This is a genomic window from Oceaniserpentilla sp. 4NH20-0058 (assembly GCF_040371755.1).
Classification (GTDB): domain Bacteria; phylum Pseudomonadota; class Gammaproteobacteria; order Pseudomonadales; family Oceanobacteraceae; genus Bermanella.
In genome coordinates this window covers 57,672-173,014 of record NZ_BAABWE010000005.1, presented here as the reverse complement: position 1 = coordinate 173,014, position 115,343 = coordinate 57,672, and the positions used below count along the sequence as shown (strand labels likewise).

The 115,343-nt window shown below is 41.0% G+C and carries 99 protein-coding genes, 5 tRNA genes and 3 pseudogenes (2 of these 107 cut by a window edge); 35 read left to right on the top strand and 72 right to left on the bottom strand.

The features are described 5' to 3' along the window. Positions 1–70, top strand: the 3' portion of a protein-coding gene (locus tag ABWV45_RS08790; protein ID WP_353350739.1) for a hypothetical protein. The gene continues 1,106 nt to the left of window position 1, outside the view; 70 of the gene's 1,176 nt are visible here — the last part of the coding sequence; its start codon lies beyond the left edge, outside the window; it ends in the stop codon at positions 68–70. An 81-nt stretch (positions 71–151) separates the two neighbouring features. Here ABWV45_RS08790 and ABWV45_RS08785 read toward each other — a convergent pair. The 10 genes and pseudogenes from ABWV45_RS08785 to ABWV45_RS08740 form a co-directional block, all read right to left on the bottom strand. After that, positions 152–721 (bottom strand): annotated as a pseudogene (locus ABWV45_RS08785) (putative adenosine monophosphate-protein transferase Fic); the annotation flags it as partial. A gap of 33 nt (positions 722–754) precedes the next feature. Next, complete coding sequence (locus tag ABWV45_RS08780) at positions 755–976, bottom strand: YhfG family protein (protein WP_353350737.1); 222 nt, start codon at positions 974–976, stop codon at positions 755–757. A gap of 351 nt (positions 977–1,327) precedes the next feature. Next, entirely contained in the window at positions 1,328–2,614 is a 1,287-nt protein-coding gene (locus ABWV45_RS08775; RefSeq protein WP_353350735.1) for a HipA domain-containing protein, read from the bottom strand. Continuing rightward, on the bottom strand, positions 2,611–3,012 hold the full coding sequence (locus tag ABWV45_RS08770) for a helix-turn-helix domain-containing protein (RefSeq protein WP_353350733.1): 402 nt from the start codon (positions 3,010–3,012) through the stop codon (positions 2,611–2,613). Before ABWV45_RS08770 ends, ABWV45_RS08775 begins: the two co-directional genes overlap by 4 nt. Before the next feature lie 65 nt (positions 3,013–3,077). Beyond that, positions 3,078–3,278: a DoxX family membrane protein gene (locus tag ABWV45_RS08765; protein ID WP_353350731.1), complete on the bottom strand. Its 201-nt coding sequence runs from the start codon at positions 3,276–3,278 to the stop codon at positions 3,078–3,080. 8 nt (positions 3,279–3,286) lie between these two features. Continuing rightward, the gene (locus ABWV45_RS08760) at positions 3,287–3,463 is read right to left on the bottom strand and encodes a hypothetical protein (RefSeq protein WP_353350730.1); all 177 of its coding nucleotides are present in this window, start codon (positions 3,461–3,463) and stop codon (positions 3,287–3,289) included. Positions 3,464–3,582: 119 nt separating this feature from the next. Further along, entirely contained in the window at positions 3,583–4,362 is a 780-nt protein-coding gene (locus ABWV45_RS08755; RefSeq protein ID WP_353350728.1) for a helix-turn-helix domain-containing protein, read from the bottom strand. A gap of 7 nt (positions 4,363–4,369) precedes the next feature. Then, a complete protein-coding gene (locus ABWV45_RS08750) occupies positions 4,370–4,831 on the bottom strand; it encodes a carboxymuconolactone decarboxylase family protein (RefSeq protein ID WP_353350726.1) in 462 nt (153 codons plus the stop codon). A gap of 187 nt (positions 4,832–5,018) precedes the next feature. Further along, a complete protein-coding gene (locus ABWV45_RS08745; RefSeq protein WP_353350724.1) occupies positions 5,019–5,258 on the bottom strand; it encodes a hypothetical protein in 240 nt (79 codons plus the stop codon). 127 nt (positions 5,259–5,385) lie between these two features. Continuing rightward, positions 5,386–5,931: a carboxymuconolactone decarboxylase family protein gene (locus ABWV45_RS08740; RefSeq protein WP_353350722.1), complete on the bottom strand. Its 546-nt coding sequence runs from the start codon at positions 5,929–5,931 to the stop codon at positions 5,386–5,388. A gap of 118 nt (positions 5,932–6,049) precedes the next feature. Here ABWV45_RS08740 and ABWV45_RS08735 point away from each other — a divergent pair, with 118 nt between their 5' ends. From ABWV45_RS08735 to ABWV45_RS08725, 3 genes are all read left to right on the top strand, one after another. Beyond that, positions 6,050–6,901 carry an AraC family transcriptional regulator gene (locus ABWV45_RS08735; RefSeq protein WP_353350720.1) on the top strand — a complete coding sequence of 284 codons (852 nt, stop codon included), beginning with the start codon at positions 6,050–6,052 and terminating at the stop codon, positions 6,899–6,901. Positions 6,902–7,078: 177 nt separating this feature from the next. Then, complete coding sequence (locus ABWV45_RS08730; protein ID WP_353350718.1) at positions 7,079–7,624, top strand: hypothetical protein; 546 nt, start codon at positions 7,079–7,081, stop codon at positions 7,622–7,624. 123 nt (positions 7,625–7,747) lie between these two features. Next, positions 7,748–8,560, top strand: coding sequence for a hypothetical protein (locus ABWV45_RS08725; protein ID WP_353350716.1), 813 nt, complete (start codon positions 7,748–7,750; stop codon positions 8,558–8,560). Positions 8,561–8,563: 3 nt separating this feature from the next. Here ABWV45_RS08725 and ABWV45_RS08720 read toward each other — a convergent pair whose 3' ends face one another. Next, a complete protein-coding gene (locus ABWV45_RS08720; RefSeq protein WP_353350714.1) occupies positions 8,564–9,547 on the bottom strand; it encodes an LLM class flavin-dependent oxidoreductase in 984 nt (327 codons plus the stop codon). 168 nt (positions 9,548–9,715) lie between these two features. On the opposite strand from ABWV45_RS08720, the gene ABWV45_RS08715 reads away from it, so the two are divergent. After that, entirely contained in the window at positions 9,716–10,078 is a 363-nt protein-coding gene (locus tag ABWV45_RS08715) for a hypothetical protein (RefSeq protein WP_353350712.1), read from the top strand. Between the two features lie 24 nt (positions 10,079–10,102). Here the strand turns inward: ABWV45_RS08715 and ABWV45_RS08710 are convergent, their stop codons facing one another. The 4 genes from ABWV45_RS08710 to ABWV45_RS08695 all read right to left on the bottom strand — a co-directional run bounded on the left by ABWV45_RS08710 (position 10,103) and on the right by ABWV45_RS08695 (position 20,155). Further along, positions 10,103–11,806 carry a DUF885 family protein gene (locus ABWV45_RS08710; protein WP_353350710.1) on the bottom strand — a complete coding sequence of 568 codons (1,704 nt, stop codon included), beginning with the start codon at positions 11,804–11,806 and terminating at the stop codon, positions 10,103–10,105. Positions 11,807–11,921: 115 nt separating this feature from the next. Next, positions 11,922–15,875 carry a flagellar filament capping protein FliD gene (gene fliD / locus ABWV45_RS08705; protein WP_353350708.1) on the bottom strand — a complete coding sequence of 1,318 codons (3,954 nt, stop codon included), beginning with the start codon at positions 15,873–15,875 and terminating at the stop codon, positions 11,922–11,924. A 211-nt stretch (positions 15,876–16,086) separates the two neighbouring features. Beyond that, positions 16,087–16,488: a flagellar protein FlaG gene (locus tag ABWV45_RS08700; RefSeq protein WP_353350706.1), complete on the bottom strand. Its 402-nt coding sequence runs from the start codon at positions 16,486–16,488 to the stop codon at positions 16,087–16,089. A 79-nt stretch (positions 16,489–16,567) separates the two neighbouring features. Further along, positions 16,568–20,155: a flagellin N-terminal helical domain-containing protein gene (locus ABWV45_RS08695; RefSeq protein WP_353350704.1), complete on the bottom strand. Its 3,588-nt coding sequence runs from the start codon at positions 20,153–20,155 to the stop codon at positions 16,568–16,570. A gap of 425 nt (positions 20,156–20,580) precedes the next feature. Here ABWV45_RS08695 and ABWV45_RS08690 point away from each other — a divergent pair, with 425 nt between their 5' ends. Together ABWV45_RS08690 and ABWV45_RS08685 are read left to right on the top strand one after the other, a co-directional pair. After that, the gene (locus ABWV45_RS08690) at positions 20,581–22,581 is read left to right on the top strand and encodes a 6-hydroxymethylpterin diphosphokinase MptE-like protein (protein ID WP_353350703.1); all 2,001 of its coding nucleotides are present in this window, start codon (positions 20,581–20,583) and stop codon (positions 22,579–22,581) included. Further along, entirely contained in the window at positions 22,581–23,504 is a 924-nt protein-coding gene (locus tag ABWV45_RS08685; protein WP_353350701.1) for a hypothetical protein, read from the top strand. Before ABWV45_RS08690 ends, ABWV45_RS08685 begins: the two co-directional genes overlap by 1 nt. Positions 23,505–23,823: 319 nt before the next feature. Here the strand turns inward: ABWV45_RS08685 and pseI are convergent, their stop codons facing one another. From pseI to ABWV45_RS08600, 17 genes are all read right to left on the bottom strand, one after another. Then, entirely contained in the window at positions 23,824–24,876 is a 1,053-nt protein-coding gene (gene pseI, locus ABWV45_RS08680) for a pseudaminic acid synthase (protein WP_353350699.1), read from the bottom strand. After that, positions 24,863–26,392: a UDP-2,4-diacetamido-2,4,6-trideoxy-beta-L-altropyranose hydrolase gene (pseG, locus tag ABWV45_RS08675; protein ID WP_353350855.1), complete on the bottom strand. Its 1,530-nt coding sequence runs from the start codon at positions 26,390–26,392 to the stop codon at positions 24,863–24,865. Before pseG ends, pseI begins: the two co-directional genes overlap by 14 nt. Next, entirely contained in the window at positions 26,392–27,078 is a 687-nt protein-coding gene (gene pseF / locus ABWV45_RS08670) for a pseudaminic acid cytidylyltransferase (protein WP_353350697.1), read from the bottom strand. Before pseF ends, pseG begins: the two co-directional genes overlap by 1 nt. Further along, positions 27,079–28,233 carry a UDP-4-amino-4,6-dideoxy-N-acetyl-beta-L-altrosamine transaminase gene (pseC, locus tag ABWV45_RS08665; RefSeq protein WP_353350695.1) on the bottom strand — a complete coding sequence of 385 codons (1,155 nt, stop codon included), beginning with the start codon at positions 28,231–28,233 and terminating at the stop codon, positions 27,079–27,081. Next, positions 28,230–28,841: a pseudaminic acid biosynthesis-associated methylase gene (locus ABWV45_RS08660; RefSeq protein ID WP_353350693.1), complete on the bottom strand. Its 612-nt coding sequence runs from the start codon at positions 28,839–28,841 to the stop codon at positions 28,230–28,232. Before ABWV45_RS08660 ends, pseC begins: the two co-directional genes overlap by 4 nt. 2 nt (positions 28,842–28,843) lie before the next feature. Then, entirely contained in the window at positions 28,844–29,974 is a 1,131-nt protein-coding gene (locus ABWV45_RS08655) for an N-acetyl sugar amidotransferase (RefSeq protein WP_353350692.1), read from the bottom strand. Then, the gene (gene hisF / locus ABWV45_RS08650) at positions 29,971–30,723 is read right to left on the bottom strand and encodes an imidazole glycerol phosphate synthase subunit HisF (RefSeq protein WP_353350690.1); all 753 of its coding nucleotides are present in this window, start codon (positions 30,721–30,723) and stop codon (positions 29,971–29,973) included. Before hisF ends, ABWV45_RS08655 begins: the two co-directional genes overlap by 4 nt. Continuing rightward, positions 30,717–31,349, bottom strand: coding sequence for an imidazole glycerol phosphate synthase subunit HisH (gene hisH / locus ABWV45_RS08645; RefSeq protein WP_353350688.1), 633 nt, complete (start codon positions 31,347–31,349; stop codon positions 30,717–30,719). The genes hisF and hisH overlap by 7 nt, the downstream gene beginning before the upstream one ends. Continuing rightward, the gene (pseB, locus tag ABWV45_RS08640; RefSeq protein ID WP_353350686.1) at positions 31,349–32,350 is read right to left on the bottom strand and encodes a UDP-N-acetylglucosamine 4,6-dehydratase (inverting); all 1,002 of its coding nucleotides are present in this window, start codon (positions 32,348–32,350) and stop codon (positions 31,349–31,351) included. Before pseB ends, hisH begins: the two co-directional genes overlap by 1 nt. A gap of 79 nt (positions 32,351–32,429) precedes the next feature. Then, a complete protein-coding gene (flgL, locus tag ABWV45_RS08635) occupies positions 32,430–33,668 on the bottom strand; it encodes a flagellar hook-associated protein FlgL (protein WP_353350684.1) in 1,239 nt (412 codons plus the stop codon). A 27-nt stretch (positions 33,669–33,695) separates the two neighbouring features. Next, a complete protein-coding gene (gene flgK / locus ABWV45_RS08630; protein ID WP_353350682.1) occupies positions 33,696–36,674 on the bottom strand; it encodes a flagellar hook-associated protein FlgK in 2,979 nt (992 codons plus the stop codon). Between the two features lie 2 nt (positions 36,675–36,676). Next, positions 36,677–37,777, bottom strand: coding sequence for a flagellar assembly peptidoglycan hydrolase FlgJ (flgJ, locus tag ABWV45_RS08625; RefSeq protein WP_353350680.1), 1,101 nt, complete (start codon positions 37,775–37,777; stop codon positions 36,677–36,679). Positions 37,778–37,905: 128 nt separating this feature from the next. Then, complete coding sequence (locus ABWV45_RS08620; protein ID WP_353350678.1) at positions 37,906–38,232, bottom strand: hypothetical protein; 327 nt, start codon at positions 38,230–38,232, stop codon at positions 37,906–37,908. A 20-nt stretch (positions 38,233–38,252) separates the two neighbouring features. Continuing rightward, on the bottom strand, positions 38,253–39,341 hold the full coding sequence (locus ABWV45_RS08615; protein ID WP_502914673.1) for a flagellar basal body P-ring protein FlgI: 1,089 nt from the start codon (positions 39,339–39,341) through the stop codon (positions 38,253–38,255). Between the two features lie 119 nt (positions 39,342–39,460). Further along, complete coding sequence (flgH, locus tag ABWV45_RS08610; RefSeq protein ID WP_353350674.1) at positions 39,461–40,126, bottom strand: flagellar basal body L-ring protein FlgH; 666 nt, start codon at positions 40,124–40,126, stop codon at positions 39,461–39,463. Between the two features lie 45 nt (positions 40,127–40,171). After that, the gene (flgG, locus tag ABWV45_RS08605) at positions 40,172–40,957 is read right to left on the bottom strand and encodes a flagellar basal-body rod protein FlgG (protein ID WP_353350672.1); all 786 of its coding nucleotides are present in this window, start codon (positions 40,955–40,957) and stop codon (positions 40,172–40,174) included. A gap of 52 nt (positions 40,958–41,009) precedes the next feature. Continuing rightward, positions 41,010–41,759 carry a flagellar basal body rod protein FlgF gene (locus tag ABWV45_RS08600; protein ID WP_353350670.1) on the bottom strand — a complete coding sequence of 250 codons (750 nt, stop codon included), beginning with the start codon at positions 41,757–41,759 and terminating at the stop codon, positions 41,010–41,012. A gap of 114 nt (positions 41,760–41,873) precedes the next feature. Between ABWV45_RS08600 and ABWV45_RS08595 the strand changes: the two genes are divergently transcribed. After that, positions 41,874–41,996, top strand: coding sequence for a hypothetical protein (locus tag ABWV45_RS08595; RefSeq protein ID WP_353350668.1), 123 nt, complete (start codon positions 41,874–41,876; stop codon positions 41,994–41,996). 162 nt (positions 41,997–42,158) lie between these two features. Here the strand turns inward: ABWV45_RS08595 and ABWV45_RS08590 are convergent, their stop codons facing one another. From ABWV45_RS08590 to ABWV45_RS08565, 6 genes are all read right to left on the bottom strand, one after another. Continuing rightward, on the bottom strand, positions 42,159–45,902 hold the full coding sequence (locus tag ABWV45_RS08590) for a flagellar hook-basal body complex protein (protein ID WP_353350666.1): 3,744 nt from the start codon (positions 45,900–45,902) through the stop codon (positions 42,159–42,161). Positions 45,903–45,942: 40 nt separating this feature from the next. After that, a complete protein-coding gene (locus tag ABWV45_RS08585) occupies positions 45,943–46,731 on the bottom strand; it encodes a flagellar hook assembly protein FlgD (RefSeq protein WP_353350664.1) in 789 nt (262 codons plus the stop codon). Between the two features lie 56 nt (positions 46,732–46,787). Continuing rightward, the gene (flgC, locus tag ABWV45_RS08580) at positions 46,788–47,234 is read right to left on the bottom strand and encodes a flagellar basal body rod protein FlgC (protein ID WP_353350662.1); all 447 of its coding nucleotides are present in this window, start codon (positions 47,232–47,234) and stop codon (positions 46,788–46,790) included. Positions 47,235–47,271: 37 nt separating this feature from the next. Further along, positions 47,272–47,664: a flagellar basal body rod protein FlgB gene (flgB, locus tag ABWV45_RS08575; protein ID WP_353350660.1), complete on the bottom strand. Its 393-nt coding sequence runs from the start codon at positions 47,662–47,664 to the stop codon at positions 47,272–47,274. 199 nt (positions 47,665–47,863) lie between these two features. Then, positions 47,864–48,673: a CheR family methyltransferase gene (locus ABWV45_RS08570; RefSeq protein ID WP_353350658.1), complete on the bottom strand. Its 810-nt coding sequence runs from the start codon at positions 48,671–48,673 to the stop codon at positions 47,864–47,866. 5 nt (positions 48,674–48,678) lie between these two features. Continuing rightward, on the bottom strand, positions 48,679–49,617 hold the full coding sequence (locus ABWV45_RS08565; RefSeq protein ID WP_353350656.1) for a chemotaxis protein CheV: 939 nt from the start codon (positions 49,615–49,617) through the stop codon (positions 48,679–48,681). A gap of 11 nt (positions 49,618–49,628) precedes the next feature. On the opposite strand from ABWV45_RS08565, the gene flgA reads away from it, so the two are divergent. The 4 genes from flgA (at position 49,629) to ABWV45_RS08545 (ending at position 52,222) form a co-directional block, all read left to right on the top strand. Beyond that, on the top strand, positions 49,629–50,489 hold the full coding sequence (flgA, locus tag ABWV45_RS08560; protein ID WP_353350654.1) for a flagellar basal body P-ring formation chaperone FlgA: 861 nt from the start codon (positions 49,629–49,631) through the stop codon (positions 50,487–50,489). 95 nt (positions 50,490–50,584) lie between these two features. Next, positions 50,585–50,890, top strand: coding sequence for a flagellar biosynthesis anti-sigma factor FlgM (gene flgM, locus ABWV45_RS08555; RefSeq protein ID WP_353350652.1), 306 nt, complete (start codon positions 50,585–50,587; stop codon positions 50,888–50,890). 10 nt (positions 50,891–50,900) lie between these two features. After that, on the top strand, positions 50,901–51,386 hold the full coding sequence (locus tag ABWV45_RS08550; protein WP_353350650.1) for a flagella synthesis protein FlgN: 486 nt from the start codon (positions 50,901–50,903) through the stop codon (positions 51,384–51,386). 59 nt (positions 51,387–51,445) lie between these two features. Further along, positions 51,446–52,222: a flagellar brake protein gene (locus ABWV45_RS08545; protein WP_353350648.1), complete on the top strand. Its 777-nt coding sequence runs from the start codon at positions 51,446–51,448 to the stop codon at positions 52,220–52,222. Between the two features lie 37 nt (positions 52,223–52,259). On the opposite strand, the gene ABWV45_RS08540 is transcribed toward ABWV45_RS08545, so the two are convergent. The 3 genes from ABWV45_RS08540 to arsS are packed head-to-tail and all read right to left on the bottom strand — an operon-like array spanning position 52,260 to position 54,548. After that, positions 52,260–52,892: a TIGR04282 family arsenosugar biosynthesis glycosyltransferase gene (locus tag ABWV45_RS08540; protein WP_353350646.1), complete on the bottom strand. Its 633-nt coding sequence runs from the start codon at positions 52,890–52,892 to the stop codon at positions 52,260–52,262. Positions 52,893–52,907: 15 nt separating this feature from the next. Then, the gene (locus tag ABWV45_RS08535) at positions 52,908–53,582 is read right to left on the bottom strand and encodes a TIGR04283 family arsenosugar biosynthesis glycosyltransferase (RefSeq protein WP_353350644.1); all 675 of its coding nucleotides are present in this window, start codon (positions 53,580–53,582) and stop codon (positions 52,908–52,910) included. Between the two features lie 3 nt (positions 53,583–53,585). Continuing rightward, on the bottom strand, positions 53,586–54,548 hold the full coding sequence (gene arsS / locus ABWV45_RS08530; RefSeq protein WP_353350642.1) for an arsenosugar biosynthesis radical SAM (seleno)protein ArsS: 963 nt from the start codon (positions 54,546–54,548) through the stop codon (positions 53,586–53,588). A gap of 231 nt (positions 54,549–54,779) precedes the next feature. Here arsS and ABWV45_RS08525 point away from each other — a divergent pair. Continuing rightward, positions 54,780–54,855, top strand: a tRNA-Arg gene (locus ABWV45_RS08525). Positions 54,856–55,275: 420 nt separating this feature from the next. Here the strand turns inward: ABWV45_RS08525 and ABWV45_RS08520 are convergent. Together ABWV45_RS08520 and ABWV45_RS08515 are read right to left on the bottom strand one after the other, a co-directional pair. Continuing rightward, positions 55,276–55,635 (bottom strand): annotated as a pseudogene (locus ABWV45_RS08520) (integrase core domain-containing protein); the annotation flags it as partial. Positions 55,636–55,743: 108 nt separating this feature from the next. Then, positions 55,744–56,160, bottom strand: coding sequence for an IS3 family transposase (locus ABWV45_RS08515; protein ID WP_353350640.1), 417 nt, complete (start codon positions 56,158–56,160; stop codon positions 55,744–55,746). Positions 56,161–56,309: 149 nt separating this feature from the next. Between ABWV45_RS08515 and ABWV45_RS08510 the strand changes: the two genes are divergently transcribed. Continuing rightward, entirely contained in the window at positions 56,310–56,525 is a 216-nt protein-coding gene (locus ABWV45_RS08510) for a transposase (RefSeq protein ID WP_353350638.1), read from the top strand. A gap of 303 nt (positions 56,526–56,828) precedes the next feature. Here the strand turns inward: ABWV45_RS08510 and ABWV45_RS08505 are convergent, their stop codons facing one another. Both ABWV45_RS08505 and ABWV45_RS08500 read right to left on the bottom strand, forming a co-directional pair. Further along, the gene (locus ABWV45_RS08505; protein WP_353350636.1) at positions 56,829–57,740 is read right to left on the bottom strand and encodes a VOC family protein; all 912 of its coding nucleotides are present in this window, start codon (positions 57,738–57,740) and stop codon (positions 56,829–56,831) included. A 206-nt stretch (positions 57,741–57,946) separates the two neighbouring features. After that, entirely contained in the window at positions 57,947–58,846 is a 900-nt protein-coding gene (locus ABWV45_RS08500) for an alpha/beta fold hydrolase (protein ID WP_353350634.1), read from the bottom strand. Between the two features lie 173 nt (positions 58,847–59,019). On the opposite strand from ABWV45_RS08500, the gene ABWV45_RS08495 reads away from it, so the two are divergent. Continuing rightward, a complete protein-coding gene (locus tag ABWV45_RS08495; RefSeq protein ID WP_353350632.1) occupies positions 59,020–59,640 on the top strand; it encodes an arylesterase in 621 nt (206 codons plus the stop codon). Positions 59,641–59,666: 26 nt separating this feature from the next. Here ABWV45_RS08495 and sbcB read toward each other — a convergent pair whose 3' ends face one another. Then, positions 59,667–61,109, bottom strand: coding sequence for an exodeoxyribonuclease I (gene sbcB, locus ABWV45_RS08490; RefSeq protein ID WP_353350630.1), 1,443 nt, complete (start codon positions 61,107–61,109; stop codon positions 59,667–59,669). A 536-nt stretch (positions 61,110–61,645) separates the two neighbouring features. Between sbcB and ABWV45_RS08485 the strand changes: the two genes are divergently transcribed. From ABWV45_RS08485 to ABWV45_RS08450, 8 genes are all read left to right on the top strand, one after another. Beyond that, positions 61,646–64,417, top strand: a complete 2,772-nt coding sequence (locus ABWV45_RS08485) for a DUF349 domain-containing protein (protein ID WP_353350628.1) — start codon at positions 61,646–61,648, stop codon at positions 64,415–64,417. A gap of 167 nt (positions 64,418–64,584) precedes the next feature. Next, a tRNA-Met gene (locus tag ABWV45_RS08480) sits at positions 64,585–64,661 on the top strand. A 54-nt stretch (positions 64,662–64,715) separates the two neighbouring features. Further along, a tRNA-Met gene (locus ABWV45_RS08475) sits at positions 64,716–64,792 on the top strand. 727 nt (positions 64,793–65,519) lie between these two features. Beyond that, positions 65,520–69,167, top strand: coding sequence for a hypothetical protein (locus ABWV45_RS08470; RefSeq protein ID WP_353350626.1), 3,648 nt, complete (start codon positions 65,520–65,522; stop codon positions 69,165–69,167). A 35-nt stretch (positions 69,168–69,202) separates the two neighbouring features. Then, positions 69,203–70,219, top strand: coding sequence for a hypothetical protein (locus ABWV45_RS08465; RefSeq protein WP_353350625.1), 1,017 nt, complete (start codon positions 69,203–69,205; stop codon positions 70,217–70,219). A gap of 8 nt (positions 70,220–70,227) precedes the next feature. Beyond that, on the top strand, positions 70,228–70,692 hold the full coding sequence (locus tag ABWV45_RS08460) for a hypothetical protein (protein WP_353350623.1): 465 nt from the start codon (positions 70,228–70,230) through the stop codon (positions 70,690–70,692). Between the two features lie 55 nt (positions 70,693–70,747). Further along, positions 70,748–71,896 (top strand): hypothetical protein, encoded by a 1,149-nt coding sequence (locus tag ABWV45_RS08455; protein WP_353350621.1) that lies wholly within the window; start codon positions 70,748–70,750, stop codon positions 71,894–71,896. Positions 71,897–71,932: 36 nt separating this feature from the next. Beyond that, entirely contained in the window at positions 71,933–78,034 is a 6,102-nt protein-coding gene (locus ABWV45_RS08450; RefSeq protein WP_353350619.1) for an OmpA family protein, read from the top strand. A gap of 15 nt (positions 78,035–78,049) precedes the next feature. On the opposite strand, the gene mobA is transcribed toward ABWV45_RS08450, so the two are convergent. Further along, positions 78,050–78,622: a molybdenum cofactor guanylyltransferase MobA gene (gene mobA / locus ABWV45_RS08445; protein WP_353350617.1), complete on the bottom strand. Its 573-nt coding sequence runs from the start codon at positions 78,620–78,622 to the stop codon at positions 78,050–78,052. 137 nt (positions 78,623–78,759) lie between these two features. Here mobA and trhA point away from each other — a divergent pair, with 137 nt between their 5' ends. Next, a complete protein-coding gene (gene trhA / locus ABWV45_RS08440) occupies positions 78,760–79,401 on the top strand; it encodes a PAQR family membrane homeostasis protein TrhA (RefSeq protein ID WP_353350853.1) in 642 nt (213 codons plus the stop codon). A gap of 33 nt (positions 79,402–79,434) precedes the next feature. Here the strand turns inward: trhA and ABWV45_RS08435 are convergent, their stop codons facing one another. From ABWV45_RS08435 to ABWV45_RS08425, 3 genes are all read right to left on the bottom strand, one after another. Further along, the gene (locus tag ABWV45_RS08435) at positions 79,435–80,079 is read right to left on the bottom strand and encodes a DsbA family oxidoreductase (protein ID WP_353350615.1); all 645 of its coding nucleotides are present in this window, start codon (positions 80,077–80,079) and stop codon (positions 79,435–79,437) included. Positions 80,080–80,169: 90 nt separating this feature from the next. Further along, positions 80,170–80,814 carry a carbonate dehydratase gene (can, locus tag ABWV45_RS08430; RefSeq protein ID WP_353350613.1) on the bottom strand — a complete coding sequence of 215 codons (645 nt, stop codon included), beginning with the start codon at positions 80,812–80,814 and terminating at the stop codon, positions 80,170–80,172. Positions 80,815–80,908: 94 nt separating this feature from the next. Next, positions 80,909–81,652, bottom strand: coding sequence for a HesA/MoeB/ThiF family protein (locus ABWV45_RS08425; RefSeq protein WP_353350611.1), 744 nt, complete (start codon positions 81,650–81,652; stop codon positions 80,909–80,911). Positions 81,653–81,734: 82 nt separating this feature from the next. Between ABWV45_RS08425 and ABWV45_RS08420 the strand changes: the two genes are divergently transcribed. Together ABWV45_RS08420 and ABWV45_RS08415 are read left to right on the top strand one after the other, a co-directional pair. Beyond that, positions 81,735–83,585 (top strand): hypothetical protein, encoded by a 1,851-nt coding sequence (locus ABWV45_RS08420; RefSeq protein ID WP_353350609.1) that lies wholly within the window; start codon positions 81,735–81,737, stop codon positions 83,583–83,585. A gap of 122 nt (positions 83,586–83,707) precedes the next feature. Further along, entirely contained in the window at positions 83,708–85,666 is a 1,959-nt protein-coding gene (locus ABWV45_RS08415; protein ID WP_353350607.1) for a ribonuclease R family protein, read from the top strand. Positions 85,667–85,713: 47 nt separating this feature from the next. On the opposite strand, the gene ABWV45_RS08410 is transcribed toward ABWV45_RS08415, so the two are convergent. Both ABWV45_RS08410 and tcdA read right to left on the bottom strand, forming a co-directional pair. Further along, positions 85,714–86,433: a spermidine synthase gene (locus ABWV45_RS08410; protein WP_353350606.1), complete on the bottom strand. Its 720-nt coding sequence runs from the start codon at positions 86,431–86,433 to the stop codon at positions 85,714–85,716. A 15-nt stretch (positions 86,434–86,448) separates the two neighbouring features. Beyond that, a complete protein-coding gene (gene tcdA, locus ABWV45_RS08405; protein WP_353350605.1) occupies positions 86,449–87,228 on the bottom strand; it encodes a tRNA cyclic N6-threonylcarbamoyladenosine(37) synthase TcdA in 780 nt (259 codons plus the stop codon). A 320-nt stretch (positions 87,229–87,548) separates the two neighbouring features. On the opposite strand from tcdA, the gene ABWV45_RS08400 reads away from it, so the two are divergent. The 9 genes from ABWV45_RS08400 to ABWV45_RS08360 all read left to right on the top strand — a co-directional run bounded on the left by ABWV45_RS08400 (position 87,549) and on the right by ABWV45_RS08360 (position 98,015). After that, complete coding sequence (locus ABWV45_RS08400; RefSeq protein ID WP_353350603.1) at positions 87,549–88,625, top strand: AraC family transcriptional regulator; 1,077 nt, start codon at positions 87,549–87,551, stop codon at positions 88,623–88,625. Between the two features lie 252 nt (positions 88,626–88,877). Next, positions 88,878–89,858, top strand: a complete 981-nt coding sequence (locus tag ABWV45_RS08395; RefSeq protein ID WP_353350601.1) for a LysR family transcriptional regulator — start codon at positions 88,878–88,880, stop codon at positions 89,856–89,858. A 673-nt stretch (positions 89,859–90,531) separates the two neighbouring features. Continuing rightward, positions 90,532–90,927, top strand: a complete 396-nt coding sequence (locus ABWV45_RS08390; RefSeq protein WP_353350599.1) for a MerR family transcriptional regulator — start codon at positions 90,532–90,534, stop codon at positions 90,925–90,927. Between the two features lie 76 nt (positions 90,928–91,003). Then, on the top strand, positions 91,004–92,176 hold the full coding sequence (locus ABWV45_RS08385; protein WP_353350597.1) for an isovaleryl-CoA dehydrogenase: 1,173 nt from the start codon (positions 91,004–91,006) through the stop codon (positions 92,174–92,176). Between the two features lie 104 nt (positions 92,177–92,280). Beyond that, entirely contained in the window at positions 92,281–93,888 is a 1,608-nt protein-coding gene (locus tag ABWV45_RS08380) for a carboxyl transferase domain-containing protein (protein WP_353350595.1), read from the top strand. A gap of 2 nt (positions 93,889–93,890) precedes the next feature. Next, a complete protein-coding gene (locus ABWV45_RS08375; RefSeq protein WP_353350593.1) occupies positions 93,891–94,697 on the top strand; it encodes an enoyl-CoA hydratase/isomerase family protein in 807 nt (268 codons plus the stop codon). Continuing rightward, positions 94,690–96,711: an acetyl/propionyl/methylcrotonyl-CoA carboxylase subunit alpha gene (locus ABWV45_RS08370; RefSeq protein ID WP_353350591.1), complete on the top strand. Its 2,022-nt coding sequence runs from the start codon at positions 94,690–94,692 to the stop codon at positions 96,709–96,711. The genes ABWV45_RS08375 and ABWV45_RS08370 overlap by 8 nt, the downstream gene beginning before the upstream one ends. Position 96,712: 1 nt before the next feature. Next, entirely contained in the window at positions 96,713–97,621 is a 909-nt protein-coding gene (locus ABWV45_RS08365) for a hydroxymethylglutaryl-CoA lyase (protein WP_353350589.1), read from the top strand. Positions 97,622–97,673: 52 nt separating this feature from the next. Further along, entirely contained in the window at positions 97,674–98,015 is a 342-nt protein-coding gene (locus ABWV45_RS08360; RefSeq protein WP_353350587.1) for a hypothetical protein, read from the top strand. On the opposite strand, the gene ABWV45_RS15530 is transcribed toward ABWV45_RS08360, so the two are convergent. The 20 genes and pseudogenes from ABWV45_RS15530 to cheY form a co-directional block, all read right to left on the bottom strand. Continuing rightward, positions 98,012–98,389, bottom strand: a complete 378-nt coding sequence (locus ABWV45_RS15530; RefSeq protein WP_502914672.1) for a CZB domain-containing protein — start codon at positions 98,387–98,389, stop codon at positions 98,012–98,014. The genes ABWV45_RS08360 and ABWV45_RS15530 overlap by 4 nt on opposite strands. Before the next feature lie 84 nt (positions 98,390–98,473). Next, positions 98,474–98,734 (bottom strand): annotated as a pseudogene (locus tag ABWV45_RS15525) (methyl-accepting chemotaxis protein); the annotation flags it as partial. A gap of 535 nt (positions 98,735–99,269) precedes the next feature. Next, positions 99,270–100,442 (bottom strand): DesA family fatty acid desaturase, encoded by a 1,173-nt coding sequence (locus ABWV45_RS08350; protein WP_353350583.1) that lies wholly within the window; start codon positions 100,440–100,442, stop codon positions 99,270–99,272. 23 nt (positions 100,443–100,465) lie between these two features. Further along, a complete protein-coding gene (locus ABWV45_RS08345; protein ID WP_353350581.1) occupies positions 100,466–101,296 on the bottom strand; it encodes a Tim44 domain-containing protein in 831 nt (276 codons plus the stop codon). Positions 101,297–101,414: 118 nt separating this feature from the next. Further along, the gene (locus ABWV45_RS08340; protein WP_353350579.1) at positions 101,415–102,161 is read right to left on the bottom strand and encodes a MipA/OmpV family protein; all 747 of its coding nucleotides are present in this window, start codon (positions 102,159–102,161) and stop codon (positions 101,415–101,417) included. A gap of 143 nt (positions 102,162–102,304) precedes the next feature. Then, on the bottom strand, positions 102,305–104,566 hold the full coding sequence (locus ABWV45_RS08335; protein ID WP_353350577.1) for a YgiQ family radical SAM protein: 2,262 nt from the start codon (positions 104,564–104,566) through the stop codon (positions 102,305–102,307). A gap of 344 nt (positions 104,567–104,910) precedes the next feature. After that, positions 104,911–104,986, bottom strand: a tRNA-Glu gene (locus ABWV45_RS08330). A 57-nt stretch (positions 104,987–105,043) separates the two neighbouring features. Further along, positions 105,044–105,119, bottom strand: a tRNA-Ala gene (locus ABWV45_RS08325). A 153-nt stretch (positions 105,120–105,272) separates the two neighbouring features. Continuing rightward, entirely contained in the window at positions 105,273–105,839 is a 567-nt protein-coding gene (locus ABWV45_RS08320) for a rhodanese-like domain-containing protein (protein WP_353350575.1), read from the bottom strand. Positions 105,840–106,045: 206 nt separating this feature from the next. Continuing rightward, the gene (locus ABWV45_RS08315) at positions 106,046–106,489 is read right to left on the bottom strand and encodes a DUF2802 domain-containing protein (protein WP_353350573.1); all 444 of its coding nucleotides are present in this window, start codon (positions 106,487–106,489) and stop codon (positions 106,046–106,048) included. 104 nt (positions 106,490–106,593) lie between these two features. Then, positions 106,594–107,076, bottom strand: coding sequence for a chemotaxis protein CheW (locus ABWV45_RS08310; RefSeq protein WP_353350571.1), 483 nt, complete (start codon positions 107,074–107,076; stop codon positions 106,594–106,596). A gap of 148 nt (positions 107,077–107,224) precedes the next feature. After that, positions 107,225–108,151, bottom strand: a complete 927-nt coding sequence (locus ABWV45_RS08305; RefSeq protein ID WP_353350570.1) for a chemotaxis protein CheW — start codon at positions 108,149–108,151, stop codon at positions 107,225–107,227. A 3-nt stretch (positions 108,152–108,154) separates the two neighbouring features. Then, positions 108,155–108,466, bottom strand: a complete 312-nt coding sequence (locus ABWV45_RS08300; protein WP_353350568.1) for a hypothetical protein — start codon at positions 108,464–108,466, stop codon at positions 108,155–108,157. Positions 108,467–108,470: 4 nt separating this feature from the next. Beyond that, positions 108,471–109,250: a ParA family protein gene (locus ABWV45_RS08295; RefSeq protein WP_353350566.1), complete on the bottom strand. Its 780-nt coding sequence runs from the start codon at positions 109,248–109,250 to the stop codon at positions 108,471–108,473. Positions 109,251–109,363: 113 nt separating this feature from the next. Then, positions 109,364–110,104 carry a flagellar motor protein MotB gene (locus tag ABWV45_RS08290; RefSeq protein WP_353350564.1) on the bottom strand — a complete coding sequence of 247 codons (741 nt, stop codon included), beginning with the start codon at positions 110,102–110,104 and terminating at the stop codon, positions 109,364–109,366. Positions 110,105–110,143: 39 nt separating this feature from the next. Further along, complete coding sequence (locus tag ABWV45_RS08285; protein ID WP_353350562.1) at positions 110,144–110,890, bottom strand: flagellar motor protein; 747 nt, start codon at positions 110,888–110,890, stop codon at positions 110,144–110,146. Next, the gene (locus ABWV45_RS08280) at positions 110,890–112,008 is read right to left on the bottom strand and encodes a protein-glutamate methylesterase/protein-glutamine glutaminase (protein ID WP_353350560.1); all 1,119 of its coding nucleotides are present in this window, start codon (positions 112,006–112,008) and stop codon (positions 110,890–110,892) included. The genes ABWV45_RS08285 and ABWV45_RS08280 overlap by 1 nt, the downstream gene beginning before the upstream one ends. A 66-nt stretch (positions 112,009–112,074) precedes the next feature. Beyond that, positions 112,075–114,288: a chemotaxis protein CheA gene (locus ABWV45_RS08275; RefSeq protein WP_353350558.1), complete on the bottom strand. Its 2,214-nt coding sequence runs from the start codon at positions 114,286–114,288 to the stop codon at positions 112,075–112,077. A 12-nt stretch (positions 114,289–114,300) separates the two neighbouring features. Beyond that, complete coding sequence (locus ABWV45_RS08270; protein WP_353350556.1) at positions 114,301–115,080, bottom strand: protein phosphatase CheZ; 780 nt, start codon at positions 115,078–115,080, stop codon at positions 114,301–114,303. A gap of 13 nt (positions 115,081–115,093) precedes the next feature. After that, positions 115,094–115,343, bottom strand: partial view of a chemotaxis response regulator CheY gene (gene cheY, locus ABWV45_RS08265; protein WP_502914671.1) — the 3' portion only. It continues 125 nt past the right edge of the window; only the last 250 of its 375 coding nucleotides appear in the window; its start codon lies off the right edge, out of view — the gene reads right to left on this strand; its stop codon occupies positions 115,094–115,096.

Below are 115,343 nucleotides of genomic sequence, written 5' to 3'. Positions count from 1 at the left end.
TCACAATATAGACAAAGAAGGGTTTATAAATAAGTCCATTGAAGTGACCAATTTAAAAAAAGATGACTAACTATCCAATAAATTGTATTTGAACAGATGTAGTAGATCAGACTAAATCTGACGCCGTAATAACTTCGTTTGCGCCATCAGTCTACTCATAAATTTCACTACCAATACATTTATCAAATATCTGCTCCAACTGATCATAATCACAATTAACGGCTGAAATATTGGCTTGAATCCATTCATCTTTATGAATGGGTTCCCAGCTAATCTCATATCCTGCATTAACGATTATGTGTTCGAAAAGAATACGTTGTGCTCGGCCATTTCCTTCCCTAAAGGGGTGAAGCATATTAACATCACCATAAAACTCAGCCACTTGTTTAACTAAGTCACCCCTATTTAGGCCTTCAAAATAATCTTGCTCTTTTAGCCCTTCAAAAAGCTTCTTAGCTGAACTAGAGATATATTGCACATGACAAAAGCGTGTCTCGCCCTTGCTAATATCAATGTGACGTAATTCACCAGCCCAATCATATATGTCGGAAAATAGAATTTTATGTATAAGACATAAAAAATTGAGATCGTAAGGTGGGAGAGAGAATTCAATTTCAGAAACGGTGAGATCGGTAATTTCGGTTTCGGCTTCATCAAGCTCTAATTTATCTTGAATACCTAGACGATTAATTAATACACTTGAATTCGGATAACATAGCGGATCTTCATTTGTGCCTTATTTATCCATGTTAGATTAAGCAGATGCATTTGCTCTGAGTTTCGCGATCACATCTTCTTTAGAGTGATTCCCTGCTACCTTCTTTGTTGTCAGCCCTTCAAGCAAACGACTAGAAAAATAGTTACCTAAACGTGTGCGTTTCACGTAGGCTTGCTTGGCTTTCAATGATGTTGTCTTTTTAGATACGCTTTCACTGGCCATAACGATTAGATTTTTATAGATAAGTAATTTAAGCATAGCACACTTCCGATGCGTACTCCAGATCAAGGGATCCCTATAAGTTATTGATATATAAGGATTTTATAGGGTTATTAATCGCTTACTTATCTGATATTCCTTTGGCGACATCTTCGCTAAGCTTAGGAACTCCCGAATTGGCAAAGTTTACGCCAACAAGTTCTGGCCAACCGTTAACCGTATTGGTGATATGTATTGGGATCCGCTATCAAAGACTTGGGATTTGCTCTTACCCTGTGATTGAAGAGTATGAGGACTGATTAAAGCTGCGCGTATCTTGCAGCTTTAGCAATGTAGGAGCGCGCTCCCGCGCGATTCTATAAAACAAAAAAACGGTCTACGGGCCGTTTTTTATTTTAAAATGTCTCTTAATTGTTTTTCGTTATCTTTAATAGTGGCCAAAATCACTTTAGCCATATCAATATCAGATTGATAAAAATCCCCCTTAACAAACTCAGCCACTTCTGATTCTACTGCCTTCACTGATGCATTTAAATATTCAATCAACTGTTTTTTAAGGCCAGAATACTTCTTACCGATAGCACTAAATAGGTTAACGAAATTCGCTTCCGTTAAATCCTTTAATTCATAAATACCATCAATACTCATAGCAAAGTTTGTATCCAATTCTTCATACAGCTGCGTACAAACTAAATCGTAAGCAGGACTCAACCATATTTTATTTTTATCATTTATTAACAAAGAAAAGTTCTTCCCGTGTGCGTCATAGTTACCGATGACTAGGTTAAAAATAATTCTTCGAATGGTTTCTAAATCATCTAGCGCTGGGATTTGACTATACGCTTTAATTGCTGAAAACAACTCAATAAAACCAGACCCACCACTAACCTCATATTTACGGGTAGAAACAATACTGTTTAACTGACATAGGTCTTCTTGCGGTAAACGAATGGTTTTGCCTTCTGATTCGTACCGATCAAACCGTTTAATTAATAAAGCATCGCTTTCGTTATTGTCATCATTTATTACTGATAATAAAGACACATCAGCCACGTCTATTCCGGCCCTTTTTGCCGCCTTCATACAAATGTATTCGTTATACACAATAGAAGGAAAGCGACCGTCCTTACGAGCAGGCTTGATGATATGCGTACTTGGTTCAGGGCCGGCTTCGTATACTTCACTGTCTTTCACAATAACCGGCAATTTGTTTTGCGCACCCGCCAAACTTAACCGATTACCAACTTGTTCATGACTAGCGGAATGGAACGGGCGATCCTGAATATTCAGTAATAACTGGCTTAGATCCGATTCTGATAAAGGCGTTAGTGCCTGCTCTGCATGAAAGGAAGGTGTGACACCTTGAGGGTAAAAGGAAATGGCTCCTGCCACATCCCCACCTAATATATCCAATAAACGCTCATAATTACCGTCTTCAATTTTATGCAGGTCTTGAATCTTTTGACGAATTTCCCCTTCTGGTAATAGGTTTTCAACAAAGGGAAAAACCAACGCGTCTGAATATGCCTCGCCCACTACAGGTAAGGTTAACGAAATTGACGTACCTTCCAATTCAATATACTCAGCGGCATAACAAAACGACATGCGCATGCTGTCATCCACAAACAACTGCCCTGCTAAACGCTCATTCATATAAACATTAAAAGAACAGCTCATGGCTCAACCACCTCCACTGTTAAACCCAATCCATTTAACACATCAAACACCTTATTCAGTCTTTTCTTCGGGTGTGCATTCTCTAAAGCCGATAAAAACTTAGGCGACACATTGCATAGACTCGCTAAAACGCTTTGATCTAAATTCAGTGCCTTACGTTTTTGTCTAATGGCCTGCGCCAATACCTCTGGGTTATCTAAATACGGCATTTTTAAACCCAGCACTTGAGAGACCTTGGTTAAGGTATCTGTTTCCACCGTGGTTTTATTGTTCTCAAGCTGCGACATGAACTTAGCCGACACACCCGCCAAAGCCGCCAGTGTACGAGACTGCATCCCCATATTCATTCGATGGATTTTAATAACAACCAATAAGCTTTCTGCGGATTTCAATTTCATGGGTATTTATTAAGCCAAACGATTTCCATATTACCGAACGGTAATATAGACCTCAAAATGCGTGTTTACAAGGAAAGATTACCGATCAGTAATATATAGACCAGATACAGCATAAAAGCGACAGAAATAACCGATCGGTAATGAGATTGTGTCCATGTGGCGCCCAGTAATACGGGAATCACTGCCAATGACACCAAGCGAGTATAGGCCCCTAAAATAAGCGCTATGCCGCCAATGGTTTCTACCGCAAATACGGCGTAGGCCATCCACCCTGCTAAGCCAATACATTCAAAGACTGGGCAGTGCCCGGTAAGGTAAATACCACTGCTTTTAGGTACACACTATGAGCCAGCAATACCACACCTAGTGTGATGCATAGGATAAACGCAGCAAGGGGTGGCGTTATTGCCCATGGATCAAAATCGGAAAGGGCTGGCATTAATGAAAACATGACCCCACCTACCGCCCAGCCAAATTTGGTTATTGCCCCCCCCCAGACTTGCGCAAAACCAAACGCAATCGGTTAGTGATGAAAACCTTAATCCAATATTTTGAAAATTGGGGAATACATTAAACTTTTTTAGTCGCCTGATATTCTTTGGGTGTCATCCTTGCCAGTTGGCGAAACTCACGATTCATATGAGCTTGGTCCGAGAACCCCGCTTCTATGGCTAAATCCACTAGGTTTGCTGATGGGTTTTGTTTGATTAATTGGATGGCCGCTCGAATACGCATAAGCCGTTGATAATATTTTGGGGTAAAACCAATTTGAGACTTAAATTGACGTTCAATTTGTCGCAAACTCAAAGGCAGTTGTTGTTCTATGCCTTTTAGCTCTGCTTTGTGGTCAATATGCCGGATAAAATGGGTGAGGCCATTCTCGATGACGTCGCTTTTAAGATGCTGCTGTAACCACTGGCACAAAACCGTAAGTTGATCCGTTTGAGCTGCTTCTGACAAGCGACTTATCAACCCTTTTATCCCCTGTTGGTTTGCTGTTACCTCTTGTTTTTCAGAATTTTTTGTTGCTTCACTTTGTCTAAAAACCGAAAAGTGCTCTTTAGAGATACCCGGCTGAAAGCGAAACCCCAGCATTAACAATTCAGGGGACATGGTTATAAATTGTGCCTGCTTTTGCACAGACACCCAATGTATCCCTTGTTGATAGATGCCTTGTTCATAAGTGACCTCGCCTTTTAATATAATAAAAGCGCCGCTGGCACCATCACTAAATAAAGGCTTGTTAACTGGTTGAGAACACGAGGAGACCGACGCCGACCAAACCGCTTGTACATGCTGGCTTAGTGGGCCATCAAGATGCATTAGTCTAAAATCAAACGTCGTATCCATAACAATATCAACTGGCCTTATACGAACCCAATTTAGGTTTAAATACCTTGCCGATGCGGTTCCAACTGTTTATGGCATTAATGGCAATAGTGAGATTAACCATACCTTGTTCTTTGAACCCAGTCACGGCTCGATCATACAGGGCATCATCCACGGGTTTACCTGCGGTTAAGTGTTCAGCCCACTCTAATGCCAATTGTTCCTGTGGTGAATAGAATGGCATGTCTCGCCATGCATTCAAGCCGTATAAGCGCTCTGGGGGCTCCCCTAGTTCAATGGCTTTGTCGTAATGCATGTCTATGCAAAAAGCACATTGATTAATTTGCGATACCCGAAGTTTAACCAGTTCCAATATATTCAGGTTTAAAATCTTATCAGATGAAAACTGGTTGCTCAGGTAGCTTTCTTGTTCCACCAGTAAATTAATGGCTTCTGGTGCTTGTTGGTAGTAGTTGATGCGGCTGCTCATGTTTCCTTCCCTTGTTTGATTAACACGTCACAGGTTAACCAAAATTTAGGTCGGGTTATTGAATATTTTCGACATGCCTATGTAGACATAATTGGGCAACTAAAGCAGATAGATTAGCTGATTTTTAACTTACAATTAATAGTTATTATAATACCTATACAGCACATAAACGTTAGTGCTACATAACTTAATCTTTGTTTTTTGTGCGCTTTTTTCCAAATCTTGTGGGCTTTATCTCTTTGCTTTTTAAATAATAGAAAACCCCAATAATCAGCAGGAAAATAATACCGATAATCATCCAGTTTTCTTCACTTGTGTTATCACCATCTAACGTTGATCGTACAGCCCCACGCCCACCCGTAGGAAAAAGCGTACTCATATTAATGTAGGTGCTATTTAGAAACTCGAAGATTTTCCATAAATTCATTTTTACAACCTATATGAGTCCATAACTCGGAATGGAGGCTTAGTATAAAGTAGTATTTTACTCAGCAAAGCCTCCAACAACCTAATTAATTCGGAGGAATCTCAATTGAGATTAATTGTCTGGTTAACTATCGTGAAAATGCTGCAAACTCCGCATTAATTTCTGTTTTAGTTATGTGGTTAGCATAATTGGATAAACTTTTAAGCATATTGCAAACAAGCAAGTCCATTAAGTTTTCTTTACTAAAACCTGCATCATAAAATTGTTGAATAATTTCATCTGCTACGTATCCACGGTCTTTCACTATTGCCTGTACAAGCTGAACCAATGCTTTGTCTTGATTGTTTTCAATCTGACCACCTTCACGTATGGCTTTTACAGTTTGCTCGCGGGCGTTAAGTGTACTGCCAACCCAGCTATGGGCGGCAATGCAAAACTCACAATTATTCACCGTTGAAATGGCTAATAACGCCACTTGTACTTGCACAGGGGTAAGCGAGCTGTGTTTCATCAGTTGCTCGTTTATATGAATATAAGCATTCAATGCTATAGGGCTTTCCGCCAGATAACCGTATAGGTTGGGGATCATGCCATAGGTTTCCCTAATTTTAGCTAATGTCGGCTGAGTACTGGTTGGCGCGGTGGTTTCATCATACAAGGTAAAATTGACCATTTGTTTCGTCTCTTGGTAATAGATTTGATCACTCGAATCGAGTTAAGCCAATTTACACGCTTTATTTTGAACGATTAATAACATAAAGTGCTAATTTCATGCTCTTACGTTCAAATCTATGTTTAACCAACTACTCTCTACCTTTCGGCTAAAAGCCGAAATTTACAATAATGCGCAATTTTGTGGGCACTGGCAGATCCATGCTCATAGTGACGGGCTGACCTGCTTTCATATGGTCACACTTGGCCGTTGTCGTATGTTGGTTCCCAATATAGGGGAGTTTGAGCTAGAACTTGGTGACTTAGTGGTATTCCCAAGGGAAATACCACACACCATGCTACCGTTTGAAGGTGCTCCTGAAACACAGTTTAAAACCAAGATATTCACTCCCGACTCAAACAAACACGGTACCGGTTTATTATGTGGCACACTAAATTTTGAACACCAAGGTTTTAATCATATTTTAGACGCGCTGCCTAAGGTGTTTATTATCAAACAACACGATGCAAAATGGATTAACCCTCTATTAATGCAAATTCAAGATGAAATATTTGAGCAACTCGATTCTGATAAAAATATGTTAAACCGCCTTAGTGAGTTGTTGTTTGTTTATGCCCTTAGGCATCACATGCAGCAACATGAAACATCCGGTGTGTTTACCTTGTTTGCATCCATTGAGTTAGCACCCGCCCTACAACTCATGCGAGACCACCCTGAAAAAAACTGGTCATTAGAGCAATTAGGCAAAGCCTGTTCTATGTCGAGAACCAAATTCTCTCAACTGTTTAAGAAAGTAAGCGGTTACACGGTCAACGAATTTTTCACATGGTGGCGCATGCAACTAGCATTTGACTATTTACGTCAAGGACAGCGAATCGCTCAGGTATCTGAACAAGTTGGATATTCATCCGAGTCAGCTTTTAGTCGAGCCTTTAAAAAATGTTTTGCTAAGAATCCTAGTGATGTTTAACCTTCTTTTAATTAATCAGTACTTTAGAATGAGCACAAAGCCCGCCTTTCTCACCCATTAAACTCTAACCACTTCACAAAATACGACGACTAATACAATAGTCTCATTGTTGTCATACCTAGATGCTTTATGCTCCGCCACCGATTTATGGACTAAATGGTCAAACACGGAGAAAACATGAGCCACTTGCATTGCATTTTATTTACGCTTGTTCTTTCAATGGTCTCTACTGATTTATTTGCCTTAAATAATCAGAGAAATCAAAATTATATAGGCGCAAATTTAGAGATAAAACCCAATGCAATTACTCAACTAAAATTACCCGTCAATAGCCTAAAAGGCTCACAACTTGCTACAAATCAAGGGATAACAATCCAATTCAAAAATAAGGGCAGTATTGATATTCATACATTACAAGCGAACAAATTGGAGTTTGGCGAAACAGATTTACGGCAGTTTCCACTTTATATCATGGGTTTAAAGCCATTTGATTTAGAATCGGACACCATCAAAGATAAAATCATTAAAGAAAAAAACGCTTATCAAGCTGTAAAAATTGCATCCTTCCGTACCGAAAACGGCGATGGCTATTTAATCATTGGGAATGGTAAATCTGTTATTTATTTAACCGATAAAGAAAACGAATCTATTATCACAAAGATTCACATAGAGACCATGAGTGAATTTGACATTAATAACTTGATCATTAAAGGTTTAATTTAATTTATCGTGTATCTCATTAGTTAAACACTGTGTCCTGTACTTCCTAATGAATAGTACTTGAATAAGTATCTTAAAGACTATTCAATACCCAGCCATAGGGAGTAACAATTTAAAGGACACTTTATGATCAACGCTGCGATACCCTTGCTTATTCTGCTTTGTATACTTTCACCCATCAGTTTAGCTGGCACCTTAGATGATTTAGAAGACAATGCCACCAAGCCAGTTAAGAAGTCTAGTGAATCATCTCAATCTAATTCTCGCTGGCAATCCTCAAAAGAAGAGCCCAATTCTTTAAACTCAGCACTGGCGGAAGTAGCCGTCAGGGTGACGTTTAAACTCATAGAAATCAGTGGCGAACTTTTACTGGCCGCAGGCATGAATAGCCAAGAGCGCTATGAAAGAGAAGCCCCTGTAAGTTCTGAAGAAGAAAAGTTGTCATTGTTTCGCAAAGAGGGTGATCCATTACTGCCGACTTTTGGCTTTAGCGCCCACTGGCTAAATGCTAACAGTAATATCAAAGCACGCTATAACCGCGTAGAGGTAGGCTATGGTTTATTCGGTGTCAGTTACACACAAAATACTCTTAATGAAAATGGTGATAAGCTCACTCTAACCAATACATTACTGCATTATCGCATGAGTGCCGGTAACCACTTCAGTTGGGATTTAGCCTACGGCAAAGGCAAAATGAACGGTAATCAAACTCATGATGGTGATGTATTTTCCATGCCTTTGCGTGCAAGGTTTAATCGGAATTTGTATCTAGAATACGTCCCAACATGGTCTAGCTATAATGGCGGTGAAATGTCTGAGCATCAATACAGTATAAATTGGCATCAACGCTATACAGGCCTTTCTATTGGTTACAAAAAATGGTCTGCTGGCATTACTACTGTTAGTGGGATATTTACCGGCTTTAATATTAGCTTTTAATGTTTATGACAACGCACTTTTTATTAATTCAAAGCTGCGTTTTCTATCCTTCAAATAAAACATATTAGTAACAATCATAATTTCATCTACAGCGAATCGCTGAGCAATGGAGGATATTTTGTTTTTCACTTCCTCTGGAGTACCAACCGCACGCAACTCATTCCGGCTGGAAATAAACTCAGTTAACTGAGGGGTAACAGGATAATTCTGAGCTTCATCAGGAGTTAATGGCGTACCATTGCTCTGTCCAGTTATAAAACGATAAAAGTTAATATCAAAAGTTAACTGTAACAGCTTAGCACGCTCGTGAGTATCGGCACAAAACACACTGATGGTTAACATGCTATAAGGCTTAGGCCAAAGCAAACTTGGCTGAAAATTTTCCCTATAAAAACGCATAAAACTTTCATGGGCTTGCGGATTAATAAACCCCGCTAAATTATAAGGTAGCCCTAGTCGGGCTGCTAATTGTGCGCTATCTGGGCTTGAGCCTAGCATCCATATTGGAATGTCCCCATTAGGTTTTGGGCTAAGTAAAGGTGTGGCAGTATCCTCCCATAAGTGCTCACCAAGCTGCTCCACTAAGCGAGGAAATGCAGAAAATTTTGGTTTTCCATCTGTCGCTAATGCTTTGGCTGTTTGCATATCGGTTCCGGGCGCTCGGCCAACCCCTAAGTCTATTCGATTTGGATATAAATTAGACAGCACTGAAAATGTTTCGGCTACTTTATACGCACTGTAGTGTGGAAGCATAATGCCACCAGAGCCAATTCTGATGCGACTGGTGGCAGCACCAATTGCGGCTAATAATACCTCGGGGGCTGAGCCTGCTATGGTAGGAAATGCATGATGTTCAGATACCCAAAACCGCTCATAACCTAATTCTTCACACCACTTAGCCATGCTGATTGTTTCTTGCAGGGCTTGGGGAGCTAAATTACGATTTTGTGCAAAAGATTGATCTAAAACGGATAACTTAAATGCCATATCACTACCTCCTAATTGCCAGCAAGATTACGGATAAAACCATGGCACCACAATCTATATATTTAAGATTATTCGTTCCACTTTTTATGATTAGCCTATTTACACGTAAGTTATGCAAAGTTAGATAAAATTAGCTAATATGGAGCGCCTGAACCACGGAGGACAGTCATGATTACCTACTTTTATTGGTTATTCATTTTAACCCTATGTTTAACGTCTCTTTATGTGATTGGTGTTCGCTTTAACCACTGGAAAGGTGCTGGTATCACCGCTGGTGCTATTTTTATATTAGGCAGCCTAGCGTATTTTTTTCATTTTCAGCAAATCTTTGTGAAACATTGGGGCGGGGTTATGACAATCAGTATGCCTGAAGGGCATTATCACATGATGTCCACTTGGAAAGAGGATAACTTATGGGTCGAAAGTTACGACCCTAAAAGCAATACCTGTCATTTTAGAGAGTATTCAAAAGGTGCCATGTTAGAAGGCAAAGTATTAATAAAAGACTGTAACCCTTTAATGGCAAAATAAACAAACGGGGCCATGCCCCGTTTTTTATAAATATCCTAAATGTGCATATACTTTACGTAAAGAATTTACGGGCATGCAACCTGATGTTAAATACACATCATGGAAGGCTTGATCTAATGCGGTTTCATTTAACTCTTTTTTATTTTTTTGTTTAATTTCATCCTTCAACTGCCAAACTAATTGATTACCGGTTAAATAGCTTAAAGGATAGCTTTGCTCGGTTGAATACCAATTCAATTCAGCCTGAACCCGACCGTCAGTAAAACCGGTTGCTTTTTTAAGCAGCTTAGCGGCGTTCACAAATACATCTTCGCTATCAAATGTTAAGTCTAACCCTACATCTAAATATTGTTTATTGCCCGTCATAAAATACAAATCAATGCCAACTCGTGCGACTAAACGGGACATTTCACGTTTAGCAATGAATCGTACTTCATCTACTAAGTCGGGCTGAATATAGCCTATGTCTAACATGTAATCTTCAAGCATTGTGGTCCAGCCTTCTGCATGTTCATTAGCAGAAAATATACGACGGACAAACGACGAATGTAGCGCCGCGGTTGCAAATTGAAGATGATGCCCCGGAATACCTTCATGTATCATCATGACGGGAATTCCTAGCTCTGAATGTTCAGCTAACTGATCATGCTTTAAGGTTAAATACACCAAGCTTGTTTTTTTCCCTTCACGTAATGCCAGTGGTGGCCACATGGCTCCCGCGGGGATCACTGGCTCAAGAAAACTAGGGGTCTGCATGATTTTCATGGTTTGGTCTTTAGGTATTTCAAATAGTTTATTTTTATTAATAAACCCTTGAATCGACTCAATCTGCTGAGTGTAATAATTTAAAACACTTGTAATATTGCCATCTGATATTTTTGCTGCGTACTTTTCATTTAGAAACTCGTGTAAATATTCTTGTGACGTAGATACAGGCAGGCTGTATTTTTTAGCCAGTTTGATCGTTAATTCATCCAGTAAATCATTTGTTTCAAGCATGAACGATTTTGCCATATCCGCTAACTGTTTAGGGGACTGGTGAATCTCGCGTAATTCAAGCAATTCTAATACTTTATCCTCCCCTATTATAAAATCATCAATGGTTTGTTTTTCTTTTAGAGTATTTATGTATTGCTCTATAGAGCTATTCGCTTTATTAATAGCCACATCCAATTCAGCAAGTTGTCCATAGTTTGTCTGTTGAGCCCAGTCTCTAATCGTTGTAAATAAGTCTGCAAGACCTTCACCTTGTTCAACTTCTATGTCACGCCAGCGGGTAATGGGTTCACTAATGACAGATAACTCTGTTTTTAAATAATCTGGGGCTTGTTTTAACCGTGACAATATATCATCTAAACGAGCTTGCTCAGTTCGCTCATCATTAACAAATAACTGAAAGATTCCGGCACTAATGCCATCAACACCGTTAGGTTTGCGGCATCGCTGTAATTGACCATTCTGGGTTAAATTATTAAAAAACAACATTTGGCCTAAATATCGAATCATCAAATCTAAATCTAATGATTCATCAAAACTTAGTGTTTCAGTTTTTTTCGTTTGAAGCATACTACTTAATAATGCTTGAGCTTGATTATTCGTTTTTTCTAACCCCTCTAAACTTGGATCACCTAATTGACCTAAAAACTGGGTTTCACCTAAGCCTATATTATTGTCAGGATCAGACAGCACAAATTCTTTAAATTGACTTTCTATTAAACTAAACGTCACGTTATTATCCAATTTTGAATAGTATTTATTGTAAAAGTAACTCATGGCATTTTTACTGGCAATAAAAAACCACTCATAGAGTGGTTAAAAATATGCACTTAATCTTCTTGATTGCTTATTTCGCATTAGCATTTGCCATGGCTTCAAATTGCTGCGTTAAAAAATTTTCTGTGGTTTTCAACGAGGCTATAATGCTGTCATTATATAAAAATTGAGCTTTTAGTCTGGCTTCGGTTGCTGAAATTCGGGCTTCAAAGCTTTCTCTATCTTCTGCTAATGTTTCATTTTGGCGATCCAGTGTATCAAATTTTGTTGCTAGGGTTCCTCTGTTTGGGTCTAATATATTTTGTAATAAATCTTTTAGTTGGTCAGCAATACCTGCAATATAGGTTACGCTCCCCCTATCACCAACATCTCCACCTTGCACCTTAACCCTTATGCCGCTGGCGTCATCAATATCGCCATTTTGAGCTTTACCTGTTTCGCCATCCCCTTGACCAACGGTGAAACCCAAAGCATCGGATGCGTCATTAGAAATATCTTTAATTAAGACTTTTGAGTTCACCCCTGTAGAAGATGAAATAATGCCGATGGTGCCAAATGCCGCTGAAGATACGTCACTGGTATAATCTACTTTTACAGATAAGCTTTCTGCTTTTATGGCTGGATTATTGTTAATGGCCTCTTCAATGGCTGTGGCCAGCGCAGTGCCTGTTGCATAGGTAGCCTGTGTAATAGAAATAACGGATTCAAAGCCGTCTAACTCAATGGTAAATGTGTCGTTGGTTGCATCAATGGTGACAGGGCCAGAAACTGCTTCGGTTTGTTCAGACACATAATAACCATTCGTTGCCGCTACGTTGCCATTTTGTGCGGTTAAGTATTGACCATTCCCTTTTGCAGCTACACCGTTGATTGTACCAGCTACATCTTGACCGGTATTTACGTCGTATTCCGTTCCATCTGCTTCGTGAATACCTAAGAAAGAAACCGCAGCTGAATCCACATTTGTAAATGCCACCGTCGTATTGTTGCCACCAATATTAATGGTCAAACCGCCTTGGTCGGTGTCTGAGTTATAATTATATTCAACAGCGGCGGTAATATCTGAGCCAAATTGAATTGCGTTATCCATACCTAATGCATCAAATCCGCCACTGAAAACCGTATCAACCCCCGGTAAACCTAAGGTTCCTTGAGCATTAGCATCTGCATTTTGAATTTCAATAGAAGCGGAACTACCAAACATGGCCGATGTTTTTACGCCATCACGGGAAACTGTTTCAAAATAAATTTGATCCGCACCGTCAAGTTTGGCAACAATATCACCTACTTCAAATTCACTGTTATTAAGAATGGATAAATCCAACGCTTGCTGGATGGCTTCTAATGAGTCGTCTTTGTCACCGCTGCTGGCATCGGTATTTACATCCACATTTAAAGTGACACCATCCACGACCAAGTCAAACGTGGCATTATTTGCTCCGCTAAAATCAATACCCCCGCCGATAACAGCCCCACCTGATGTGACTGCACCTTGGCCATCACTCACCACTTGAATGTATTGATCATGACCTGCCACATCGGTAACCAGTTCTAATCCATTACCTGTACCTAACTGTGCAGTCACCACTCCTGCGCCATAAGCCGCGTCTAATTTTGTTTGTATATCAACAATGTTATCGCCACTGTCTGCATCTAACAATATGGCTTGTTCGTTACCATTTACATTTAACGTAAAGCCCGCATTGGTTGTACTAAAATCAATATTGGTTGCAACGTCTCGCGTGCCTTCCGTTGTTGTGGCGCCGTATATTTGATCGGCTAAATTCACGTCCCCTGTTAAATCGGTGTTAATGGCCGTTTGAACTGCTGTGGCTAAATCATTCCCTGTTAAATAGGTTCCCGCTGGAATGCTCACCGTATTGGCACTTTCTGTACCGTTTAATTCGACCTGAAAATCTACATTGCTCGCAAAGGTTAAACCTGGATCTTTACCGTTAATTTGAGCACCATCAGTCGCATCTAAACCTAAAAGTAAATCTGATGTATTAGAACCGACTGCGGTGATCTCTATGGAATCAGAGGCACTTGGGGTTGTGGTGGTAAGCACTAATTTGCCTCCATCATCAAAACTGGCGATCACATCGCCATTTAAAGCGGTTGCATCAATAGCAGTTTGTATCGCTTGTAGGGTGTCTTTCCGATTACCAAAGTCACCATCGCCATTTAGATCAAGGCCTGCCGCATTTAAGTTAACGGTTACCGCTTCTGCTGCACCGCCATTTAAACTAACCGAAAAGGTTGCATTAGAGCTTGCGAAATCAATGCCTTCATCATCAGAAACGGTTCTGTTTGCCGGTAATGTTGAGGTGCCATAGCCGTTAAAATATTCGCTATTTAATGTGCTTAATTCAACACCATTAAATTCACCGCTGCCTAACGTATTAAAACCCAATGTGTTCGCAGTATTGGTATCTACCGATGTAAAATACACTTGAGATTTAGAACCATAAGAATTAGATGTAAAATCAAAAGAGTTATTAGCCCCGTTGTAATCCACGCTCACACTATAGGCTCTTTCTTTAATTGACTTAGTACTGTTTATTTGTGACTGTATTTCAGCCGCCAGCTCATCAGAAGTTGTATAACTGCCTTGGGTTAACGTTACACTGGCCGTGGTTCCATTTACATTTATTGAAAATTCATCATTCGAGTCATTGATTACAACCGGTGATAAAAAATCAAGTACACTGGCACTGCCACCTTCATAAGTACCTTGAGTTGCAATCTGCGTGATATTGATATCATAAGTACCGGGCTTTGTATTAATTGAATCATTTAAAAAGGTAATGCGATCATCGGTAACAGAGCCCTGATCAGCAAAAACACCGATTACCGCTTCACGACTTTCGTTTAACCCTTTTAAAAATAAACTTGCGTCAAATTTTAATTTGAAACTATCATTTTGATCGCTATATATACCTAATTCACTGAACGAGCGGAAATTGGTTCCTGTAATATCGCTAACCGTACTGGTTAATATACTTTTAATTTGGGTATTAATTGAGCGTAATGTGCTGTCACCTAGCAACAGGCTTCCTGTACTGGAATCTTCATCGTATTTGGTTAGATCTTTGTAAACATCCTGAAAGCTATTAAAGCCATCAATCATCGCTTGTACTTTTTCAGAGATACCAGCCACATCTGGCGCGACAGTTATACTGACATTAGTGCCAACATCTTCACCTTTTAAGCTTAATGTCACACCATCAATAACTTCTGAAATTTCGTTACTTGAACGGGTAATAGATAAACCATTTACATTTAACAGTGCATCTTCACCTTGCTGTGTTTCTGTTAAGTTGTTGGCTGGATTTTTTTGATTTTCATTATACGCAAACGCAGAAAGACCTGATGTAGCTAAAGCACCACTCGCGTCTTTGGCAATAATTTCCATACTATAGTCTTCACCTGTATCTTCACTGGTGAGCTGTAGCACATAACCACTGCCATCATTAACAATATTGGCACGTACTCCAAAATCTTCGTTATTGATAGCATCCCTTAGACCTTGAAGCGTGTTGTTACCTGAGGTGATTTCAATAGTAGCCGTACCTGCATCAGGGTTGGCCTCAAAACCATCATAGTTTGCCCCGTCATACGCAGTGGTGCCCAATGCAAACGTTAACGTGCCTAAACCTACCGCATCAGTAACACTGGTATACGATTGAGAGACTAATGAGTGAGCTTTGGCTGTGCGTTGTACTTCAACACTATAAGTGCCCGAAGGGGCTGACGAGGTTGCGGTCGCGGTTAAAATGGACTCGTCAGATGATTCAGCAGTGGTTGCACCCACGTTGCTACTATCTGATAAAGCGACAATAGTCTCAGAGAAATCATATAACTTACTTTGCACTTCACCATATGCCGATATTTTGGCATCAATAATACTTTGCTGTGTGTTTAGTCGTAACTCACCGGCTGCTTTATCAGCATTAATGATGTTTTCAACTAAATCACTGGTAAGAAGGTCTGACCCAATGCCTAGGGATTCAATAGCAGCCATGTAACCTCCGACAATCTAACACTCACATTAAGGGTTCACAAAAAGCAAAACCCGATACCCCATTTAACGGCGATATCAGGTAATACTTTAATGTTTAACTAAAAGATTTAGCTATTAAACGTCAACCTACTCATTCCTAAGTCTAGCCAACATTTTAATTGTTACCTTGTTCTTTTAGTCCTAGCTAATGTGATAGACCAAAATCAAACAATTAAACCTGCGCACTAAAAAGTAACGTTGGTTCTTCACTATTCAATTTCTTTGCCATTTCCAGCGCCGCCTCATTCGGAATCTGGCGAACCAGTTGTTCTGAATGTCGATCGTATACGCTGATCACTGTCTTTCCGCTGTCTTCATCAAGTCTAAAGTCTAAGTCTCGTTGTGTTTTCTGTACATACTCGTTTAACTTAGACACCGCCTCTTTTACCTCAACGCTCTTTGCTTCAGCTGCTGCAGTCGCGTCCTCATTTGGCAATTGCTTGCCGCTTGTGACTACTTCTGTTTCCGCTTTGGCGCTCACATCCGCTTTTGGCTTTTGTGATTGAACTTGAGGTGCTGAAGTGAGCGAGCCGGCAGTATTCACTGTCGTATTTTGCGCTTTAATTTCATTCATAATACACCTCTCATAAAGTTAGCTATCAGCTTACGCTGCCAACGGAAGGAGAATCCCTTCCGTTGGTTGACTACCTAACTTATCCGAGTAAAGAAAGCACCTGCTGTGGACCCTGGTTAGCCTGAGCAAGAATCGAGATACCAGCCTGTTGTAGCACCTGTGTACGCGATAGCTCTGCTGTTTCGGCCGCGAAATCCGCATCTTGAATACGAGAGTTTGCAGCTGCCAAGTTCTCAGAGGTAATGGCTAAGTTACTTACAGTTGATTCCATTCGGTTTTGAATCGCACCTAAGTCCGCACGTTGAGCCGCAATAGATTGCAGTGCGTTATCGATGGAGGTCAGCGCGGCTGTTGCTCCTTCGAAGGTTGAAATATCAATGTCCGTTAAGAACTGACCTTGAACCGCACCGCCGTAGCTACCTTCTGCTAAGCCTAGAGCCGCTAACTCATCCGCCCCTTCCGAGCCCGCAGCGAGAGTGAACTCACCAGCTGACTGAAGTGTGACAGTTGAATAGGTGGTTTCATAAGTCGCACTTTCAGCACTAATGCCTCGGTTAGTACCGGCTTGAGCCTCACCAAATGTCGATTCACCTATACCATCCACTGCTGCGTCTAAACCAAATATGGCACCAATTGACACATTTGAACCAGATTCATCATTTACGCCTATGGAGATATTTCGACCATCTTCGGCAGTTAAGGTTAGCGATACACCATTGTCGATCCCTTCTACACCGGTTTTACCCGCCACAGAGTTGATCACACTTAAGGCATCTGCTTTTGCGCGGTCAGTATCAATACTGCCTGCACCATCATCTTGAAGAGTAACCGTACCAGCTACATAACCATTGATGTAGATTTCCGCACTATCACCTACAGCGAATGAAGCTGTATCTACGTTTGTACCATCACCACCAACAACTTGAGTTGCATTTACGGTAGCGCTAACACCCGTTTCATCAGATACTTGATTGATTGCAGAGGCAATGGCGATACCAGAGCTTTCTTTTGAACTTGAAAGAATCTTAGTTCCGTCTGAAGCAAACTCAGCAGAGGCTTTATCCGCGTTGGTATCAGCCGCACCAATACTCACTCCGTTTATTAAAATATCGCCATTGTCGAGTCCGTTTACTCCAGCATATGCTGGCGTTTCATCATTACCAGCATAAAACTCACCACCAACGGTTGGATCGGCCAACGTCATGCTAACGGATTCACCATCTGATGATGAGAAAGCCAGTTTACCGGATAATTGCTGCTCTACGGCACCAATCAAGTTACCAGACACGTCTTCTTGTAGTGAACGGCCCTCTGCATCTGAAACCATGCCAAGGTTATTACCAGAGTGGTTACGGATATTCAGCACCATATTACCTGAGGCATCTATAGTCGCCGATACGTCAATATCTTCTGAGCTAAAGTCGGTTCCATTAAAGGCATCCGCTAATTCACTCATACTCACCGAACCATCTGCATCAGGGTCCGTGACAGATACCCCCACACCGCCAGTAGCATTACCGGATGTACCGATAAACAGGGTATCACCCACTTCTAAATTGTTAGCATCAAATGCAAGGGTAATATCTTCCCAAGCATTCACATTGTTACCTGTGTATGCTGTGTTAATTGCAGAAGCTAGATCATTTACAGTGGAGTTAGCGTTAACTGTAATACCAGATAGCGCCGTGTCGCCTACCGTCACATTTACCTGATTTGTACCAGTAGATGATAAAGCAGTATTACCAGTTACCGTATCAGCATAAGACGTACCAGCAAATAATTGACCTGTTGCAGCACCAGATTCGTCACCGGAAACGGTAATGGCTGGGCCACCAGCATCAGACACTTGATAAGCAATACGACCTGTTAATGTACGGTCACCATTGTTGGTTGCTGAATCCACGTTAACGGTTAATGCACCACCGGCACTCATCGTTATACCCGCACCCGTTGCCACACCAACTTTAACCTGCGTATCCCGTTGGTTATCTACGCGAACTGAAATTGCATCAGTTGCTTGGTTCAACTCTGCGGTTACCGTAAGACCAGCTGCAAAGGCGGTGGTATTTAACTGATCCGTTAAATATTGTAAACGCTCTGTAGTGGTATCGTATGCCGCATCAGCATCATTTGGTAACGAGATTGTCGCACTGCCTAGATACAAGGCATTAGTGTTACCTGTGGTAGTCGTCCATTCGTTAATAGTGAACTCAATACGCTCAAAAGCCGCTACACCAGACGCCGCATCAATTAAGCTTGCTGCTGAAGCTAAAGACGTGTCAGAAGCGACTGCTACAAACTGAGAGCCAGAACCATCATTCACTACAAAATGGTGAGCATTGGTTAATTCCGTCGCTGCTGCATCTGAAGCAACACTAATTGCACCACCAGCACCCAAAGAACCTGTGGTAATGACGGTGGCAGTATCACCAACATCTGCAAAGGTATTGGCTAAAGTACCATCATTTGCGATTGTGGCAGCCGTTAAAGTACTGGACTGAACTTCAGATACACTAGCCGCTTCACCTTTAGCATAAGTACCTGCAACTAAACCGGCATTGGCTAAATCGCCGTTCCCTGTACCATTACCACCTTGAATGACTATTTCTGCTACATCCGCATCGGCAACTAACGTATAACCACCTTCGTATGTCACTTGTGTGGCCGGAGTTGTTGCATCTAGCCCTAGGCCAGTACTTGCAGCCGTTAACGTTGAGTCAGCTGATAACGAAATATTGCGTCCGTCTTCAGCAATTAATTGAATACCACCTGCATCAGTCTCTGAGTTAATCGCCATTACCCCAGTTTGTTCTGAAACAGCATTTATGGCCTCAGTAATACCCGCTCGTGTTTGTACGGATGATACGGTTGTCGATAAACTAATATCCACCCCGTTTAACGTTAATGTACCACTGGTGGCAGCACCGGTCATTTCTGCACCGGAAACCACATTAGTATTTACATTAGCTTTAACACCTGTTTGATCATACTTAGCGTTAATCGCTTCCACTTTAGAAATGGCAGAAGCCGCTGCATTATCAGTTGATGAAGTATCATCACCAGCTTTAGAAGCGTCTATAGCAATCCCATTAATCGTTAAATCACCATTTGCCAGTGCATTTGAATTGCCCGTAGCAGAAAGACCTGCTGATGCAGCTGCACCAAGTTTTTCAGAGGTTAATTCAGCAATGCTTACATCAACTGTTTGACCAGCGTTTGCACCGATTTGGAATGTAGCTGAAAAGCTACCATCTAATAATTTACGACCGTTGAAATCAGTCTCTTCTGCAGTACGTGAAACCTCTGCTAATAATTGGCTAACTTCCGATTGTAGCGCGTCACGGTCAACATCTGAGTTTGTAGCGTTAGCAGACTGAACTGCCAGTTCACGAATACGCTGCAAGTTGTCATTCATTGTACCCAAGGCACCCTCAGCCGTTTGTGCTAGCGAGATACCATCCCCTGCGTTTCGTACTGCTACATTTAAGCCTCGGATTTGTGAGTTGAAGCGTGTCGATATTGCAAGACCAGCCGCATCGTCTTTCGCACTATTAATACGCAGACCCGAAGATAAACGTTGTAATGCAGTTTGATTGGCTGATTGTGACTTGTTTAAGTTGCGTTGCGCGTTTAGAGACGCAATATTCGTATTAATAATTTGAGGCATAACGGCTCTCCTTTCGTTTAAGAGGTCTAGGCCAGGCTATATACAAACCAAACGCCTAAATTACTTGTTCAAAATATATAACGGCCCTTAAAGAAGAAGCTTTAATTTTTTTTAATAATTAGATACACAATTATTAAAACAACATAAGAATGCAAAAAGTAAGCACGTATTGAGGATTATGTAGCTATTGAATGAACATGAAAATAAATCAGTGCCAAAAAAACGACATTTATCGTTAACCGTAATAATGATGATGTATCCATATGATTTAAATAATAAAATTTAAAAAACACGTATATCATTAGTGTTCAGTCAAACAGAATATTCCCTTGCAATATTTAAAATATTGACTAAGCAAAGAATATCATTCAATCATCATGTGGCCTAACTATTGCAATATAGCTTGGATGAAAAGGGAATGACGTATGAATGACGAAAACCATATAACCAAAACAAAAAATAAATTAGAGCAAAGGTTTAAAAACAACTCCGATTTTATAAAAAGAAAGATGCCTGTCGTTTATCAGCTAATCAATAAAGGAAAACCTAATTTAACACTAGATCCAAATACAGGAAGAATTGAACTATATAAAGACGGAAAAAGCATATATGAAATTGATGCTCTAACGTTTTCGATGAAAGAAGTCGCTCATTTTGAGTCATTAATGGATCAAACAGATTATCGAGTATCACCCACTAGCTTACCGTTAGCCCACCTCATTCAACCAGAGCCGTTTAAAAAAACCGTTCAAGAGTACGCAAAATCATATGTATTATCTAAATCGGAAAAACCTGCGTACTTAGATACCATTATATTTGGTATTGGTTTAGGTCATCACATTGAAATCCTGTGCAATAAACGGTTATTTCATCATCATACAATCATTGAAAAAGATGTAACTCAATTTATAGCAAGCCTTTACTGCGTAAATTGGGAAAACATCGTTAACAACATGACTCATTCTCAGAGTCTAACTATATTAGTGAAAGACCCTGAAGTGACTGATCAATTCTTTCACGATCAAATAAATCTTCACTTCACAAATATGTTTCCTGCCAATTTCAATGCAACAATGATTTATAACCACGCCAGACATTTACAGTATGAAGACTATAAGGAAATAAAAGAAAGTTTTGATAAATTTTCACATTTCTCACAAGTATCTTATGAAAAATTAGGTCCTGATTGTCAAAGGTTAATGAATGCTAATGAGAATTGTCGATTAAAAAAGCCAATTATAGATCTTAATAAAAGTAATATTTCAAATGAAGATATAAAAATTGCTATCGTAGGCGCTGGCCCTTCACTAGATGATTATATAATCAGCATAAAACAAAAAAGAGACAAGCTAATTATTATATCATGCGGCAGCTCACTGGAGTCATTACTTAAAAACGGAATCACGCCCGACTTCCATTTTGAACTCGAATTCTTGAACTTGGCTAGTTCCATGATAAAAGAGCTGAGTAAAGAGCACAAATTAAGTGACATCGATTTATTATGCAGTTTCGAAGGTAACCCTGGTTATTCAAAATACTTTAGAAATACTTTTCAATTTGTACAAGAAACAAATGAACTAGTTAATAATATAGATGCTAAATATATTCTTAGATTTGGTGGATTAACCTGTACTAATGGTGCCAGCGCACTTTTCACCCGTATATGTAAAAATGATATGTTATTTTTTGGAATGGATTTCGCATTTACTCATGGAGAACACCACGCAAAGGATAATATAAGTAATAAAACCGTTTTTAATGAAGAATTTAAAGCGTTTGAAGGGTTTGGAGAAAAATTAAAAAAAACCGGAGTACTAGAAGCCGAAGATGTTCATGGTGAAATATTAGCCACAAACCCGTCATTCAACTCAGCAAGATTTCTATTACAAAGAATGATATCTCTATCTAATAGTACATACTACAACTGCTCTAATGGTGCCAATATTGAAGGCAGTGAGTATCTAAGCGTAGAAGCGTTAAATTCAAAACTTGATGAGTCTCCCATAGTAAGCGAACGTTTTACACTCACAACCGATGTATTTGATAGCGATGAAATACATAACATAAGTAAATCTATACTTGAAACCAGTTTTGATGTAAGTCGCCAATATCTAGAAAATATCAAATTATTTAAAGATATCTCAAGAGAAGATGCCTGTATACGCATCATAAATATAGTAAAAAGTACTAATCTACAGTTAGTGAATCGTGTAGGGCAATCAAGAAGTATTATGAGTATAAATCGCCTGCCATTATTACTGTTATTCAATAGTATCAACCACTGTAGTAATGATTTTTACCAATCATTATTGGATACTTGGATAAGCGATTATGAATCTTACCTTGATTATATTCATAAAAAACTGTTTACCCCATTTGAAAAAAATGATTTTTACATTAGAGAAGAATGGTTAGATAGCTTTTAATGAATACAATTACACTAGACGAATCATTACATGATCAGCTAGATTTAAAAGAGCTTTGTAAGCCTAATTATAAAAATCACGCTGAATTGTACTCACCAAATGATAATTATGGGTTTGCTTATTATGTAAAGCAATATGCTAACTACCCTATTGAAAAGCCTATCAATGCTATTTTACCACATGGTATCTATTTTCAAGACAAGGTAGTTGCCAAAAGTGAACTGAATAGTCCGATGAATTCAGTATTATGCTACCCACCCTTTATTAAAAAGGCTTGGAAAAAATCATCCTCAAAAAAGACTTTGATTGATTTTTCATCCCCAATACATTACTCCATTCGTCTATATGAAAATGAGTACGAGAAATCTAAGGCATTAGGGTCAATCGTCATGTTGCCCCACCGAACAAAAGTAATGTCCATAAAATATGACTATGAACAATTATTATTAAAAATTGATCAATTACCCGATTTTATGAAGCCTGTAACCATCTGTATTCATTGGTTAGACGTGGGAACAGAACTTGAACACCAATTAAGAGCGCAAGGCTTCAATATTGTTTGCGCAGGGCATTTTACCGATTATCGTTTTATTCATCGCTGGCTTCATCTAGTTAAACAGCATAAAGTTGTGATTGGTGTAGGGCTGGGAAGCTCATTATTCTACAGTATTGTGTGTGGTACTCCTTATTACCACATGGATTTAGATATTAATTATGATATGAGTGCCATGACGAATATCTTCAATAAAAAAACAACCGAATTATCGCCAGAAAGTAAAAGAAAAGTAGAAAATTTAAAATCTATATTCTCAAAACCCTCTGAAGTCATTACCGATCAACAAAAACAAATTGTCGATTGGTTTACCCAAAAGCAATCCATGCTCACACCCAAAAACCTATATACTCAGCTGGATCAACTATAAATCATCAATATCTTTAAATTATTTGTGTATTTAATAATGATATGGCAGGTAAACTGATCCTACAGACACCGCAGCCTCATACACCAATTTATGATCTTATTTTTCACTTAGCGTGACTAAGTCGTCAAGGGATAGATCAACGTAATCAGCATCTCCATAAAAGAAAAATCACATTATTGACACAAACGAAAATTTGAATTAACCACCGAGTCACTCATGCAAACATAAGTTTTAATTTCACCTTGAATAGCCACTGTTTCGCCATGACATATGGGGCAGGCTTGTAACGTTTCATGTGTCAAATCCATTTCTATCACCATTATTTATGTTTAATGATTTTAAAATCTATAGGGGAGCCAAACTCAATATCCTCACTGGCCACCTGCCCTACTATTTGATCAAAATACTTCGGTGGTAAACCAAACCCCGGCCTAACTCGTTTAATATTGCCTGAGGTTAATACCTCTCCTTTTTTAATGTCTTTTGAGGCATAAATAGAGCGGCGAAACCGTACGTTTTCATTTTCAGCTTGTTTACGCTCATATCCAGCTACACCTAGGGCTAACCAAGCATCACGTGTGCTCTTGCATAATTGTTCTAACTCACTAGGCTCTAATGAGAAATCCGAATCTGGACCTTTATCATTGCGAGATAACGTAAAGTGCTTTTCAATAAAAACAGCCCCTAAAGCAGCCGCCACAACAGATGCCGTATAACCCAAAGTATGGTCAGATAAACCCACTTGCACATTAAAGCGTTTAGCAAGGTCAGGGATGGTATTGAGATTTGATTGCTCAATAGGTGCAGGGTAAGAACTAATACAATGGAGTAAAATTAAGTCGTGACATCCTGCACTACGTGCGGCTTCAACTGCTTCTTCAATTTCAGTTAAATTTGCCATTCCAGTAGAAATAATCATGGGCTTTTTGGTACGGGCTACGTATTGAATTAGTGGCAGATCAATGGCTTCAAACGAAGCGATTTTATAAGCCGGTGCATTTAGATCTTCTAGCAAGTCCACAGCACTTTCATCAAATGGGGTACTAAAGCAAGTTAAATCAATTGAATGTGCATAATCAAATAAGGGTTTATGCCATTCAAATGGAGTGTAGGCCTCACTATATAATTGATAAAGAGTTTGTCCTTGCCACGGGCCACTGTCTATTCGAAAGTCGGCTTTATCTGAATTTAAAGTAATGGTATCGGGTGTATAAGTCTGCATTTTTACCGCATGAGCACCAGACGTTTTCGCAGCTAACATAATACGTTTGGCGCGCTCTATATCGCCATTATGATTAGCTGATATTTCTGCAACCACATAAGGAGCGTATCCATTCCCAATTTTTACACCGTTAATATCAATGGTTTGCATTTTGGTAACTCCTTCCAAACACATAGGTTTGATGAGCGCATAGTTTAAAGCCGTTTGAGGTGAACAGTTTTATTGAAGGGGTGTTTAAATCGTCTACCGTTGCGATTAACGTCTCATGCTTCATATTTTTCTGTAAAAATGATAATGCTAATTTACCTATTCCTAGGCCATGAAATACATCTGAAATTAATATGGAAATTTCTTCAGTTGTTTCGCTTTCAAGTAATTCACTTTTTCTTTCATCTTCAAAGCAATCAGTTAATTCATCTAATCGTACATATCCTACAGCTACCCCCATTAAAATAATCACCCACATTCGTCTTTTTTCATTGGTTAAGCTGGTATTAAGCCAATTAATATGTTCACTGTAACTGGGTGGATTTGGGTTACGAGAATACTGCCTTGCTTCTGGTTGGCATTGCCAATCAAACAAGCTATCTGCATACTCTAAAGTGAGTGACTCGAATTTAATGGATGATGCGACTATTCCTTTAAGTACACGTTTACAGCCTAATCCATCTATTAATTCAGAATTGTTTTTTGAATAGCGATACCAATCATAAAAGTTAAAATTAATGAATGGCTCCATATCTATTTTTAAATCTTCTAACTTAGAATGCACAATCAATTGATGGTCATGTAAAAATTCTGCTATGGGTGTTTGTAAATCAGAATTAGTAATGGAAATACAAGGTAAACCTAAGCAGGCACGCTCCCAAGTAGAACCACCAATAGCCCCAATGGCCAAATCACTATCAGACATTAGCTGCACAATATTATGGGTATCCACATTCATATGAATGGTTAAATTCTTGTAGATTGAGGCATCAAACCTATCAAGCCAGCTGCATTTTGAAGAGACTGCAATTTCTATCCTGCTTTTACAGGGCATAGTATTTAAAATAGCCAGTACATCTAAAGTTAAATGGGTTGGGTCTGTAGCACCAAAGCTCAAAAGTATTTGATTAATACCTGAAGTGGTTTTTCGTTTTTCTAATACGAGCTTGCGTTGTTGTAAGAATTCATCACGTAATAACGTGAAATCAGAGCCTATTAATAATTTTGTTTTTGGCTTGCACAATTGTTTATAATCCGATGCTTCTCTTTGTATGTTTACATCCAATAAGAAATGACAATCATGCTGGCGATTTGCTAAATCATCCATCACAAATAGAGTATTAGTGGAATCTAATAGAATACGTTCCCATGTGGCATCAAGGTTATATTGATCCACCACAAATAAGTTAACCTGCTTATAATGCTGCCGAATTATACTCTGTGTTTTTTCGGCATCTTTTGTTTGGGAATCTATTGCATTAGAGTGATCATCAATAACATGCACCCTGTATTTTTTATGTTCAATTAAATCAATACCGTTACCACTAAGCTGCTGGCAAATAAACGCGCATTGAAAACCATAATGAGATAATTCATCAGCCAATGTTAGGCAGCGGGAAACATGCCCAAATCCCATTTTTTCAGATGAATCCACACGAAATACGGCCTGCATTATCATCACAATCGACTCTGATAAATCAATTCTGCCAGTTGCCAGTCTGCCTCATTGTCTATATCTTGGGCATCTAATCTGGAAATTGGTAAACCTAACGAACGCCCACCCAATATGGGCCGACCAGCTAACCAAGCTTGTGTTTTACCAAAATAAAACTGACCAGCATCATGATATGTTTTGCTTAAATCTTGAGTTCGTTTTTGGTCGTTTTTCGGGAACATCATATTAATTTCATTATCTTGATTAATAAATAATCCCCTTTGTATTGGGTATTCAAACTCGGTTACTGGCAATGCATAGTCACTATTCGATTCATTCTCAAGTAGTAAGGCCAAACATTCATGTAACATTGCCACGGATATAAATGGTGCGGTGGCATAAATACATGCCACAATGTCTATGTCGTCTTTCTCTTTCAAAGCACCAATTGCATGCTGGATAACAGGCACCGTGGGGGTCATATCACCGGACAAATTTTCTGGTCGCATGAACGGTACTTCAGCCCCAAAATCCTTAGCCACTTGCGCAATTTTTTCATCATCCGTTGATACAATCACTCGATCAAACAAACCACTGTGAATAGCTGCATTAACGGAATAAGCCATAATTGGAAAATCATGGAATGCGCGGATATTTTTATTTGGTATGCGCTTACTTCCACCTCTTGCTGGAATCACCGCTACTCGCATTTATTTATCCTTAAGTAAAAGATTTTTTAATGATTGTACAATTTGTATCTGTTGTTCGTTGTTAAGATCAGGGTATATCGGTAATGTAATACAACTTTGATAATACACTTCAGCATTTGGGCACAGGCCTTTTTTGAAACCAAGGGACTGATAAAAAGGCTGGAAATAAATGGGAATATAATGCACATTAACGCCGATTCCTGCTTCTCTTAACTGCTTAAATATGGACAACCTTTTTCTCTCATCTAGTGTAATAACATATAAATGCCAAGCAGAAGATTGCTCTGATGATTGCGCCGGTAACGTAATAGGCAAGCCAGATAATGTCTTTTTGTATTGCTTGGCAATGTTTCTTCGTGCTGAGATAAAATCATCTAAACGGCTAAGCTGGGATACACCCAAGGCGGCTTGGATATCGGTCATGCGATAGTTATAACCTAAACCCTGTTGCTCGTAATACCAAGGATCAGTGGTATTGTGCAATAAGTTGGATTCTCGAGTAATACAGTGAGAACGCAACATTCTAATCGTTTTTTCTAACTGTTTATCGTTAGTGGTGAGCATGCCCCCTTCACCACATGTTATGATTTTCACAGGATGAAAACTAAATATTGTAATATCACTAAACTCACACGACCCCACCTTTTTATTTAAGTAAGTAGCACCGATTGCATGAGAAGCGTCTTCAATAATTTTAAAATCAAATTCTTCAGCCAAAATCGATATGGCTGACATATCACACACTTGACCTGAAAAATGAACCGGAATCACCACCTTGGGTAAGGGCAAATCATATTGCTTATGGTGTTCTAATTTTTGACGTAACGCATTAGGACATAGGTTATAGGTATGGGGGTTTATATCTACAAAATCTACACTTGCACCACAATACAAAGCACAATTGGACGAAGCAACAAACGAAATGGGCGACGTCCATACATAATCATCTTTTCCCACGCCTAAAGCTAAGCAGGCAATATGTAAGGCCGATGTAGCACTGTTAACCGCGATGGAAAATTGAGCATCAACATATTTAGATAATTCATGTTCGAAATTTGGAACTTGTTGGCCCTGAGTTAAAAAGTCAGACTTTAAAACCTCAGTGACAGCAGCAATGTCATCATCATTAATTGATTGTCTGCCATAGGGAATCATACTTTTTCCATTAAAAACCAAGAAATATCATCCTGAGGGAAATTGGGATCATGGCGATACAAAAAACCATAATCAATTAACTTCAGATCGTTAAATCGGGCTAACATATCTCCGGCAAAATCTCGCTTAAATAGCTTGTCTTTCTCACCATGATACTCAATGGATACAGGTGTTGGATTATAATATTCGGCTACTAAAATATATTTTTTGGAAGCTTTATATAAACTATCATATACACTATTCAACATATCAGGGTTTATATGAATCAGAACCCCTTTGGTGAAGGTGAGATGATACTGTGTTTCAAAATCAATCTCTAAAATTGAGCCGCAAATTCCTTTGGCCCCTGCCCATTTATTGACCTCATCAATGGCCCCTTGATTAATATCAACACCAGTAAGGTCTAAATCCGATTTAATGCACTGAAGCGCCCTCAAATTCATGCCGATATTACAACCCAGCTCTAATATGTTTTTTACTTCATGGGTACGCTCAAGTACTTTTGAAAAAAAATGAATATTTGCTGAAAGCAACTGATCACTTTTATTTCTATTAATGTAACCTTCTCCGAACTCCCCTTGCCAAAATTTTTCCTGATCAGTTTTCATTATCACATCCTTTCAAATTTCATCACCCATTGACCAGATCCATCTCTTTCAAAGATGTCGTGATTAACAAATGAATCCATCACTTCATCATATTCTTCACGGCTAATCTTTAGTATTTCACAAAATTCAAGAATATTTTCTTCATTGACTTCACCATCGATTTTTTTCGCAATCTCCAAAGCCTCGGAACGCTCAATTCTTCCATGGCGTAATTCAATATTAAGCTGATCGGTTGCTCGTCCGTATCCAAATTTTAGGTACTTAACCCGTTCACGAATATCTATAAATTTCATATCGCAATTTTCATAGTCCACCCAAGATCCAGCAGGAGGCTCGGGCAGCGCACTCCAGCCTAGAGTTTTAACCAACTCTGTATGAACACTTGCATCCCACTTATGAAAAAAGCCATAAAATGTGCCTATGACACCCGCTTCATGGATTTTTTCATCACTTGGGTAACATAGCATGCCAAGGTCTTGCATACTGATATCTGTATCGACCATGTCCTCCTCTCTTAAGCCTCTCATCAGGCCAAATTCTTGTCGCCATCTACGATCCATAAGCAGATTGTCTCGACTTAGTTCAGGGCCACCATATTCAAATTGAGGGTTTTCACCAAATATAACTAAAGGAATGCCAAAATTGACGGCAAAATGAAACGGTACGGTGTATATGCCAACATGATTCACCCAATAATGATCACCAACAATCTCAAAACCTTTTCTTAATAGTGGCGTTACAATATTCGGATTAAGAGTGAAATGAACATGGTCAACCCCGATACTGCGCAAAACTTCAAGGTTATGTATACCTGTTGAGGTTTGATCAAACTGATCAAACGTAACTGCTAAAGGGTTCATACCATGAATTTTTTTCATAGCATACACTTGCCAAGTGCTATCTTTGCCGCCACTGACGGGGACTAAGCAATCATAAACGCCTTTTGCTCTCGATTTTGCCTCAGACAATATTTCATCAAATTGCTTGGCTCTTTGATCCCAATCTATGGCATTTTCAATGCCGTGTTTGCGCTGAGAAGAACGGCATGCATCACAAACCCCTTCTTCATCAAAATATAGGTCTGGTTTGGTTTCAGGAAATAAACAACATTTACAATAACGTATCGAACTCATAATAACCGCACCTCAATTCCTTGTTTGTGCATATACTCTTTGATCGTTAATATACTTTCACCTACCCAATAAAAAATACTGCCTGCTGCAATGGCACTGGCATGATGCTCTATTGCACTCACACAATCTTCTTTGCTTCCACATCCACCGGCCAAAATAACGGGAACATGAATGTGTTTTGTTATTCGGTCACATAATTCAGTATCGTATCCTTGCATCTTGCCGTCACAATCTACAGAGTTGACAATAATTTCCCCCGCCCCGTATTCCACCGCCTTTTTTGCAATCTCTACCACACAGCCTTCATGCTTAATAGATTTACCACAAGATACCGCAATATAATCCTCACCTTGTTTTACTATATCTAATGAGAATACAACTGCTTGCTGTCCATACTTTTGACTTATTTGGGTAAGTAGATCTGGATTAAGATAAAATTCACTATTAATAACGACCTTATCAGCACCCACTTTAAATAATTGATCCGCATCGCTAAGGGTTTTTATTCCCCCACCTAGGGTTAGTGGCATGACACATTGAGCAGATAGACGCTTTAGTAAAGCAAAGTTGATACTTCCTCGCTTGGTCGCTTCGATATCTACAATCACCATCTCATCCGCTTTTCGGGTAGAAAATACTTTTACGTTGGTAATTGCATCACCAACCATGCGAGGATCTTCAAAATTAACCGTTTTAACAACCGCATTCCCTTTTAATAATAAAATAGGAATAATTCTTTTTTTTAACACGGCATGGACTCATTGGATATGAAATTTTTTAATAATTGGATACCAGCATCTTGACTTTTTTCTGGGTGAAACTGCACGCCGTTTATATTATTTTTCTGCACCCCAATAACGACATTTTTATTGCAGTAGTTCACCTTTAATTCAGAAACTTCTTCATTTACTTCACAATAAAAACTATGCACAAAATAGAAAGACGTCCCATTTTTAATGCCATTGAAATAAGTAGGCAAGACTCCCTCTGTATTTACATCATTCCATCCTATATGTGGTACCGGATGATTTTTGTCCGGTATAAATGGAACAACTTCACCAGATATTAAACCTAAGCCTTCCGTCTCTGCATGCTCATAACCTTTAGACATTAATAGTTGCATCCCAAGGCAAATACCAAGTATCGGTTTACCCTCTGATACACATTCTAATATTGGTTCTTTTAACTTCAGTTTTAATAAATTATCCATTGCCACTTTGAAAGATCCGACACCGGGCAATATTATTTTACTTGCAGCCTTAATTTCTTTAGCTTCTGAAGAAACAATATAATCACGAGTAATCTTTTTGACTGCATTTTCAACTGAAAATAAGTTTCCACAACCATAATCAATAATTACGACTTTATTGCTCATCAGCTTTCGGCTTTAATTAATAGGTTTGCCGTTTCATCCACATCTAAAAACCAATCATTTGTACCCGAATCATATGAAAAACCTTGCTCCACAGGTTCGCCCTCTTCGCCTAGATTATTCATAAGAAAATTTGTATTGCCATCATAGAAATTTATAGAAGGTGCAATAACATAGTGATCATCAAACTCTAGTGTCCGATAGCTATCATCCCTAGGGCACATTTTTTCATGTAATTTTTCTCCTGGTCTTATACCTATTTCATGAATTTTCATACCAGGGGATATGGCTTCGGCCAAATCGGTCATTTTTACGGAAGGTATTTTGGGAACAAATATCTCACCGCCTTTCATGCGTGCAAAGTTTTTAATAACAAAGTCCACACCTTGTTGCAGCGTTATCCAAAATCGCGTCATGGCAAAATCAGTGATTGGTAAACTTTCTGCACCGTCAGAAATTAACTTTCTAAAAAATGGTACAACCGACCCTCTACTACCTACCACATTGCCATACCTGACAACGGCAAAGCGAGGTACTTCACCCCCCACCATATTGTTAGCCGCAACAAATAACTTATCGCTACATAACTTGGTTGCACCATATAAATTAACAGGATTGGCTGCTTTATCCGTTGATAACGCTATAACTTTTTTAACTTCGTTATCAATGGCTGCTCTTATGACATTTTCAGCGCCATCAATATTGGTTTTAATGCATTCAGTCGGGTTATATTCGGCTGCTGGAACTTGTTTCATGGCAGCTGCATGAATTATGTAATCTACCCCTTTACAGGCTTGTTGCATACGCTCTTTATCACGCACATCGCCGATAAAATAACGCATGCAATCTTGATTATAAACTTGCTGCATTTCGAACTGTTTCAGTTCATCACGAGAAAAGATAATGATTTTTTTTGGCTTAAAACGACTTAAAAGTGTTTCGGTGTACTTTTTGCCAAAAGAACCGGTGCCGCCTGTTATCAATATGGTTTGACCATCAAACATGTGATGACCCTCAAGCTGTCAATTTTTTATCGTTATTATAATCAAGCAACAACTGAACCAATTTAATGATTCATACAAGTTATAAGCTGTTAAATAAAGATAGTCTATTTATCTGAGTAAAGCTTTGTTGAGCGGCTTCTAATAAGAAGCTCTGTAGTGATAAACGGCTCACAGCCTCTGCGAAGTCCACATCTTGTAAGCCACTGAGTACTTCTTGGCTGACCAGTTCCACATCTGCATGTAAGTTTTCGATATTATCGATTGTATTGAGTCGTCCACCTATTTCACTGCGCACTTCAGATACACTTGTTTGCGCAAAGTCTAAATTTTGCAGTGTGGTTTCCAACAATGCATCTAAGGCTGCACTTTGTTCTGGGTTATCCCCTAACGACCTTAGGCCTTCCACTAACCCAGATACGGTATCCGTGACTGACTGTTTTTTACTGCTTTCAACAAAGAAGCTATCCCCCGGTTCTGGGTCGCCCGCTATTTTGAAGTTCACACCATTAACAACTAACTCAGTTCCCGATGTATAGCCCTGACCGGTTAAACCATTTATTGGTCGATTATCACTTTTAGAAACCACGCTGTAGTTAGGCCCCGGAGGACTAATAAAGCTATCCGCATTAAATTTAACCACCATGTCTTCTGGGTAGAATGCATCGTAGGCTTCTTGATCCGATACAAATCCATTTGTGATAAAACCATCACCTAAATTTCGCTCATTTTCACGGGTGTAAAAGGTGTTCTGGTCACTTTGTATATCCACAAATAACTTCTTACCCGTATCATTCGTTTGCACTTTAGTACTGTTACTAATTTCAAGCGTTCTTTCTCCATCATCACCTTGATACACAACCCCGCCACCTTGTCTTTGGATAAATGGCTGGGTTTCTCCTTTAAAACCCGAAAAGATATATGTATTACTGGCATCTTTTGTATTCATTAAATCTGTTAGAGCAGAAAGTCTTTGGCCTATTTCGGCCGCTATATAGGTGCGATCTTCTAATGTCATAGAACCGTTACCAGCATTAACGGTTAATTCTCGAATACGGGAAATATTCTCATTCACACTATCTAAAATAGATTCTTCCAGTGTCAGTCTATTTCTAGAGGCCGTAACATTTTCTTGGTATTGGCTGCGCAAACTTATATCTTGCTGAAGCTGTAAGATACGGGTGGAGGCAATAGGATCATCAGCAGGTGTCAGTACCCGACGTCCTGTTGAAATTTGTTGCTGGGTTTTTAAAGTGCCTTCTTGATTATTCAAGATGGAGCGCAAACCAGTATTAAATTGTTGCATGGTTGAAATACGCATATTTACCCTCCGTTACTCTGTTATTAATTACCTAAAGATACCAATCAATGTATCGAATATGTCTCTCGCTACACTGATTACTTGCGCCGAAGCGTTATAACCTAATTCATATTGTATGAGCTTTGCCGCTTCCTCATCCAAGTTAACACCGCTGACGGCATTCACACTGTCTTGTGTGTTTTGTAATAAAACTTCGGAACTCTCCATGTTTATTTGAGCTCTTGCGGTGATAGAGCCCACTTCCTCCACACTGCGACCATAGGATTCACTGATGGTCATATCGCCTTCAACAATCTCTTTGTTTTGTATGCCACCTAGTAAGATACCGTTACGGTTATCTGTCACCGCATCATCATTAAAATCCACATAAAATTGATCTCCGGCTTTGGGCGGGCCTTCCATGGATATTTCATAACCTAGGTATATAGGTTTTTGCTCTGGATTGGCTTCAAATAAATTACTAAATGGCGGTTCAGATGAAATAGTAATACCCTCATCCAGCACCACTTTTACTTGGCCGCCCATGGTTAACTTTGAACTGCCATTGGTGCCGTATGGGCTCATTTCCAATTGGTTTTGAAATGATATATTGCCTTTTGCATCAATGCTTACCGCTAAATCATTGTTATAAAAAAACTTAGTACTGCTAATGGCGGACTGTATACCTGCAATTAAGTCGCTACCTGTGGCGTAATTTTCTGACAGCTCAATATTAAAAGTGCCTTGTCCGGGCACATTAAACTCATAGGTATATGGCCCCCCTTCACTAAAATCGAAACCATCGTATTGTGATAGTGGTTTTGGTAACGGATTGCCGGTTGAGGTTAAATAGTTATTAATGCCATTTGAAACCGTCATGTAATCTTCGTTATCACCTTGCATTTCAAGGCTTAAATCCTCACCATTTATGGCTGTAATGGTCACGACACTTCCGTCACTTTTAGCGGTAACTCCCATGCCTTGAAATGCAAAGTTGGCATTGATGCGGTCAGCTATGAAATTTGCACTAACAGGGTCTGGCACTACATCAGGATAACCCTGTTCATATTTCACTTGGGTTTCAGGTAGGGTATCGGTCAGTTCTATTCCATTTAAATATAAATGTGCATCTAACAGGCCATCTGGATCTGATTGGAAATTGGTTAGCTGTAAAGTGGTAACGGCGGTTGCGGAAATACCATTTTGCTCACTTAAAATTTGAGCCGTTTCTTTAGCCGATGTTTGTGCTGAAATCGTTAATATTCCACGGCTTTTCATGCCACCGGTTATCGCATCCGGATCACTAATATTCAGCCTTGCAGGAAAAAAACCATTACCAGGAGTCACATTGACTTCATTATAATCTTGATAAAACTGATTCGCCGGTAAGTATCCACCCAAACTAGAAATGGAGGTTTTGCCTTCGTCTTTAGGTAATAAATTATTCACAACCCCAGGAATATAGGTTTGGTTCATAATACTGGGGAATAACTGTTTTGGATGAGCAGGATCTGAGTTATCCAATACGTCATATGTGGTATCACTGGTGAATTTCACCAACAAAGGTGGTGTTAGAGCTCCCGGAACTGAAAACGCTTCCGTGGTCGAATCATAAACAGCCCCTTGACTAATGACCCCTTGACCACGATTACCTACGTCATAATCTGTCATGACTGCTGTGGCTAATGCGATTTCCTGCGGAATTTCGATGTCTAACTCAATGTCAGCGGCACCGGAACGGGTAGGCAAAAGATAGAACTGATCCCCTTCTTTAAATGATCCTGATTCAAAGGTTAAATCGAATCCTTCAATGCTAAAACTCTCTGGAAACTCCGTACTTAAAACTGTTTCTAGCACAGCCTCGTTGTTACTCACACGAGTAACTTTAAAGGTATAATTATTAGGGCCTGTAAACTCGACTTTATATTCGCTGTCGGTTAACTCGCTAGGGTCTGTAATATAAACCCCTACCTTGCGATCGTCCGGCTGGGCATTGTCTGCATTTCCCACCACTCGGCTCATGGCCACTTTAGGGTCGTTTATATCTTCAAAATATAAACCACCAGCTTGTCCGTTTAGGTCAATCCCTAATTTATGCTGTTCGTTAATGTTGAACTGCAAAGCAATAGCGACACGCCCAAGCTGATTAGTCACTGGATCTAAAATTTGTTTTCGGAACTCTAAAATGCCCCCGACACTACCACCTGATAATTGCTGAGTTATATCTTGAGTGGCCCCATCTCGCTCAAATATGATGGAATCCCGAGTGGGGTCATCTGAGCCTGCTCTGGTAGATACCCGATTAAAATCTTTACCTAAAACCAAGGGTTGTCCATTACCAATAAAAACATTAATAGAGTCGTTATCTTGTGTTGCCACTGTCACACTGACTAATTCAGCCAGATCTTTTATGGCAAGATCACGCTTATCAAGTAAGTCATTCGGGTAATTACCGTTTGCTGTTGCGGTTGCAAATTGTATCTGCACATTGAGCTCCGCAATGGCTTCCCCTAGTGTGGTGATTTGTCCGGCAATAATACCCAACTGTCCATTTAAAATATTATTACTATCGCTAAGGCGATCTTGAATTGACTTAAAGCGATCCACTAAACCTTGTGATTCACTGATAACCACTTGTCTTGCGGGTAATGAACTAGGGTCGTCAATGGCGGCTTGAAATGCCCCAAACATATTTTCAATACCCGGTTGAATACCCGTACCGGGGTCTGCCAGCAATTTATCGATTTGTTCTGCATTACTGGTTAGGGTTTCAAAATAATTAAACGTTGAGGTGTCTTTTTGTAATTGACCTACTAAAAATTCATCAAATACACGGCGAACGTCTTGAACCATAGCACCACCACCAATCCACACACCTCCTGCAAACTGCGGGTTATTATTGGTAATGGTTGCTTCTTGGCGGCTATAGCCTTCGGTGTCCACATTTGCAATATTATGACCTGTAACCGTTAGGGCTGTTTGATGCACCCGTAAACCAGATATCCCAATATTGAGTAAATTAGCCATGGTTAACCTCGTTTGGCTTGCGCAATGGCTTGTGCCAACACGTCACCGTGAGCGATGCGTTGTATTTTTTCAGCATATTTAGGGTCGGTTGCATAACCACCATTTTGTAACCCTTCGCTATAACCTTTTACCGTTTCGCCTTGCTTAATAGCCGTTTGATAACGCTCACTATTTTGCACAAATTCAGCATAATCTTTTAGGCTATGTTCATAGGATTCATATACTCTAAAAGGTGCTACTTCTTTTTTGGCGATGCCTTGTCGATACTCCAAGGTCGATACTTTAGCCACATCACCATCCCATCTGTGGTCGGCTTTAATGCCAAATAAATTATGGCTATTATTGCCATCACCTTTATGAATAATATATTTTCCCCAGCCAGTTTCTAACGCCGCTTGCGCCATGATGGCTTTAGGCTCAACCCCCATTTCTTCCCCTACGGATTGAGCCACAGGCCACAATGCTGCAACAAATTCTTCTGGATTTTGAAACGCAGATTGTTTAGTTATTGGCCCTGTCTCTTTAGTTTGTAATTGAATACTTAGAGGCTGTGAATTTGGCACAATAAGCTCTTCACTAGGCGTAAAATCTGTTTTTAAGGTTTTAGGTTTGACTGGAGACTCATTTAACGGAGCGATTGCCGCTTTTGTTTCGTTAAGCTCGATGCCTTTCGCTTCTGGATTAAATTGCTGTAAATCCAGATTTGGTTTTATTGTAGAAAATGGATTTGGGCCTTGGTACTGGCGAATAGGAATATCAATTGTTGGTTTAGTGTCGTCATCGCTTTTAACATCAAATTGATCTTTTAACTGGCGGTAAATACTACTGGCCAAGCCAATACCTTCCCCTTGGCTCATAGAGAGTGCGAGCTGGTCATCAAACATTTGACGATAGAATTTTGATTCATTACTGCTTAAAGGGTTATCTTCCTCAAAAACAGCGTTTGCATCGCGCATACTTTTTAACATCATCCCCACAAACATGGATTCAAATTGATGTGCCACTTGCTTCAATGCTTCGTCTTCTTTTTCTCGGCCAAGAGTGTTAATAGCATTTAATGATGCTAAATCGTTGTAGTTGTAAGTATTGCCGATATTGTTCATAACAACGTCTTTTTTGGAGTTATGATGATATAAAGCAAAGCTTAGGCCAAAACCATAATTGATTGTTTTTTAAGGATTTTTTACAAGAATAAAAACGAAAAACGGCAACAGTTGCCAAAAGCGGCAAGTTATTTTTGCTGTGCAATATCGGTATATAAGCGAATACGCTTACCGGTATTCTTATATTTGATAATTTCTTCGCTTTGCTCGTGTTTATGCTGTTGCATTTGATCGAGCAAAGTATGGGACTCTTCTTGAATGGATTTTAGAAAATCTAAGTCAGTTTGATTAATTTGTGCCATATAGTTTTCAAACAAATACTCCAACGCTTTTTGCCGTTGTTGTAATTTATGTTCTAAGGTCGCTAAGCTTTTTTCATGGGCCAATAGCTGTATTTCTTGTTCTAAGTTTTGAATGTAGGATATGGCATCCTCTTTGTTTTCAAAATTTAGCAAATTAGCATTCCTTTCATTAATCAAATCACTATTAACTCAGCATTTAATGCACCCGCTTGTTTTAATGCTTCTAAAATCGCCATTAAATCCCCGGGAGCAGCACCAACTTCATTGACTGCTTTTACAATTTCATCCAAAGATACTCCTGGGGCAAACACAAACATAGGGTTACCTTCTTCATCAATATTCACTTCAGTTTGCGGAGCCACCACCGTTTCACCATTCGCTAACGCCCCTGGCTGATTTACCTGAAAATTTTCTTTAACGGTTACCGTTAAACTGCCATGAGTCACAGCAACTGGGTCGATGCGGACATGCTTACCAATTACGATGGTGCCTGTTCGGCTATTTATAATAACTTTTGCCGTGGCCTCCCCCGGGGTTACATCTAGGTTTTCGATCATGGATAAAAAAGAAACTCGCTGGTTGGGATCTCGTGGGGCGCTAACGCGTACAGACGTGGCATCTATTGCGTATGCGGTTTCTGGCCCTAGTAAGTTATTAATGCGGTCAGATAAGCGTTTTGCTGTTGTAAAATCGGGTGCGTTTAAATTTAACACTAGGCTGTCACCTCTTGAAAATCCGTTAGGGACGGGCCGTTCTACGGTAGCACCGTTTGGAATACGACCGACACTGGGGACATTCACGGTTATCCGAGAGCCATCTGCTCCATCCGCGCCAAACCCGCCAACCACTAGGTTACCTTGCGCCACTGCATATACTTGACCATCCGCTCCACGCAGTGGCGCAAACAGCAAGGTACCTCCCCGTAAACTTTTTGAATTACCAATACTTGAAACCGTTACATCAATGGTTTGCCCAGGCTTGGAAAATGGCGGTAAATTAGTAGTCAGCGAAACGGCTGCGATATTTTTTAATTTTGGGTCAGTACCCGGTGGAATGGATATGCCAAATTCATTCATCATGTTAATAAAGGTTTGATTCGTAAATGGGGCTTTGTCCCCCGTACCGTCCAAACCAACAACTAAACCATAACCCACAAGTTGGTTTATGCGCACCCCTGACACTGAGGTAAGGTCTTTAATACGCTGGCCGTAAGAGAAGGCACTGGTTATAACCAGCAATACCATACTCAACCAGATCAACATTCGCTTTTTCATAACCACCTCTAATACTTCGTCAAAGCTTAGGCACTTTTACGTTTCATAAATATACCTGCAATTTACTGACCGCCTTAATACCCTTTGATTCTGAGCAGTATCCACTATTAGAACGGCCACCAAGGACTACTGAAGAATCGGGTCAACAGCCCTTGCCTGCTGGCGTTAGCCACTTCTCCTGTACCGCCATAACTAATACGCGCATCAGCCAATTTAGTGCTCATGACTGTGTTATCTGGCCCTATGTCTTGGGCGCGCACTAAACCTCTAACCCTGATGAATTCATCACCACGGTTTAATGTCAGCCATTTTTCGCCACGGACTTCTAACACACCGTTGGGTAAAATATCACTGATTGTCACCGTAATTTGACCTCGCAAGCTGTTGCTTTGGTCCGCATCTCCTGTGCCCGTGAATGCTCGGGATGCCGCTGCACTGGCCGATAAAATAGGTGGTGTTTTAGTAAAAATACTCACATCTCCTAAATTTAGATCACTGTCTTTTTTCGTAGTGGCGCTGTTGGATTTAGACGCTTGGGTTTGCTCTTGCAGTACCACCGTGATCACATCTCCAATGCGTTTTGCACGCTGATCACTAAACAGCGACATTGAATAATTAGACTGGTATAAAGAACCATCAGTGGTTGGCGGCGGTGTTAACGATTGTGCAGGGACCGGCGAATACCTTGGATCATTTGGTTTTTCGTCAATCGGTAACACAGAAGCACAACCAGCCAAAACCAGCATTAAACTACCTGTTATTAATGATTTCATTTTGCACCTCTTTGTATTCTATTTACCTAAAGAATTACGCATTAATTAGGTGTTCTGCGCTAGATATTGCAGCATTTGATCCGCGCTGCTCACCACTTTTGAATTCATTTCATAAGCTCGTTGCACAGTGATCATTTGAACTAATTCTTCAACCACTTTTACGTTAGAGTTTTCTAAAAAGCCTTGCTCAATAGAGCCAAACCCTTCTTCACTAGCCACACCAATTTGCGGAGCACCGCTAGAAGCCGTTTCTAAAAATAAGTTGCCACCCATGGCCTGTAGGCCAACTGGGTTGATAAAATCCACTACATCGATTTGGCCAATTTCTTGTGGGTCCGTCTCACCAAACTGTGTAACCGAGACAATGCCATCACGGCTAATGGTCATGGTGTTGGTTTGATCGGGAATTGTAATATTGGGCTCAAGTAAATAACCCACTGCGTTTACGATTTGCCCTTCCGCATCCATGTGGAAAGTACCGTCGCGAGTATAAGCCGTTGTACCATCAGGCATGGCAATTTGGAAAAAGCCACGGCCGTTTATCGCTAAATCCAACGGTTGTGAGGTTTCTTGCAAACTACCGGTGGTGTGAATTTTTTGCGTGCCTGCTACCTTAACACCCGTACCGATTTGTAAGCCTGATGGAAGACGCGAATCCTGTGAGGATAAGGCACCGGGCTGACGTTGTATTTGATAAATTAAATCTTCAAAGACTGCTCTGTCTTTTTTGAAACCTGTTGTTGATACGTTTGCAAGGTTATTTGATATGGTGGTCAAATTATAATCTTGCGCATTTAAACCGGTTTTACTGACCCATAATGCTGAATGCATGACAGCTCTCCTTGATGTTTCAACACACCTTTAAACTAAATTTTTATCCGTACTACTGAATATCCATAATAGATTGAGTCACCTGTGCATTTTCATCTGCGGTGCTCATCATTTTCACTTGTAATTCATATTGGCGATGCAAAGACATAATTTGTGTTAACGACTGCACCGCATTTACGTTGCTGTGTTCTAGATGTCCGCTTTCTACGCGCACGGTAGGGTCAAACGGTTGTACGTCTCCGGGTTCTTGTCCTCGCATGCGAAATAAACCGTCCTCCCCTTTTTCCATTTCGGTTAAATCTGGCATGACAAGTTTAAGTTGCTCTATGTCTGCGACTACCGCAGGATCATCACCCAGAGCCTGAATAGAGATAGTGCCATCTCCGGCTATTTCGAGTTTTTCATAAGGGGGGACAACCAACGGCCCCCCTACTCCCATGACTTGAAGGCCTTCACCGTTTATTAAGCGTCCCAACTGATCTACACGTAAATCGCCTCGGCGTGTGTAGGCTTCTTCACCGTTACTGTCTTGTACTGCTATCCACCCTTGGTTATCTATCCCGATATCTAAATCACGACCTGTGTGAATAAGCGTACCTGGGTTAAAATCACTGGCGGGACGCTCTTCCATGGCATATGCACGGGTAGGATAATAATCACCAAAGACGGGCATGGATCGAGCTTGTTCAAAATCACGACGAAACCCCGTTGTGCTCACGTTAGCCAAGTTGTTGGCCTCGGCAGCTTGACCGATTGTATTTTGCTTCGCGCCGGACATGGCGATGTATAACGCACGATCCATTGTATTCTCCTAATTCATTTACCTGCCTGAAAAAGCGGCAATGGTTTTTTCTAATTAAGAGATTGCAATTGGGGTGCCAATTATTTTGAAGGTATATGGAACGGGAGGTGCGGGATGAAATACATACTAAACCTAGAATATTTTTCACTAAATATCATCATTCAGTTTGCGAAATTCAAACAGGCGATATACATCAAAGTTAAAAAGCGGCAAGGCCTGTCTTTTATTGCCGCCTAACTTTTAACAAATAACAGCCTGCGCATTTAAAGCGATTGTCGGTGGGTTACGCTGCGCTAACCCACCCTACTTTTTAGATTTTATTTTAAAATTACTCCCTAGCATCTACCGGATAATAGCTAGCATATTCCTTTACCTGCATCAGACTCCTAACTCAACTACTTAAAGCTGAATGATTGTCTGTGTAACCGTATCCGAGGTTTCAATGGTTTTAGCACTGGCTTGGAAGTTCCGCTGTGCAATGATTAAACCCACTAATTCTTCAGATAAATCCACGTTACTGTCTTCTAATGCCGAGGATCGAAGGTTACCGAATGTGCCGGTTCTAGGGGAGCCAACCGTTGGTGTACCCGATTCAAATGATTCCCCCCATGATGTATCCCCTAACGGTACTAAACCTTCCGGGTTTTTAAAGCTAGCAAATGCAACTTGACCTAACACTTGCGCCTGACCATTGGTAAACCGTGCAAACATAAACCCGTCTGCGTCGATTTCAAGCCCAGTAAGTCGTCCAGTTGTATAACCGTTTTGACTGACCTCGGCCACACTGAATGGGCTACCAAATTGAGTAGAGCCATCCAATTCAATTTGAAAATTTGAGTTGCTTGGTGGATCGGTTAACGGTAAGCCACCTTCCAGAACATTTAGTGATTTTAATGATCCTGTTGGTGACCCTTCTGCGTTAATTGGATCCCAATTGGTAACATACAAGTCGCCCGTTGCTTCAACATCGAGTGTTCCATCAGGGTTGAAGAACAACTCGTAACGCAGCTGAGTTGCTTCAAGGTTCTCTGGAAAACTTAATGTGGGATCTGGATCCCCTACATTTTGCCCATCAATCTGAACATACATGGCCCAAATATTTTCTTCATTTGGGCGTGTTGGATCCACTGGCTCTTTTACAAAGTATTGAGTCATAATGTGATTATTACCCAAGCTATCGTAAATAGTGGTACTGGTTGCATGGTTGTAAGAGTTTTGATCATCCGGATCAAAACTGTTCAACACATAATCTTCAAACTCATCCTCAGAAAGTGCCCCAAATATTCCGGATACCGATGGTAAAGGTTCAATTAATGAATACCCTTCATTTAATACAATATCCACTGAACCACCTACAACCGCAGCTGTATCCGCCGTTGCTGTCCCCCCTAATACCACAGGACCAGCATTCTGAGAACCTTGAATGACAATGCTGTCAGTTACTGTTGGCGATGAAATTTCAACTTTTATATCTCTGCCTATGGAATTAGAAATAATAAGATCGCCATCTTCATTAATTTCAGAATTAAAACCCGGTAACGTGGTGCCTACTAGGGAATTAATTTCCTCTGACATCTCCAGTAAACTGGTGGATTCTAATTCCTGACCATTTAATGTTAAGGTCATATTATTGCCGGGGTTATTGTATCCGGATAATGGAATGGTTAACGTTGAAGTAGCAGAGGCGGTTATTCCCACTTGTCGATTGTATATGGCTGCAATTTCATTAGCTTCGGCATTTTCTTCTGTTTCTAAAATAGTTTCATTGCCGTCAGCATCCACCAATGTGATAGATTGTGAGGGGTATTCGTTGTTTACACCTTCAATCCCTTGTGTGAGTAAACTATTGTCGTCTTCATCAATTTGAATTAAACCGTACATCTCATCTACAGTTACATCATCACCGATGGCAATAAAGTCAGACACCGTAATGGTGGAGGCTTCTCCTTCTTCGGTAGCGACAAATTGCAATTGATATTGAGGCGGTACCACATTAGGTACTATTTCAATTGCCTCTGCACGCACACCAATAAACGCATCACTGTCTAAGCTACTAATTTGCCTATTAATTGAGGCTGCTACTTGTTGTACTGAACGAAACTCTTCATCTAATGTGATTGTTGTCGTACCGGAGCGTCCATCAACATCAGGGGCTGGTACTGTCAGTGTCACTCTAAAGGAGTTAGTCCTATCAATTTCATCTGTACCTAAAAACACCGACGGGTTATCTAATTCCAACGCGGTCAATGCGGCTAAACCTTCTGTTGCACCTAGGCCAGTACTTTGGCTAAATTGCACACCATAACCGGAACCCACTTCAGTATTGGTAAATACTAATTGTCCACCTACGGCTTCTACCGTTACCCGACCAGCTAAACCATTTGCCCCTGTGCGCAAGTCAATTTCTGTTTGAATGGCCGCCGCTAAATCATCCAATGTTGCATATGAGGCTGCTGGGACAATTATGTTATAAGCGGAAGAGTCGTCCGCTACGGTTGGCCCAGTTACTTGCATACGAAATTCATTATTTGCATCAATATCCGCAACCCCAGTGGAAGACCGATTGGTAGGTGCAAAGCCAATGTTATTTAAATCGTATGTATTACTTGATGAATTAGGAACCAGTATTAATGTGTCACCATTGTCTGCGGTCGCCGCTGTTAATGACATTGGGTGTCCCGCTGAAACAGTCACCAAGCCAGCTAGTGCTCCACCGGCTATTTGACCTGCAATCTCAGCTCGGATTTGCTCCATTGTTACGGTTTGCACAGCAGGAGAGCCAATTGCCGCTTGTTCAACACCGTCACCAAATTGTGCCGCATCTAACGTTATGGTTTGCGATGTGGTTGTACCACTGGCATCGGTCACTTCTACTTCAAATATAATTGAATAATCAAAACTACCATTTAATACCGTGTCAAAATCACCGATCGTTTGGCCACCGTTTGTGATGGTTGATGTTAATACCCCATGATCACCGCCTATAAAACCTGTCATCGCTAATGGAGGTGTAGACGTAGTACGAGAAGTGGTACTTGTACCCGGAATACTTCTAAAATCCGCAGTAATAGGGTTTGAACCCACAAACAATTGGCTACCTGAAACCCCTGCGGTAAGAGTAGTATCCGTAGCAGGGTCACCAAATGCCGCTATAAAACCAGCATCAGCAGCGGAAAGCGCAAACCCTGTTCCGATAGTCGCGTCGTAACCTGCTCGTTCAATTTGCAAATATGTGTTTGCCACTAAAGGAGTTGTCAATGGTGATTGATTAGTGGTGATTGAAAATTCGTTATTTCCAAATAGCGTATCTACTTCTGCTTGAATGGCGTTCATTATATTTTGCAGATGCTGAGTAGGTGTTGCACCCACAGTAATCGCACCCGCTAAAATGGTCACCGTTTGTATGCCTGTACCATCCAAAGGATCAATATCAATACTAAATGGGCCGGGATCTGCTGGAGTGGTAACAAATGCGGCAGCGGATAAATCAACCCCGCCATCAAACACTTCACTCGAACGGGTGCCAGCAGTAGTAGGCTGGGAAATCGTACTAAGTTGCGTAGCGGTACTATCTGCAATGCCAGCATCAGGTACCGCAATAGCCAAACCTTGTGTAGAAGTTTGTGAGCCCAGTTCTTGCAATACATTTTCTGATGCATCTAAATTTAAAATGGCTGACATTCGCGATGTTAATGCCGGTGGTTGGTTACCAATCCGAATTTGGATGTCGTCTAACACCCCATTAACAACACCGTCACCATTTGCTTCATAGCCTTGTAAACGAGCCCCACTATTTGCGACAACATACCCGTCTTTATCTAAGCCAAATAATCCTGCGCGAGTGTATGATTCAGTTCCTTGATCATTAAGGATAAAAAAACCTGTGCCATCAATGGCCATATCTAGTGCATTTTCCGTCCCACTAATATTTCCCTGACTAAATTCTTGTCGAACATTATCAACCAATACCCCACTTCCTACTGGTTTAGAGCCTGTACCCAAAATAGTGGTCGTGTACACATCTGCAAATTCCGCTCGGGATTCTTTAAACCCCACTGTACTCGCATTAGCAACATTGTTACCCGTTACTTCTAAATCAACCGAGGCAGCCCGAATGCCACTTAAACCAATATTAAACGCCATGTCATACTCCTGCTCTCACATTAATGTGAGATTTAAAAAATTAATTTAAAATTTGTTGTACATCTGACAGTGACGCTTTCGCTCCACCGGCTAAATTCAATGTAATTTGATTATTTGTTCCTAATGTAACGCTATCTACTTTGCCACTCATGGCGGCACCAATATTTTCATTTACACCATCAATTGATGCACTGACTTCAAACTGATATTCCCCTATTGGATAAGGAACAGGAATCGGGTTGCCTGCATCATCAAGCACTTGATTGCCCTCTTCATCTACAAAGTATTCCTGACGGTTAAGAAGAGAACGATCCAGCTCGACAATTTCTCCATCCATTTCTAAATTTGCTCCGTCCCAACGTAACGACATTGGCCCTTTTTCGTGATAACCCAAATCAATGGTTTCCAGTGTTTGCCCTGCTTTATTTTTAATTTGCACAGTGAGGTTCATCGTTGTTGCAGGCACTTCGCTGTAACTTGCAATTAAGTCACCGTTTTGTAAAAAGCCGAAATCATTACTAGGAACAACCACTGATTGACCAACAAGAGAAGATGCTTGCAACGCTTGAGAAGACCTAAGTTCTGAGGCCATGTCATCAACGGTATTATTTAAATTATCGATACCTTCAACGGAACTAAATTGTGCCAATTGTGCTACAAACTCGGTATTATCTTGAGGTTCTAACGGATTTTGATTATTCATTTGTGCAACCAAAAGCTTTAAAAAATCATTTTTCCCTAGCTCATTTGATTTCTCAGTTTGCTTCTCGCTTTGTGCGTATTGATCTAGCACAGATTGCGATTGTCCTACGGATGTTACATCAGCCATGATTTAAGCTCCTGATGATGCCAATTATCTTAATAACCATACTTAAAAATATTTAATTATTGCCCAAGTGTTAACGTGCGTTGTAACATTTGTTTTGCTGTTTTCATCATTTCAACATTCATTTGATAACTTCTTGAGGAAGACATCATGTCGGTCATTTCTTCTACTACATTCACATTAGGGTACATGACGTAACCTTCTTCATCGGCCATTGGGTGATGAGGCTGGTAGCGTTTTTTTAATGGCGCATCACTTTCTACAATACCTTTTACCTGTACGCCATCCCCCACCTGTGAACGAATTTCTAATTTATCGTTAAGATCATTCACGTTACCCCATTGTTTTTCTAAAACACTGAACCAAGGCTTACGTGCTTTATACGTTTCTTCAACACTTGAGCTTACCGTCTCTGCATTGGCAATATTGGAGGCTGTCGTATTTAAACGTACTGATTGAGCATTCATTCCCGTTCCGGCAATATTAAATACATTCGTTAATGACATGATTTACTCTCCTAATTACTTATTATTATTGCCAAATTTATTGTGCTTTAATCGCATTTTTTAACCCTTTGAATTTACTACTTAAAAATTCAAAAGAGGCGTTGTAGCGTAATGCGTTTTCAGTATAAAAAGATTGTTCCATTTGACTATCGACAGTATTCCCATCAATCGCTGGTTGGTAAGGATTACGGAATAACAAGTCCGTTTCTGCTTTAACTGTGCCTTCTAAATGTGAAGAGTCAGTCACTTGCATTTTCAATGAGCGGCGCGATTCACCTTCAAGCACTGCATTGAAGTCCATATCTCTTGCTTTAAAATTTGGGGTATCCGCATTGGCTAAATTATTGGCAAGAATCTCTGCACGAGATGCACGTAGTTGCATTGTTTGCGGATGTATCCCCAATGAATTTTTAAATCCCAATGCTGACATATCTCTCTCGCTTAGCTCAGTGAGCCTTAAGTTTAATATGCTTGAGATATAGCAACCCTTATGCCAATTGAAATTATTCAATTAATTCAACAACTTAGGTATTTATAACATAGATTTAAAAGCGGCAATCATTGCCGTTTTTAAGAGAAAGCGGAAATCAGGTAAACATCGAAAGAAGGAGGGGTTGTACTAAAAGCGATTACTTTTTACGGTAAATGATTCCCGGACTGCATTGCACCATTTCATAATAATCAGATAAGCCAGTTAATGCCTCGCTGGCGCCAAGCAATAAATACCCACCAGGCTTCAGATTTCCATGAATACGAGTAAGAATATCTTTTTTCAAATCACTGGAAAAATAAATCAAAACATTTCGACAAAATACAATATCAAATTTCCCTAACATGGAAAATGAATGCAGCAGGTTTAAATGTCGGAATTGAATGCGGGCCTGCAATGCCGAATTTACTTGCCAACGATCATCTTTCTCAGAAAAATAGCGTTTTAATAGGTCTTGAGGCATTCCACGGCCTAATGCTAATTGATCGTACATACCCTTTTTAGCCGCATCCAACGCGCTTGTTGATATATCTGTTGCTATAATTTTTTCGGATGTAAATTTCCCTGAGTTAGCTCGTTTAAATTCCTCAATGATCATGCTAATTGAATAGGGCTCTTGCCCTGTGGATGATGCTGCACACCAAATATCTAAGCTTTTTTGATTCGCACTAATTTCAGGTAACAGTTTTTTCTGTAAAATCGTGAAAGGATGAGCATCACGAAACCATAACGTTTCGTTAGTCGTCATAGCGTCCACAACTCTTTCCCTTAGTCGCGAATCCACCTCGATTTTTTTGACTAACTCAGGTAAAACTGAAAAATCCAGTTCTTTCATAATGCTGCGCAAGCGACTTGATACCAAGTACTCTTTATTGTCCGCAAGTAAAATACCGCAGACACGTTCGAGATAATCTCGAAATTGCGTAAAGTCCGATTTTGTTATATCCATCTTTGTTATGCCTTATTTTGAGACACTTTCACCTGTTCAGCTACCTTGGCAGCTAAAACATCTGGATTAAACTTCGCTATGAAGTCATTTGCTCCAACTTTTTGAACCATGCTTTGATTAAAAACACCACTTAATGACGTGTGTAATATAATGTGCATTTTATTCATAGCTGGGTCGTTTCGGACCGCTGTTGTTAAGGTATATCCATCCATCTCTGGCATTTCTATATCAGAAATCATCATGGCATAGTGATCGGAGGGCGTCACACCAGACGCCACCATGTCACGTAAATGATCCAATGCTTGGCGCCCATCATTCATAGCCGTTACTTCAATACCAAGAGCCTCTAAACACTTAGATACTTGCTTGCGAGCGATTTTTGAATCATCCGCAATAAGCACTTTTGGTGCCTCTTGATGAGTATCACTACGGGAGCTTTCTAATATTTCTTCACTGATGCTTTCTTCCATTGGAGACACTTCCGCCAGAATTTTTTCTACATCAATGATTTCAACCAGTTTCTCTTCTACTTCAGTTACAGCAGTCAAGTAATGATCTCGCCCTGTGCCCTTTGGTGGCGGGTGAATCTCTTCCCAGTTCATATTTACAATACGTTCAACCCCAGAAACCAAAAATCCCTGTGTTGCCGTGTTGTATTCAGTAATAATGACAAAGCAATCTTTGGGATCACCAACGGATGTGTTTCCAGTTGCTAAACCCATATCCATAATTGGAATAGTGCCCGAACGAATATGAGCAACACCAATCACTACCCGATGGCTTTTTGGTAAAATCGTTAACGGTGGGCACTGCAATACTTCTTTTACTTTAAACACGTTTATGCCGTAAATCTGTGGTCCAGCTAAACGGAAAAGCAAAAGCTCTAGCCTGTTTTCACCAACTAGTTGGGTTCTTTGGTCGACGGAATCCAGTACCCCGGCCATAAACAAACTCCATGTTTCAGCCAGTTAATAAGCTGGCTTTTTATCTCGTTTTTGGCGGCATGCCCTTTGCAGCATTTCAAGTATTAGGCAAAACGTTAATAAATTGCCGCTATTTGAAATGCCTTTGCATTACGCTGTCTTTATTGAGAATAGGACATAATCTCGTGATATACAGAGTTTTTATTTCAATATTTATACTTGGGTTGTCTGCTTTAGGTCATAGCCAGACATGGTATGAACAATTGGAGCATAGTTTAAAACAAACATTGGCTATGCAAATTGAAGCTATGGCCGGAAATATGGAGCTTGAAGTATATGATTATGGGATTGATTTATCTTATCTAAACAGTCGGTTAAATTTTCAACCTTGCCAGATACCATTAAACATTGACGCACCACAACCCTTAGAATTAGGCCGCAGTCACATCAAGGTAGCTTGTAAAGACACGAAACCTTGGGCACTGAATGTACCTACCGAAGTCAATTTATATACTGAGGTCGTTGTTTTAAACCAGCCTTTAATCAAAAATCAGATTATTGAAGATGGCCACATAGATTTACAACGGCAGAATTTAGCAGAATTAAGAAATGGGTATTATCTAAAAAAAGCTCAAGTTATAGGAAAACAATCTAAAAGAGCCCTATCTGGCCAAACTGTATTAAATAGCTACCTGATTTTACCCGCTCTGATGATTCATAAAGGAGATAAGGTCATGATTACAGCGAATAAAGGGCCAATGAGTGTCAAAATGCCCGGAGAAGCTCTCAATGATGGTCGTGAAGGTCGCCAGATTCGAGTTAAGAATAACCGCTCAGAGCGCATTATTAGAGGAAAAGTAGTAGGTCCAGGGGAAGTTTTAGTTCAATTTTGAGTTTTTTTACAAAAAAAATAAAAAAAAGCTAAAGCCTTGTTCAAGCCTGCCGTTATAGGTCTACGAGGAACTCTATTTTTAGAAAGGTAAGCCCTATGAACATTAATAAATTAACTACGGGTGTCGGCGGCGGCCAACAATCGCGTAGTACAGAAAAGGCCGCCACTGCGGACCAAAGCGCGAAAAAAGCCCCTGAGGCCAAAAGCCCAGCCGACGCTGAGGTGAAGTTAAGCCCTCAAGGTAAGTCAATTCAGCAAATAGAAGCCGAAGTCGCTTCTATGCCAGATATCGACGATGCCGCTGTTGAGCGCATTAAAGGCGCGTTGGCGAATAACGAGTACAAAATTGATTATGAACGAATTGCCGGTCAAATGATGAAGTTTGACAAGCTAATTAAATAAAAGGATACGTATGCCTGTGCCTAAGCTTTGTGAATTGAACGCATTATTTACCCGTGAGCAGTCCACATTGAACACCCTTCAAGTAGTACTTGAAGAAGAATCATCGGCACTATTAAATCGTGACATGCTTGCCATAGATGGTATCGCACAAAAGAAAGTCACGGCACTACATGCTTACCAAGAGCAGGTCAACGCTCGCTTATCATTCCTCCTCTCTCACGATTTTGAAGGCTCTGAAGCTGGATTATGCTCTCTTATTTCTCAGTACGACGAACAAGAGCAAACAGAGTTAAACGAACAATGGCAGCTTCTAAAACTCGGCTTTGAAGGCGTTATTGCTCAAAACGAACAAAACGGTATTGTCATCTATCACAGCCAGTTACGTAACCGTAACTTACTGAATATCTTGCATGGCTGCAAAAATGAGCCAAACTTATACAATGGAAGTGGTGCGGCAAAAGGACGAATCCATAGTCAAAGTTTAGGTGAAGCCTAACCTAAATTTGCCAAATTGGCTGCCTCACACTGTTCACTCAAGCAAGTAAGACGATTGTCATGGAAGAAGCTGAAGTAACATCCGAAAATTATCTTGAAAGCCCTGAAGAGATCTACCGTGCGATTCAGAGGCTAATTCGCTATGCGCCACGTTTAACCGCCCGCTTTGAAGGCGTAGACGATGCTTTTGCCACCGCCATCACAAAAGTCGATTTAAAGTCTAAAGCATTCGCCTTTGATAAATTAATCCCTGACGCAGGCAATGAGATACTTCAACGGGGAAAACGACTTGAGCTAATTGCTGACTTCCGTGGTATTTTGGTTAAATTTTTTGTTGAAGGGGGATTAAAATACCGCCCTCAAAATCAAGAATACATAGCACACTTCCCTAGCAAATTACTTTATCTTCAGCGTCGTAATGCTTATCGAGCCATGGTTCCTCGTACTTATTCGGTGTATGCCGTATTTCGCTCCAGTGAAGACAAACAGGTCTTTAAAGGCCGTTTACAAGATATTTCTGGCTCAGGTTTTAAAGCCTATTTTAAAGGGAATATAACGACCTTATTAAAAACAATGGGAAACTTTGATGAAAGCACCTTACACGTAGGTGATGAGTCCATGGACTGTGGCTTGGATGCTCGTCACGCGGTTTACGATGAGCAAAAGGACTTAACCTTTTGTGGCTTTTCATTTCAGCCATTAAGCGGTATGAAACAGCGCTATGTGGAGCAATTTGTGAATACACTTCAATATGAAGAGCAGCGAAAACAACAAGCAGAGGAAAAGCGAAAAAAAGAAGCCGATGAAGCTAAGCAAGCACAAACCGATAATTCGTAATCGCCTCGAAACACGAGGCATTTGGTCACATCTAAACCTAAGCTGATGTATCAGGCCAATTTGGAAACTGGGTTAACAAACGTTGATAATCTTCTTCACAGTCAACATCCCACAAAGGCCCTAAAATAACTGCTTTTTTATGCGCTGCTTGTAAACGTTGTAAGGTTACATGCATAACATCCTCTGTCCCCCAAGGCACACCCACAAATAAATCATCACTGTTTTTTGTGGCTCCGACCAACACATAACCACCGTCTTCTGCGTTTATAAATACGTTAGCTTGCTCGTTAAGTGCATCCAAGGCTTGAGCAATATCTGTAATTGTCAACGCAGGGCAATCACTACCTACGATAATCACTTTTTTGGCAATGGTTAAACCCCAGTTAATGGCATTTGCCATTTTTTCCCCTAGATCATCACCATGTTGGAGCAAAACAGGGGTTAACTTTCCAAGCCGATTTATCAATGTATTATCCCCTAGCTGCCCAAGAGACAAAACCGTAAGCCCTCCCAGCTTAGCCGCTGCCTGTATCAATAATGTATGAGTATGCACCACTAAATCACAATGCAGATGCAAACAACCTTCATCACCTAAAACAGGTGATAGGCGTGTTTTTACATTGCCAAGCTGTGGGAATTTTGCAAATTGAATTAATACGTGTTCAAACATGTGTCTTCTTAACAGTTAACGATAAAGCTTAGCTAGCTTTTCAGGGGCTACACCAAACCAAAAATATAAGCGCAATTTCCACATCAACCAAACGGTGTTCACAACACCAAATTTTTTCCAGCGCCGCGCTGAAGTGATTACTTTTTTATTTAAACATTTAGGTTTAGATGTCCTTTTAGCTCGCTTAGAAAAATCCACATCTTCCATAAGAGGAATATCTGAAAAACCGTCTAATTGCTCAAACAAACGCTTACGTACAAATATGCACTGGTCACCTGTTGCTATTCCACTTAACCAAGAGCGCTGATTAATAAACCATTCAATCACACGGTATGCTAAACCTTTTGCATCCAACCTAATATTAAAACGCCCCCATTGGTGCAAGCTCGCCTCATCAATCATAGTTTTTAAATGAGCTGGGGTAAATTGCGTATCACCGTGTAAAAAAACAAGCCAAGTTGACTGTGTGCTCTGAGCACCAAGATTCATTTGCTTAGCTCGCCCTTTATGGCTTTCAAGAACCTTAAAATGTTTAGCTAATAAAGATTGAGTTCCATCTTCACTGCCACCATCAACAATAATAATTTCTTTTACGTAATCACTTAAAATCAATAACCGATTAATTAAAGCTGTTACTTGCGTGCTTTCATTTAGCACCGGCACAATAATAGACACATTAAACTGATTCATAACTTATGACAAAGCACCGCCGCAAGAAGACCCAGCACCAGCCGTACAACCAAAGCAATGGCCAGCCACAACAATATTATTTCCAGAAAGGTCATTGGCCAATAAATCTTGAATGTGCCTAGGTGCATGACCGTCATTTTTGATTGGCATTTCTAACATTTGATTAAAGTCACAATCATATAAATTACCCTGATAATCCACACTTATTGTATTGCGACACATAACCGTGTCCAAATTATGGGCTTGATAATTATCAATAAGCAGTTGCATGTAATCATTAAATTGCCCCTTTGAAACCAGCATAGAACCAAAACGAGAAATCGGCATATTTGTGATGGTATATAACTGGTTAAACTCTATGTCCCAGTCATCTGACAGACGTTGTTTATAGTCTTGCTGTAACTGTTGTTGCGATGGCGGTAAAAATGCCCCGCCGGGGTTATACACTAAATCTAACTCTAAACCCGAATCCGGCTTACCAAAGCCTAATTCATTTAACATTAACAAGCCTTTTATGCTGCTATCAAACACCCCTTTTCCGCGCTGAGCATCGACATTTTCTTGAGTATAACAAGGCAGAGATGCCACCACTTTTACTTTTTCATCGGCTAAAAATTGGGCTAAATCTTCGTAGCCCGGCTCGCACAGAATGGTAATATTACAACGATCAATCACCTCACAGCCTAATTTACGAGCTTCGCTCACTAGATAACGGAAGTGCGGATTCATCTCTGGCGCGCCACCGGTTAAATCCAAGGTTTGTACGTTACGAGATTTAATCACCTCTAATACGGTATTAATGGTTGCCTCATCCATTAACTCGGTACGACGCGGCCCAGCATTCACATGACAATGAGTACAACTTAAATTACATAAATAACCCAGATTCACCTGTAATATATCCAAAGCTTGACGCTTTATAGACGGAAATTCACGAGCAATTAGCAAGGGTTTCGTATCCAGCATAGTCCTTTCTCTCTCGGTACGGCTTATGATTGGCGTACTTAACGTATCTTAAATGAAACGGAAGTCGCTGATTAATTGTTTGCCGCTAATTTGATGGGATTCACCTTAGTCTGCTAAGACCTATTGCACAAGGGCAAGTTCCACTGATATTTAGACACGACGCGGCATAAAACAAATTTAAGTCTATGAGTTTATTGAGTTTTTTTGAAGCACGGGTAGAATGGCTGTGTTCTCCCCATAGTTTAACAGGATAAAACTGCCGCCTCCTAAGCGGCTGCTCCAGGTTCGAGTCCTGGTGGGGAGACCACTGATCACTAAAGTTATTAATGTTCATTTACCCATAACTTGGCCACTTTGGCCACATGATGGTAAAGCGTTTACTTAAAGTGGCCAAGTCCACCCCTCTAAAAACCTACTACCTATTGCGTAAAATCTTAGGCGAAAATAATGAATGTTCTTTAATTATCTTTTTTCAATCAAAATAAGAAGGTAGAGCTTTTTATCTTCGTAAAGTGCCCATCATTCTTCATTGCGACCAACAACAGAAACTAAACATGATTCTTGATTGAGAAGGCTCAACTTCCAGTTTTTAAAATTCATACTTAAAGGATAAGGCTTGTCTTGATGGGGGATATGTCACTCTCCTAAATGATTACTTGTCTTACCTGAGCATTGATTGACATCTTTGATAGCCTGATCTTCCCCCGATAAAATCGACACGCCATTTTCATACTAGGCTTTGTTCATATTTAATCGGTAACATATAGTTTAAACCAGAGTGCAACCGAACATTATTATAAAACTGATTTATATAGCGACCAATTTCTTTTCTTAAATGCGCTAATGATTCGAATTTTGTTTTCCGGATCAGCTCACCTTTTAAACTGTGATAGAAGAATTCCATAAAAGCGTTATCCGTACAATAACCAATTCTATTCACACTATGTTTAAAGTAGTATTTAGTGAGAATTCTTTGAAATTCTGAACCCGTAAACTCTACTCCTCGATCTTTGTGAAATATAATTCCACGAGGATAGCCACGATTTTTAATAGCCGCAGCTAGTACTTGAGCTGTAATATTCGTAGTACGTGATTTTGAAAGTCTTCAACCAATCACTCGTCGTGAATATTGATCCATTACCGTTACTAAATACTGCCAAGAACTTTGGTGCTTGATATATGTAATATCAGCAACCTAAGCTTGATTGATACTAGTCGCATTACCATACGCTATCAGTTTATTCTCACCTTTCGATACAAAACGCTTTAAACCTGGCTGCCTCCTAGTAACACGACTAACTCTGCCTTTTAGTCCTGCGGGCCTCATAAGTCGCTCTACACGCGATTTTCCAACTGCCCCCTGCTTACGTAGTGTTGCATATACTCTTGGGCTGCCGTAACGGCCTTTGCTTTTATCAAAGACCTCCTTAATTTTCTTTAATAAAACTTTATCTGATTTAATTCGTTCAGAAGGCTTTCGATTTTTCCATGCGTAAAACCCGCTTCGGGATACGGACAGCCATTTACATAAAAACTGTGTTCCTAGCTCTGATCTGTATCGCTCGATAAATCCAAATCGTTCTGATGGCTTTCCGCTAGAAACTGTTGCCACTTTTTTAAAAGGTCATTCTCCTTGTTCAAACGTTCAACTTCTTTTTAAGTTTCGCATTCTCTGTAAGTTGCTTCTTAGGGAGGGATTTTCGTTTGTTACTGGGCTGACCCCGAAAAAATGGACACCTTCAACTTCAAAAGAAGGTGAAAATGAAATACAAATCTCGAATTCAATACAGCGAAGCCTTTAAAATAGAGGCTGTGAAGCGCTCCATTGAAACCTACGGTACTCTACGTGCGCTCTCCGAAGAACTGGGTATTCATGAAAATGTACTTGGGCGATGGAGAAAGCAATATCTCAGTCAAACAGCAATAGGCATAGCCGCTTTGAAAAAGACCCTTTCACCAAACAAAAGCTATCAATAGCTTGAGCAAGAAAATAAACGTCTCAAGAAAGCCCTAGAGCAAGCTGAAATGGATAAAGCCATACTAAAAAAGGCGCAGGAGTACTTCGCGGAACAACGTCGGAAAAATACCAATTCATAAGCAGCCAGCGACAATCGAGTACTTCAAGTATGTATCGCAATTTAGAAGTCTCAAGATCTGGCTATCATGCATGGAAAGCTAGGCCACAGACTGAATCGACTAAACGTAATAATGCACTGCTGTATGAAAAAAGGGCTGATGAAGTAATCACCAACCCTTTTATATTATTCATGTACGTTTGAATTAATCCGCAGAATCACGAATTTCAATTAAGGTACCATCCGCATCTTTAGCGTAACCAACGGTTGCGCCGTCTAAATCCGCTTCTGTTGACGCACTCGGCTCTTGAGTGACGGTCTCACCAGCACTTTCAATTGCATCAGATAGTGCTTGAGGGTTATTGCTCTCTAATAAAATTTTAACTGGGTTATCTATATAGTTGCGCTCTTCTTCATCAACCCAGTTCATAATAACCAATGAAGGTGTATTTTCTACATCAGAGGTTAAAATATACTCATTATATTTACCTGCTATGGGAATGTAATAATACTCATTAAATCCTAAACTATTAACATAAAAATCATAAGCTGCATCTAAATCCGAAACACCAATACCAATAGCACTTATAAACGTAGATTCAGTGTCTTGTTCAACAATTTCAATAATATTTTTATTAATATCACGACCAAAGCCAACTACAACACCGCCTACTGACGCTTGAGCTTTAGGGGGTTCAACAATCACGCCACCAGCAGCTTCTAAATCCTCTGCTAATTTGGAGGCATCAGCTGTATAAAAAACAATCTTACCTGGATTTTGATCTACAACAATATTTGCATCATTAAATTTCATTAAGGCTATATCGGCACCACGGCCATTTTCAGATGCCATAATGACCTCAATGCGATTATCACGAGTAATACGCTCTACTTCGTGCATTCCTAAACCATCTTCAAAGAATGTAACACTAGCCTCAAGGTCATCGACACCAACTCCAACTTGACTTAAAGAAACGGTATAGCTGGAGTCTTCCGAACCTTTATCATCGTCATCCGATGATTTATTACCCTCACTGCTACTGCCACAACCCACCATTGAGATAAAGGCGGCGCACATTAAAGTCATTGATAGAGGTTTTATTATTTTTGTTATCATTTTTGATTCCTGCTTGGAATAGTCGATTGGCATCAAGTTCGGTATTTTTATGGTTATTAATCGGGCTTAAGTTAACTTATAGTACCAATACAAATCCTTATGAGCAAATGCTCATATCTAAGCTTTAAAGAGAAACAAAAAGGGATAAGCAGGAGGTAAGATAAAAGCCAGCACCCAGAAAAGGCGCTGGCTATATGTGGCCAAGGTTACAATATACGATCTTGCAGGAACCAATCCTTAATCATCTTAGCTGTTTCAATTGGACGTTCTTGCATAAAGCAATGCCCTCCTTCTACCTTTTCGGTTTGGAACATTTTAAGAGGTTCTAATTTCGCAGCCGATTTAGCAATAAATGGGTAAGACTCTTTACCCATGAGGATTTTACAAGGTGTACGGGTATGTCTCAAATTAGACCATAAGCGCTTTGGATAACTGGCAAATATCTTTGCCTCCACCGAGGTTGGACACTTTAGGGTTACACCCACTTCGCCCTCTGGTTTGTCCATAAGAGCGTCGTCAATATAGGCTTGTAATGACTCTGGAGCCCAGTTTTTGAATATCCCGCGGCCCTCAAAATACTCATAAGCTTCTTGCTTAGAAGCCCAGCTATCTTGACGCTTTTTGGTTTTTTTAACCAAGTCAGTTTGCTCTGCCAAGCCTAACCACTCAGATAAGCCCTTAACAAACAACATACCGGAAGAAAATATCACAGGATCAAGCAACAGAGTTTTCTTAAAACGATTTTGATCAGACCCCGCAATCAAGGCCGTCATAATCCCACCATAACTATGACCTAAGCCTAAAATCGGCACTGTCGCTTGAATCTGATGAGAAAAGCTATTTAACACACTGCGCATATAACGGGCAGTGTCGTTCCAGCCGCTTAAATCACTAGCAAATCCACTATCACCATGGCCTGGTAAGTCAGGTACGATTAAATCAAAATCACTGGCTAAGGCATCTAGCATTGGGCGGTAACTTAATCCACTGAAGCCATTTCCGTGAAAAAACACAATCACAGGCTTACCAGTAAAACGAGTACGCCAGCCACTAAGGGTGAAGTCGGTTTTAATCTGAAATGACCAAGGCTCAAATACTGCTGACATATAGACTCTTATGGTTGGAAACTGGCGAAAAAGGGGCTGCAATATACGCTTATTATGCGCCTATGCCTACCCCATATACTAGTCAACTAATACAACACACTGATGCAACTGTTCCCGCATTGCACAGAAGCATTCCGCCCTCTAAGATAAGCTCAAACAGTTTAGGTGGTACTATGCGTTATATTATTGTTTGCTTTTGTATTCTATGGGGAAATCCTGCACTTGCAGAAAAAACCATATTAATTCTAGGGGATAGTTTAAGCGCCGGTTATGGCATTGAAATCAAAGAAAGTTGGCCTACTCTACTGCAAAATAAATTAGATAAAAACAACCACAAATTCAAAGTTCATAATGCCAGTATAAGTGGGCAAACATCAGCTGAAGGCCTTAGACAAATTAACCAATTATTACAGCTAACCAAACCCAGCCTCGTTGTTTTAGAACTGGGTGCCAATGACGGCCTGCGGGGCTTGTCCATCGCACAAATGAAAAACAACCTACAAACCATGATATCAAAGAGTTTACAGGCTAACGCTAAGGTGCTGCTAGTGGGAATCCGCGTACCCAATAACTATGGCAAACGTTTTGGGCAGATGTTTAGTACCGCGTTTGATCAACTAGCAAAAGACAACAACATTGCCTATGTGCCGTTTTTATTGGCGCCACTAGAACAAGTGATAAATAGCGAGAATCGCGCAGAGTACATTCAAAGAGATGGGTTGCACCCAACAGCCAAAGCACAGCCATTGTTGATGGAACATGTGTGGGGTGAGTTAGTAAACATGATTAAGTAACTCATAATTCTTAAACTCGAGTTATTTTAAAACGGATAAATACTCTCCGCATAGGTTGCCAACTCTTGTAGTAGCTCATGCTGCTCAACTGGTGCAGTTTGCGCCGCGTCATTAATGGCTTTGGCAAATTGTTCGTAGTTAAGATATTGGCCATTGTTTGGGCCAAGCAATTTTTGTTTGCGGTACTCTTCCCATTTTTCACGTTCGTCTGAATTTAGGGTTTCTAAATAATTACGGGCGCGATAACGAAACAGCATTTCCTCTAAACGGCGATCTTGAAAGGCAAACGGCATGTCATCCAGTGCTTCTGGGTGAGCTTGGCGAATATTAGCCATGGCCGATTTATCCGATGGACTGAAAAATCCCCCTGTATACAACATGGCATCTGGATCGGTTTGATCGGCAAACTCTTTATGCATAACCGCTTGAAGCTTTTCTTTTAAGTTATGACCTTTCGATTGGTATTCTTTGATCATGGCTAAATGCTCACGCATTTTAGCTCCATCCAATTGCCATTTTTCAGCAATATCCGGAGTGACCATTTTTCCCGGTAGCACTACAGGACATTTATTGATGTGTATATTTTTTAACGCAATGCGCTCAAGCCCTTGGGCCTCTAGTTCGGCTTTACTGGTAAATAATCGTTGTTGGATTTGTTCAACGCTTAATTCAAATAAATCAGCTGGGTTTTGCATTAAATCAAAACACATAACTGAATTTTTATTTTTTGGGTCCATAGCCAGTGGCACCATCATGGCGGCGCAGCCTTTATCCACTGAAATCATGCCTGTGATGTGTAATACAGGGCGTAAGTTAACGGTATCCAGTAAGGGGGCAACAGCATCTTTACGGCGCAAGTTAAATAAGTGCTCATACAATTTAGGTTGTTTTTCTTTCACTAATTTTGCAAGACCAATGGTGGCATATACGTCACTTAGTGCATCATGAGCATTTTCATGGACAATGCCATTGGCGGCGCTTAATTTTTCCAGTCGAAAGCTGACTTTGCCATCTTCACCCTTAGGCCAGTTAATGCCCTCTGGGCGTAATGCGTAAGCACAACGCATCATATCCAGAATATCCCAACGGCTATTTCCGTTTTGCCATTCACGCTGATATGGGTCTAAAAAGTTGCGATATAGGGTGTTACGAGTCACCTCATCATCAAAGCGAATACTGTTATAGCCAGCGACACAGGTTGCAGATTGAGAGAATAGATCGTTAATACGGGCAATAAAATCGGTTTCGGCTAGCCCTTTTCGCTGGCACGTTTGAGGACTTATGCCGGTAATTAAACAGGCGATTGGGTGTGGTAAATAGTCATCAGCCTGACGACAATAAAAATTCTCAGGCTCACCGACAATATTTAAGTCTAAGTCGGTGCGAATACCCGCAAATTGCGATGGCCTATCCCAAATAGGGCTTGCGCCAAAGGTTTCAAAATCATACCAAAAAATGGTTTCACTCATAAAATGCCGACTGCTGTCTATTCAATCAATGGGATTCTAACACGTTTAGTAATGCTGTTTTAAGATGCTAGATTTTCTCTCTTAATGGTCAGCTCTCACAGATATTCATGGCTTACCTAAGTACTAAAAAGTGTATTATCTTTTTCTCAAAGGGACTGTATCGGGCAGATTTCAAAATTGATACAAATGCCTATCCCTATTTGGTAATACATAGTTAAATCATTTATATCTACGTATAACTGATCATTCTGTTGGTTTTTCATACAAGACTTACACTGCAACAGCCAGCCTTCATAGAAGTACAAATTTACAATTTCATAAGAATCAGGTTTATTGGAGATGCCTTTTTACATGAGGTTAGCCAATAATTATTATTTTTAGTTGTTTTCTGGTAGTCATACAAGCGAATTAGAATGACTAAAGGCCCGTGATTACTGGTACGTAGGTGCAAAGCTTGCCTCAATTTATTCTGCCAGTAGAATGAGCCCTCTTTATTTTGTATTAGCCAGTGATTTTGGCAATGTTAGGCGGACACCATGGCAGCATTTTTAAAAAATCTATTTACCCCGAAGTGGCAACATTCAGACTCCAAAGTGCGCTTAAACGCCCTAGATCAAACGATTGAGCCTGAAATACTGGCTCAAATTGCATCAGAAGATACCGATAACGCAGTTCGTTTAAAAGCAATCAGCCTCATCGAAAACCCTAAAACGTTACAAACATTTTTTAACCAAAAAGACGGTAACATAAAACACGCCGCCATTGAGCGTTTTTTGACCACAACACTCAATTCAGATCAAGCTGATAGTCGCCTAGAGAACCTATCAAAAATTGACGAACCCGCCGTATTAATGTCCATTGCCACCTACTCAAGTAATCAAGATCTCGCTCAAGCTGCTATTGCTAAAATTCAAGACGAAAACACGTTATTTGACTTTATATTGCAATCTCCAAGCGCAAAAAGCCGAGCTTTGGCTGCACAGTTAATAACAAGTAAAGACAAATTAAAAACCATAGAGCAACGCTTTTTAAATAAAGACAAAAATCTTGTGCGTTTAGCCAAAACTAAATTAACCGACATTTCTGCAGAAGAAGCCAGCACTCAAGCCAAGCAAGCCCACATCGATAAATTACTTAACGATATACAATCACTAACAACTCAAGCATTTAGCCCAACCTACGCGGGGCAATTAGCGTTTCTTAAGCAGTCTTGGGAAAAAGTCGATGGGAGCATGGTTCAATCCGAATTATTCGCTAAAAACATTAAGCTATGCGAAGCCGTATTAACTGAACAGCAAGCAATACAAAATAAACTTAATGCCGATCTAGCTGCAAAATCTCAGGCACAAGAACTGCAACTCAATTGCATTAATTCCTTAGAAACATTCACCTTAGAATGCAAATCCACCACACCAAGTTTAAACAGTGTCAATAGCCTTATTAGTCAAGCTAACGAGCAATGGCAACAAGCATTAGAATTAAAGCAACCATTAGAACCTCAAATTAAAAAAGAATTTGAATCCCTTTTAAAGCCCTTAGTTAATTTACAGGCGAGCCTTGGATTCATAGAAGATACCTCTATTGATTTCAAACCATTGCACGCATCTTTAGAAAATAAAGTTTTCCATGAACTCAAAGAACAAAAAAGCCAATTAAATAGCATTATTAAATCAATCAATTGGCCAAATGAATTCCCTAAAAACAAACTATTAAATAGCTATGCCACGCTACTTTCAGAAGTAAATGCCGCGTTAGATAGTTTAAATAAAGATGAAAAACAAGTAATCCAAGCTCTTAATCAATTATTAGAGCAATTAGAAAAAGCCATTAACGATGGCCAAGTTAAACAAGCAAAAAATATTCAAAATACTATTCGTAAGCAATTAGATCAGCTCGCACCAAACAAAATAAAGCCACAAAAAGCACAACTCCAGTTGCTCACGCAATCGCTAAATAATTTAAAAGACTGGCAAGGTTTTGCCACCCTACCTAAGTTTGAAGCCTTGTGTGATAGTATGAATGGCCTAATTGAAGCGCAAATGCCTGCAAAAGAAAAAGCTAAAGCCATTCATGAATTACAAGAGCAATGGAAAGCTTTAGGCAGCCTGCCTAATCAAAAACAACAGCAAGCTCTTTGGCAAACATTTAAAAAAGCCTCAGATAAAGCTTACCTGCCGTGTCAATCACACTTTGAAGAAATGGGGAAAATCCGCCAATACAATTTAGAGCAACGCACCATTATCTGCGAGCAACTTGAACAATTCTTCACCAAAAACGATTGGCACAACCCAAACTGGAAGTCTGTTCAACAGATTTTAGATAAAGCACACGACGAATTTAAAACATTCTCCCCTGTGGATCATGTTGCTAAAAAAGATATTTTACAGCGTTTTCATGAAGCAACCCAAGCTATCCATGCAAAACTGGTTGAGCACTTCAAAGATAACGCCTCACAAAAGCAAGCTCTTATAGATGAAGTGACAGCCCTAAAAGACAGCGAAGACATCGCCCAAGCCATCGAAGATTGCAAAAACATTCAAAACCAATGGAAAACAAAAGGCAATGCGGGCCGTGCTGAGCGCCAACTTTGGAGTCAATTCAGAGAGCAGTGCGATGCATTATTTGAAAAACGAAATGCAGCCAGTGAAGCGCGTAAACAACGCTTAGATTCAAACATTGAACAAGCGAATCAACTTGTTACCAATATTGAATCACAATTAGAAGAAAACCCCCAACATTTAAAAAAGCAATTAAACGAAACAAATCAGCAACTAACACAAATTGAATTACCTAAAAAGGTAAAAATCGCTATCGACAAGCGACTTGCCGAACTTAACAATAAAATTGAGTTAGCCGCAAAACAGAGTAAAGCCAAAGCGCAACATTCTTTATGGCTAAACGCGCAAGACCTTGCTAAACAGCTTAGCCAAGTGGAACAAAGCAGCGACCAAGAAAACTCGTTTACAGTTGATGTGTCGTCTGCGGCTATTCCTACAGAAGTAAAAAACATTTTTACACAACGCCTAAGCAACCAAGTAGAGCCCTCAGAAGATACATTCCATAAATTATGCTTAGAATTAGAAATTACGCTGGACATTGAAAGTCCAAAACAAGATCAAGGGCTGCGTATGGCATTGCAAGTAGAGCGTTTACAGAAAAACATGGGACAAAAGCTGCCCACCATTGAAGAACAACTAAGGGCCCTGCAATGCCGCTGGTTTACTTTGAACGCCGACAATAGTGAATACAGCGCCTTACATGATCGCTTTTTTGGTAGTTTAAACAATCGCTACGAAAGTATTAGCTAAGTACAAAAGTGACGCTTTGTAATTGAATTTATTAGGTTTTTTTTCACAAAGCGTTTGACACAAGAGGGCTTCATCCGTAAGATGCGCAACCTCGCTAAGGCAACCGCCAATAGCGAGTGAAGTAGCCGCGATTCAAGTTATGTTGAATCAATCAGAAGCGGTGTTGTCGCGGGATGGAGCAGTCTGGTAGCTCGTCGGGCTCATAACCCGAAGGTCGTCGGTTCAAATCCGGCTCCCGCAACCAATTTTCATAACTGTCTAGTTTGATTTTTGATTGCACAACTTAAATACTTATAGTCGCGGGATGGAGCAGTCTGGTAGCTCGTCGGGCTCATAACCCGAAGGTCGTCGGTTCAAATCCGGCTCCCGCAACCATTTTTCAACACCCCTTTCTATTTATCTTGATTTCCATACCTCCAATCTCAGCAATATACTAAGATTTAAACTAACTTCAATTTATTAACCGTTGTTTTGTAAGTAAAACCCCTGCGTACCTCTTTGCGCTGATCGCGGCACCCTCCATATTAAGCAAACCTCTAAATTAAAGGGTTATACCACTAAACAGTAAAATAGATGAGGAACGCCAAAATCATGGCAAACACTGAATTTTTAACGCCTTACACCCTTCAATAGCAACTCCTACTAACATAGAGCAAACCACAAGGAATACTAATTATTCTCGTTAACCTTAGTATTTACCAACACAAAACATATTCACTCGAAAGCCCCATTCTCTGATCTTTGTGAGAATTTTTATGCATTTGTGACCAAATATGTCACTTTTAAATAACTATTTAACATTTAATTCCAAAATTGATTAATCTTTACACTTCCTCTGTAGTTTTAACCCTACTCGCAATTAGCTCAAAAAAACACCCAAAAATAAGATAAAACCCCGATTAAAGTAGAATATGGCACAATAATCCCTTATACGGTGCGCTTACGCCCCAATATAAGGCAGTTTAATTTTTCTAATAAAATGAACAAGTTACTTGGCCCAATTCTTTCAATAAGAGAACCAAGTCACATTATTGACTTAGGTAGTGCCCACAAATAACATTAGATTACGAAACTAAAACCAGACTATACAAATGGTAATAACTTGAAGTTAGAAGTAGGTCTTATTCTCATTAGAAGCCCTAAAGCAGCCGTCAAAATCTTGCTGTTGTGCTTTGCCATGCTTGCAAGTAACTACGGATTTTCTGGTACCACCGTATCACTCTTAGAAAGTTACGCTGGCAACCTAAACTTCCAACTTACTGGTGGCTCTTTTCGTACCGCATCAAATGGTACTGCCCCTTGCACCTTTGGTACGTCATCTTCAAACCCGCTAAGCACCATTCCAACCAATGCCACCATTGAAAAAGCTTATTTATATTGGGCAGCTTCTGCTTACGGGGATTCAAACGCAGATATTGACTCCAGTGTGACGTTGAACGGCCAAACAGTTAGCGCGGTTCGCACCTATACCGAAGCCAATGAAACAGACCCAAATTCGTATTACCACAGTTACTTCTATAGCGCCGTGGCGGATGTTACCAGTATTATCTCTGTCACTCGTAATGCGACCTATACCGTTTCAAATATGGATATACGTGATGACGGCGGTCAATGTGATACCCAGTCTGTAGTTGGGGGTTGGGCATTAGCGATTATTTATGAGGATGATGCCGAGAGTTTTAAAGTACTTAACGTTTATGAAGGCTTTAGCTATTTCCAGAAGGATTTTACAACAACATACCTATCATTAACGCCTTCTAACTTCGAGCTACCTGCCAATCCCGAAGGTAAACACGCCCATATCACATGGGAAGGCGATGACACTTTGGGAGGTGGTAGTGAATTTCTATCTTTTGAAGGTAACGAATTAACTGATAGTAGTGGCGGAAACTCGTCTGGCAACCAATTTGACTCGTATTCAAATATAGAAGGTGGCCTTACTACATACGGCGTCGATATCGACGCCTACGACATTTCCAGTTATTTAGTGCAAGGTGATACCTCCGTCTCTACTGTTTACTCCGCAGACCAAGATGGTGTTTTATTAACCGCTGAGATTATCAGCGTTTCAAATATTCCTGTGGCAGACCTTCAAGTGACAACATCCAACCCAACAGGTTGGACGCAAGGCACAAATATTACTAAGACGTTTACTATATCCAATAACGGCCCTAACGATGTGCCAGCCCAAAGTACACGTTTTACCACAACCTTACCCAGTGAATACACATTTAACGGCACTCAAGGTGATAGCGATTGGGTATGCAGTCAAAGTGGTCAACAACTTTCATGCATCTATCAACCAAAACTACGTTCCGGTTGGAGTGATTACCTAGATATTTCCATTAGTATTGCCGGTGGCACTGCAGGTTCAACGGTGGACTGGAGTGTGACGGTTGATCACGATACCGCCCCATACGATATTTTTGATAATCACGCACCTAACGATACATATACAGTTAGCTCGCCGATTGTGTCGATTCCTGTTGTGGATTTATCCTCTTCCAGTAAAACCTACAGCAATTTGAATGGTGATTCTTTATTGGCCGGTGACACACTGCAATATACCATCACGGTTAAAGACTCAAGTGGCTTAGGTACCAGTGGCATTCAACTGTACGATGACATGCCCAACTGGATTGATTCTTACACTATTACATCATTACCTTCCGGTGCAGTTAGTAACTCACAAGCCACCGGGGGGGCTAATGGTACGGGTTATTTAGACATACAGAATATTTTTGCTCCAGCTGGTGGTGAAGCTCAGATTATTTTTGAAGTACAAGTGAGCAATAGCGCACCTGATGGAGCATCATTACAAAACACAGCCACCATAAGCTATAACAGTAACGATTGGATAGTGGACACAGGTGACATCACGGTCGTTGCACCGGATTTATCTCCATCTACCGTTGTCATTTCTGATTTTGATGGCGGCTTATTTACAGCAGGCAACATCATTGAAGTCACCATCACCTTAGATGATGAAAATGATATTGATATAAACAATTTAAGCGTAACCGCTGACTTACCATCGTTTATTACACAGGTGAATGTCACCGGTATTCCATCTGGGGCAACAGATAACACACTCAGTACTGGAGGCGCTAACGGCACAGGGTACCTTGACATTTCCGGTATAAGTTTCGCATCTGGTGACACTGCAAGTATCACCCTGCTTCTCACTACCGATGCATCAACCCCTACTGGTACCACCTTTGATTTAAGCGCTCTGCTTAATCTAAACTCAAGCAATTGGAATATAGACTCAAATACCATTGAAGTACTTGATAGCTACACACCAACATCGGGCAACAAGCAATTATATATTGATACAGGTAGCGGCATGTCCCGTAGCCGCCCATCTGACGGAACAACAGATTTAAGTCCAGAAACACAGCGCTCTTGGACCCTAACCCCTGCACTGCAAGATGATTTGACTTTTGATTTAACTAACATTGCCGTTGAAATGAAAGTAAATGGTCATCGTAACCGAACGACCCGAGCCACATTTACCTACACACTATCTGACACAAATGGCACCGTATTAGCCAGCAAAGTACTTACTAACGTGGACATAGAAAGCAGTAACGGCATCATAGATGTCTCGACTACGCTAGATAAAAACCCATCCCAACCGAATGAATACACTGTATCAGCAGGTAACGGGCTCATTCTAACCATGCGAAATGATGCCAGACGTGATTCCACATCTAATAACAGACGAGTCACTATCCACATTTTTGATGAAGCCGATACACAAGGTGATAACAGTTCTCGATTAGCCGACGGCTACTCAGCCGTCATTATTAATGCCTCTACCGTTATTAATGTAGAAAGTATTGATGTCTACAGCGCTGCCTATATTGATAATAATTCAGATTTTATAGATGACTCCGGTGCCACATTAATTACATCAAGCCAACCGGATACTGAGCTATCAGTACGGGCCACGGTTTCCGACCCTTTTGGCGCATTTGATATTACAAACGCTAATCTCACTATTGAAAAGAATAATGGCACACTGTATGACTTTGGCAGTGGCACCAACATCGACATGGTGGCCATAGATGACCCTAGTGACGACACCACATCGGCCACTAAAACCTTTGAAATGCCTTTCACCCTGCTTGAAGAAAACGAAATAATCAATGGCTGGACCATAACCGTAATTGCAGATGAAGGTGTCGAAGGTGACGTCAGCCACACAGGGGTAGATGGTTTTACAGTACTCCCCTTTCAACCCAATATCGCTATAACAAAGTCACTGGAAGTAAACTACGACCCTGTGAATGGTTACAAAACGATTGGTGTTTTCCCTAAAGCCATCCCAGGGGCCGAAATTATTTATTCTATTAATGCCGTAAATAGTGGTAGAGGAGCCAGTGATGACACATCAATTAAGTTACAAGATACGATCCCTGTACATTCTGAGCTGTTTATCGGGAATTTAAGCTGTTTAAGCCGAGGCCCGGGGACAGGAAGTGGCCCAATATGTTATATAGACGGCACAACACCAAACGAAAGCGACTTAACGTATAACTTTACGGCGCTGGATTCCGCCACTGATCACATTAGTTTTTCACAAGACGGCATCGATTTTTCTTACGAGCCAGTCGATAGTGGTGATGGTTACGATCCAAGTATCCGGTTTATTCGTATTAGCCCTTCTGGGCAATTTAAAAAGTCAGATAAAAATAATACTTATTCACCTGAATTTACGTTTCAGTATCAAATTCGGTTGAACTAATAAAGCAATAATTTTATATAAAAAAGGAAAGGCACATGAAACAGCTCGTTAAAATTGGGGGATTACTAAGCGGCATGATGATGCTTAGTACTCTATCACATGGTGCAGGAACGTCCGCTGGTGTCAGTATTGAAAACCAAGCGAGCGTAACCTATCAAACTGCCAGTGGCGGTGTAACAAATGACTCAGCTATTGTTGCTTTCACTGTACAAGAGTTAATCCGATCTACCCTTGTAAAGCTGGACGCCAGCAGCGTTAGTGTAAGCTCTCCGCAAACAGAAGCGGCGATGAAATTCCGTTTACAAAACGATGGTAACGGCGATGAAGGCTTTGTCATTAATGTCTCTCAAGATTCTGGTGATGATTTTGACGTAACTGTAGGTAGTTATTATATCGACGATGGCGATGGTGTATTAAATACTGCATTAGATACCTTGTACGACAACAATAATCCACCTGTCTTAGCCCCAGATGCCTCACTGGTTTTGTGGGTAACCGCAGATATCCCTGGCTCTTTATCAGATGCCGATCTTGCTAACTTGAATGTGTCCGCCGTGTCTAGAACCTTTGTCGCTGACGGCCAAACCGATCCAGCAGCAGGTGCAGTGGTTAATGGCGCTGGTAGTAGCAGCCCAACCACAGATGCCGTAAATGCAGAGGCAATTACCTCTGTTACATCTAGTTTTGTTGTGACAGATATAGATGTTGCAATCAGCAAAGCCATAAGTGCTACCCGCGATAACTTAGGTGGTGGTGCAGGTAATCAAGCGGTTCCTGGTGCCGAAGTCGATTACATATTAACAGTAACTGTCACCGGAACTGGCACCGCCAATGATGTAGAAGTAACCGATGATTTACCTATTCAACTTCAACTTAAAGATGGTACCTCATCAGGTGTGATTACTGTTGGTGGCGTGGATAGAACCGCAAGCGGTGCAGATTCTGATGGCGCGTCATACGATGCCAATACCGGCTTAATTACAGTTGAGCTTGGTAATATTAATGCTGGTGATCCTAGCATCGACATCGAATTCACCACTGTCATTCAATAGGAAGGAACATGAAAAAACTCTTAGCCATTATATGTTTGCTTCTTCCTACTTTTGCTATAGCACAAGTGGAGCTAAAGACTGACATATATAAAGTGGTTGAAACACAAAGAGACAACGGCACCAGTAAAGTTGAATGGGTTGAGGCAAAAAACATCATCCCAGGAGATAAAGTAGGTTATCGCATACATGTGAACAACAATAGCGATGAAACGGCTGATAACTTGGTGCTTAACAATCCAATTCCAGATAACACTGTGTATGTGGATAACAGTGCCCGTGGGGCCAGCAGTAAAATCGAATTTTCAGTTGACGGTGGTAAGCAGTACGGTCTACCAGAACAACTGTTTATCACTAGGGAAGGCAAAAAATTGCCAGCCACAGCAAAGGACTACACCCATGTGCGCTGGACCCTTCTATCACCTTTAAAAACAGGAGATGAAAGTTCAGTGCAATACGTCGTACAAGTAAAATAGTAATAAATTAACTTAAAACCAACGTTAGAGAATAAAAATTTCAAGGGAGAAACCAATGAAATTCAATACACAACTTAAAGCCTTAGCGGCAGCCACGGCCATTGGCCTAAGTGGCCACGCAATGGCAGAAGGAACAGCCGCTGGTACTGTTATCGATAACACAGTTACTTTAGGCTACACAGTTAATACGGTTGCACAAACCGATTTAACTCAAACAGCTGACTTCACTGTTGATACAAAAGTAAACTTCACCCTAACCATGGATGAAACAGCAACAATCAAAGTGACCCCAGAGGGCACTAATTACGTTGCAGGCTACACACTAACAAGCACCTCGAATGACACATTGGGCTTTGCATTAACCCTTGCAGATCTTGCAACCGGTAACCAAACTATTGACTACGGTACAGTAGCGGATACCGTAGACCTAGGTGCTGCGGTAGCTGTTTATGCTGAAGATGGAACCACAGCGGGTTATCAATCTGCGGAAGACACAGCAACACTAGTGACTAACCTTGCAGCTGACGACGCTATTGCGCTTTATGTTGTTATTGCAACTGCTCCAGATGCGACTAGCTTAAGTGATGGGGATATTGCTGCGGTTTCTTTAACGGCTGATGCAAAAGAAGCGGATGGCTCTACTAACCTTACAGACAATGCCGCTGATGCATTTATTGAAGATACTCAGCAAGTGGTTATTATCACAAGCTCACTAACTGAAAATACTGCATTCGAAGTGGAATCTGCGAAATTCACAGACCCTGACGACGTCACAGATACCAACAAATTCACATTGACTGTGAACGTGATTAACGATCCAATCTGTGACACAGACCTAGACGCTGATACCACTAAAGTAGACTACTCAAGCGGTACTCCTGATTGCCCAGATGCTGCAGCAACCTACATTCCAAAAGCCATCCCAGGTGCAATGGTTGAATACACTATCAAAGCTAAAAACAGCGGTAGTCAAGATGCTGATCTAGTTAACTTCTCTGTGGATCTAGCCACCGTTACTGATGACGATCCAGATGTAACATTTGCTTTAGTACAAACCACTCTTCGTAACGAAAGTGCTACGTTCTCAGATGGAACAGTGACACCTGACCTTTCAGCTACGACTAACAACGTTCTGGATGTAGATGTATCTAGCTTTAAAACTGGCGAAGACATCGAAATCACTTTCACTGCGATCGTGGAATAATCCTGAGTGGTAGTACGTAGTTACTCAGTACCAGCAATGGCTTCGGCCATTGCAACCTCTACCCAAGGTGCCCTAAGCGCCTTGGGTAAAGGTAATAGCAAAAACACTGTTGCGAAATCTCGTCGCGGTGCTTTTGCTATTGCCTTTATAAGCAGTTTATTTTGTCAAACCAATGCAAGCTTTGCAGAAACACCTAGCAATACCCTTATCGAAAATACCGCCTTCATAAACTTCGAATTCAATGGTGCGGCATTACAAGCACAAGACAGTGAAAGCTTTATTACTGCAAGGGACAGCTCAGGTGCTGGTACACCTTCGGTTATTACTTTGATGCACAACAGCATCGATTTTTCTGCGCAATATCAAAAAGCAAAAGAGAGAGAACTGTGCGAGTCAAATAACACATGCGACACAAATAATTTTAGGCGCAGCAATGGAAACTCTCAGAACCTAACCACTGGTTCGTTCAATAACTCAAGTAATGCTTTCACTACCCGCGCAAGCTCAGATGGTAAATCCCTTTCTGGTGATTTTATTGTGGCTCAGGGCCAATGCGCCAGTGACTCTCAAGGTAATGGCTTAATCTCACAACCAATCCCTAAAAACTACCAAGGGCAAAGTTTAACTCTACCAAGTGTACTAACCTTAAACAGTGATGATTACTTCAAAGTAGGTGACACAATATTTGTTCACCTAAAAGATTTAGACCAAAACTTAGATCCAACTCAAATTGAAAACATCATTGTCACTATTATCAGTGAAAACGGGCTTGACCAAGAAACCATTGAGTTAACCGAAACAGGCAACAGCACAGGGTTCTTTACTGGTTATATTCAAACCATTAATACCCAAAGTGCAACTCCACAAAACCACGACTGCCAACTATCAGTGACCAGTGAATCCAGTATTCAAGCCAGTTATCAAGATAAATTTGATAGTTTAGATTTAGTACGTGCCGGTGCTTTATTCGACCCAACCAGTTATGTGATCAATGCAGATACTGGCGAGCCAATTAACGGAATTGAAGTCTCGTTATTTGAAAGTGATGGAGTTACTCCTGCATCCATTTTAAGTGATGAAGGTGGGGTGTTCCCAAGTACCGTTACCACTGGTAGTACTGTTTCAGTTGTAGGCGCTGACAGCAATACCTATACCTATGGTTTTCCGCAAGGTGGTTTTGCGTTCCCTATCTTAGCAGGCGGTGATTACATCGTTAAAATTGCAGAAAGCCCTTACCATGACTTCCCTATAGCAGATACAGTCTCGTTAGATGATATCCCACAAGGGCCGTTTAATTTTGATGAAGAAGGCAGTCGTGGCCGTTTATTTACAACGGGTATTACGTTTCAAATGGATCTACCACTGCAACCAAAAGACAACACCGTATTGCTAACCAAAACTGCCAATAAATCTCAAGCAGGTGTGGGTGAGTTAATTCAATACAACATCAAATTACAAAACTCTGAAGTTCCTGGTACCAATGTCAATATAGTGGACACCCTTCCACAGGGGTTTCGTTATGTACCGGATAGTGCCCGTATTGACAATACAATAGTAGCTGACCCAAGTATTTCCAGTGATGGTCGTACCCTTACCTTTAATGTTGCAAACATTGCAGTTGGTCAAACCTTGAACCTTCGATACCTCACCCGTGTAGGTGTCAGTACGCCTTTAGGTAAAGCTACCAATACGGTCGCATTAGAAGATCAAGAAGACATCATAGGTGAGGCCCCTTTAGCGGCGAATGTGGCGACTCGTGATGTAGAAATTAAAGAAGAGTTATTCAGTGATGCCACTCGTTTGTTTGGCCGTGTTTACATCGGCGACTGTGAAGGCAACGTAGAACAAGAAGGCATTGCTGGTGTGCGTATTTATCTTGAGAACGGTACATATGTGGTCACAGATGAAGACGGCCTATGGCATATTGAAGGCCAAGAAGCCGGTACACACATAGTTCAACTAGATACAGAAACCTTGCCACGCTATTTAGACCAAGTGGCCTGTGATAACTATGGTCAACATGCAGGTCGTGCTTACAGTCAATTTGTAGATCTTGAGAAAGGTGCAATGTGGCGTACTGACTTTATCGTCAAGCTTAAGCCGCCGAGTAAAGGGGAAGTCATTCAGCGTTTAAGCAGTACGCTAGAGCTCATTAGTAAGGAAGAAAAAGCAACCTTGCCAATAGATTCACCGGTTCTACAGAAAATTAAGTACAACCTTGATCTAACAGGATCAGAGGTTATCTTAAAAGACCTTCGTAGTTTAATCATGCTGCCAGACGGGGTGATTTATAAACAAGGCTCAGCACGTTTTGACGGTAAAGAAATCGCCACACCTAAACAGTATGACGGGCAAACTTATCTTTTCTCCCTCAACGACCCGGGGAAAAACTGGAAGCACACTTTAGAATTTGAAGCCTATATTGGGCCAGATGCTCAGCCTGGTGAGCTTACTACCCGCTCAGTGGCCATGTTTAACTCACCAAGTCAAAACAACCAAAGAACCCCGGTAGCCTTTACTAGCGCCCTTTTAGCTCTGGTGCCTGCCGATAATCAGGTGCATAAACCAAAAGAGGCACCTAAATTTAGCTCCTTTAGTGAGTCCCTTAGTGAAGCTGATAAAGCGTCGATGGTTGAAGTTATTAAAAAACTAAAGGGGTTAAAAGACTTACGCATAGAAGTTATTGGTCACACAGACGATGTCCTTATTGCTCGTCGTAGTCGTCATATTTTCAAAAACAACAACGAACTATCTATGGCTCGTGCGCGAAGCGCTGCCAACTATTTAATGGAGCAACTAAATATAACACCTGAACAGGTGACGATTGCTGGTTATGGTGCTAACAAGCCCATTGTTGCCAATACCAATGATAAAAACCGTGCACTTAACCGTCGTGTAGAAGTAAATATTCTAGGTGGTACCAACGCCATGAATATTGCACAAGCCGACAGCGGCAAACAAATGGTCGTCACAACAGGGGTGGCACCGGGTGGCTTTGACTTCCCTGTGGAAGCGACCGCATCTGGTCCAATTCGTAATGTCATCACGATGCCCACATTTGATAAAGCATTTTTAGCTCAAACCAATAACCAGTTTGAATGGTTATGGCCAACTGACGGCTATCTGCCAAATATTCCAGCAACAAAAGTAGCGATTAAACACCCTATTAATAACAGTATTCGCTTAGTACTGAATAATCAGCCTGTAAGCGAATTATACTTTTTAAGCCGTGAACGATACTCAGCAAACCAATCAGCTGTAAGTATGTGGAGTGGTTTAGATCTAAAAGAAGGTAATAACGTATTTATCGCCTCATTGGTAGACGAAAACGGAAACATCATCAATCGAACTGAATTTGAACTGCATTATTCTGGCTCCCCAACTAAAGCCATTATTGTTAAAGAAGAAACCAAAGCCGTTGCTGATGGTGTAATCGCCCCTGTCATCGCTGTTCAGTTACTTGATAAAGACGGCTACCCAGTGCGTGATGGCTTGCAAGGGGAATTTACCGTAGACAGCCCGTACAAAGCACTGAACCCCAACAAAGATCAAGTGCAGATCACCCGTAATGAATACAAGCCTAACTACGAAATAAGCGCTGATGGTATTACTTACATCACCCTAGAACCAACCACTCAAGCAGGTGAAGCGGTGATTCGCTTCCCATTTGCCAATGAACAGAATGAAGAATTACGTGTATGGTTAAAACCACAGGCTCGGGACTGGATGTTAATTGCATTAGGTGAAGGGACCATAGGCTATAAAGATATCAGCGGCCATATCGAGACAGCAAAATCCCACGATCACAAAGAAGGGTTCTATACCGACGGTCGATTAGCGTTATTTGCAAAGGGTCAAATTTCAGGGGACTGGTTATTAACCGCAGCCTATGACAGCAGTAAAGAAACCACGACACCATTTGAAAAACTATTAGAGCCAAACAAATACTATACGTTATATGGCGATAACAGCTCCCAGAAACTGGATGCCTCTATGGAAGGCAAGTTATACCTGCGTATTGAAAAAGAGCGTTTCTACAATGTGTTTGGTGATTACAGCACCGACTTAAACAACACAGAACTAAGTGATTACTTAAGAAAATTCCATGGTATTCAATCTGTATTCCAAGGTGACTTAGTGTCGTTTAACGTTTTTGCTACCGAATCGGCCCAACGCTTTGGCCGTGATGAAATTCAAGGGGATGGTACATCAGGTCTGTATCGTTTATCTGACACAAACATTATTTCAAACAGTGAAACCATTAGCATTCAAGTACGTGACCGCTTCCGTGATGAAATCATTGTTAGTGAATTCGAGCTAACCAAAGACTCTGATTATAATATCGACTACATAAACGGCACGGTATTCTTTAAGTCTGCAATTAATAGTACCGACGAAAACCTTAATCCCCGCTACATTGTCGTTAATTATGAAACCGAAGACGGCGACGCTAATGATTTAACCTATGGTGGCCGTGCAGCGATTCATTTGATGGATAAATCCTTAGAAGTAGGTACCACCTTAATAAGCGAAGAACTTGGCACTGACAGCCGTACGTTGAACAGTATGGATTTACGCATGGAAGTTTCCGACAATTTGGAAATTATCGCCGAGTCTGCTATCACAGAAAATACCACATCAGGTACTAAGACCAGCGCCAGTGCAAACTATTTAGGTGTGGATTACCGTGGCGAACAATTACAGACAAAAGCCTACATCCGCACAGAAGAAGCAGGGTTTGGTTTAGATCAAAATAACAAAAACCTAGAAAGTACTGAAAAACTATCTGTTGAAGGTAATTACTACCTCACCACACAAAAGTACTTTTCTGCACTAATAACCGATCAAAACCAATTAGATAGTAACCAGCGCTTTAGCTTAATGGAAATCAAGCTAAATAATGAATACGAACAGGGTCGCTATCACTTAGGTGCTCGTATCGCAAAAAATGAAAGTAGTACTGCTGACACTGAATCCCAACAGTTATTAGCGGGCAACACATATAGTTTTATGCAAAACCGCTGGTTAATGAGTGCTGACTTAGAGTTAAACATCAAGCGTGACGAAGAAGTCTACGACCTACTACGCTTAAGCAGTGATTTTAGGTTGAACGATCAAGTTACTATTTTTGCAACCCATGAAACGGGGTTTGAAAGTGAAGCACCAGTGCGCAGCGTAGCGGGCGTACGTGCCACCCCTTGGCAAGGTATGCAACTAACCAGTAGTGCTGAACAAGTAGAAAGCAAGGACGGCGAGCGCATATTCGCTGTGCATGGTTTGAATCAAGAAATCAACTTGAACGAACACTGGCAGGTTAGTTTTGGCTTTGATCAGTCACAAAATCTTGAGAACAATGTGGTTGTCCCTCAAGATAGCACCATCACCAATCTGCTTGACAGTAGCAATGATTTCTATGCTGTCTCAGCTGGCTGGGGCTATCGAAGCCCTACTTGGCAATGGACTAACCGCGCTGAGTATCGTGAAAGTGATCTAAATGAAAAAATTAATATGACATCTGGTTTATACCACCCCATTATGTCAGGCCTTGCTTTTGGTTTAAGCGGCATTTATCGCAGCGATGAAAGCGATACAACTGAAACTCTATTTAAACAAATTGAGTTTGATATTGGCTTGCGTCCTTTAGGCAGTGGTTTTGCTTGGTTGAACCAAACTAAATTAATTCACGAAACCAATAATATATTCGGTACCCTTGACTCAACATTATCCAGCGAGCGTTTAATAAATAATACTCATATTAATATGCGCTGGACTAAGATGCAGTTAAGTGGCCAATACGGTTTCAAATATATTGACGAAACCATTGATGGATTTGATTACTCTGGTTTTATCGATTTAATTGGTGCGCAAATTCGTCGCCAATTTAGACCTAAATGGGACTGGGGCTTCCATGTTCAGCGCTTGTTTGATTACGAGCTTGATGACAGCCAGCATAGCTTTGGAGCCAGCATTGGTTATATTCCAAAACAAAATACATGGGTAAGTGTAGGCTACAACTTTGCAGGGTTTAGTGACTCTGACTTTGATGCCGCCGCCTACTCCGCTCAAGGTATCTATTTGAAACTGCGTATTAAAGCTGACCAAGATAACCTCAGAGCATTAAAAGCCTACTTCAACTAGTAGATGTGGCGATTATTAACTTGGCCAGTCATCTTTTGAGTTGATGTTAATAAATTGCTCTGAGTTTTGGCTGAAATCTACTTCCACTGGGGCCACGCTTTTTAGCCATTCTCCAGTTCTTCTTTTCCCTGAAAGTAAATACATTAGCAGGCTCTCTTTGTGTTTTTTATGCAACAGTGTATGTAAATACTGTCGGCGCTCGCCATCAAACACGACACACGAAAAGGCTAATTGATCGCTGGCTGTTTGCGTCATTTTTTCAAGATAATTCGTCGGTAGTTTGGGCGTATCACACGGACTGAATAACAACCAATCTTCTGTGGCCTTCTCCATGGCACTTAAAATACCTAATAGCGGTCCAGCCCCAGCTGGAATATCAGGGTAATCCACATCTTCAAATGTATTAAACCCCAAGGCTTCATATTCACTTTGGTTTTGATTGCAGTTTAAAAGTAATTCTTGTGCACCTTCAAAACCTTTTGCTACCTGCACCACCATAGGCTCGCCAGAAAAAGGCATTAAACCCTTATCTTGACCCATACGGCGGCTACTACCTCCGCATAAAATAATGCCACTGACTTTTAGCATGCTATTTCTCTAACCTAAAACGAACGTACTTCTATTATCTCAAAAATCGCGCTAACAGTAACATCGATTGCGTTGACAGTGAAAATAAGAACAGGTCTAATGGCCCTACATTCAGCGAACAAGTGTTTACTCAAATTATGTGGAAACGTCACCTAAGAGAACCGTTTTCTGGACTTAGCCACCTATTCGGCGCCCTTATGTCGTTAGCAGCCATACCTTATATGCTAACCCACCTTCCAGAAGAGAACTTCGCCAGTTATTTAGCCAGTTACCTCGTCTTTGGCATCAGCATGTTTATGATGTTTGCCTCTAGTGCTATCTACCACCTAATGGAAATCAGCGAAGATGGTATTCACACGTTAAAGCGTGTGGATCACATGGCTATTTATATAATGATTGCTGGCTCTTACACCCCCTATTGCCTAATTGGTCTAGAAGACAGCCAAGCATGGTGGATGTTTGGCATCATTTGGGGAATTGCCAGTGCTGGGGTGCTACAAAAAATCTTTTGGATGCATGCTCCAAGATGGTTTAGTACCTTACTGTATTTGGGCATGGGCTGGATTAGTTTGTTTGTATATGAGGCACTTAGTCAGTCGTTGTCAGCAGGAGCCATTAACTGGTTATTAGCAGGTGGTATCAGTTATAGCGTAGGTGCAGTTGTGTACGCTACTAAGTGGCCAAACTTCCATCGATATTTTGATTTTCACGACTTTTGGCATGTATTTGTGCTTGGTGGCGCCACTTGTCATTTCATCAGTATTGGCGTGTATTTATAAAGCAAGGCGAAGCCTTGCTTATATTTTGAAGACCTACTCTTTATTTGCGATTTCAAGCAAGGCTTGCTTGAAGCTCTCGACTGGCTGCCCGCCACTAATCAAGTACTTTTGATTCACAATAAAAGCAGGAACAGATTGAATCCCCATTGATTTAAACTGCTCTTCTTCTTTTTTTACTTGTTCGATTAGAATTGAATCACTTAACGCCTGCTCTGCTTGCTCACGTTGAATACCCACTTCTTCACATATATTAATCAATACAGATGAATCACTGATATCCAAGCCTTGAGTAAAGTACCCATTAAACAAAGCCAACTTCAGTTCCGTTTGTTTATTCATTTGGGCCGCCAGCGTTAGCAGTACATGACAATCAAAGGTGTTGTAAATCCGAGAGCGCTCACCAAAGTTAAATGTTACCCCAGCTGCTTCACCCGCTAATTTTATGCGTTCTTGATTAACCTTACGTTGCTCATTAGTTAGACCATATTTTTCCACCAAATGCTCTCCAATATCTTGACCTTGTTTGGGCATATGGGAATTAAGCTGAAAGGGGTGCCAATTGATTTTTGCTTGTAAATCCGACTTTACCTGCGAAAGGGCAGTATTTAAATTGCCATAACCAATGGCGCACCAAGGGCAGACTACATCGCTGACAATATCAATTTGAAGGGTTTTCATGATAGCTCCGATAATGCTCAATAATGCAATTGAACGTGAATCGGAGTCTTTTGACCAGTGCCGTTATCGCAACACTGTATTGTTCATTGTTTATTCTTCTAAACGGTATATTTCACTAAGTTGTTTTGGACTATTAATCGTCACATTCAAATTATTCACCTTACCATCTGACAAGCCATACACCCAGCCGTGCACAGCCACTCTTTGACCCCTTGCCCATGCATCTTGCACAATGCTGGTATGGCACAAGTTATGAACCTGTCTTGCAACATTCAGCTCACATAGTAAGTTAACCTTTTCGTCTTCAGATTGTAATCCACTGAAACGCTTGCGCTGAACATGATACAAGTCTCGAATTTCCAACAACCAGTTATCAATCAAACCCAGTTTTTGATTATTCATCGCCGCACGCACACCACCACAACCGTAGTGCCCAACAACCAATATGTGTTTCACTTTCAATACTTCTACAGCGTATTGCAACACCGACAGCAAGTTCATGTCAGTATGTACAACCATATTGGCTACATTACGGTGTACAAATAACTCACCCGGTAATAAGCCAACAATTTCATTGGCAGGCACTCGCGAATCACTGCAGCCGATCCAAAGATAATCTGGTGCTTGTTGCTGAGCCAGTGTTGGAAAAAATGTTGGGTCCTGTTCATTGATCTCATCAGCCCACTTTCTATTATTTTCAATAAGATCTTGTAAAGACTTACTATCTTTATCCATTACCGCCTCCGCACTTAACCTATTTATAGGCTGCTTTGTACATACTTCGATTCTATCTGTCAGCTTATTTGTCAGTTATTTTTTATGTGTGAAATTAATGTGAACATATGGTGCACTTTTCGTTTTTATTCACATTAAAACACCGCATTGATAAATCTAAACCATCAAACATCCATAATTTTCCCACGTTGGGTAAATTTACTTTACCGATGATTTTTAATGTTTCTAGGGCTTGAAGTACACCCATGGTGCCTACCACTGGCCCTAAAATACCAGACTGACTGCATGTATCTTGTTGATCAGACATATCAGAGTAAACGCACTCATAACACGGTGACTGGGCTTGATTTGCATCAACAACCATCATTTGACCTTCAAATCGAATGGCCGCAGCACTTACCAAAGGGGTTTTACTTTCTACACATAAACGATTGTGTAACATACGTGATGCGCTGTTATCAGTGCAATCTACAACAACATCCATTTGCTTAACCAAATCACGCAACTGACCTTCAGGCAGCAACTGCTCAATGGCATCAATTTGAATCGAAGAATTTAACCCCGTTAATTGCACCTTGGCGGATTGCGCCTTATTCATATTCAGCCGAGCTTCATTATGTATTACTTGGCGATGCAAGTTAGATAACTCAACCCTGTCAGGGTCTAACAGTGTTAAGTAGCCAACCCCAGCGCCTGCTAAATATTGAGCGGCACTTGCCCCTAATCCGCCTAAACCAAGCACCAATACTTTTGCATTGTTAATGCGCTGTTGGCCGTCATAGTCCAGCTGAGGTAACAACATATGGCGGCTATATCGCTCTAACGCTTCATCATTCATGTATTTAAAAAAACCTTACCATTTCGAACTCATTTTTCTGAATTTCACTTTAACATTTTTCTGTGCGGCCGATAGTTATTACATGATGAGAATTCTAATAACTATTACTTTATGGGTAGGGCTATACGGCTGCGGGGGTGCAAGCTCAAGCTCAGGTGTTACCCTAAATGTACCCGCATTGCCTACTCCACCTGTATCACAACTATTGCTACCGGATGATTATGTAGGTTTTTTCATCGGCAGCACCCCATTAGGCACCAACCCCAACCTCGCCACCAGCCAACAGTATTCACAGTTGTTGTACACCTTAGATGACGAGAATAACATCACCCCAGTGACGTTTCTTGATCAAGATGGCCTTGCCATTGATTTAAGCGGTAATGTGAGTTTCACCGATGCAACGAATATCGTGCCCTTAGACATCATGGTCATGAGCCCAGATTACGTCATGCTTGCACTTTATCATCGAGATTTAGACGCCGATGAAGAAAACGATTACTTCAATTTGTTAGTTGACCTAAGAAGTGGCGATGTCGTAAGTGCCCCAGTTGGGCTAAATGTTCAAGGCAACAGTGGCCGTAGCTCCTTAACCCAATTAGGCCGTGACTATTTTCCGCCAGATAGTCGCTGGAATGATACCGATGAGTTATATGTCATCTCCGTTGACTACGAGGCTTTAAATTTATTAGAAGAAGTAGAACTAGAAGACCACGAGGAGCTTGTGGACCATCATCTTGGTGTACCTTGCCCAGCAGAAATCACGGAAACAGATGAAACAGATTCTACGGACACAACAGATACAACGGACGCAACCGATACAACCGACACAACAGACACAACAGATACAACCGACACAACAGATACAACGGGCACAGCAGATACAGTAGACACAACTGAGACCGCCAGTGCTTGTACCAGCCCCACTGGTGGCACCATCAATAATACACAAGAAGACTTACAAACTGAGGCTGACACAGCCACAAATCTAGTCACTTCAAGGGAAGGTACAGCCGCCAGAGCCACCACAGAAGAAACGCCAACCCCTACTAGTATTTATAAAATGAGTTTAGGTTCAGCCAATCAATACAGCTTAGAGCAGGTGAGCCTAGAAGATGATCGCCCTGGGCTTGGACAATTTATTGTGAGCCAATCTGGCATTATGATTTATCGAAACCTAGACGGCGGCGATAATAGTTACCGTGTGCTTCTCAATGACTGTGAAGAAGAAACAGGGCGAGTCAGCACCGTATTACTCGCCCCATACACAAGTTTGATATTAGCCGATGACGAGGCCGGCAACAGCAGCATATTTGAGATTACAGAACGCGGCACCAATAAATTGATATTTAGCTGTAATGGCAATGTTATCAGACAAGCCTACAGTGGATACAGTCAACGCATTGATAGTTTACGCTTACCTTATAACAGTGAAAGCATTAGCTCATACGACTACATCTACCCTTACTTTGTGAATTCCAGCTGTCAAAGTGGACGCTTATTCCCAAGACAAGCGCAAGAGATTGAAATACTCGACCCAATGCCATCCATTCCGGGACTCCCCAGCAGCGACCCTCGTGGTTTAAGAAAAAGCCAAATGTTCGATGGACAACTCTATTGCCTCGGATACGATGCCAGTCTCAGTTTAAGCATTGCAGTATTAGACCCTAGCGTGGCCGAAGATGAATACCGTTTTTTGAACTTTGACTTTGGATTGTGGCTTCCTAACTTCAGTACACTTCACGTTTTATCTAACAATCATGTGATTTTTTCCGGCTCTTCACGAGTAAGCTTCGATATTAAAACCATTATGCTGAATACCGACGGAGAAGAGTTCGATCTAACCGATCAACTTTTAGCATTAGAAGTGGCTCAACAAATAGAAATCACCCCGCCAGTAGGTAACACTTACAGCTCAACCTTGGACGAAGAATAATCAATCCATCAACGAATTAGATTAGCCTAAACCGACCTACTGCAAAAAAACAAAAATAAATCCCTTGCAAGGGGATACATAAGGCCCAAGCTGTACCCCAATACTAGGCAAAGTGATAACATGTGGATAATTTTTTTACTTACAGTTATATCATGCTTAATTCCGATAGCTTAGCTCAGCTCAAAGCACTGAAATCCAACATTCAGACGCAGCAAGAAGCCAGATTGAAGCAAGGCACCGTCCGTGGTAGCCAAGGCCGATTTGGATTTGTCGCCACTGATGATGGTGAATCTTACTTTTTAACCCCTGATGAAATGGCAAAAGTCTTTCCCGGGGATGTCATACAATTCAGCGAAACCGAGGACGATAAAGGTAAAATACAAGCCGTTCCGGAAAAGCTCATTAGTACACAATTCAAACAATGTACTGGGCGTTTTCAAAAACGTGGTAAAGCTCAATTTGTCGAACCCGATACTCGTACTAGCACCCACTGGTTGTACATTCCTCCAGATGCATGCGAAGGACTTGAAGACAACGATTGGGTAGTGTGTGATGTCACTCGTCACCCTTTCGCTAATGGCAAACCTCAGGGCAAAATTGTACGCAAAATTGGGCAGCTGTCTGATGCCAGTTTTGAACGCAGCTACGCCATAGAAAAGCATAATTTAAGCCATGAATGGCCAGAAACCACGTTTTCTGAATTAGCCTTATTATCAGAAGAAAGCATCGAGAAAATGGCTGAGGGTCGTGAAGACCTAACCACCCTACCTTACGTTACCATCGACAGCGAACATACCCGCGACATGGACGATGCCCTATTTGCCCAAGCCACAGACGATGGCTGGCTGCTTAGCATTGCCATCGCCGACCCAAGCAGTTGGTTTGGTATGAACACCAACCTTGACCAAGAAGCCGCACGCCGTGGAAACTCATTGTATTTTCCTGGTCGCAGTTTACCAATGCTGCCTCAAGAGCTTTCCAACAGCTTATGCTCACTACTTGAAGGTAAAAACCGTCTGGCCTTGGTATGTAACATTCAAATGGACAAGCAAGGTGAAGTACTTTCTTATGAATTTAAAGAAGCCCTTGTACGCTCCCATGGCAAACTAAGCTACCAGCAGGTAACTCAGTTTATTGATGGCGACCAATCAGTCGTTGATGGCAGCCTAACGGTTCACCTTCAGCACTTGTATGAAGCTAGTCTGGCCCTGAACAGTCACCGCCGTAGCAATAACTTAATCATGGAAGACCGTCCTGACTACTACCTAACAGTAGGAGACAACGGCAAACTTCAAACTGTTTATAAATCTGAACGCAACAGTGCACAAAAGCTAGTTGAAGAAGCCATGCTCGTAGCCAACCTTTGCTGCGCAATGCACCTTCAAACCATCGGCAATGGCATATATATCCAACACCCAGGTTTTCGAACCGAACGTATTGGCGATATTAAAACTATCGTTGAGCAACAAGGTATTGAGTTTGAAGGGGAATTTACAACCCCAGAGGGCTACAAAGCATTTATTAAAGCAGTTGAACAAAAACCTTCAGAGCTGCCACTTAAAACCATTCTTAGTCGCTTCCTGACTCGTAGTGAGTTTAGCCAAGAAGCCGGTCCACACACCGGCATGGGGTTTGAGTGCTACACCACCTTCACCTCACCTATACGTAAATACAACGACTTATTAGTGCACCGCATAATTAAAGCCCATTTGAACGAACAAAAAGCACCGGACATTAACGCTGATATTATTGCTCACCTTCAAGAAACGTTAATCACTGGCCGACAAGCAGTGAACTTAGCGGAAAGCTGGCTTAAACTGCAATTCCTTGAGAATCTTCCACAAAAAGAATTTGCAGGTAAAATCGTGCAAACCAACATCGGTGGTTGTACCGTTCAATTGGTGGATTTGGGTATCGAAGGATTTGTGGATTTACGTAAAAGCAAAAAGCGCCTGAATTTTGATAAGGTGTATCTGCGTCATAGCAATGACAACACCAGCTATCAACTAGACCAAGAAGTCACTGTAAAAATCAAAAACCTAGATATTCAAGGGCGTAAATTAGATTTAACATTCGTTTAAATTTAATATCGTTAAAAAATGCCCAATCATTGATTGGGCATTTTTGTTTATAACTGACGCAACCCCACTTTTAATCGGCACGTTTTTCGACGCTTATCTAACTCTTTATATTTCATTAGTGCATCAAAAAACATGGTTTTACTTATCTGGCTTCGATTGAGGCTCACAATTCCATTATCGTACAAGGGGTGTCGCATAATATACGCAGACTCAAATTTGGGTTTATAAACCCTTAAATGATTCAGCTGTTGCTTCCCTATGGTGTTCATACTCAGTACACCATTTTTACTCAATACGTTTTCATATAATGAAAACACATCATCAAAGGCCACCTCTCTTTCTGGCTCACCACTGACATGTTGAAACACATCGTCTAGTACCCAATCAAATTTTGAATTTAATTTAGACAATTCAACATAAGCATCCCCTTTAATCACTGTTATATCATTTGGAATCTTAAAATAGCGTTTTGCAATTTCAATGTGCAGGGCTTCGCGCTCTATACACGTAATGTTGCATTGAGGAAAAAAATGTCGAATCAAATGAATAACCGTACCACCACCTAACCCCAGAACCAAAACATGTCTAGGGGGCTTTGCAAGAAAGAAACCCGGTAAGACCAGTAGATCCCAAATAGCACCGTTTATTTTATGGTTAGGATTGTATTGACTGTGCAGTACCCCATTACTGTATAGGCGAACGCTATTGCCAGCACTGCGTACTTCAATCAGGTCATTGCCCTGTTTTTTTTGAAAGATAACCGCCATCAGGATTAACAGATTCTAAGCATTAGCTTTTAATGCCATTTTTTCAGCAACTTTTGCCGCTGCCACAAAACCAAAACTTGCCGTCACCATAGTCGCGGCTCCAAAACCCCCTGAGCAATCTAATTTAGCCACTCCATTTTCAAAATTCTTTTGCATACAAACAGAGCCATCAGGCTGGGGGTATTTTAATTGCTCGGTAGAATACACACAGGTTATCGAATAATTACGTTTTGGATTTCGGGAATAACCATATTCACGTCTTAGAATACTGCGAACTTTTTTTGCCAACGGGTCGTTGTGAGTTTTATTCAAGTCACCAGTTGTGATTTGCGTCGGGTCGGTTTGGCCACCTGCGGCTCCTGTCATAATCACGGGCACTTTATTACGTTTACACCACGCCACTAAAGCTGCTTTCACTTTTACTGAATCAATAGCATCTACAACATAATCCATTCCGTTTAAATATTGCGCCATATTACTAGGGGTTAAAAAGTCCATAATTGGCTTAACCACAAGATCAGGGTTGATGCTTTTTAGCCGATCTGCGGTTGCCTCTACTTTCAACTGACCAACCGTGTGGTTAAGTGTGTGTAGTTGGCGATTGGTGTTGGTAATACAAATATCGTCCATATCTATCAAGTGAATTTCACCAAAGCCTGTTCTTGCTAGTGCTTCAGCAGCCCAAGAGCCAACACCACCAATGCCAATCACAGCTACTTTACTGTGCTTAAAGGCATGCAATGCATGACTGCCATATAATCTTGCGATACCCGCAAATCGATCCTGAAAACTCACATGAAATACCTATTTAAAACTGGCCCAATTATATCAGCCCCATTACTAAATCGAACATAAATTACCAGCTAATATCATTCGCTTTCAAAATGTCACAATTGTTGCAATTTAACCACACTAATAACCTTACGTTACTAAAACAAAACCCTTATCAAACATTTAATTTTAGCATTATGTGGATAATGGCCAATCATTCAAGGTTCTATGCTTTTGGAGCAAAATATTATTGCGAACAGTTATTCATACCTTAATATGTGCAACTTGATCAAAAAGACAATAAAAAGAACCCACTCACTGGCAGTAATTGTGACAGGAATAACGTGAACCAACCCATGAATTTTTATTCAAATGCCGACCACCAACTTTCTGTTTTAGGTGATCAGCCTTACCCCGCATTTGAATTACGAAATATCATTCGTTACTTCGATACTCATGAAGCAAGTTTTTCGGCTAGGTTACTTGAACACATCAAAGTGACTCGTGAAGAATTACTGAATGATACCGTTGCAGCCTTTAAAGTGCTTGCTGCGCTTAAGTTTTGCGCGCAACATTTTGGCCCCATTGCAGGGGCGCGTATAGGTGCTACCTATCAAGTAAGTGACCTAGGTGTATTTGGATATGCTGTGGCCTCTGCTGGTAACCTTGGTCATGCTTTCGAAATTGAAAGCAAGTACTACTCGCTTTTGGGGAATCTACTCAAGCGCAGCAATGCGTTTATAGATAACACCATGTACGCCACCATGTATAACGTGCAAAACATTGATGATGAATCACTGGCCTTTTTTGTGGCTTTAGGTAATTCATCTCGTATTCATATCTCTCGCAGTATTTTTGGGGATGATATTAGTTTTGATCATGTGCAGTTTACCTTTGATGACGAGTCTAATCGTCAAGAATATGAGGCCCTGTACGGCTGTAAAGTTAAATTCAACTGCCCACAAAACAGCTGGGCTTTAGATACTCGATTATTTAATCGTGAACGTAAAGACGGTAATAATGCAGATTGCACACGTTATTTACCCTACTGCAATGAGTTAATGGCTCAACTCAGACAAAAAGAATCCTTGGTCAATGATATTCAGCAAATTTTTGTGAATTGCGCAGGTGATTATCCTGACATAGAAATGCTTGCCAGTGCGTTTAACGTCAGTTCTCGCACATTAAGACGACAACTGGCTAATGTTGGCACATCGTACCAAAAGATACTTAATAAAGTGCGCTGCCAATTATCCATTGAATATTTAATTCGCACCGACATTGCCATTGAAGATATCTCTAACCTAATTGGCTTTAGTGATGTCACTAATTTTCGCCATGCATTTAAAAAATGGGTTAATAAAACCCCAAGCGCTTACCGAAAAATGTACCAACAAAAGCACTCTGCTGACAAAAAGTGATATTTGGCTAGTAATCAAATATCACCTTACAACTTAAAAGCCGATTTTCCCTTAATCCAACTATTTCCATCAGCGTCCCTGCCCCGCGAATAAGCGATAGCAAATGTGAAAATCGAACAGCACGTTAACGGTTAAATGACCCACAACCCACTCAAACCTGTAGTATCAAACAAAGACTATATTAAAGGGTTTACGCTGGTCTTTTTGACATTTATACCCCATCATTTAGCAAAATAAATGAAATAGAACCCTATGCTCGATCTCAACCAAATGTCGGTATTCATTAGAGTTGTACAAGACGGTAGCTTTACAGCTGCTGCTCGCAGCCTAAGTATTCCAAAATCTAGGGTCTCTCGTATGATTACGGACCTAGAAGATAAACTAAGTTTACGTTTACTAGAGCGTACCACGCGTGAAATACGCCCAACTGATATTGGTCTTCAATATTATGAGCAATACAAACCATTATTTGAAGAAATTATCGACATACATGAACGCATCTCCGACAATCAAAAAGAACCCAGTGGCCACTTAAGGGTATCCGCCCCAGTGGGCTTGGCCATCGACATGATGGGATACTGGATGGCTTCGTTTAAAGAAACTTATCCATTAATTGATTTAGAAATCGTTTTTAACGACGGTAATATTCACTTAATTCGTGATGGTTTTGATGTGGGGTTTGCCCTTGGTCATTTAGAAGACTCTAGCCTAATCGCTCGAAAAGTGGACGACACTGACCCTATTTTATGTGCAAGCCCAGAGTTTATTAAAAAGTACGGGCCGTTTGACCACCCTGAACAGCTCAAAAATGTACCTTGGATAAAAACCGGTACACGTAATGGTTTTTCACACAGAGCCAGCTTTATTCATAAAGAGTCAGGTGAACGTATTGAAATTAATCAACCCAGCTCCGTAACCGTTAACCATCTCGAAATTGCCAAACACCACATGCTCGCAGGACAAGGGGTTGCCATTACCTCTACATTTTTAACCTATGAGGCATTAACCGAAGGGCGCTTACAAATTCTGTTACCCCAATGGCAAATTGAACAAGAACCTTTTTATTTAGTCTTCCCAAGCGGCAAACATCAACCAAAAAAAGTACGTGCATTTATTGACCACTTCATTGCTAAATCAAATGAATTAGACGAATTAATTAAACAATTCGATAGCTCTACAGAAGATGATAGATTAGTACTTTTGAAAAAACTCATTGTCGAGAAGCGGATATAAGGTATTCGATAACCAATTGGGGAATCACGGACCAAGGTGTCTCAATAGTTCCATCAGAGGCGAGCAACTCACATCGCAATGAGGATTTAAACTCCATCCTGATGTGACAAACCTTAGATCATTAACACATAACACACCCAAAGGGTTTTAGACTGAGAAACGTGACACTTTTATTACATTCGCCATCCAGTTAAAACCCTAACAGTCACCCCATCACAACCCCTATTGGCCATTTCGGACATTTTTTAACCCCCCTTAAAATGGCGTTTTTAACCCTTTTGTAACACTCGGTCACACTAAAACCCAGCAACCATCAGGGCTGCTTTAGGTTACCCACAAAACCTGTGGATAACTTGGTTAATAAGTATTTGAAAACTCTCGCAAACGCCCATGAATTCAGGGGGTAGCTTAAATTGCTTTTTTTTCAAACAATTTAAAATATCCTTTATTTTCAATAACTTACAGAATGCAATAGATAATTAAAGCCAATTTAGGACTTACCAGTATAAATCTCATCCATTGTATTATTAATGTGCATAACCAATACAATACATGTTCAATGTTAGAGCAAACACACTCATTCTTTTGGATTAGTAATCCCTAAAATTGACCCAAAAAATCATTTAACAAATTTTACGTTGACGTAAACGTAAAGCTAAACTTAAATACAGATATGAACAAAAACAAAACATACAGTATTAGTGATTTATCTCAGCGCTTTGACATCACCACTCGAGCCATTCGTTTTTATGAAAGTGAGGGGTTACTTAGCCCTAATCGCGAGGGACAAAAGCGCATTTATAGCAAAAAAGATTACATTACCTTAAAGCTTATTTTAAGGGGCAAGCGCTTAGGCTGGTCACTAGCTGAAAGCCGTGAACTGATTCAAATGTACAACCCCAAACAAGATAATGAAATTCAGTATCAAAAAGTGCTAGAAAAGGTACATGAAAGCCGAGAGCGCTTACAGCAACAATTGCATGATATCGAAATCATGCTTGTTGAATTAGACGAACATGAAAACCGAGTCAACACAGAACTAAAGGGCTTAACTAAAGGCAGTCCATAACAATAATGGTCTAATGCTTAATTGTTAACCTCACCACTAGGTAACGGGCATGCTTCCCTTGACCGCAGGAGATACCATGAAATCTACCTACCATGAACTAAATTTCGGCCTAGGCGAAACCATCGACATGCTAAAGGCCCATGTAAACGAGTTTGCATACAAAGAGGTAGCACCACTGGCTGCATCAGCCGATAAAAACAATGGCTTTCCTAATCAACTTTGGAAAAAATTCGGCGATATGGGCTTACTAGGCATAACCGCAGAGGAAATCTACGGTGGCACAAACATGGGCTATCTTGCCCATGTGATTGCAATGGAAGAAATCAGCCGCGCTTCTGCGGGTATTGGTTTAAGTTATGGTGCTTTTTCAAATCTGTGCGTGAACCAATTAACCAAAAACGGCACCCCTGAACAAAAAGAAAAATATCTACCCAAGCTTATTACCGGTGAACACATTGGCGCGTTGGCCATGAGCGAGCCCAATGCAGGCTCAGACGTAGTCAGCATGAAGTTAAGAGCCGAGCAAAAAGGCGACATATTCATTCTAAATGGCAACAAAATGTGGATCACCAACGGCCCAGATGCCCATGTCTATGTAGTTTACGCCAAAACCGATTTTGAAAAAGGCAGCCACGGCATGACCGCGTTCATTATTGAGCGGAACTTTGCAGGGTTCAGCCGTGGAGAAAAACTCGACAAGCTGGGCATGCGCAGCTCCAACACTTGTGAGCTGATCTTTGAAAATTGCGAAGTTCCTTCTGAAAACATTCTAGGTGGTTTAAACCAAGGGGCTCGGGTTCTCATGAGCGGCTTAGATTACGAACGGGTTGTGTTGTCTGGCGGCCCCACTGGCATCATGCAAGCTTGTATGGACTTAGTAGTACCTTATATTCACGAACGTGAACAGTTCGGCCAAAGCATTGGTGAGTTTCAATTAGTACAAGGAAAAATCGCCGACATGTATTCCACCATGAATGCCTGTAAATCCTATTTATATACAGTAGCTGCCGCTTGCGACCGTGGTGAAACCACCCGCAAAGATGCTGCAGGAGTGATCTTATACACAGCAGAAAAGGCCACACAATTAGCCCTAGATGCCATTCAATTATTAGGTGGCAATGGTTACACCAATGATTATGACGCAGGACGCTTACTACGAGACGCTAAGCTTTATGAAATTGGCGCAGGCACCTCAGAGATTCGCAGAATGCTGATTGGCCGTGAAATTTTCAATGAATCAAAACGTTAAAATCAATTTTATAATTCAGCTATTTAAAGCGTCATAAGCGACGATATAGCGAGGCAAACCGTTTTAACCAAGCTAGACCAAGCGCAATAGCTTTAAGGTGACATATGCCAACACTACATTCTATCATCAATCCCAACTCCGCCGAGTTCAAAGACAACCACGCATTTAATTTAGACTTGGTGTCCGATTTAAAAAAACTAATCAATACCATTTCTCAAGGTGGCGGCAGCGCAGCACAAGAGCGCCACAAAAGTCGTGGAAAACTATTAGTCCGAGAACGCATTGCCGAACTAATTGACGAAGGCTCGCCTTTTTTAGAAATGGGTCAACTGGCAGCCTATCAAGTGTACGACGAAGACGTGCCCTGCGCTGGCGTGGTGACCGGGATAGGAATGGTCAGCGGTGTGGAATGTATGATTGTGGCCAACGATGCCACCGTAAAAGGTGGCTCCTACTACCCTCTTACGGTTAAAAAACATTTACGGGCCCAAGAGATTGCACAAAAAAATTATCTACCTTGCATCTACTTAGTGGACAGTGGCGGTGCCAACTTGCCGCGCCAAGATGAAGTGTTCCCCGATAAAGAACACTTTGGCCGCATCTTTTTTAATCAAGCCAACATGTCCGCCATGGGCATCCCCCAAATTGCAGTGGTTATGGGAAGTTGTACCGCAGGGGGTGCTTATGTACCCGCCATGGCCGATGAATCCATTATTATAAAACAACAAGGCACCATCTTTTTAGCTGGCCCGCCTCTTGTACAAATGGCCACAGGTGAAGTGGTAGACGCCGAAACATTAGGTGGTGGCGACATGCACACAGCACTCAGTGGAGTCGTCGATCATTTAGCTGAAAACGACGAGCACGCATTACAAATCGCAAGACAAGCCATTGACCGTTTAAACTGGCACAAACAAACAACCTTAGATATTCGTGATGTCATAGCACCGTTATACGATGCCAACGAACTTTACGGCATCATTCCCCAAGATCTTAAAAAAAACATGGATGTAAAAGAGATCATTGCACGCATAGTCGATGGCAGTGAATTTGATGAGTACAAAGCCCGCTTTGGTAACACTTTAATTTGTGGATTCGCACGTATTTATGGTCAGCCTGTGGGAATCATTGCCAATAACGGCATATTGTTTTCCGAAAGTGCTCAAAAAGGCGCAAACTTTGTAGAGCTATGTTGTAAACGCCATATTCCCTTAGTGTTTTTGCAAAACATAACAGGGTTCATGGTAGGTTCAAAATACGAACAAGAAGGCATCGCTAAACACGGTGCAAAAATGGTGAATGCCGTTGCCTGTGCAAAAGTACCTAAATTCACCTTAGTTATTGGCGGAAGTTTTGGTGCGGGCAATTACGGTATGTGCGGTCGCGCTTATGATCCAAACTTCATGTGGATGTGGCCAAATGCTCGCATTAGTGTAATGGGTGGCGAACAAGCGGCAGGGGTTATGTCATTAATCACCAAGGGCGCAAAAGAAAAACGCGGTGAGAGTTTCAGTATTGAAGAGCAAGCAAACTTTAAAAAACCGTTATTAGAAAAATATGAAAACGAAGGACACCCCTATTATGCCTCCGCTCGTTTGTGGGATGACGGCATTATCGATCCCGCCCAAAGCCGTGAAGTTTTAGGACTTGCACTTAGTGCATCACTTAACGCGCCACAACAAGAAACTCAATTTGGTATTTTTAGGATGTAACGATGACAAATATGACTCAAGCATCTTTATTAATCGAAATTGCAAACGGTCTTGCGACCCTGACATTAAATCGCCCAGAAGTTCACAACGCATTTGATGATGAGCTCATTCAAAACATCACCACCGCACTAAAAAAAATAGAGCAGCGCAACGATGTACAGATTGTAGTGCTGACGAGCCAAGGCAAACATTTTAGTGCAGGGGCTGATTTAAACTGGATGAAACGCATGGCCACATTAACCGAGCAACAAAACAAAGACGATGCCCAACAGTTAGCTGAGCTTATGCACACCCTCAATCATTTATCTAAACCTACATTGGCTTTAGTCAATGGGGCAGCCTATGGCGGAGCAATTGGCCTTATTGCCTGTTGTGACATAGCACTGGCCACGCAGCGCAGCCAGTTTTGTTTAAGTGAAGTTAAAATTGGATTAAGCCCTGCGGTTATCAGCCCATATGTAATAGCGGCAATTGGGTCTCGTCAAGCCCGTCGCTATTTTTTAAGTGCTGAAGCCTTTGATGCTAACCAAGCACACCAAATTGGTTTGATACATGACGTCGTCGCCGATGAAGCGCAATTAAAAAACAGCAGCCAGCAACTTATTAAAACACTTTTAAAAAATTGCCCTCAAGCCATGGCCAAAACCAAACAACTGATAAAAACAGTGAACAGTGGTGAATGTGATCAAGCCATGCGCGACTACACTGTAAATTTAATCGCCTCTATTAGAGTCAGTGCAGAGGGTCAAGAAGGGTTGACTTCATTTTTAGAAAAACGCACGGCAAATTGGGTCAACGATTATGAATAAACACAATAAAACCTTGTCTCGATTACTCATCGCTAATCGCGGCGAAATTGCCATTCGCATCATGAAAAGCGCTCAAGCCATGGGGATACACTGCATTGCGTTATACAGTGACGCCGACGAACATGCTCAACACGTTAAAAAAGCGGATGAAGCTTGGTACATTGGCCCAAGCCCAGCAAAAGACAGTTACTTAAACGTAGCCAAAATCTTGCAGATAGCACAACAATCAAACGCCGATGGAGTACACCCAGGTTATGGTTTTTTATCTGAAAACCCAGGCTTTGCACAGGCCATTAAAAAAGCAGGCCTTATTTGGATTGGCCCACCTGTAAACGCCATAGAAGCCATGGGGTCTAAAAGTGAATCAAAAGCCATTATGGAAAAAGCCAATGTACCACTGGTACCTGGCTATCATGGTGACAATCAAGACGATGCTTTTTTAACCCAACAAATTTTGCACCTAGGTTTTCCAGTATTAATCAAAGCCAGTGCAGGTGGCGGCGGCAAAGGTATGCGTGTCGTCGAAAACGAGCAAAGCATTGCAGCGGCTATCCTAGGGGCTAAACGAGAGGGCTTAAACAGTTTTGGCGACGATAAGTTATTGGTAGAAAAATACATCACCCGCCCTCGACATGTGGAAATTCAAGTGTTTTTAGATGAATTAGGCAACGGCGTATATCTGTTTGAGCGTGATTGTTCGATACAACGCCGCCACCAAAAAATATTAGAAGAAGCGCCCGCACCAGATTTCCCACAAGCTCATCGTGAGGCAATGGGCGAAGCCGCTCTCAAGGCCGCAAAAGCCATTCACTATGTGGGAGCAGGTACGGTAGAGTTTTTATACGACCCAAGCCAAACCGATTCACCCTTCTACTTCATGGAAATGAACACTCGCTTACAAGTAGAGCACCCAGTAACCGAAATGATCACAGGGCTGGATTTAGTGGCTTGGCAAATTAAAGTAGCCCAAGGTGGAAAATTAGCACTCAGCCAAGATCAATTAAGCATTCATGGACACGCCATAGAAGTACGAGTCTATGCAGAAGATCCAGACAATGACTTTTTACCCACCACAGGAAAAATAGCCTACTTACAAACCCCTAAGCTTATTGATCAACGTGTACGTTTAGACAGTGGCGTACAACAAGGTGATGAAATCAGCCCCTTTTATGATCCTATGATTAGTAAATTAATCGTATGGGGTGAAGACCGAGCTGCCTGCATAAACCAATTAAAACTTGCACTACAGGCCTATCAAATTTCAGGCATCACCACCAACCTTGGATTTTTACGCAAAATTGTTGAAGTGGACGATTTTAAACAAGGTAAAGTGAATACCCAGTTTATTGATGCACATACCACTGAATTAAACTCACCTGAAGCAGCCAGCCATCATCATCTAATTGCGGCTGTGTGTCAGCGAATACTGACCCGTGACAAGCATATGCTTAAAAACAAACAAGACAGTAACAACCCATGGCATAACCATTCTAGTTTTCGTTTGAACCAACAATCGATTGAAACCTTAACCTTGATTTCTCTTGGTAACCCTATAAAGCTTAACGTCGAGCATATAAACAATCATATACAAACAAACCAATGGAAAATCACCATTCATGATCAAACCTATTTGGTTTGCGCCAACCTAGAAGGCACTCGATTACATTATCAACTAAATGGCGTTTGGCAGTATGCCAACGTGCTTAGCCACAACAATCACACCTTAGTTTATGATGAGAAAAGCCAAAGCCAATTTGAATATCCGCAACGAAATTATAATCAAGTCCACCAGCAACAAGGCAGCCTAACCGCCCCTATGAACGGCACTATCATTCAGATAAATGGAAAAGTTGGTCAGCCTGTTAAAAGCGGCGACACATTGATCATCATGGAAGCCATGAAAATGGAACATGCTATTAAAGCTCCTAAAGATGGCGTCATCGAAGCGGTGTTTTTTAACGTGGGGGATTTAGTGAATGAAGGCAACCAATTAATTGATTTAGCCGAGGCCTAGTATGTCTTTACCAACTCATGTGGAGTTAATTGAAGTGGGCGCTCGTGACGGCCTGCAAAACGAATCCATTATACTGCCCGTGGCCACACGCGTAGAATTAATTAAACGCTTAGCCCGAAGCGGGCTGAAAAAGATCGAAGCTGGCAGTTTTGTTTCACCAAAATGGGTGCCGCAAATGGCCAACACCGATCACGTTTTAGAAACCTTAAACACAAGCGGCATCAAACAGCAGACAGGTGCGCACTTTTCAGTACTGACCCCCAACCTGCAAGGGTTACAAGGAGCAATACAATATCATGCCGATGAAGTTGCCATCTTTGGGGCCGCCAGCGAGGCTTTCACGCAAAAAAATATTAATTGTTCAATTGAACAAAGCCTGACTCAATTTGAAAGTGTAATAACAACAGCTAAGCAACATAACCTGCCCATACGTGGTTATGTTTCAACGGTTATTGGTTGCCCTTACCAAGGATACATTGAGCCACAAACAGTCGCCCGTGTTGCTAAAACCTTATATGACATGGGTTGCTATGAGATTTCATTAGGCGACACTATCGGTGTAGGAACACCGGTTAAGTTTAAACACATGTTAGATGCGGTTTTGAAATACATTCCAGCAGAAAAGCTAGCCATACATTGTCATAACACCTATGGACAAGCATTAGTCAATATTTACACCAGCCTAGAATACGGCATCAATAAAATCGACAGCGCTGTGGCCGGTTTAGGAGGATGCCCTTATGCCAAAGGGGCCAGCGGTAATGTCGCCACCGAAGACGTGTTATACATGTTACAAGGCATGGACATTGTAACCGGCGTTGACCTAAAGGCGGTCATCGATACAGGTAATTGGATTTGTGAAACACTGGGCCGTGAAAATCAAAGTAAAGTGGGAGTAGCCCTGTCTTGATTGCACAAAATTAATTAAACTAAGTAAAATTTTTTATTAGTTTAAATAATTCATGAAAATTAAAGACGCAAAAGTATACGATTTATGCGAAGTGGCCAAACTTGCACAAGCAGATATTCAAGCAAAGTACCCAAACGTGGATCCAATTATCGGCATTAGCCATCAACTTCGAAAGGCTGGCTTTGCAGCAGATACCTTAACCATTGAAAACCCATTAAATGATACTCGAATCATTATGGTGTTACATGATAATAAGGTAGAAATTGTAGATTATGAATTTGGCAGAATCTCGCAAGATCCGTCATTCAATTTTACAGAAATTAAGCTAAGTGAATTAACTCAACAGCGTTTGTTTGAGATGATGCAAAACGCTCTGGTTTCGCCCTTAAATTAAAATAGATCTACTTCCGCACTAACATTTACAGGTTCATCTCTGAGAGTCTTAAATATTTCATCAATCATGCCATCTAATATATCTTGTACAACTTGACTGGCCTCTTCCATTTTTTTCAAATGAGTAATGGTTAATTCACGGTTCTTATCGTAATTTGCTTTTAACGCTTTCATACCATTTTCATGTACCGATTTATGAGGTTCATTCAGTTTGGCATACGAGGATAAATGAGAGAACGAAGCCTTCCCTTCCCCTTCAAAGTACCACTTACCTAAGCGACATTGTGTATGGTCAGCTATCTCTAAACTAACGTCTTTTTGTGGATATTGTAGATTTTGGTATACGCAGTTTTTCCAATCAATATGATCGAGCATGACTGTAGTAATAAACGACGCATAAGAGGCTTGCGTGATCACTTTTTTCATTTGGTTAGAAATACTTAACACTTCACTTACGGTCGTGATGAGGGTTTCTGTATTGTCTGTCATTCTTTCGGTTTTAACCGCTGTGGCCCCAATACCCTCTTTAGTATCTTTTGTTTGAGTATTGATCTGTGAAACCAAACTACTGATATTTTCAGTGGCTTCGCCAGTGCGCTTAGCTAAGTTTCTGACTTCGTCGGCAACCACAGCAAAACCTCGCCCTTGCTCTCCTGCTCGAGCCGCTTCAATAGCAGCATTTAAAGCAAGTAAGTTAGTTTGGTCGCTGATATCGACAATGGATTTTACAAATTCGTCAATTTTAATCGTTACATCACTGACAGATTCTATGCGATTTTGCGACACAACAGATTCATCACGGATTTCTTCTAACTGCTGATATAGTGAATCCAAAGACAAACTGGCTTGTGAGAACAGGCTACTGGCCTCATTGATTCGAATACGTTCAGCGGAGAGTTCACCAACAAAGTGACTGGCGTGCTCTCGTATATCGGTTAATCGTGTACTACTGGTGCCCCATAACTCTTGAATAGAATGATATTCATGGTTGGTTTTTTGTTGATTTGCTAGATGACTAAAAGCATCTTGTAATGCTTGCTCAAGCTCAAGTACTCTTTCATTTAGTTTGGTATTTTCTTGCTCAGAAGATTGCAATTTTTGTTCTAACAGTTTGATTTGCTTACTACCAAACATGGCATTACCCTTATAGCGAATACCTTAAAGTCTAGTTCACGGATGATAACTGTAAAGATTGATGAAACATATAGGCATAAAAAAAGGAGCCTATTGCTCCTTTTTTAAATTTAAAGACGAATTACGCCATTTTAGTACTGTACTGACGTAAACTTTGCGAGAACTCCTCCAGCGCACGAATACCGCTTTCCTCAGCCTCTTTACACCAAGCCTGCATGGCTTTTAAAAACTCGTCGCGACTTGCGGTACGTTTTTTCCATACCAGTTGAAGCTCCTGTTTCATTTTATAGACTTTTTCAACCATTTCGTTATGAGCCAACAAGTCTGCTAATTGCTCACGATAGTTTTCGCTAAGCAGAGCCTCTTCTTTACGCAATAATCGCTTAACACGAGCAAACGGCAAATTAAGGTTAGATTCTTCTTTCTCTTGCTTGGCCACTGGCTTTAATACACTTTTATAGAACTTAGCCATAATTTGAAAACGATTGTTCGCTGCTGCCAATGCTGAATCAAAGTCTAACTCTAGTTTGTTTTTATCGATGGCCATAACAGGGCCCGTACGAATATTTTTAATCAAACCTAGTGTTTTAAAAATAGTTATGTACATCCAACCAATATCAAATTCCCATTTTTTAACGGATAATTTGGCTGAATTTGGGTAGGTGTGATGATTGTTATGAAGCTCTTCTCCGCCGATCCAAATACCCCAAGGACTAATATTTGTAGCAGCATCTGAACACTCAAAATTACGATAACCAAGCGCATGACCAATGCCGTTGATAATACCCGCCGCATGAACTGGCATCCACATCATCTGAACCGCCCAAACCGTAATGCCGATAGGTCCAAACATCAGTATGTTAAAACCTAACATGATGAAAATACCTAGAAATTTGTATTTTTGATATACGTTATTTTCAACCCAATCATCAGGGCAGCCCTTACCATAGCGAGTTAATGTTTCTTGGCTTTCTGCTTCATTTTTGTATAGCTCTGCACCTTTCAATAAAACGGTTTTTAACCCTTTTACCACAGGTGAGTGAGGATCATCTTTGGTTTCGCATTTTGCATGATGCTTACGGTGGATAGACACCCATTCTTTCGTAATGGTTGCCGTGGTTAACCACAACCAAAAACGAAAGAAGTTCGCCAACACCGGATTCAAATCCATGGCTCTATGTGCCATGGCACGGTGCAGATAAATGGTCACACTTACGATGGAGATGTGCGTCATAATCAGGGTGTATAACAGTATTTCCCAACCGTTAAGACCCGAGAGACCTAAATCAAACATAATATACTCCTAAAATTCTGGGGTTATTCAGCTTCGATACCAATGATTAACCAAGGGCTGCTTCCCGCTTTTTCTAGATGCCAAACATCGAATACGCCATGCTCTTCATTGCTTTGCATGTCTTTCATTAGGCCACGGAATAAAATACTAATACGGTGACCATCATTGGCTGTAGGCTCTGAACGAACGATACTGGCACTCAAGTCCACAACTTGATTGTCTAGCTGGGTACCATACTGTTGGCGCTGTGCTTGTAACTGAGCCAGTAATTCTGGGTGAACATATTCTTCAATGGTCGTTAAGTTACCGTCATCCCATGCCTTGTGTACCAGTTTAAAATGATCAAGCGCCCCTTGTTCAAAGCCTGTCACATCAAACCCTTGTGGAAATTGTAAAGGGATGCTCTCTTCTTGTGTTGAAGCGGCTTGATTAAAAGCAGTAGCGGTATTCTGGCTAGCTAGGTTGGGCTCTTCAAATGCCCCTCTTTGCATTCCGGCATATTGAGTCTTGGCTTTTGGCCGCGCGAATAATTTAAATAAGACAAATCCAGCAAGAGCAAATAATAGAATATCCATAAACTGAACACCTTCAAACGCACCACTACCAAGTAAATAAGCGAATAACCCACCAGCAAGAAGCCCTCCCATTAAACCACCCATCATACCTGGGCGTGCAGATTTCGCTTTATCAGGTGTCGCTGACGGCTTTGCTGGTGTGGCTGGACTAGCCTTTTTGAAAGGGCTGGTTTTAAAAGCTTTACCAAAACCACCACTGCCAAAACGTTTAGCTTCAGCAGATTCAATGGCCGAAAAGCTGAGCATAGTGGCGAACATTAAGGTGAAAAAATATTTCATTATGGACTCTTATTAAATCTCTTTATTCTATTAAACTTAACTATTAATAAAATTCATATTTTATGAATCTATCAATGAAAAGGGTGAACGATTGTACACTGAATTAATCATGATTGCTTCAAAATAGGTAGGCTACCGCCCCGCCTATTAGTAAGCTCGAACGGGTGTTAACTAAGGGGCTATCGTCGAATTCAGCCCCCTCAATGTTGACATATCGCATAAATCCAGCAGCCAGCCAACCGGACCATAATACCGCTGTACTATAGCCAAACTGCCAGCCGCCATAACCCTGCTCCCCTTGATAGGAACTACGGTTCGCCGTTACAAATTCATCACTCACGCCATATATGTAATCGTGGTAATGAGCACTGGCACTGCGCAGGCCGAATGACATTTGCGGACGTACCTCATAACCATTTAGAAAATATTCTCTGCGCCATACTACCCTTGGACTAATCGAAAAGCCTCTATAGCTAGTTTGAGTGAAGTCCGTACCTATGGCACCACGAATAGGGAACGACAAAAACAAGGCATTACCTTTTGCCCGATCACCTAAAAAGTAATAATGCAGGGCTGGGCCTACTTCAATTATATAGTCAAGATCATCCATACCTTGGCGAGCTTGGCTTTTTTCACTATCTACTTTTACCGCTCCGCCAAAACTGAGCTCTAATGACCAGTTACCTGAATGCCATAAATTTCCCTGAATCAGGTTTCGGTCAATCGTGAGCTTCTCGCTTCGATAACGTAAATAAGGAAAAGGCAGGTAAAACTGCTCGGCTTCATCACTGCCTATGTAATGGGGGACGCTCACCGCAGACATGCCAAACCCCGCTTCTAACTGAGCATATACTGGTGATATCAAGATGCTAACCATAAACAGCACACAAAGATAACGGTATAAATTAGTTTTCATGAAGGGTTTAATTACTCAGGTTTGATCATTCGAAACTATCATCCCTTTGCGTCATGACGACTACATGACACAAAGTAATATTAATAAAGCCATTAGCGTTTTGGCTTATTCTTGGCTTTAAACTTAGGTTTGCCTGAATGAGCATTACCCGCAGGGGGGTTGCCGCTTTTTGCTTTTGGCGTACTTGGCAGGCCATTATGCTGCGTTTTTGCCACAAAGGACTTTTTAGCGCCTGTGTGTTTGGACACAAATTTTTTACCTTCGCGGCGCGCATCTTTTTCGCGGCCAGTTTCAGGTGGCACCAAGTGCTTAGCCCCTCGACCGATTAAATGCGCTTTACCCATTTTCTTTAAAGCTTTGCGCAATAACGGCCAGCTTTCTGAGTCATGGTATCGCAAGAATGCTTTGTGTAACGCACGCTGCTCTTTGGTCTTAGCAGCAAAAACCGGTTCGTGGTTTTTAGCTTTAATTGGCTTTAATGGGTTACGTTCCGTAGCAAACATAGTACTGGCGGATGCCATAGGCGACGGATAAAAGTTTTGAACTTGATCCACCTTAAAGTTATTTTCTTTTAACCACAAAGCTAAATTTAGCATGTCTTTATCGGTACTACCGGGGTGAGCACTAATAAAATAAGGGATTAAATATTGCTTTTTACCCGCTTCTTTCGAGTACTTCTCGAACATCTCTTTAAATTTGTAATAAGTGCCCATGCCGGGCTTCATCATTTTGGTTAATGGTCCATCTTCCGAGTGCTCTGGAGCAATTTTCAAATAACCGCCCACATGATGAGTGACTAATTCTTTAACATATTCTGGGTCTTCTACTGCTAGGTCATAACGCAACCCTGAAGCCACAGCGATACGTTTGACCCCCTCAATATTACGGGCTTTTCGGTATAACTGAGTAGTATGGGAGTGATCAGTCTCAAGATTACTGCAAATAGTTGGGTACACACAACTTGGTCTGCGGCAATTTTCTTCGATGACTTTGTCCTTACAATTTAGGCGATACATGTTGGCCGTTGGACCGCCTAAATCTGAAATAGAACCAGTAAAACCTGGGGTTAAATCTCGAATATTTTCTATCTCATTTAATATGGAGCCTTCCGATCGACTTTGAATGATGCGCCCTTCGTGTTCGGTAATACTACAAAATGTACAACCACCAAAACAACCGCGCATGATATTCACACTAAAGCGAATCATGTCATAGGCCGGTATCTTAGCTTTGCCATAAGTTTGATGAGGCACCCGTTTATAGGGGCGTTCAAATACCCAATCTAGTTCTTCCGTGGTTAACGGAATAGGCGGTGGATTCATCCATACATCGTTACGTCCATGGGCTTGCACTAACGCCCGAGCATTACCCGGATTAGTTTCTTTATGGAATACCCTATCTAAGTGGGCATAAAGAGCATTATCAGACTTCACTTGTTCAAGTGACGGCAGGCGAATGTAGCTGGCGTTAGGATCTGTTTTGCGCATTTGCATATGAGGTACAATTTGAATGACTTGCGCGCCGTCTTTCTTTAAAGCCTCTTCTTGCGCTTTCGCTTCTTCATCGATCATCTCATAAGGGCTTTTATGGGCTTTAATTTTACCCGGCTGATCTAACTCGGTACTGTCTATTTGTACCCAATCCAAAGGAAGCTGCTTACGCAGGTAACCTGTACCACGTACATCCTGAATATCCGTAATGACCTCACCAGCCGCAAGGCGGTGTGTCACTTCGATTAAGGCTCGCTCGGCGTTGCCATAAAACAGCATATCCGCTGTGCTATCTAGCAAAACACTACCGCGAATACGGTCTTGCCAATAATCGTAGTGACTCAAGCGACGTAAGCTAGCTTCGATTCCACCAGCGATAATAGGCACCTCTTTTTTATACACTTCACGTAGTTTTTGTGTATAAACCGTCACTGCGCGATCAGGGCGTTTACCTCCTATATTACCAGGGGTATAAGCATCATCATGACGTACTCGGCGATCCGCCGTATAACGGTTAATCATGCTGTCCATATTGCCCGCTGACACCCCAAAATATAAATTAGGTTTACCCAGCACTTTAAAGCTTTCAATGTCTGTCCAGTCTGGCTGGCAAATCAACCCAACACGGAACCCTTGGGCCTCTAATGTACGCCCAATAACCGCCATACCAAAACTTGGGTGATCCACATAAGCATCACCGCACACAATGATCACATCGCAGCTATCCCAACCTAGCTGATCCATTTCTTTTTTGCTCATAGGCAAAAATGGCGCGGGCTTTAAATCCGCACGATATGGGGCATAAGTGGTGATATCAGTGGGTTGCAATGCTGGCACTGAGGTGTTGGCGGGTTTCGCTGGCATAAGGTGTGATTTCGGTACGACAAATAATGGGGTAATTGTACGCGTACACGGGCTATTTAAAAACCTCATAAAGTGTAATGACTAAGATGTCATGCCGAACAGCAAAGCGCCTGTTACTCTGTTATTTTTTCACCGCACATCAAAAGAATTCTACAGTGTGCTAGAAAGTCGTATTGTAGACGCTGACTTAGGCCATTAAAACGAGATAGATAAACAATCAAAGACAGAAAACTCTATTAACGAAGCATAAAATTGATATTCATAAATACTGCATTAGCAAAATACAAAACAGCTGCACAATGAAATTTGCACATTTATAAAATAATTTATAGAGAAAAAAGAAATGGTATCCCGTAGGGGAGTCGAACCCCTGTTACCGCCGTGAAAGGGCGGTGTCCTAGGCCTCTAGACGAACGGGACACTAAGGCTTGTCTTTTTCATTCTCTAACGTGAAGGCCTTGAAAAAGAAAGTTTAATTGGTGGAGCCTAGCGGGATCGAACCGCTGACCTCAACACTGCCAGTGTTGCGCTCTCCCAGCTGAGCTAAGGCCCCACACACCTCGATATTCGAGATGGCGTGCATTATACGGATTGATTCCTTTTTGTCACCCCTATTTCATTATTTTTTTAGAATTAAAACAAGCTGTTACGCCAATCATTGAAGATTCTTATCTTCATTTAGCGATCAGTATCAACTTAAAGGGGCTTAATGAGCTAAAGAGCGTACTGTTGGGGCTATTGGCTGAGAATAACCTTGGGATTTAGCTAGTTGCACCTGTTCTAGTGCGTCTTTCATTTGCACTCGCCACGGGCTATCTGCAGAATCTTGTCTGGCTAGGTTATCTCGACTCTCTCCCATCACAACCGGTAGGTCTAAAGCTAACCATGTAAAATAACCATCTTTAAAATAGTGTACGTTCTCATACCCCCATGCAACGGCTAAGAATGTGGCCACTGCACTACGATAGCAATGGGCGCTATTACAATAAATAACAATTGGAATATCTTTATCCAGTGTTTCAATTAAATATAGGTCATTGAAATCCCGCTTTAAGTCCAAATGTACCGCACTTCTGATGTGACCTAACTGAAACTCAAACTGGTCTCGAACATCAATAAAAGTGGCACCTTTTTCAAATAAATTTAAGGCTTCAAATGCATCAATAGTATTCGCACCTTTAATGGCTTCAATCTGTTCAGCATTGGCCATCCAAGGCATTACGATACAACTTATTGTCAATAAGGTTCGCTTGACATATTTTGTAATGTTCACGACCTTCTCCTTTTACAACAGTATTAACTTGAGTATAGGTGCTTCAGCGCGGTGAACTTGTAACTTATATTTGTAATAACTAAGGAGGGTTATAGCCTTTTATACCAAGCAATTATTTGACTAATTCTTCCCTGAGTCTATGAATCACATTGGAAAAGGCATAAAAAAACCACCTCTCAGTGGTTTGGTTTATAACAATGCTATATTTAGTGGACTGCTTTATGGGAGTTACTTGGTACCTGTCGCTTGCAATTTAACGATAGTAATAGCTCCGCTTCAGAGTGGCTAAATCCACAACTATTTACTAGGTCAGATTCCGATGCGCCCATTGCAATCAACCGTGAGGCTTGATCATACGATGGGTGCTCTGGTTGAGAATTTAATATAGAGAATTGTTTTTTAAGCACGTCATCCAGCTTTCTTTCCGTATCTAAAACTTTTTGTCCCATACCAATTGCACTTTTAGAAAGCGAAGCCATATCTTCATGAAGTCGTCGATTTATAACCGCTTGCTGTCGGTTTTGTTTTTTTAATTTTCTAAAACTAACACCAACCATTAAACATGCCACTGTGGCCATGCTGATTGAACTAATTAATGAAATAGATTGTATGGGTATACTACTAACCCAAGTTGAGACAAGTTCTAACATAATTCACTCGCAGTTGCCGTAAAGGCAAATTTTAATTTTATTATGGACACCAAACCCAATTTGAGTTTGGTGCCAACTGCATTTAAGAGTGCTTATAATATTGTTTAAAAGTCGTTAAGTTCAGCCCATTCTTCATCGGACATCATCTTCTCAAGATCAACCAAAATAAGCAGCTCTTCATTTTTATGACATACACCTTGTATAAACTTAGCGGTTTCTTCATTGCCAACATTGGGGGTTGTTTCTATTTCAGATTGACGCAAGTAAACCACTTCGGCCACTGCGTCCACTAAAATACCCACCACTTGATTCTCTGTTTCAATGATCACTATACGTGTTTGATCATTAGTTTGAGTTTCACTCAGACCAAACCTCAAACGTGTATCGATTACCGTCACCACATTACCGCGTAGATTAATGATACCCAATACATATGGTGGCGCACCCGGAACAGGGGCAATTTCGGTATAACGCAGTACCTCTTGTACTTGCATTACATTGATGCCATAGGTTTCGTTATCTAAACGAAAGGTAACCCACTGCAACACGGGATCTTCAGCTACCCCTTTTGCTTCATAGGTACTCATTCACTCTCTCCTATATATAGCGTAGCCAACCTAAGCGAGCTAATTCCGCCAGCAGCCAAGAAAGCTTGGCTATACGTCAAATTCATAACATTCCTTGTTATTAGTTTAGACTAGAGCAGGTTGTGTGCCAGTCAAGAATGGAAAACTATTAACTGGCTTCTGCATGTAAAAGATCAATTAAAGTATCCACATGTATTAACGCACACATATGATCAATAACCGTTCCTGATAGCCATTGACGCTTACCTTCTTGAGAGCGCCACTTTACTTGATCAGGTTCAAGGCGCACCGTACTGTGGACTTTTTTACAAGCTAACGTCCACTGACTGCGCTGAAGTTGAATCACATACTCGAAACCATCTCGGGCTAAATTAAAGCCTTTTTCAGGCATGATATATTGAGCGGTATCGACTACGTATAGGTTTTGGTCATTTTCGTTATAAGCCCCAATAAACCAACTTGGCCGACCGATCAAATGATTGGTTTCATGCTCCACTTTAATGATTTTACCTAACGACTCCATTGGCACCGCCAGTTTTAAACCGCACACATCAAACAATAAAACGTCAAAAGATTGCTGGGCCCATTCTGGCGCTTGTGGAAAACGTAGTTCTTCTGGTTTTGCAGTTATTTGTACCGCTGCAACTTCTTCTACCTGAGGCTCAATATCTTCTGCTTGTATTTCAAGCTTTGTATCTACTTCAGCAGGTGTTGTAACCGATGCTTCAACTGGCGAGGAGGGTTCTGTTTGTGGCTCGGCCACAGTTTGTGTTATCGGCTCAGCAGTAGCATCGTGGGTTGTTGTTTCAAAATCGGTTACGACTTGTGGTTCAGTCACAACAACATCAGGAATATCTACTTTAGCCTGTGTTTCTATAACCGTTTGAGGTTCTGTAGCAGTTTCAGTAATGTCTAGGGTTGGTTGTTCTGTGATGCTCTGTTTAACTTCAGTAACTTCATCTTCAGTTACATCAGGAAATAGATCCACCAGCAAAGAATCCATGTACTCTTGTACAACGGTTTCAACATTGGCTGCTTCTTTTAATTGAGTTTTTCTTGGGCTTGGGTTATTCATTTTCTACCCTGCCATTTTTTCCCGTGCTTTTTGGAACAACACCTGGCTTTGTAAAAAAACATAAGACTGCACCTGACCACGGGGTAACTGGGAACCTAATACCAATAATTGCAAGAAACCTTGCCAGAGCTCATGGGTGGTTGGATTGTTAATAGACATCAAAGAAAAGATGTCACTACAGGGTTGAAGTCGATTACCTTGATCAATACTGTCAGACTCAACCCAAGATGATACAGATTGAACTGGCGGCAAAGTAACGTCTAGAAATAAAGTATCTAGGTAATCAATGACCGCTTTATCTGAAGTTCCAGCCATAATATTATGCCGCATTTGCCGTATTGAGTAATGTATTAAGTAGATGCCGATATACCCTGACACCCCTTCCATCCACATCTAACTCTGAGGGAACCTTGCCGATTTCACTGGCATCTCGAAATTTAGTATCAACAGGGATCGACTCTGAATACACTTGATCTCCATATAATTCACGAATCTTTTTAAGTGCATGTATCGATGCATGAGTCCTGCGATCAAATAACGTAGGAATTATGGTAAATGGTAATTGTTTCTTAGTACTCTGCATGACCATTCCCAATGTGTGAGTCATCCGCTCTAACCCCTTCACTGCTAGATATTCCGTTTGTACAGGAATCAATAAACGCTGAGCAGCCGCCAGTGCATTGATCATCAAAACCCCCAATATAGGAGGGGTATCAATTATCACAAATTCGTAATCGTCCCATAAAGTGGCTAATGCTTTTGAAATGACCAAGCCCATTCCCCCTTGACCGGCCACTTTACGCTCTAAAGTAGCCAGGGCAGTACTCGCGGGGAAAAGGTCTATGCCCTCTGAACTTGTATTTCGAATGATCTGTTTGGGTAAAGCATCTGGCACCTTGCCTTCATGCATGAAAAGGTCATACGTGCTGAATTCAATTTCGTCTGGGTCGTATTTAAAATAACTGGTTAACGACCCATGGGGATCTAGGTCTACCATGAGCACACGATGACCCTGCTCACGCAGTAAACCGGCAAGACAAACGGTTGTGGTGGTTTTACCGACTCCACCTTTTTGATTAGCAACGGCCCATACGTGCACGACTCACTCCTTGGCCAAAGTAGCTATGCCATTTTGCTGGCAATTATTGTGACCTGCTTCCATACATGCAGGTTTTGTTCCTACACCTGTTTATTAGGCATAGCAGAAAACCTTTAGTTCGTCATAATTTTCAATCGATTAAATTGATCAAGGTTGCGATAAATCACAAAATTAATTCTCCGATTCATGGCTTGTCCATCTTCATCATCATTTGTAGCAATGGGCTGAAATGGGCCATAATTGACACTTGCCATATGCAATGGAGACACCGAGTCCAACATTAAAAGTTGCTGAATCGCCATGGCTTGTTCTGCACCTAATTGCCAAGGCTTCTCTTTACTAACTTGATTATCCGTCAACACTTCAATTAATAAAAACATTTCATTTTGATTTATTTCTTTTGCAAATCGCGATAGAAAATATTCTCCATCAATTGAAATACTGGTATTCGAACCTGAAAATATTAGATCGCTTGGTAGGGATAATTGTATATTCCCTTCACCGGTTTTAAGCCTAATGGAATGATTGGCGAAATCATCCTTTAACATTATTTTAATACGCTTCATTAATTCTGAAGACGGTTCAGACTTTACGTTTTCTTGTGTCTCTTTACTTTCAAAACTTTGGCTAAAATCGCTCATCAATGTTTGTAAATCTTGCGGTAATTGTACGGCTGAAGGTTTCTCAAAAACCCCTATGAATACTTGGCTCATCTGTTTAAATTTTTCTTGGTTAACCGTAGAAGCCGCATATAGAACAACAAAAAGTGCAAATAATAAGGTCATTAAATCTGCATATGAGACAACCCAACGATTAAGATGGGTAGATTCTGGTGATACATGACGTCTAGCCATGAGTGCATTCACCTATTGACGCCAAATAGTAGCATTCCATCATTGCCCCGCTTTCTTTAAGCTTTCATATCGATAACGAATAGACTTGGGATGTTCCCCTTCTGATATGGCAACAAGCCCTTCTATCATGAGCTCATTGTAAATATACTCTTTTCGCACTAAAAATTTTAAACGTTCGGCTAAAGGTAAAAAGATCAAGTTAGCACTTCCTACGCCATATAAGGTGGCCACAAACGCAGAGGCTATACCCGGCCCCATATCATCAGGACTAGAAAGGTTACTCAGCACTTGCATCAAACCGAGAATAGCGCCCATTATGCCTATGGTAGGTGCATACCCTCCTAAACTTTCGTAGACATGGGCACCTTGCAGCCCTTTATCCTCTTGACGATATAAGTCTAACTCCAAGCTAGCACGTATCGCACTAGGTGGTTGACCATCCGCCAGTAAACTCAAACCCTTTTGCGCCAGAGGTTCCGCATTTTTAACCATGCCCTCTAGGCCTATTAACCCCTCTTGCCGGGCAACGTGGGCCCACTTACATAACTTAGTTAATAGATCGTCTAGATGAAACTTGGGAGGGAAAACAAACCAAAAACAGCGTTTAAAAGCACTTAACATAACAACTAAAGGGGTTTGCACCATAACCGCAGCAAATGTCCCGCCAAACACCACAATGGCAGCAGAACCATTTAACAAGGCGGAATTGAGGCCACCATCAAGCATATTACCAAGTAAAATCGCCGCAATACCCAGCACTATCCCTGCAAGGCTAAGTACATCCATTAACGAACCTCTTTGACTAGTTTCCCTGCTATTTCATGAAGAGGAACAATACTATCCACAACTTTCGCATTTACTGCTGCCATTGGCATGCCATAAATAACACAGCTATCTTTATCTTGCGCCCAGATCGTTGAACCCGTTTGCTTCATTAAACTGGCACCGTCTTTTCCGTCACTACCCATACCAGTCAAAATTATACCTAATGTTTTTCCCGGGAAATGTTTTGCCGCACTAGCAAATGTAATATCAATGCAAGGCTTATAATTAACGCGATCATCGCCATCTATTATTTTGATGCGGCCTTTATCTAAAAGTAATTGTTGCCCACCTGGTGCCAGTAAGGCGACTCCAGGTTTTAATGCATCCCCTTCTTTCGCCAAATGAACCGAAATATTGCATAACTTATCCAAACGCTCGGCAAAGGCCTCTGTAAATGAAGCTGGCATGTGCTGAATTAAAATAATTGGCTTAGGAAACGTGGCAGGTAAGCCAGTAAGCACTTTCTGTAACGCAACAGGCCCCCCTGTACTGGTGCCTATCAATACCAAATCAACCGGTTTTAAACTAGCCGAAGGTTTTACGCTTGGTATATTTTGTGAAGATGGTTTTACGCTAGGTATATTCTGCGGAGGCGCTTGCTTATTTAGCGTAGTGGTATCGCGAACGACTGCTTTCGGTTTAGGCTCAGGGCTAGAGGTCCCCCCAGTTAAAGAGCGATTATATTGCTCAGAGACACTTTTTATTTTTTCTGTAAGTATTTCGCGTATTTTAGCGCCACCGCGTTGTAAGTCCTCAAAATTCTTGGGTAAAAAATCTATGGCACCTGCATCCAATGCATCTAATGTGACTCGTGCACCGTCATAACTTAATGATGAAAACATTAGTACAGGTGTGGGGGAGGTCTTCATGATATTACGTAAAGCAGTCAAACCATCCATGACTGGCATTTCATAATCCATGGTAATCACATCAGGTTTTAATTTTTCAGTTTTTTCAATGGCTTCACGACCATTGCTTGCAAACCCAATAATTTTAATATCAGTAGAAGGCTTTAATATTTCTGCGATACGCTTTTGAAAAAAACCGGAATCATCTACTACTAATAACCGAATTGCCATTACGACTCCAACATCAAATTTATGACGCTAACTCAATTACAAAAGTATTCCGCATTTATCCACAAACTATGCCGCAATTAAACTGCTCTTTTTGGCATAATGATGCAGCATGCTTGGTACATCTAAAATGAGCGCTATTCGGCCGTCCCCAGTGATAGTGGCACCAGCCATTCCTGGTGTACCTTGGAGCATTTTCCCAAGGGGCTTAATAACTACTTCTTCTTGTCCAATTAATTGATCAACAACAAATCCAACGCGCTGTGTTCCAACGGATACGACAACTACATGCCCTTCTTTGACTGCTTCTTTCTCTTGTAACTCATGAACCAACCAATTCTTCAAGTAGAATAGTGGAATAGCTTTATCTCTAACTACGACCACTTCTTGACCATCAACTACATTGGTTTTAGTTAAATCTAGATGAAAAATTTCATTCACACTAACCAATGGAAATGCGAAGGCTTGATCTTGCAGCATAACCATCAACGTAGGCATGATGGCGAGTGTTAACGGCACTTTAATCATGATTTTAGAACCACGACCTTGTACCGAATCAATATTAATGGTGCCGTTTAATTGCGTGATTTTAGTTTTCACCACGTCCATACCAACACCACGACCAGATATATCACTGATCTCTGTTTTTGTGGAAAAACCAGGTGCAAATATTAAATTAAACGATTCTGAATCGCTTAAGCGATCCGCCGCATCTTGATCCATAACCCCTTTATCTACGGCTATTTGCTGTAGCTTTTTAGGATCCATGCCTTTACCATCATCTTGAATTGATAACAGTATGTGATCACCCTCTTGTTCAGCAGATAATATAACGGTGCCGTTACGAGGTTTATCAGAAGCTTCTCGCTCCTCAGGTTGTTCAATACCGTGGTCGACCGCGTTTCGTACTAAATGAACCAACGGATCCGCTAACGCTTCCACAAGGTTTTTGTCTAAGTCGGTTTCTTCACCTTTTAATTCTAAAGTAACTTCTTTCTTCAAGTTACGTGCAAGGTCCCGTACGACGCGAGGGAATCGACCAAACACTTTTTTGATTGGTTGCATACGGGTTTTCATAACAGAGGTTTGCAAATCCCCTGTCACTACATCTAAATTTGCAACGGCCTTGGCCATGGATTCGTCTGTGCTTTTTAATCCTAAACGCACGAGTCGATTTCGAACCAATACTAGCTCACCCACCATATTCATGATGTCATCTAATCGCTTAGTATCCACTCGAACGGTGGTCTCAGCCGCAGGAGCTTCTGCCTTTTTCGCCGCAGGTGCTTTTGCCGGAGCGGCTGGTTTAGCAGGCTCTGTTGGTTTTGTTTGTGCCACAGGAGCCGCAGCGGGTTCTGGGGTTGCTGGTGGCGGTGGTGGTGTTGGGCTCTCTGGTTCTGCGGCTGCTGCTTTTTGCGCCGCTTCCTCTTCTAATTCAGTGGGCCCTTTACCTTTGCCATGGAGTTTATCTAATAGCTCTTCAAATTCCGACTCAGAAATCGTTTCTCCGTTCGCATCTGTGTTCTCAGCACTACTTGCAGTTTCAGAGCTAGGCGCACTAACATCTTCATCTGCTTTGATGGTTGGTCCATTCCCAGATCCGTGTAATTGATCTAATAATGCTTCAAATTCATCTGCGGTTATTTCATCATCCGATCCATTATCTGCAGGGGCTTCACCAAATAAGTCATTGTCATCACTCGCAGCAGGGGCTGATTCAGCTGCTGCAGGTGGCGCTTCTTTTTTCCCGTCTGGTTCTTCTAAAGAGTCTAATAGGTTTTCGAATTCTTCGTCCGTGATATCCCCATTATCTTCTGTTGCTGAAGGGGTGGCTTCGGTAGTTGTTTCTGCTGGCGTATCCGCCGCAGGGGCAGGAGCCGCTTCATTGGCAGTTTCTGGTTTTGAGTAGCGAGATAAATCTTCTATGAGCTGCGGGTCAGCGTCTGCTGGCATTTCACCATTTCGTACACTGTCAAACATTTCGTTAACAGTATCTAAGGCTTTCAATACCACATCCATTAAATCTGATGTGACTGTACGTTGGCCATTTCTTAAAATATCAAATACGTTTTCTGCAACGTGGCAGCATTCAACTAAAGGGGTGAGTTGCAAAAATCCTGCGCCACCTTTTACCGTGTGGAAGCCTCGGAATATAGAGTTTAGTAAGTCATGATCATCTGGGCGATTTTCTAGATCCACCAGTTGTTCTGACAATAGTTCTAATATTTCGCCTGCTTCTACAAGGAAGTCCTGGAGGATCTCTTCATCAGCGTCCAAACTCATCCCTTTGCTCCTTTAAAAACCAAGACTGGATAATAAATCATCCACATCATCTTGATTTGATGCAACATCTTCATTTTCTTCAGCATTTAATTGAGGGCCAACCCCTTTATTAGGATCATGTTCTTTATCTTGGATTACAATTTCTTTATGTTGTATTCCCGTCATCTGATCCACATGGCCTGCCATTGCAACTAAATTAACTAGCCTTGCTTCCACATCGGTAACCATGGTGGTAATGCGCTGTATAACTTGACCGGTTAAATCCTGAAAATCTTGAGCCAACAAAATGTCACTTAAGTTGGCATTGAGTTTTTTGGTGTTCTTGTCAGTATTTTCTAAAAACTGAGCAACTCGTTTAGTTAATTCTCTAAATTCTTTGGCGCTCATTTCTTTATTTAAAAAACGAGTCCATTCCTGTCTGATTTCAAATGCCTCAGAAGCAATCGCCTCTGATAGCGGCATACTATCATCCACTTTATCCATGGTTTTATTTGCCGCTTTCGCTGTCATTTCGACAACGTACTGCAAACCTTCATGGGCTTCATCTATATCTGATCCGGCACCTTGAACTTTACTATCTAATTTAAAGTTCTTGATTGACTCATGCAGTGCACGCGTGAGCTGCCCGATTTCTTGATAAAGATTTTCATCCCTAACTTTTTGTAAATCCTGAATTAAGCCAACTGCGCCTGCAAGGTCATTTTGTTCTAATCGACCCATTAGCTCATTAGCTTTTTCAGAAAACAGTTTTGCAAACTCTGATGTTGAGTTTTTTAGCTCTGCTTCTGCCATGACACCTTCCTAGTCAGCCATCAACACGCTCAAAGATTTTTTCAATCTTTTCTTTGAGTACCGCAGCCGTAAACGGTTTTACAACATAGCCATTTACACCTGCTTGTGCTGCCGCCACAATTTGGTCTCGTTTTGCTTCGGCTGTCACCATTAACACAGGTAAAGACTTCAACCGCTCATCTTCACGTACATGCTTCAACAGCTCTATACCTGTCATACCTGGCATGTTCCAGTCGGTGACTAAAAAATCAAAGTCACCACTT

Bases quoted from the DNA above. Each gene is read 5' to 3' on its own strand.
- ABWV45_RS08765 (WP_353350731.1), bottom strand. From the start codon at position 3,278: ATGGCCTACGCCGTATTTGCGGTAGAAACCATTGGCGGCATAGCGCTT.
- ABWV45_RS08290 (WP_353350564.1), bottom strand. From the start codon at position 110,104: ATGGCTAGACGTCATGTATCACCAGAATCTACCCATCTTAATCGTTGG.
- hisH (WP_353350688.1), bottom strand. From the start codon at position 31,349: ATGAGCAATAAAGTCGTAATTATTGATTATGGTTGTGGAAACTTATTT.
- ABWV45_RS08755 (WP_353350728.1), bottom strand. From the start codon at position 4,362: ATGGATACGACGTTTGATTTTAGACTAATGCATCTTGATGGCCCACTA.
- ABWV45_RS08335 (WP_353350577.1), bottom strand. From the start codon at position 104,566: ATGCCAGCGAAACCCGCCAACACCTCAGTGCCAGCATTGCAACCCACT.
- ABWV45_RS08345 (WP_353350581.1), bottom strand. From the start codon at position 101,296: ATGAAATATTTTTTCACCTTAATGTTCGCCACTATGCTCAGCTTTTCG.
- ABWV45_RS08465 (WP_353350625.1), top strand. From the start codon at position 69,203: ATGAAACAGCTCGTTAAAATTGGGGGATTACTAAGCGGCATGATGATG.
- ABWV45_RS08660 (WP_353350693.1), bottom strand. From the start codon at position 28,841: ATGAAAACTGATCAGGAAAAATTTTGGCAAGGGGAGTTCGGAGAAGGT.
- ABWV45_RS08390 (WP_353350599.1), top strand. From the start codon at position 90,532: ATGAACAAAAACAAAACATACAGTATTAGTGATTTATCTCAGCGCTTT.
- ABWV45_RS08425 (WP_353350611.1), bottom strand. From the start codon at position 81,652: ATGAATGATGAAGCGTTAGAGCGATATAGCCGCCATATGTTGTTACCT.
- ABWV45_RS08505 (WP_353350636.1), bottom strand. From the start codon at position 57,740: ATGATAACAAAAATAATAAAACCTCTATCAATGACTTTAATGTGCGCC.
- ABWV45_RS08535 (WP_353350644.1), bottom strand. From the start codon at position 53,582: ATGAATCAGTTTAATGTGTCTATTATTGTGCCGGTGCTAAATGAAAGC.
- ABWV45_RS08725 (WP_353350716.1), top strand. From the start codon at position 7,748: ATGATCAACGCTGCGATACCCTTGCTTATTCTGCTTTGTATACTTTCA.
- ABWV45_RS15530 (WP_502914672.1), bottom strand. From the start codon at position 98,389: ATGCTCGATCATATTGATTGGAAAAACTGCGTATACCAAAATCTACAA.
- ABWV45_RS08280 (WP_353350560.1), bottom strand. From the start codon at position 112,008: ATGGCAATTCGGTTATTAGTAGTAGATGATTCCGGTTTTTTTCAAAAG.
- ABWV45_RS08305 (WP_353350570.1), bottom strand. From the start codon at position 108,151: ATGAATAACCCAAGCCCAAGAAAAACTCAATTAAAAGAAGCAGCCAAT.
- ABWV45_RS08350 (WP_353350583.1), bottom strand. From the start codon at position 100,442: ATGTTTGATTTAGGTCTCTCGGGTCTTAACGGTTGGGAAATACTGTTA.
- ABWV45_RS08395 (WP_353350601.1), top strand. From the start codon at position 88,878: ATGCTCGATCTCAACCAAATGTCGGTATTCATTAGAGTTGTACAAGAC.
- ABWV45_RS08715 (WP_353350712.1), top strand. From the start codon at position 9,716: ATGATTACCTACTTTTATTGGTTATTCATTTTAACCCTATGTTTAACG.
- pseI (WP_353350699.1), bottom strand. From the start codon at position 24,876: ATGCAAACCATTGATATTAACGGTGTAAAAATTGGGAATGGATACGCT.
- ABWV45_RS08775 (WP_353350735.1), bottom strand. From the start codon at position 2,614: ATGAGCTGTTCTTTTAATGTTTATATGAATGAGCGTTTAGCAGGGCAG.
- ABWV45_RS08385 (WP_353350597.1), top strand. From the start codon at position 91,004: ATGAAATCTACCTACCATGAACTAAATTTCGGCCTAGGCGAAACCATC.
- ABWV45_RS08730 (WP_353350718.1), top strand. From the start codon at position 7,079: ATGAGCCACTTGCATTGCATTTTATTTACGCTTGTTCTTTCAATGGTC.
- ABWV45_RS08565 (WP_353350656.1), bottom strand. From the start codon at position 49,617: ATGGCCGGGGTACTGGATTCCGTCGACCAAAGAACCCAACTAGTTGGT.
- trhA (WP_353350853.1), top strand. From the start codon at position 78,760: ATGTGGAAACGTCACCTAAGAGAACCGTTTTCTGGACTTAGCCACCTA.
- ABWV45_RS08460 (WP_353350623.1), top strand. From the start codon at position 70,228: ATGAAAAAACTCTTAGCCATTATATGTTTGCTTCTTCCTACTTTTGCT.
- mobA (WP_353350617.1), bottom strand. From the start codon at position 78,622: ATGCTAAAAGTCAGTGGCATTATTTTATGCGGAGGTAGTAGCCGCCGT.
- flgC (WP_353350662.1), bottom strand. From the start codon at position 47,234: ATGTCATTAACGAATGTATTTAATATTGCCGGAACGGGAATGAATGCT.
- flgG (WP_353350672.1), bottom strand. From the start codon at position 40,957: ATGCATTCAGCATTATGGGTCAGTAAAACCGGTTTAAATGCGCAAGAT.
- pseF (WP_353350697.1), bottom strand. From the start codon at position 27,078: ATGCGAGTAGCGGTGATTCCAGCAAGAGGTGGAAGTAAGCGCATACCA.
- ABWV45_RS08455 (WP_353350621.1), top strand. From the start codon at position 70,748: ATGAAATTCAATACACAACTTAAAGCCTTAGCGGCAGCCACGGCCATT.
- ABWV45_RS08595 (WP_353350668.1), top strand. From the start codon at position 41,874: ATGAAATACATACTAAACCTAGAATATTTTTCACTAAATATCATCATT.
- pseB (WP_353350686.1), bottom strand. From the start codon at position 32,350: ATGTTTGATGGTCAAACCATATTGATAACAGGCGGCACCGGTTCTTTT.
- ABWV45_RS08760 (WP_353350730.1), bottom strand. From the start codon at position 3,463: ATGTTTTCATTAATGCCAGCCCTTTCCGATTTTGATCCATGGGCAATA.
- ABWV45_RS08695 (WP_353350704.1), bottom strand. From the start codon at position 20,155: ATGCCTCAAATTATTAATACGAATATTGCGTCTCTAAACGCGCAACGC.
- flgM (WP_353350652.1), top strand. From the start codon at position 50,585: ATGAACATTAATAAATTAACTACGGGTGTCGGCGGCGGCCAACAATCG.
- ABWV45_RS08590 (WP_353350666.1), bottom strand. From the start codon at position 45,902: ATGGCGTTTAATATTGGTTTAAGTGGCATTCGGGCTGCCTCGGTTGAT.
- ABWV45_RS08550 (WP_353350650.1), top strand. From the start codon at position 50,901: ATGCCTGTGCCTAAGCTTTGTGAATTGAACGCATTATTTACCCGTGAG.
- pseC (WP_353350695.1), bottom strand. From the start codon at position 28,233: ATGATTCCCTATGGCAGACAATCAATTAATGATGATGACATTGCTGCT.
- ABWV45_RS08500 (WP_353350634.1), bottom strand. From the start codon at position 58,846: ATGTCAGCAGTATTTGAGCCTTGGTCATTTCAGATTAAAACCGACTTC.
- ABWV45_RS08740 (WP_353350722.1), bottom strand. From the start codon at position 5,931: ATGGTCAATTTTACCTTGTATGATGAAACCACCGCGCCAACCAGTACT.
- flgH (WP_353350674.1), bottom strand. From the start codon at position 40,126: ATGAAATCATTAATAACAGGTAGTTTAATGCTGGTTTTGGCTGGTTGT.
- ABWV45_RS08735 (WP_353350720.1), top strand. From the start codon at position 6,050: ATGTTTAACCAACTACTCTCTACCTTTCGGCTAAAAGCCGAAATTTAC.
- ABWV45_RS08570 (WP_353350658.1), bottom strand. From the start codon at position 48,673: ATGGATATAACAAAATCGGACTTTACGCAATTTCGAGATTATCTCGAA.
- ABWV45_RS08780 (WP_353350737.1), bottom strand. From the start codon at position 976: ATGCTTAAATTACTTATCTATAAAAATCTAATCGTTATGGCCAGTGAA.
- ABWV45_RS08270 (WP_353350556.1), bottom strand. From the start codon at position 115,080: ATGGCAGAAGCAGAGCTAAAAAACTCAACATCAGAGTTTGCAAAACTG.
- flgA (WP_353350654.1), top strand. From the start codon at position 49,629: ATGTTTCAGCCAGTTAATAAGCTGGCTTTTTATCTCGTTTTTGGCGGC.
- ABWV45_RS08365 (WP_353350589.1), top strand. From the start codon at position 96,713: ATGTCTTTACCAACTCATGTGGAGTTAATTGAAGTGGGCGCTCGTGAC.
- ABWV45_RS08700 (WP_353350706.1), bottom strand. From the start codon at position 16,488: ATGAATGAAATTAAAGCGCAAAATACGACAGTGAATACTGCCGGCTCG.
- ABWV45_RS08690 (WP_353350703.1), top strand. From the start codon at position 20,581: ATGAATGACGAAAACCATATAACCAAAACAAAAAATAAATTAGAGCAA.
- ABWV45_RS08540 (WP_353350646.1), bottom strand. From the start codon at position 52,892: ATGTTTGAACACGTATTAATTCAATTTGCAAAATTCCCACAGCTTGGC.
- ABWV45_RS08420 (WP_353350609.1), top strand. From the start codon at position 81,735: ATGATGAGAATTCTAATAACTATTACTTTATGGGTAGGGCTATACGGC.
- ABWV45_RS08545 (WP_353350648.1), top strand. From the start codon at position 51,446: ATGGAAGAAGCTGAAGTAACATCCGAAAATTATCTTGAAAGCCCTGAA.
- ABWV45_RS08375 (WP_353350593.1), top strand. From the start codon at position 93,891: ATGACAAATATGACTCAAGCATCTTTATTAATCGAAATTGCAAACGGT.
- flgB (WP_353350660.1), bottom strand. From the start codon at position 47,664: ATGTCAGCATTGGGATTTAAAAATTCATTGGGGATACATCCGCAAACA.
- ABWV45_RS08720 (WP_353350714.1), bottom strand. From the start codon at position 9,547: ATGGCATTTAAGTTATCCGTTTTAGATCAATCTTTTGCACAAAATCGT.
- ABWV45_RS08745 (WP_353350724.1), bottom strand. From the start codon at position 5,258: ATGAATTTATGGAAAATCTTCGAGTTTCTAAATAGCACCTACATTAAT.
- ABWV45_RS08685 (WP_353350701.1), top strand. From the start codon at position 22,581: ATGAATACAATTACACTAGACGAATCATTACATGATCAGCTAGATTTA.
- ABWV45_RS08285 (WP_353350562.1), bottom strand. From the start codon at position 110,890: ATGGATGTACTTAGCCTTGCAGGGATAGTGCTGGGTATTGCGGCGATT.
- ABWV45_RS08315 (WP_353350573.1), bottom strand. From the start codon at position 106,489: ATGTTAGAACTTGTCTCAACTTGGGTTAGTAGTATACCCATACAATCT.
- ABWV45_RS08300 (WP_353350568.1), bottom strand. From the start codon at position 108,466: ATGGCTGGAACTTCAGATAAAGCGGTCATTGATTACCTAGATACTTTA.
- ABWV45_RS08750 (WP_353350726.1), bottom strand. From the start codon at position 4,831: ATGAGCAGCCGCATCAACTACTACCAACAAGCACCAGAAGCCATTAAT.
- flgL (WP_353350684.1), bottom strand. From the start codon at position 33,668: ATGCGTATTTCAACCATGCAACAATTTAATACTGGTTTGCGCTCCATC.
- ABWV45_RS08380 (WP_353350595.1), top strand. From the start codon at position 92,281: ATGCCAACACTACATTCTATCATCAATCCCAACTCCGCCGAGTTCAAA.
- fliD (WP_353350708.1), bottom strand. From the start codon at position 15,875: ATGGCTGCTATTGAATCCCTAGGCATTGGGTCAGACCTTCTTACCAGT.
- pseG (WP_353350855.1), bottom strand. From the start codon at position 26,392: ATGATAATGCAGGCCGTATTTCGTGTGGATTCATCTGAAAAAATGGGA.
- ABWV45_RS08600 (WP_353350670.1), bottom strand. From the start codon at position 41,759: ATGGATCGTGCGTTATACATCGCCATGTCCGGCGCGAAGCAAAATACA.
- ABWV45_RS08655 (WP_353350692.1), bottom strand. From the start codon at position 29,974: ATGAGTTCGATACGTTATTGTAAATGTTGTTTATTTCCTGAAACCAAA.
- sbcB (WP_353350630.1), bottom strand. From the start codon at position 61,109: ATGAGTGAAACCATTTTTTGGTATGATTTTGAAACCTTTGGCGCAAGC.
- flgJ (WP_353350680.1), bottom strand. From the start codon at position 37,777: ATGAACAATATCGGCAATACTTACAACTACAACGATTTAGCATCATTA.
- ABWV45_RS08510 (WP_353350638.1), top strand. From the start codon at position 56,310: ATGAAATACAAATCTCGAATTCAATACAGCGAAGCCTTTAAAATAGAG.
- ABWV45_RS08370 (WP_353350591.1), top strand. From the start codon at position 94,690: ATGAATAAACACAATAAAACCTTGTCTCGATTACTCATCGCTAATCGC.
- flgK (WP_353350682.1), bottom strand. From the start codon at position 36,674: ATGGCTAATTTACTCAATATTGGGATATCTGGTTTACGGGTGCATCAA.
- ABWV45_RS08360 (WP_353350587.1), top strand. From the start codon at position 97,674: ATGAAAATTAAAGACGCAAAAGTATACGATTTATGCGAAGTGGCCAAA.
- can (WP_353350613.1), bottom strand. From the start codon at position 80,814: ATGGATAAAGATAGTAAGTCTTTACAAGATCTTATTGAAAATAATAGA.
- ABWV45_RS08310 (WP_353350571.1), bottom strand. From the start codon at position 107,076: ATGAGTACCTATGAAGCAAAAGGGGTAGCTGAAGATCCCGTGTTGCAG.
- ABWV45_RS08615 (WP_502914673.1), bottom strand. From the start codon at position 39,341: ATGTTGATCTGGTTGAGTATGGTATTGCTGGTTATAACCAGTGCCTTC.
- ABWV45_RS08450 (WP_353350619.1), top strand. From the start codon at position 71,933: ATGGCTTCGGCCATTGCAACCTCTACCCAAGGTGCCCTAAGCGCCTTG.
- ABWV45_RS08495 (WP_353350632.1), top strand. From the start codon at position 59,020: ATGCGTTATATTATTGTTTGCTTTTGTATTCTATGGGGAAATCCTGCA.
- ABWV45_RS08770 (WP_353350733.1), bottom strand. From the start codon at position 3,012: ATGAAATTGAAATCCGCAGAAAGCTTATTGGTTGTTATTAAAATCCAT.
- ABWV45_RS08585 (WP_353350664.1), bottom strand. From the start codon at position 46,731: ATGGCTGATGTAACATCCGTAGGACAATCGCAATCTGTGCTAGATCAA.
- arsS (WP_353350642.1), bottom strand. From the start codon at position 54,548: ATGCTGGATACGAAACCCTTGCTAATTGCTCGTGAATTTCCGTCTATA.
- ABWV45_RS08435 (WP_353350615.1), bottom strand. From the start codon at position 80,079: ATGAAAACCCTTCAAATTGATATTGTCAGCGATGTAGTCTGCCCTTGG.
- ABWV45_RS08275 (WP_353350558.1), bottom strand. From the start codon at position 114,288: ATGAGTTTGGACGCTGATGAAGAGATCCTCCAGGACTTCCTTGTAGAA.
- ABWV45_RS08485 (WP_353350628.1), top strand. From the start codon at position 61,646: ATGGCAGCATTTTTAAAAAATCTATTTACCCCGAAGTGGCAACATTCA.
- ABWV45_RS08410 (WP_353350606.1), bottom strand. From the start codon at position 86,433: ATGGCGGTTATCTTTCAAAAAAAACAGGGCAATGACCTGATTGAAGTA.